Below are 115,343 nucleotides of genomic sequence, written 5' to 3' on the forward strand. Positions count from 1 at the left end.
GCTGACGGGATCGAACCGCCGACATTCTGCTTGTAAGGCAGACGCTCTACCAACTGAGCTAAGCGCCCTTAACGTCTTCATCGTTTGTGAGGTGCATTATAGAGAATCTTTACAGCCTGTCAAACGCTTTTGCCATTCTTTTCTGAAAAAACCGTACGAATGATTAAAAAATAAGTGATTCCATGCAAAAACTGATATTTTCGTATTTTATTTAAGCACTTATTTGCATTTTCACATATCGTTTTCCAAGGCTTGTTCGGATATATACACCAGCGCCTGTTCGGAAACGAGTTCAAATAGCTCGATAATTTCATCATTTTTCATTCGAATACAACCATGCGACATCGGAACACCCATTGGCTCTGTATCCGGCGTACCATGAATATAGATATAACGCTTAAAGGTATCGTGCCCTTCCCCATGATTGAAGCCTTCTTCAAGACCATCCAGCCATAAAATCCGCGACAAGATCCAGTCTCGTTGAGGAAATTGCTGGGCTAATTGTAGGTCATACACCTCACCCGTCGGTTGGCGTGCAATAAATACAGCATTCTTTGGTGCATCGCCGCCGATCTTTTGGGCAACCTGATGCCAGCCTCTTGGGGTCTTTCCACTATTTTCCTGTTCACCAATACCGTTTTTGCCCGAAGAGATCACATAGAATTTATTCTGTTTCGGCAAACGTAGTGTTTGCTGTGCCAAGTCTATGATGATGTCTGCCTGATCAAGGGTATAGGTCATTGTTATCTCGATAGATGATAGAACATCTTCATTTCAACATAGATGAAGTCTTTTTTCTTGTAGTTTTCAGTAGTTTTCGTGGGTGATAGGTGTTAGAGCTGACGAGGAAAATAAATTAGAGTTGTAGACATGATCTTCGTTCTTTGTTCATGTTATTCGGATATGTTGTGGATGGGGTTTAAGACAAAGATTGCTTAATGTATTTACTCGAATAAAGTTTTCGTCTTCTTACGGAGCTTTAATCACTCCTCAGGGCAAAGCTTATTTGACTTTGCTTAACTCGCCACTCGCTGCATTTGAGCCATATTGGCGCAAGGTCTTGCGCATGAGGAATATATTCCGCAAGAGCGTTGCTTTTCTTAACGCTGCTCAGGCTCGGGTCTTAACCATAACCACACAGCCACGATAAACATGGTGACATCAGTAAAGACTTTCACCCAAAACGGTGCGTTGGTGAACAGCATCAGGATACCGCTAAGCAACATCATGATACTGGCAATCCATTTCGCCTTCCGCGGCACTGTGCCATGTTCACGCCAGTTGCGTAAGGTCGGGCCATATTTGGGATGGTTCAGTAACCAAGCATCCATTTCCGGCCAGCCTTTGGAAGCCGCCCATGCAGCCAGAATCAGAAAAACCGTAGTGGGCATGCCTGGTAAAATTGCCCCGATGATTCCCAACGTAATAAAAATCACGACCAGACTACGCCAGAATAAAGTTTTCATTGAGCAATTAACCAACACCTGTTTACAACCGTGCTAGTATAAAGTGTTTTTATTGTGGTTTCTTAAACTTAACCTATTATTTCCATGATTGAGTGGCTTGATGTCTAAAATGCTTACCACCCCTTGTTTTTTTGAGCCGTGGTTACAGTTTAACAATCCGATCGTACGGCATTTGGCCTTCTGTATTGCAAGCCCCAATATTCTGGCAGACATTCCAGACGATCTCAGCCTGAAAAATCATTTTGAATTACATCCGGACCCGGTCTGGCAAACCCATTATCAAAATTATGAATCACGTTTAAAGCAATTGGATCAGCAGCCACAGCCACTGATTGATTTTCTGGCACAACTCAAAAGCACACGACTGGGCCTACGTTTTGAAAATCTGCTCTGGTTCTGGCTACTGGACGATGATTACCATCCTTATCAGTTGCTCGGACATAGCATTCAAAAAATTGCAGGTGCGGTGACTTTAGGTGAACTGGACTTCGTTTTACACAATCAGGAAACGCAACAAGTTGAACACTGGGAAGTGGCTTTAAAATATTATTTAGGCGAAGGAAAACTGGCACTGGCTCAATGGTTTGGATTAAATAGACAAGATACCTTACAGCGCAAACTCAAACATTTTACCGAACGTCAATTCCAGTTTACTGAAGCCAACAACCATCGCATTCAACGTAAGTTTGCAGTCATGAAAGGTCAGCTGTACCTGCCTACGCAACAGGATAAATCAAGTCTTCCATCCTGGATTAATACTTCACGGCGTTTAGGTCAATGGGGAACTCAGATACCAAGTACGCCTTATTATCGCTTGCAAAGACATGAATGGCTCTGTCCTGATCAGGAGGCTTCTTCACAACCCGCTCTCTGGTGGACCAATGGTCTGTATTATCAGCCTACAGCCACACCAAGTTTTTATATGTACCGTCAGGCTTCACTTTTATGTAGTTTTACTTCATTCACTTGTTAATAGCTCAGATAACATTTTATAACACATTTACCATCAAACCCTTATGTTCATTTTGCAGTAATTTTTTTAGCCTCTTAAGTACATCATAATTACATTTAAACGGAGAAGATGATGAAAAAAATCTTAGTTGCTTCGATCATGACTGCTTTTGTTCTCACTGGCTGTAATACATTTAAAGGTTTTGGGCAGGATGTATCTAAAGCGGGTGATAAAGTCTCTCAAACCGCCGAAAAAACTCAAGATAAAATGTAATTTCTATAAAACAAGCTGTACCGAACCTTATCTAGAACTAGATAAGGTTTATTTTTAATACCTTTCTCCATCAGATTCCCCTATTATACCGGTTCATATTTCACCAGATTTAGCTACATCTCGCATGAACCATTCCGATACGCTTGAACTTAGTTTACAACTCCTACGCCAGCCTTCAGTAACCCCTGTTGACCATGATTGCCAGAAGATTATGGCCGAACGCTTAGCAAAGATTGGCTTTAATATTGAAAACATGCGTTTCGAAGATGTTGATAATTTATGGGCGCGTCGTGGTACTGAAAATCCGGTATTCTGCTTTGCAGGCCATACCGACGTGGTGCCGACCGGTCATTTAGATGCATGGAATTCAGACCCGTTTTTACCGAGTATTCGTGATGGAAAACTCTATGGTCGTGGCTCTGCCGATATGAAAACAGCGTTGGCGGCCATGGTGGTTGCATCGGAACGTTTTGTTGCCAAACATCCCAACCATAAAGGTTCAATTGCATTTTTAATCACTTCGGATGAAGAAGGTCCATCGATTAACGGTACCGTTAAAGTGGTTGAAACACTGGAAGCGCGCAATGAAAAGATGACCTGGTGTCTGGTCGGCGAACCATCCAGCACGCATCAGTTGGGTGATATTGTTAAAAATGGTCGTCGTGGTTCATTGAATGCGGTTTTAACCGTTCATGGTAAACAAGGCCATGTGGCCTATCCGCATCTGGCTGAAAACCCGATCCATACTGCATCTAAAGCGCTTAATGAGCTGTGTGAAACGGTCTGGGACAATGGCAATGAATATTTCCCTGCCACTTCTTTCCAGATTTCCAATATTCAGGCAGGTACAGGCGCGACCAATGTGATTCCAGGTACATTGAAAGTCACCTTCAACTTCCGTTATTCAACTGAAGTTACCGCCGATATCCTGAAACAACGTGTGCTTGAGACTTTAGATAAACATCAGCTCAACTATGATATTCAGTGGACTTTGTCTGGCTTACCCTTCCTGACTCCGGTAGGCGAGCTGGTGAACGCAGCAAAAACCGCGATTAAAAATGTGACTGGCGTTGATACCGTACTTTCAACCAGTGGTGGAACCTCTGATGGCCGCTTTATCGCGCCAACCGGTGCACAGGTGCTTGAGTTGGGTGTATTGAATGCCACCATCCATCAGATCAATGAGCATGTCAACGTTGCCGAATTAGAACCGTTAGCTGAAATTTATGAGCAAATTTTAGTGGAACTGCTTGCTTAAGCTTGTAGCTGAACGCACAAAAAAAGGAACTCCAATGAGTTCCTTTTTTATTACAACCCCAGTTGGGTTTGGATGTTTTGCAGATTGGGGACATAAAACCTGTTCTCCCCCATCTTCACATATTGAAAGACCGTCTTATCATCGATGTCCCGTTCTTCATCGACAATCTCCGAAATACGTAAACGGATCGACTCAGGCATTTCATTACAGACCAGAGCAAAACGCTGCGATACATCTTCACCTTCGATCACCAGTGCCACACCTTGTTTCTGTGCAGGATCATTTACAGCGTACACAGGCAGCTTTAAATCATGCCATTCAATATGTTCAACATTGGTCTGGGTATCCATTGCCGACAACACGATATTTTGCGGTAACAGCATCGGAACCTTTTGATGACATTCAATAATGTAGGCATCAATAAATCCGGTTGAAACCGTAATTAAATGTTGTAACTCTTGCTGGTCAATCTGCCCCAATGCCGAGTTTGCGCCTTTATTTACCATTCTTTGCTACCTCTTAGCGCACAGCCAGTAAAGTTTCAATATTTTCCAGCAAAGCCTCTTCCTGGAACGGTTTACCCATATATTGACTTACACCGAGTGACAATGCACGTTCACGATGTTTCTCTCCGGTACGTGAAGTGATCATGATAATTGGCAAGTCCCGATGCAATTCATGGTGTCGAACCAGATTGGTGACCTCAAAACCGTCCATACGCGGCATTTCAATATCCAGTAGCATCAGATCAGGTTTCACTGTTTCAAGCTGCTCCATCGCATCCACACCGTCTTTGGCCGTGACCACATCATAGCCCTGACGCTCTAACAGGCGCGAAGTGACCTTACGTACGGTGACCGAGTCATCGACAATCATGATCAGGCGACGTTCATCATAACGCTGTTTAGTATAGCTTTCATCAGCCTGCTTGCTACGTGCAGTTGACTGCGCTTGTCGTGCAATATTCTGACCATCCAGAATCAAACAGACCTGACCATCACCCAGAATAGTTGCACCCGCAATCACGCCAATACTGGAGAACTGCTGTCCGACCGGTTTCACCACAATCTGACCCCGTGAACCAATCAACTGATCCACCAGTAATGCCGTGGTCTGGCCTTGGGCACCTTTGATCAGCAACACCGGTAAAGAATGCACCACGCCACTCAAACGCGGTATTGGCTGGCCTGCCACAAACTCAGAAAGATAGCGTAAACGGTAACGTTCCTGGTCAATGGTGAAATAGTCGTCCTGGCTGTCAAAGTATTGTTCCAGTGCCATAGGTGAAATACGCACAATACGGTCGATCTGGGCCAACGGGAATGCAAACTGTTGATCGCCTGCTTTAACCATCAAGGCATCACTGACCGCAACCGTGGTTGGAACGCGGATGGTAAAGGTCGTGCCTGTGCCATAAGTGGACGCCACACTGACATGGCCGCCTAGGGCTTTAATATCGCTTTGTACCACATCCAGCCCGACACCACGCCCAGAAATCTGGGTGACCTGAGCCGCAGTACTGAAACCCGGATGGAAGATAAATTGTAAAATCTCTTCCTGTTCCAGCTTCTGATCTGGCGTCATTAAACCGGTTTGCAGTGCTTTTTCCTTGATACGATTGACATCAATGCCCTTACCATCATCACTGAAGGTTACGACCACATCAGTACCTTGACGGCCAATGTTCAGGACAATATGTCCGGTTTCAGGTTTCTTAGCCTGTAAACGCTGTTCACGATCTTCAATCCCATGGTCAATCGCGTTACGCAACATGTGCTCAAAAGGTGCCACCAGACGTTCAAGAATACTACGGTCCAATTCCCCTTCAGTATTGTTCACCACTAATTCAGTTGGACGGTTCAATGCCGAAGCCGTTTGGCGCACGATACGCTGTAAACGCGGTAACAGACGTGAGAATGGTACCAGACGGGTACGCATGAGGCTTTCTTGAATTTCAGCCTGAATACGGGATTGCTGTAATAGCAAACCTTCTGTATCACGAATCTTTTCAGACAATGTGGTCTTGAAATCCACCAAATCCGAAGCAGATTCGGCCAGTGATTTTGACAACTGGTTCAAAGATGAATACTGGTCCATCTCTAATGGGTCAAAGTCGGCATAACGCGCATCTTCCCCGCCATGTCGTGCAATAATCTGGCTTTCCAGCTCACCTTCCATTCGACGTAACTGATCGGCTAAACGCTTGATCGCCAGTTCCATTTCTGTCAGCGTACCGCCGAGTTGCCCCAGATCCATCTCGATACGTGAACGGTTAATCGCATTTTCCCCTGACAGGTCAATCATCTTCTCGATGACCTCTGCAGAGACACGAATCATCTCATTATTCTGCTCAATGCGCTCTGTCGTTTCCCACTCGCCCAGCATTGACGGCGGTTCTGTGCCATCGCCCTGAACAAACTCCATGCTATATTCAGGCGTGAAGATATCTCTCGCCGAAAGTTTCTGAGGAAGCTGTGCAGAAACGTCGACAAATTCCATCTTCTCCAGACTTTGTTTCAACCCATCAAAATTGGCATATTGACGTTTAAAGATGGCCTCATGCAACCATGCCAATGCGGTATTTAACAGGTTGTCATATACATTTGAATTGAAATGATGCACACCAAACTGCTCAAAAGCATTTTCCAGATGGTAGGCAATCACGGCAATGGCATCCATCTCAGCCATGCGCGCGCCACCTTTTAAACTGTGGGCATTACGCTGTAACTGCAGCAGCAGACTACGATTACTGCGTTGTTCAAACCATTGCTTCAATAAGCTTTGAGCCTGTTCCAGTAACTCTTCTGCTTCCTCCAGGAAAGTCTGCTCCACCAGCGAACGAACATCATCATCCAATGACGCTGCCACCGTCTCAACGCTTTGAGTTGCTGAAGTTGTATCGCGTATCTCATCCGAAGCAACACCACTGCTTTCAGGCTGCAAGGTCGGCGTTTGCGTATCAAGCTCAGCTTCAACTAATTCAGGTACTTCTGACTGGGCCTCAACAACATCCACTTCAATTGTTTCAAGGGTCTCTACCGGCTCAAGCACAGGCTCGAACGTAGCAGATGCAACCGTTTGGTCTGCCTGTTGCAGTAACTGCACCACATGCGTTGATGGATAATCGGTTTGCTGATCGCGAATGGTCTGAATCCGGTCTGCAATATCATCCTGAACTAAGCGAATAATCGCAACCAGTTGTGGTGTTGCCTGAATCTGCTGATTGATCAGCTTTTCATAGAGACTTTCCAGCTCATGCGCAATCAGGCCAATATGAGGCGCCTGAATCATATTTGCCCCACCTTTCAGGGTATGCAAATAACGCATCAGATTTTTTAGCGCATTTAAATTGTGATGATCGGCAGTCCAAGTAGTTAAGTCCGCATCAATTCCGGCAAGCAGTTCATCGGCTTCTTCAAGGAAAATATCCAGCAAGTCTGGATCGAAGTCACGATTGGACGCTGCTGATTGTAATTGTTGCTGATCCAGTGCCAGTTGTGCGGCAAATACAGTGACATCGACAGTCGCATTGGCTGGGGTTGCTGTTTCCGAAATATCAGTCTCAACAGCGCGCTCATTACTCTCTGTTTCAATCGTCTCAAGTACTGGCTGCTGTGGCGCATAAGTAAGGTCTGCTTGCGTCGCTGTAACCGTAGTTTTCCCAAGATTGTGTAACACGGCCAAGGCATGCGTTGCAGGATAATCGACCTGCTGATCACGAATAATCTGGATACGATCCGCAATATCATCCTGTACCGCACGAATCACGGCAATCAGTGCCGGCGTTGCTTGAATTTGCTGATTAATCAGCTTCTCATAAATGCTTTCCAGCTCATGCGCAATCAAACCGATATGAGGAGCCTGAATCATATTTGCTCCCCCTTTCAAGGTATGCAAATAACGCATCAGATTCTTTAAGGCATCCACATTGTTATGATTCACCGCCCATGTATTTAGATCAGTATCAATCCCGGCAAGCAGTTCATCTGCTTCTTCAAGGAAGATATCCAGCAAGTCCGGATCAAAATCACGGTTGGCTTCATCTGCATTTAACTGTTGCTTATCCAGTGCGAACTGGGCAGCTAAGTCAGTCACAGCGCTTGACGTTGCGTGTGGTTCAATTGCCAAAGTTTCTTCAACTGCATGGGTCTCGACATCCACAGCTTCTTGCGGCACAGACTCAACATTTTGCTGGGTAAATGAACTCAGTTCATTTAAGACACGCTCATGGGCTTTGGTTAAAGTGACACGCTGGCCGGCTGCCAAGGTATCAAACAACTGGATAAATTGTTGATGTACCTGATGATAGAGCTCAAAGGCATAATCAAGATTGAGTAAACTTGGTTTAAAAATAAGATCCTGATAGCTTGAACGCAATAAGCTGGTGTACTGATACATGCCAATCGTTGCATGATGATGCGTATGCTGTAACAGGATTTCTGCCTGCTGACTCAATAACTGGATATATTGCGGAAACTCATGCCGTGCACGTTTCTCGAAATCAAACTCGACATCCAGTAAGTCATTAATTTCCAATTCAATTAACTGAGACACCAGACCTTGTGGCCGTACTGCTTCGCCATGCTTTTCTTCGAGCTGGAAATCATAACTGTCCCAAGCGACATTAAACGTCTCATAAATTTCATTGAGCTTCTGTGGGCTGCCTGCATGCTTCAAGGTATGTAAATAATCACCGACAAACTGTGCATAATGCGTCAGCAAAGCCGTCTCATCTGAACTTGAGTCCAGTTCTTCCTGCAATAAGGTTTTAAACAGATTCTCAACTTTTGAACTGGCTTCAAAAACATGATCGACATGCGCCATGGCAGAACTGCCACGCAAGGTGTGCAATGCACGAATCAGGGTATTGTATTGATCATTGCTTGGACGATCATTTTGTAAGAACTGGTTGATAGTCGCCAGATGCTCTTCGGCCTCTTCCTGGAAAATGGCCAGGGTTTCTTTGGCCAAGGCCTCATCTTCAAATGGTGCAATCCCTTCAAGCCCAGAGACAGACTCAACTTGCTGTAGCGCTTGTTCCTGTGCAGCAGTTTCAACGGCAGCATCATCTTCTGGCTCAAGGCCAGTCAATACCTGTTCATGATTAAGATCAATGGCAAGATTTAACAGCGCTGCTAGCGCAGGTTCAGGACTTTGCTGCTGTTGTAATTGTTGTCCGAGTAAAACCAAGGGTTTGAAATCAACCTGATGGGCCTGAACCGCCTTAAAGTCATGCACCAGTTTAAAGCGATAAAGATTAAAAACCGTCTGTACATAGCGTTGAATATCAGCATTCAAGGTAATCGTGCCCGCAATCACACGATTTAAAGTATCTTCAACGGTCCATGCCAGCTCACCCGACGACTTCGCCCCGACCATTCTTCCAGAGCCTTTTAAGGTATGGAAATGACGGCGAATATCGCTCAGCACATTCTGTTGATGTGGTTGTTCTGTCCATTGAACAAGTAATGGTTCTAACTCAACAAAGATCTCATCCAATTCTTCAATAAAAATTTCAAGAATCTCTGCATCTTGTTCAAGATAACTGTCTTCAGGAAGCGTCATCGTTTCAACTAACGTTTTTAATATTTGTTTCATAGCTGCTTCTTTCGTTTTTATCCACTAAATGTGGGTAAAAATTACGTCTATCTATCAGACAAGATGTAGTTCCACTGCGCCATCACCTTGTTGAGATATCCAACACATCTAAAATGGAAAGACAGACACCCCCATCTGCCTTTCCAATTCGGTTTACTCAGGTAACTTAAAGTCAGTTACTGATTCACGTAACGATTCAGCCATGTTTGCCAACTCAGAAACCGAGCGTGCGGTATCAAACGTAGCGGTAGTCGTTTGTGAGGTAATTTCCTGTACGACATTCATCGTGGTTGCAATATGACTCGCAGAAGCCGACTGAAGTTTTGCTGCATCCGAAATGCTTGCAATCAGTTTCGCCAGGTCACCCGATACCGTTTGAATCTCATCCAGTGCAATCCCCGCATCTTTTGCCAGATTCGCACCACGTACCACCTCGGAAGTGGTTTGTTCCATTGAGATTACGGCTTCATTGGTATCGGTTTGAATGGTTTTCACCAGACTTTCAATCTGTTTGGTTGCTGATGCAGAACGTTCTGCAAGACGCTGTACTTCATCAGCAACGACTGCGAAACCACGACCTGCTTCACCGGCCATCGATGCTTGGATCGCTGCGTTTAATGCCAAGATGTTGGTCTGATCGGCAATATCGTTAATCAACGAGACAATGTTACCAATCTCTTGTGAAGACTCACCCAGACGTTTAATACGTTTTGATGTTTCTTGGATCTGTTCACGAATGTGATCCATCCCTTCAATCGAACGGTTTACCACTTGCGCACCATTGGTCGCAATCTGTACCGAACGTTGTGCTACATCAGCAGATTCAGAAGCGTTGGCAGATACCTGGTCAATCGACAATGCCATTTCGTTCATGGCTGCGGATGCACCGGCAATTTCTTGCGCCTGATGTTCAGAAGCTTCGGCTAACTGGTTGGTAATGTTCTGAGTATCTTGGGTATAGCGTGCCACTTCTTGCGAAGTATCGGTGATTCGCGATACCAGATCACGTAACTGATCGATCGCAAAGTTAATCGAGTCGGCAATCGCACCGGTAAAATCTTCCGATACTGTTGCATAAGAGCGTAAGTCACCATCTGCCAAGTCCGCGATCTCATCAAGTAAACGTAAAATCGCATTCTGGTTACGGTCATATTCGTCTTGTAAACGGGTTACACGCTCTTTATCGGTATTACTACGTAAAGCCAATAATTGCAGTGCAGAGAAGACCAACAGACCTAAAGCACCAATCAGTACGATACCGGCAATGACATTGCCCCAGCCGCCTTCCGCTTTATTAGACAAATCATTGAGTGAATTTAACAGTGCATCAGACTGCGAAAAGATTTGTGAAGAGGCCTGACGGACACGCACGATCTGGTTGGCGTTTTGCAATACCGTTGCCGCTGCTGATTTCAACACGGCATCATAGTCAGACTTAATGCTGTCCACAGATTCACGTAAGGCAGCCGAGCTGATACGGTCTACACCCAGTTCAGAGCTACCATTTAATTGGGCATTTAAATATACACCGAAGGTATCAATATCGGCACCGAAGTCATTTGCAGAAACACTAGAGTTATCTGTACCGACCAGCACCGAGTTGATCGAACGTAAAATACGTTCCGCAATAAAGACCTGGTTCTTGGTGATAATTACCTGACTACTCGGCATGTTCTCACGCACCATCTGGTCCACCATCAGGTTATATTCAGCCTGAATCTCGGGGATGGTATCGCTAATCGCAATGTTGGTATCATAAAGCTGGTTAATGACTTTCTGTTGTGAAGCAATCAAGTCAATATTCTTGGAAATGCCGCTCCAAAGTTCGCTCACCTTCTTGTATTCATCAGAACCTTTACCATAAACACTTTCAACCGTTTCCAGGTTTTCGGTAAATTGCTTTTCTGACTCAACCAACTTTTTCATCTCTTCAGGTTTACCAGAAGCAGTCGCTTCGGTGGCCTGACGCGAAATGGTTTGCGATAACAGACGCAACTCACCCAGACTACGGGTTAACTGGTTTGAACGTGGCACACTAACGAACAAGTAGATTAAGAGGATGACTGCAAGGGCCAAAGCAATTAAAGCACGATAGATAATCGGTTTAGATTTCTCACTTTCACCGAATAAACGGGAAAACTGATCGAGTTGCGTTCGTATATTATTCAGGAACGCGCCCCCTTTTTTCAGCCCCGCACTATCACTACCATTCTTTTTTTTAAGTTTAAAGCCCATATCAGCTTCTCCCCGAAATACGCCTTTATGTTCCGTAGCGCATTAAATTAGTTTATAAATTTTATTGATGCATTCATGTATTGAGGATTTTTTAATAACCGACTCAATAAGAACACATGCCATTGTTGATTATGCTGGTGGAAATGACCTTGACAATAGTCTTTTAACTTATGGTCCAGATCATTATTTTGAGAGAAAAAACTCTTTTTATTAAAGTGCTGAATCCCCAAAACCTGATCAACGACCAACCCCACATAATGATCTTGATGGCTAATACAAATCACTTTTTGCGTCGGAGAAAACTGACTTCGCTGCCCTGAAATAAAGTGTGTTAAATCAGAAACTGAAAGCAGTCTTCCACGAATATTGGCCAAACCACGCACCCACGCCTGGGTATTTGGTACTGGTGTATATTTCGGAGGATAAATCACCTCGGAAATTTCCCCCAATGGCGCAACAAAATATTGCCCCAACATCTCAAATGCGATGCCCGACCAGCGGTGAGTTTCGTTTTGAGTTGAAGTGTATTGCTTATTACCTCGCTTGGATAAGCGAAGCAATTCGATAAATCCATTTGCTGCCATACCCTATCCCGTATTGAATAATGAGAAGGCTCAGATTGAGCGAAATTAACTTAATAGTTGTTTAATCACATCAATCAGCTGTTGTTCATCGACTGGTTTGGTCAAATAGTCACATGCACCCTGACGTTTCCCCCAGACACGATCCGTCGCCTGATCTTTGGTACTGACAATCACAACCGGAATATGCTGTGTGTCCTTGCCTTTACTGATCTGGCGTGTGGCCTGAAAACCATTCATGCCCGGCATCACCACATCCATCAGCACCAGATCAGGTAATTCTGCTTGTGCCAAGGTCACCCCATCTGCGCCATTGGTTGCTTCAATGACGTCATAACCATGCTTGGTTAAAATTTCTCTAAAGCGAAAAGTTTCAGTAGGTGAATCATCTACAATAAGTATGCGAGCCATTTTTTCCTCAATCTTTAATTTTATGCGCTAACGTGGTTGCGAATCGCGTTTAACAACTCATCTTTACTGAATGGCTTGGTTAAATATTCATCCGAACCCACGACACGGCCTTTCGCCTGATCAAACAAACCGTCTTTGCTTGATAACATAATGACTGGAATATTCTGGTAATTTAGTGAGTTTTTGATTAATGCGCAGGTTTGGTAACCGTCTAAACGAGGCATCATGATGTCAACAAAAACGATATCCGGATTAGCTTCTGCAATTTTTGACAATGCTTCAAAGCCATCAACCGCCGTAATGACTTCACAGCCTTCACGTTGCAATAACGTTTCAGCTGTACGACGAATCGTTTTGGAATCGTCAATCACCATCACCTTTAAATTCTGAAATTTATCTTCCATTTATTGTCCTGCCCCAATACTCAATACAAATTATGGTTGGTTTAATTTGTTTTATACAGATCAGTTGATATTTTTAACATATCTTTACTTGCATTATCAATGAAGTTTTTTGAACCAACCTATCAGTTTCGCTACACAATCCTAAACAAGTCACACTTTTAATTAAATTCCTAATTTTTTTGCCGAATAAGTATTTTTAATTGTCTAAATTAGCACTAATATACAACTGATTATTATTTAAAAATAAGTGATTTAATTAACTTTTTTTCGGGGAATGTAATGACTGGTTCGTTAAAGTGCGGTTTCCGCATTCGTCACTTTAGCACGATTGCTCGTACTTACATCTGCTCATTTTTTATAGGCTTTGTGTCCAGCACCGGTTTTGCCGGGATGGAGTCTTCCAAAGCCACCTGGTATCGTTATTACGACAAGAACGGCGTAGCCAATGTCAGCACTTCGGTCACCCCTGAACATATCCGTTATGGGTATGAAGCGCTGGACCGCAATATGCAGGTGATGAAGCGCAATCGTCCTTATAATGCTGCTGCGGATGCACAACAATCGGCTCAACGTGAATCGGTTGCCCGCCGTCGTGAACAGGATTTAAGATTAAAACGCGCCTATGGCAACCCGCAAATTGCGACGGCAAAACGTGACCAGATTTTGGCAAACCTAAAAAAACAGCTCAATTATCAACAAGAACAATTACAGCAACTGCAAAAAGATAAAATCGCTTTCAAGCGTCAGGAAATGGATTACCATCGTAAAGGTGAAATGCTGCCAGCCCAGTTAAAAAGTAATCTGGACAATAATTCCAAAAATATTGAGAACGTCAAAAAAACCGTGGAAAGCCTGCGCAATGCCTACCACAAAACCGAGGCAGAATATGCCGATATCATCACCCGTTTAAACACATTACAATAAAAATCAGTCTTTAAAAGCCGCATATGACTGCTTTAACCTCTCCCTTTGCTCTGCTAAATAACCCTAGATTTTCAACATTTACATACATTGCAGTGCTTAATACTGCGCTAAATTGAATGATTCATGTCATAATGCCAGCAGCTCAAAGTGAGCCGATTATTTTTGCTCCTTGTTGTAGCATCTTTTAAATAACACTTAACTTTAGGACAGTTTCCATGCGCGCAAGCCGCTTTTTATTTGCAACGTTAAGAGAAACCCCAAATGATGCTGAGGTCATTTCACACCAGCTCATGTTACGTGCGGGGATGATTCGTAAACTCGCTTCTGGCTTATACTCTTGGTTGCCCATGGGAACGCGCGTTTTAAAGAAAGTCGATGCCATTGTGCGCGAAGAAATGAACCGTTCAGGTGCATTAGAAGTCTTTATGCCGGTGACACAACCTGCTGCATTGTGGGAAGAATCAGGCCGTTTTGAACAGTACGGCCCAGAATTATTACGCTTTAAAGATCGTCATGATAATCCATTCGTACTGGGCCCAACCCATGAAGAAGTGATTACTGATTTAGCTCGTAATGAGCTGAAAAGCTATAAACAATTACCGCTGAATTTCTATCAGATCCAAACCAAATTCCGTGACGAAATTCGTCCACGTTTCGGGGTGATGCGTTCTCGTGAATTCATCATGAAAGATGCCTATTCATTCCATACCGATCAGGCATCATTGCAAGAAACCTATGACGTGATGTATGACACCTACAGCCGTATCTTTACCCGCTTAGGTCTGGATTTCCGTCCAGTACAGGCAGATACCGGTTCAATTGGTGGTTCAGCTTCACATGAGTTCCATGTGCTGGCAGCCAGCGGTGAAGATGATATCGCGTTCTCGACTGACTCTGATTATGCAGCCAATGTTGAAATGGCTGAAGCGGTTCTGGTGGGCGAACGTGCTGCCGCGACTCAAGCTTATACGCTTGTCGACACACCAAATCAGAAAACCATTGCAGATGTTTGTCAGTTCCTGAATGCAGATGCCAAGCAATCAGTCAAAGCGCTACTGGTACAAGGCCCAACCGATGAAAAAGGCAATACACCAGTGGTTGCCCTGTTCTTACGCGGTGACCATGAGCTGAATGATATTAAAGCTGAAAAACATCCGTTAATTGCTGCACCTTTGACTTTTGCAACTGAAGCACAGTTACAAGAACATGGTTTGACTGCTGGCTTCTGTGGCCCACAAGGTCTGGTTGAAAAAGGCTTAACCGTGATTGTCGATCGTGCCGCATCGGTATTAGCTGATTTTGTTGCCGGTGCCAACGAAGTGGACAAACATGCGACCGGTGTCAACTGGGATCGTGATGCCAAATACACAGAAGTATTTGATTTACGTAATGTGGTTGAAGGCGATCCATCTCCAGATGGTAAAGGTACACTTCAGATCAAACGTGGTATTGAAGTCGGTCATATCTTCCAGCTCGGCACCAAATATTCAGAAGCCTTAAACTGTAAAGTATTGGGTGAAGATGGCAAGCCATTAACCGTGACCATGGGTTGTTATGGCATTGGTGTAACACGTGTAGTGGCTGCGGCGATTGAACAAAACTTCGATGATAAAGGCATTATCTGGCCACAAGCGATTGCACCGTTTGAAGTGGCAATCGTACCGATGAATGCACACAAGTCACCGCGTACCCTCGAAGCAGCTGAAGCGCTTTATGCAGAACTGCAAGCACAAGGCTACGACGTGTTACTGGATGACCGTAATGAACGTCCAGGGGTGAAATTCTCTGATCTTGAATTGATGGGGATTCCACATCGTATCGTGATTGGTGAAAAAGGTCTGGATGCAGGCACTTTCGAATACAAAGGCCGTCGCGATGCCGAAGCAAGCAATCTGAACAAAGAAGAATTAATGGCAAAACTTGTCCGTTAATCTGACTGACAGATGTAAAAAAGCCGTTTAATTTAAACGGCTTTTTTATGGCTTAATTATACGGTTAAATCTTTTACCGTCTCAGAGGGGCCATTATTCTTGACCGATTCAATGCCCTTGTCACGTGACTGCTCACTTGCATACAGCTGGCTACTCCCAATCACCTGATGATTCGCCGCTTTTAAATTAAAATAAGGTTTGTCATTTTTCGACGTTAAACGCTCATAACGGCCATCATCCGGACTATTTTTCTGAACAGATGCAATGCCATTCATTGCCGCTGCTTTGGTTTTATATAATTCACTATTTAAAACTGGCTCACCATTTCCTGCCTTGAGTGTAAAACGGTATTGCCCATCACTTGCCTGACTTACTTCGAACCATCCTGCCATAAGGACCTCTGTTTTTGGAGTTACGTTTTGATTGTTATCTCATCCAATATAGATCAGCAATTGCCGTTTAAGAAGATTAAATTTTGTTCAAATTTGGTAAATAACGTAAATAAAAAAAAGGAGCATTTACATGCTCCTTTCCAAGTTATTTGATTAAACTTTTTTCACAAACTCAGACTTCAGTTTCATTGCGCCAACGCCATCAATTTTACAATCAATATTATGACCATCGCTTGCATCTGGCACTAAACGAATGCTTTTTACTTTGGTCCCGACTTTAACTACAGAAGATGAACCCTTGATTTTCAAATCCTTAACAACCGTGACGCTATCCCCATCAGCCAACACATTGCCATTTGCATCTTTAATAATGTCTTGTACTTCAGCAGCCTGTGTCTCGCCTTCTTTCCACTCATGTGAGCACTCCGGGCAAATCAATAAATCGCCATCTTGATAGGTATATTCTGATTGGCATTGTGGGCAATTTGGAAAAGACATAAAAAAATCTCAAAAAGGCTATTATGCGGGATAGAGGCTCTTTTTCAAAATTTTAGGGCTGAATATCCTTGCCAAGCAAATAATTCTTTAACACCAGCGCATGATTTAACTCAGGATCTTGAGCCGCATAAATCAGGGTTAACTGTTTATGTTTAGCCATCTGCCTGAGTTGTTCCACATGTGGATTGCCTTCCAGCTCCTGATAATAGCCTTTCTGAAAACTTAACCAATGCTCGGCCTGATGACAAAACGCTTTCCTTAACTCAGTAGACGGTGCAATTTCTTTTAACCACAAGTCCAGATGTGCCCGCTCTTTTGAAATCCCGCGTGGCCACAACCGATCAACCAGCACACGCTGGCCGTCAGTTGCTGCAACAGGATCATAAATACGTTTTATTGCAATCAGCACTTTCTTCTCCTGTTTGAGATCGGCTTAGCTTTCCATGCAAATATCAATCACCTGACCTTGTGCATCAAAGCTGACACAAATTACATACTGGGTTATCTCATCGGGTAAAGTGAAATCCAGCATTTCACGGCTCTCAATCTCATCACTTTGCCATGAATCGGCCAGTACCAGTAAATCTAGCACCTGTAACGGTGTAGGTACGGCGCTTCCAGAATATTTTTTCCAATAATCAGGCTCAATTTCTTCAAGATGATGCTGGATAAACAACTCTACACTCTCTTCTGCCTGCTGATTTTCTAAAGCAGCCCGCATTGCAACACGCGCAAGCTGCTCTCGTCCTTTAACAATTGCTTGTTCAGACATTTAATTCCCCAATTTAATTTATTCATCCAATATTTTTTTGTTTTTCGAACTCGACATATTTTGCTTCATCCGCCTCTTTACTGGTCAGGTATATCCGCTTGAACCAACAAGCCCAATAAATACAAGGATTCTTGCCAGCCCAGATAACAGGCTTCTACAGGAATCACATCAGGAATTCCCTCTTGGGTAATATGCACCTCTGTGCCAACCATAACGGCTTTGAGCTCAATCGTGACCTGAATATCACCGGGTAAGTTTGGATCGTCGAATTTGTCGGTATAACGTAGCAGCTCATTCGGGACAATTTTAATATATTTGCCTCCAAAGCCATGCGTTTGTCCTGTGGAAAAATTGGTAAAGGACATTTTATACGTTCCACCTTCCTGTGGATCGAGATGATGAACTTTTGCGGTAAATCCATGCGGTGGTAACCATTTGACCAAGGCATCCGGATCAAGAAAGGCTTTAAAAACACGCGCTGGGGGCGCACTCAATACTCGATGTAGTTTTACTGTTCCAGTCATTATTGTTCTCCCATATCACGCTCATTGTGTTTGGTCGATTTATCATAGCGACTTGGCAGGTAAATGCGAGGCCGCTGATCTTTCATTTGAGCACGATTATCGACAATCTAAAGCTGCTTTTTTGTGAAAAATGGCGCAAAATAACAGTCCATATTTTAGTGAACAGAATGCAGCTTAGGATTGATCTATGAGTCAGCTTGCTTTTACTGCTTTTAGCTTAAATGGTGTAGATGCACAAAAATTTCTACAAGGCCAAGTCACCATTCACGTTGAACGCATACCAGAAAATGAAAGTCGCTATACTGCTATTTGTGATTTAAAAGGACGTATTCATTTTGGTCTATGGATTAAACGATTAAATCCAGAAAGTTTTGAGTTAGTGACCACGCAAGACCAAGCCGAAGAATTTGCCAAGCATATTAAAAAGTTTGGTGCTTTTTCCAAAATGAAACTAGAACAAACAGGTCCGGTTTTCCCAACAGTCAATGGTATTCAAACCGAGTTTTCTTCAACAGAAACGGATATCGATACTTGGCAAATTCAAGCGATTCAATCTGGACAGGCCTGGATTCAGCAAAGTCCCGAACCCCTGTTCCAGCCACAAGAATTACGTCTACATCAACGCGATGGCGTACATTTCGATAAAGGCTGTTACTTAGGTCAGGAAATCGTGGCACGTCTTTGGTTTAAGGCAAAACCAAAACACTGGTTACACCTGATCCAGGCTCAAGCAGATGTGCCAGCGCCAGCCACCCAACTGAGTAAAGATGTTGAAGTGATCAATAGTGTCGCATTTGAAGATGGTTATCTCGCGCTTGTGATTGCCAAACCTGCTGCATTGACAGAACTTGGCGTAACTGTTCTGGACTTGCCTGAAGCATTGAATGGTGATGTGGCAAGACCTCAATAACACTTTGCTTTGATAAAAGTTATTGCTAAATTAGCCTTCAAAATATGAGGGCTTTTTTATGTCAGAAAAGATATATTACTGGGCAGAAGATTTAGAACATTACCATGCAGCAAGTGATAATGATTACAATGAAATAATTGAAATAAAAAGGCTTAACTTTTTTATAGGAAAAAATAATGCTGGAAAAAGCAAATTTCTAAGAACACTTTTCACTCATAATTATCCAAGTAACTTTTATCAGAATAAAAATCTTGTAAATAATTTAAGAGTTTTAAATAAAAGATTTGACGAACTAGAAAAACTTAATTATTCAATGAATTTATCTGACTTCAAACACTCTATTAAAGAAATGAATAAGCTATTAGAGAACAATACCCTCAATCAACTTATTTTTATCAACTCTACAATTAAACAACGTATAGATGGGTCTCATGATTTACGTTCCATCCTAAAAGATTTCAATTTTTTCGAACTTTCTGATGATGACATTCAAGATTTAAACTCTTTATTTAATTCAAAATTTTATATTCCAGTCCTTAGAGGTATGCGTCCTGTTACTAGCATTGAAAATAAACAACCATATATAGAAAGAACCCAAAAAGACTATTTCAAAAATATTGAAAAGTTTAATTCTAAAAATATAATTACTGGTGAATGCCTATATTATGAACTTAAAAGTCATTTACTAGGAGAACCCGAACAAAGAGAATTAATTAAACAATATGAACAAAAACTAAGCCAATATTTCTTTGACAATAAACCCATAACCCTAATTCCAAAATTTGGCAAAGATGAAAGTGAAAATAATATTGATATGGTTCATATAAAAATTGATCAAGATAATCAATTTCCTGTTTCCATGCTTGGAGATGGTTTGCAGCAGGTAATCATTTTAACTTATGAAGCCTTTATAAAAAAAGACAAACATGCTTTTTTCATTGAAGAACCAGAACTACACATGCATGCAGGTATGGTTCGCCAATTAATGAATTTCTATCTGAATGAAACTGAACACTATTACTTCTTTACCACACATTCTAATCACCTACTTGATATGGCGGATGAATCAGATCAAGTCATTATTCAAAAATTTGTTAAAAAAATAAATAAGGATGAATCAAATTCAGCTGAATTTAGCATTTATCGTTGTAATCGAGATAGAGATTTACTCGCCTCATTAGGTGTCAAGCCTTCATCTGTATACTTAGCTAACTGTACAATTTGGGTAGAAGGTATTACCGATCGCTTATATATAACTAAATTTATGGAAAAATTTTTGACTTTATTAGAAAAAAAAGATTCCGAGTTATATACAAAGTACCGTCGCTTTATGCCAAATTATCATTATACATTTGTAGAATATGCTGGAAGTAATTTAACCCATTGGTCTTTTTGTGAGGATTATCCACATTTAATGGAGGATAAAGGTTTAAGTGCTAAAGCCATAGCAAGTGACATGCTTCTTATAGCAGATGGCGATATTCAGAATAAATCAACTAGAAGTCAAGTATTAGATTTGAACGGATGCGACCATCAACAACTAAAAGCTATGATATTAATTTATTAGACAAAATTACAGATGAAAATTATTTTGATCACGATAACTATGGAATTGGAAAATTACTTGATCAAAAGATGAAAAGACCCAACTCTACCACTTCAAAAAATGCATTTGCAGATGGCAATGGTGTTGGAACGATTAAGTCTAAACTTGATTTTTGCAGAGAAGTAATTAAGGACTTCGATGAAAATCCAGAATGGCAATTAACATCAAAAGCAGAAGAACTCTGCAAAAAAATCTTTGCTCATATTGAAAATTGTAACTCCTAAATGAACACCCTCTTTATTTGTAGTCGTAATCAATGGCGCAGTCCAACAGCTGAACGTATTTTCGCTGAAGGGTATGGTCTACATACCCGTTCAGCAGGAACCAGTCGCCACGCTAAACATACTATTTCAGTTAGAGACATTGCTTGGGCCGATCAAATTTTTGTGATGGAATCCCGACATAAGCAACAAATTAAAGAAAAGTTCTCAAAACAACTACAACATAAAAAAGTCTTTGTCCTCGACATCCCTGATGATTATCAGTATATGGACCCTGATCTAATTGAATTACTACAATTCGCATTATTACCCTATTTGAAATAAAGTTGAAATCCCGTTCTTGTCGAAAATAGAAATGAGCGTTATTGTTCATCTATCCTTAACTCGACTGATTTCTAATGAAAATAATGATCAAAACACTGCTGTCAGCACTCACCTTGAGTCTGATCGGTTTGCAAACCGTGCATGCGGACAGTAAAACCCTCGAGCAAAACTTCAAAAAAAATTATCCAGAGATTGCTGTTAAATCAGTTAGCCCCTCCCCGTTACCGGGTATTTATGAGGTTTATGCGGCGGGTAAGATTATCTATACCGATGAAACAGCCAAATATCTTTTTTTCGGTAACTTACTGGATGTTCAAAACAAAAAGAATCTGACCGAGGACCGCTTAGCCGAGTTAAGCAAGATTGATATCAAGCAACTGCCGCTTGATCAGGCGATTAAATATGTCAAAGGTAAAGGTGAACGCACACTCTATGTGTTTAGTGATCCGGATTGTCCTTATTGCCAAAAGCTCGAGCAACACATGACTTCGGTGGATAATGTCACCGTCTATCTGTTCCTGTTCCCGCTAAAAAAATTACATCCTCAAGCCGAAGTGGTGGCCAATAAAATCTGGTGCTCGAAAAATCAATATGAAGCTTGGGAAGATTACATGTTGCACCGTAAAGCCCCCAAAAGTGCGACCCAATGTGAAACACCAATACAGAAGAATCTGGCATTGGGACAAAAGCTGCAGATTGATGGCACACCGACTTTATTCCTGCAAAACGGAATGAGACTCTCAGGTAGCCCACAAAATGCTGAGCAGATTGAACAGCTTTTGAAAGAAGCGAGTACGAAGAAATAAAGATAAAATATGGAGGCTTGTTGACTCTTTTGCCAGCAAGGAGTTGCAAGCCATTCTCTAAAATATTAATCATACATATTTGATTTTAAATAAATTATAAAAACATAAAGATCAAAACGCGCTTTTTCCCCTGCCAAGATTTATACAAATTCCTTATTTACATTTTTCCGCAAGCTTTTATGATGACAACAGCATATTGAGTTCTGCTATGCAAAGGATGAAAGCAGATCAACATGAGAAAGGAAAAATAAAGATGAAAAAATTGCTCATTGCGAGTTTAATCACCCTTGCAAGCCATACTACCTTCGCCGCTGACAATAAAGTGACCAGCACTAAAGCCGACCCATTGTTTACCAAAGCAACTCAACTGTATGAAGCTAAAGACTATGCTGCTGCTTATCAGGAAATGCAACGACTAGCCAATACCGGCAACACGCAAGCAGTCCATAATCTCGGCTATATGACAGAACATGGTCAAGGCACAGTAAAAGATGAGAAAAAGGCACTACAGTATTATCAGGATGCATCCAGTAAAGGCTACGGACCAGCCAGTTTCCGCTTGGCTCAAGCCTACCATAAAGGTAACTTGGGTCTAGGCAAAGATGCTCAGAAATACAAAGAATATTTAAATAATGCATCTAGCCAAGGTTCAGATGAAGCAACTGTTGAGTTGGCTGATATCTTGTTTAGACAAGGTAAACCAGAATATGATCAACTGGCTATTCAGAAATTATTACCTTTACTGAAAAAGGATTATTATCCGGCAAAAAACTTAAAAGCAGTGTATGACCTGGGAATTGGTGTGAAGAATAAAAATCCTTTCATGCAGCAACAAGCTGTTGAAAGTTTAAAAGATCTCGCCAAGAAGGATTATGCTCCCTCGCTCATGATTTTGGGTAACATGCTCGCTAACGGCAACATTATTAGTCAGGATCTGGAGCAGGCAAAAAATATTTTTTCTCGTTTAGCTGCTGCAAACTATCCGAATGCCAAAGAATCCCTGGCTCAGGTTGAAGCGGCCATTGCTGCTAAAAAAGCCGCACCCGCCCAACCCCCTAAAAAATAATTTATGCAGCAGCACTTCACCATGCAAGTGCTGCTGAACGCTCCTTAAAATTGCTTGCTTACTTTAATTCCCGCACTCCAGTTACGACCATCGGCAGGTTCAAAGAAACGGCTGCTTCCTTCGTTGACGATCACTGAGCCTGCATAGTTTTTATCAAACAGATTATCTACGCGCGCAAAGCCATTGATGCCCCAATCGGCACGTTTCCATGCATAACCCGTATAGATCGACGCCACAGTATAACTTACAGCAGCATCAGTATTGATATCATTGACATAGACCTTATCCATAAACTGGGTATCAAGTCCTGCGTAGAAACCTTGCTCTGGCTGCCAAGCTACGCCAATAAAGGCTTGATTCTTGGCAATTCCAGGAATTGCATTACCTTCCGGAATTTCTGCAACCTTCCCAGCAGCAGGCACTCTCGAATCAAAAGTTGCATCGAGATAGGCATAACTGGCATTCACGGCTAAATCTTTCCAAAGCTTCTTATTCCATGCAAATTCAACACCTTTACGTAGGGTTTTATCCGCATTACGGAATGTCGCGCGCCCGCCCATGCTTTCGGCTGCGACGATGTCATCTTTGGTTTCGATATAGAAGGTCGCCAAGTTAAAATCACCCAGCGTATTGGAAGATTTTAAACCGAGTTCATAGTTATCACTTTTTGATGGTTTTAAGTCGAGCGTACTGGCACCACCTTGTGCAGGATAAGCCATTTCAGTAAAGGTCGGTGTTTCAAAACCTTTGGCATAGCTCGCATAAACCAGAACTTCTGGAATGATTTGCCAGCTTAATGCAACCGAAGGCAATACTTCTTCATAAGTTGTCTTACCGCTATTATCACCGTTCAAACCAACGATATAGTGATCTTTTGATTTGTAGTGCACATTGCTATAACGTAGCCCTGTATCTAAACGCATGCTGGGTAAAAAAGACCACGATGCTTGTAGATAGGGATCAACATTCCACAAAGTATTACGTTCATCACGGCGCAAAGCACCTTTCACCCCTTTATCACCTGCATCATTAAAGTTTTGGTAGCCTTGACGGTCTTCATTCATTGCATCAATCGCTACCCCTGCACTAAATTGGGTATTCGGTAATAAATCTTTTCCAGTCCAGCGGAAATCAGCACCATAATAATCACGTTTAAAGTCAATTACGCCACCAGCTTGATAGGGCGTATTGGGATTCTTCTGTACCGTATCTGGAATAGACTGGTATTGTGTTACCTGACGTTGCCCAATATAAGTCATCGCATACAATTCATTTTGATCATTGATGGGTTTTGACCAAGTCAAACCTGTCTGGGTCTGATCAATTGTTTTGCGAGCATTGTAATCCAGCACATTTTTAGCGACCTGTTTCGGATTTTTCTCCCAATCTGCACGGGTTAACCCCCCCGGATCATCTGCATCGATCTTGACATAGTTGGTGACCCAATTGACCTTACTGCCATCGTCGAGATCCCATGTCAGCTTGGCATTACTTAAAACTTTATTGGCACCACTATGGTCACGAAAACCATCGGTATCAAAATAAGAAGAGCTGACGATATAGCTCGGTTCATTCTGGTTTTTGGCACCGCCCTGTAACACGAGACCTGCACGATTTTTATTGTGGCTACCACCCGCATAGCTCATCTCAAGCGAATCTTTGCCCTGTCCCTCTCGCGTTGTCGCTAAAATTGCCCCACCAGAAGAGTTTCCATAAAGAGAAGAAAAAGGGCCGGTTAAGACCTCAAGATGACTCAGGCTACTTAAATCGATATTTGAAGTTTGACCTTGACCATCTGGCATGGTTGCTGGAATGCCATCAGTATATAAGCGGATGCCGCGCACACCAAAGGTTGAACGTGCACCAAAACCACGCATCGAGAGCTGCAAATCTTGTGCATAATTTTCCCGGTTACGTAACTGAACACTTGGAATGCCCTTAACTACTTCAGTTAAATTAACCTGAGCGGATTGATCATTTTTAGGCATATCGACCCTAAAAATGGAGGCAGGTGTTTGCATATAGGTGGTATCGGTACGTGTTGCTTCAACACGTAGGGTCGGTAATACAGTCACCTCTTGAGCCAGCGCTTCGGCCCAAACAAGCGGGCTAGAAATGCAGCCCATACTTATCAAAATACCGTAATGAAGTCGGTTTAAACGTAATAAGGACATGCTTATTTCCTTTATTTATATGGGAGTTATGATAACAAAAAGCAGTGCCTGATTTGGACTGTGAATTCAATCCGGAGGACGGTAAATCTGGGAAATACGACATCATTTACTAAAAAATGATCTACCCGTGAGATTATCGGCTCAACGAAGGATGGTCTTTCCAGCAATATCGTTCAGGCCAGTCTTTAGCTTCTTCGGCATAATCAATTCCTATACGGGGCGTTAATATCACTTCCGGTTGTATCGTTGCTGCTTCCACCCACAAGCCCGACTCTTCCCCCAAGCATTGCCCTTTTAAGGTTCGGTCAATGCCTAAATAACGCGTCAATTTGCCTGGTCCAGCCAAAAGCTGATATTGCTTTTTAGTGGAAGCGTCTTTTAAAAATGCAGAACGAATCATCACTCCTTCCGGGATGCCTTCGGTCTGAGTAATCAGATTGAGCATTTCATACATTCCATAAATTAAATAGACGTAAATCGTGCCACCAGGTCGATACATCACTTCTGTGCGGGCTGTCCGTTTATCATTGTAGCTATGACAGGCCTTATCACGAACGCCCAAATAAGCTTCTGTTTCGGTAATGATACAGCGGATGACTTGCCCATCAGGTTGTCGCTTACACAAGACGCAACCAATTAAGTCATAGGCCACTTCCGAGGTTTCACGTTGAAACCAGCTTAATGGTAAAATATCTGACATAGTGATCTCTGAAATAATCCATAGCACACGTTATACTTGATTCATCCAGTATATCTGTTCATTCTGCGAGTTGGCGATGCCTGAGTTACCCGAAGTCGAAACAACCAAAACCAGTTTACTCCCCCTTCTAGAGCAACGCGTTCAAGCGATTAAAGTCTTGAACCCGAGCTTACGCTGGCCTATTCCAAATGATCTGGACAAACTGGTTGGGCAACGTTTGGTCGGTCTTAAGCGTCGTTCTAAATATATTCTGGCCGAATTTGAACAGGACCAGATGCTTTGGCATCTGGGCATGTCCGGCAGTTTCCGTCTATGCCAGCCGAATGAGGAATTGAGAAAGCATGATCATCTGATCATCGATTTTGAAGAGCAGCAGCTTCGCTACCATGATCCACGTCGCTTCGGCTGTATTCTCTGGCTTGATCAGCATCATCAGGGCAAGCTGATTGATCCACTTGGACCGGAGCCACTCAGTGATGATTTTAACGCCGCCTATTTGCACGAAAAGCTGAGTAAAAAAAATGTCGGCATTAAAATTGCTTTAATGGATAACCATGTGGTAGTCGGTGTTGGCAATATTTATGCAACAGAAAGTCTTTTCAACATTGGTGTGCACCCGGCACAACCCGCTTCGACTTTAAGCAAACTACAAGTGGAAAAGCTGGTGGTTGAAGTGAAACGCATCTTAAAACAAGCCATTGAATTAGGTGGTTCAACCTTGCGTGATTACACCAATGCGATGGGTGAAAACGGCTATTTCCAGCAAACTTTACTGGCCTATGGCCGTGCTGGAGAAATGTGCGTCAATTGCGAGACTACCTTGGAAAAACTAAAGCTCGGTCAACGTGCCAGTGTATTCTGCCCACAATGCCAGCCTTTAAAACGTAACAAAGCCTAAATGATTTAAGTGCCATTAAAGGAGAACAACCTCATGCAAACTGCAATTGTTCGACATATTCTCGTAAAAGACAAAGATGTGGCTGAACAGCTGAAAAAGCGTATTCAGTCGGGTGCTGATTTTGCCAAAATTGCCAAGCAATATTCGACCTGCAACTCTGCCAAACGTGGGGGCGAGCTCGGTGAAATCAGAAAAGGACAGCTGGTTCCTGTTATCGACAAACTGGTATTTACCGCAGCAGAACGTGTATTACATGGTCCGGTAAAAAGCCAGTTTGGTTTTCATCTGGTCGAAGTTAAATTCCGGATGGGCAATTTAAGGTAAGCAGATCGAGCTTAAACCCCATGGTAAGCTCATCCTTTATTCAGGTTTTGCCCGCTCTTTCATGACATAGGTCCATGCGGTGGTTGGCTCACCTGTCGCCAGCTGGACTTCAGTCTGTACTCTCTCATACTGCATGCCTTCAAACTCATCCAGCATTTGCCAGTTTTGCTCAAGTTTTTCCGTACTAAACAGATATCCTTCAACTTGGGAATCCTGCGGATTTAAAACAATTGCCGGTAGCCCCTGATCAGGCCCCCAGTCCAGTATATGAACGGTGCCATGTACCGTAGCAGGTTGCCAGTCTCCACCAATTTCCCCCAGAATATGTGCATTTTCGCGATTTGGGCATAAGGTGCCGTATACAAATAATCGATTCATCAATTTTCCCCCTCAATCTGCACAGCATCTTAAAATGAAAACGTGCAAGTTACTCATCTCTTTTTACAGACAATAAAAAAACGGCATCAAGGATACCGTTTTTCTACATCAGCTGAATGATCAGCCTTGTTTTTTCAATTCATCACGGATTTCACGTAACAATTGCACATCTTCAGGGATCGCCTCTGGCTCAGGCGCAGCTTCTTCTTGCTTGCGGATACGGTTCATGACTTTCACCAACAAGAACACGACCCAGGCTAAAAGCAGGAAGTTAATCAAGATGGTGAGGAAGTTACCATAGGCAAATACGTTCAAGCCGGCATCTTGTGCTGCTTTGAGCGTGGTAATGTTGGTTGGGTTATCCCCGAGGATCAGGAACCAGTTGGTGTAATCCACTTCACCGCCCAAGATCCATGAAATCACAGGCATCACAATATCTTTCACCAATGAATCAATGATTTTACCGAAAGCGCCACCAATGATGACACCAATCGCTAAATCCATCATATTGCCTTTGATGGCAAATTCTTTAAATTCTTTAATAATACTCATCTATTACTCTCCAGAGTCGAACTTGATCACGCCCTGTTTTGGCATTGTTTATTACACAGGCGCAGTTATTCCAATAATGTTGGTAATTTAATATTTTTATCAAAAAAAGAAAGCTATTTCACACTTTAACAACACTTTTTATTTTCATAAAAATATGTCCTTAAGCATGTCCTTCCCCTTGAATTTATGCAATAAAAAACCGCTAAATAAATTTAGCGGTTTTGTCATTTTTCAGTGAAGAAAAATTATTTATCACGATTACGCTTACGTTCGTTTTCAGTTAAGTAACGCTTACGGATACGAATCGATTTTGGTGTTACTTCAACTAACTCATCATCCTGAATGAACTCAAGCGCTTGTTCAAGCGTATATTCCATTGCAGGTGTTAAAGTTAAAGCTTCATCAGTACCTGATGCACGAACGTTAGTTAACTGCTTCGCTTTGGTTGGGTTTACAACCATATCGTCAGAACGCGAGTTAATACCAATGATCATACCTTCATACACTTCTAACTGTGGCTTAGCGAATAAACGACCACGGTCTTGAAGTGTGAATAATGCATAGCCCAAGCAAGTACCTTGAACCATAGAAATCAACACACCATTTTGACGTTTCGCAACAGTACCTGCTTTTGCCGGACCGTAGTGCGAGAAGCTTGAGGTCATAATCCCTGTACCTGAAGTCATAGTCAGGAATTCAGAACGGAAACCAATCAAGCCACGTGAAGGTACAGTTGCTTCAATACGGATACGGCCTTTACCGTCAACTTCCATATTGGTCATTTCGCCTTTACGGAAGCCCATTTGTTCCATTACAGAACCTTGATGCTGTTCTTCAACGTCAAATGTTACGTTTTCGTATGGCTCCTGTTTTTCGCCATCGATTTCTTTCATGATCACTTGTGGACGTGATACGCCCATTTCGAAGCCTTCACGACGCATGTTTTCAATTAAAACTGAAAGGTGAAGTTCACCACGGCCTGAAACCTTGAAACGGTCTGGGCTGTCAGTATCTTCAACACGAAGTGCTACGTTATGAATCAATTCACGGTCAAGACGTTCACGGATGTTACGTGAAGTGACGAATTTACCTTCTTTACCAGCAAACGGTGAGTTGTTTACTTGGAAAGTCATCGATACAGTCGGTTCATCTACAGACAATGCTGGTAATGCTTCAACATTTTTAGGATCACAAATCGTGTCAGAAATGTTGAGTGCATCAATACCCGTAATACAGATAATGTCACCAGCTGAAGCTGATTCAACATCAACACGTTCTAAACCATGGTAACCCATGATTTTTAAGATACGGCCGTTACGTGTATTGCCATCTTTATCGATAACAGTAACTGGTGTATTTAATTTCACTGAACCACGCTGGATACGGCCAACACCGATAACACCTACGAAACTGTTATAGTCAAGTGATGAAATCTGCATCTGGAAAGGACCATCAACATCAACTGCTGGCGGTTCAACGACATCTACAATCGTTTGGAACAACGGTGTCATATCTTCCGCTAATTCTTCTGGTGAAGGACCTGCAACACCACGAAGACCAGAAGCATAAACAACCGGGAAGTCTAACTGCTCGTCAGTACCGCCTAAGTTATCAAACAAATCAAAAACTTGGTCGATAACCCAGTCTGGACGCGCGCTTGGCTTGTCGACTTTGTTGATAATCACGATTGGCTTCAAACCACGCGCGAACGCTTTTTGCGTTACGAAACGCGTTTGTGGCATTGGACCTTCTTGTGAGTCAACAAGAAGCAATACACAGTCAACCATCGACATTACACGTTCCACTTCACCACCGAAGTCGGCGTGTCCCGGGGTGTCGACGATGTTAATGCGGTATTCGGTGTTTGTACGTGCATCTAACCATTTGATTGCAGTGTTTTTTGCAAGAATGGTAATACCACGTTCAGACTCAAGCGCGTTAGAATCCATAACACGTTCAATCTCGCCTGCGCGATCACCAAGAGCACCTGATTGTTGTAAAAGTTTGTCGACTAGAGTCGTCTTACCATGATCGACGTGCGCAATAATGGCAATGTTACGGAGAGTTTTAATATCTGACATGTAATTCGATACGCTTTAAATTTGAGGGCAAATTATACAGAAAAATACTACAGTTTAGTAGTGACAGTTTATTGACAGTGCACTTTTTTTCTGACGAAGTGACATTGAATCGTTGGTAAAGCGAGCTAACTCTATTAGAATATCGCGCTAATGCCTCTCGCTTTTTATACTCCCATGTCGAATTCACAACCTCAGCAGCAGCTTGATCTGGTCTACGGACTCAATGATCGACCGAAACCTTTTGTTGCATTTTTAGCCGCTTTACAGCATCTTTTGGCGATTTTAGTCCCGATTGTGACCCCTGGACTGCTGATTTGTCTGGCACTTGGCGTCTCTCGCGAAGACACCAACATGATCCTGTCCATGTCTTTAATCATCTCGGGTATCGCAACCTTTTTACAATGCAAAAAAGTTGGCCCATTTGGTGCAGGACTTTTGATTGTTCAGGGGACCAGTTTTAACTTTATTGGTCCGATCATCGGTATTGGGAGTGCAATGGTTGCGGCAGGCACCCCAGTTGAACAAGTAATGGCTGCCATTTTTGGTGTGGTCATTGCAGGTTCGTTTATTGAAATGGGCGTCTCCCGAATTCTGCCGTGGGTGAAAAAGCTGATCACCCCCCTGGTGACAGGCATTGTCGTGCTTCTGATCGGTTTAACCTTGATTAAAGAAGGACTAATCAGCATGGGTGGTGGTTATACGGCCATGCAGGACAATACCTTTGCCAATGCCGATAACCTGATCATGTCATGTAGCGTGCTGGCCATTATTATCCTGCTGAATCGTATTCGGATTATCTGGGTCAAAAGTTCAGCCATTCTGATTGCTTTAGTAATTGGTTACATCCTTGCCGGCTTCATGGGACACTTAAACTTTGCTGTGCTACAGGATGCACCTCTAGTTCAGATTCCAACACCAATGCATTTTGGGTTAAGCTTCTCCTGGAGCTTATTCATTCCAATGGCCTTCATTTACCTTGTCACCTCACTCGAAGCCATTGGTGATGTCACGGCGACCAGTAAAATTTCTAATCAGCCTGTTGATGGTCCGATCTGGATGCAACGCATTAAAGGTGGCGTACTGGTTAATGGCGCAAACTCCTTTCTGGCGGGGATCTTCAACACATTCCCAAGTTCCGTGTTTGCACAAAACAATGGTGTAATTCAATTGACGGGTGTGGCAAGTCGTTATGTCGGGATCTGGATTGCAGTATTACTGATTATCTTGGGACTGTTCCCTGCTGTTGCTGCCGTGATTCAAGCGGTACCACAAGCCGTATTGGGTGGCGCTGTGATGGTCATGTTTGGTGCTGTTGCCGCTTCCGGGATCAATATTCTTTCAAGTATTCACCTTGATCGTCGTGCCCTGCTGATTATTGCCATTTCACTTGCGCTCGGCCTCGGTGTGGCTCAAGTCCCTCAAATCCTTGAACACTTGCCCGAGTTATTTAAAAATATTTTTAGCTCAGGTGTGGCAACAGGCGGTATTGCAGCCTTGATTTTAAATATTGTTTTACCCGAAACACATAAGTAATTCACAAATAACGTCAAGTGCCCAGTTTCACGACTGGGCTTTGTTTTTGATGAGAGATCAAAATGGATCCACGTAGTGAAGTTGTCATCAGACAGCAAGATTATTTAAAGGGGCAAGTCTTACTGATTAATGCACCCAATGATCAACTCGCAAAGAACTTACCAGAGCAAGTCCAGGCATCGGTTTGGAGCTGGAATTATGCTGATCATCAGGCTTTTCAAAATACTGACATTCACTCATATTTTTCGGTTGAGTTTCCGCAAGCCAGCTTTGATCAGGTGGTTATTTTTGTACCTAAATCAAAAGAGTTACTGAATTATATTCTGCATGTTGTGGTCAGCCACCTAAAACTTGAGCAGAATGTCTTTCTGGTCGGTGAAAAAAAAGGCGGCGTAGAACGTGCAGCCAAACAATTACAGCCCTATGGTAAAACACTGAAGCTGGATAGCGCACGTCATTGCCAGTTCTGGCAAATGAAGATCGAAAAAACTGAGCAGTTGAAACCACTTGAACATTGGTTAAAAAGCTATACAGTTCAAATAGATCAGGATCAATTAAAGGTCTGTGCCCTACCGGGTGTGTTTAGTCAGGATCATTTAGATGTCGGAACAGCCGTCTTAGTCCCTTACCTTAGTCAAGTAAAATCAGGTAAGATTGCCGACTTTGGTTGTGGTGCTGGAATTATTAGCGCTTATTTAGCCAAGCTAAATCCGAACCAGCAAATTTTTGCACTTGATGTTGATGCATTTGCTTTACGTTCAACTGAGCTGACTTTCCAGAAAAATAATCTGGATCTCAATCAGTTAACTCTACAACCAGTTACAGGGTTTAGAGATGCGCCCAAAGATCTGGACGCTATCGTAAGCAATCCACCTTTTCATCAGGGGATTCATACCAATTACGATGCAAGTGAAGAACTTTGCCAGCTTGCGAGCGTACACCTGAAAAATTCAGGTGAATTATGGATCGTGGCAAACCGTTTTCTGAACTATCCCCCTCTCATTGAACAAAGTTTTGGTCAATGTATGGTGAAAGCTGATCAACAAGGATTCAAGGTGTTATATGCCTGTGCAAAATAAACATTTTAAGGAATTTTTATGAGCGATACATCTGCTCCTCAACACCTACAGCGTAAGCTCGGGGCACGTCACCTGAACATGATTGCCATTGGTGGATCGATCGGCACAGGCTTATTCCTCGCTTCAGGTTCAACCATTGCCAATGCAGGTCCTGGTGGTGCGTTATTGGCTTATGCCCTGATCGGTATCATGATTTACTTCTTGATGACCAGTCTAGGCGAATTAGCGACGCATAATCCAACCTCCGGTGCCTTCTTTACCTACGGTAGCCGTTATGTCGAAGATGGCTTTGGTTTTGCCTTGGGTTGGAACTACTGGTACAACTGGGCCATTACCGTGGCATTTGAACTGGTGGCAGTCCAGTTCATCATGAAGTTCTGGTTCCCCGATATTCCCGGGTTCTACTGGAGTGCGATCTTTCTTGCGATTATTTTTGGAATCAATGCCTTAACCGTCAAAGGCTTTGGTGAAAGTGAATTCCTATTCTCTTTGATCAAGGTGGTTGCCATTATCGTGTTTATTGTCATCGGGATCTGGATGATTGCCAAAATCATGATGACACCCAATATATCGGTATTTCAGCACTGGACGTATAAGGAAGCCCCTTTTGTAGGTGGATTCCAGGCTCTGATTGGTGTTGCCATGATCGCCGGATTCTCTTTTCAGGGCACTGAAATGGTTGGGGTTGCCGCAGGTGAATCCAAAGAGCCGAAAAAAACCATTCCATTGGCAATCAAACAAATCTTCTGGCGCATTCTACTGTTCTATATCCTGTGTATTTTCATCATCGGCACATTAGTCAGCTATGATGATCCACTGTTGTTAAAAGCAGCACAAAGTGAAGATATTGCCCTTTCACCATTCACGTTATTGTATGAAAAAGCAGGTTTTGCCTTTGCAGCCAGCTTGATGAATGCGGTGATTCTCAGCGCAATTCTGTCTGCGGGTAACTCAGGCATGTACTCTTCTACCCGTATGCTATTTGATATGGCCAAAGAAGGTCGTGCACCAAAGTGGTTCTCCAGACTGGATGGTCGCGGCGTACCTATGAATGCCCTCTATGCGACGACTGCGGTTGCAGCGCTGTGCTTCTTAACCACCTTTATTGGTGAGAAGCAAGTCTTTAACTGGCTACTCAACATGTCTGGGATGTGTGGCTTCATTGTCTGGTTAGGGATTGCAATTTCACACTACCGTTTCCGTAAAGGTTATATTGCTCAGGGTTATAAGGTTGAAGATCTGGCTTATCGTGCCAAATTCTTCCCATTCGCACCCTGGTTTGCATTTATTCTTTGTTCAATCATTATCTTGGGTCAAAACTACCAAGCCCTGCTGGGTGGTAAAATTGACTGGTTAGGTCTAGTTTCAACCTATATCAGTATTCCATTATTCCTGGTGATCTGGCTAGGGTATAAGTGGAAACACAAGACCAAACTGATTGCCTACAAAGACATGAATGTGAAAGAAGGCGAATAAAAAATACTTTTCACTTGACCCGAATGAAAATATGAGTAAAATTCCGCTCATATTTTCAACGGCACCACACCATAGGAGGACGACAGCATGCCATTACAATCAGGAACTACACGATAAGATTTGGCACTGTCGACTCACGGACAAGTGTACAAATCGATTGATCACTTGTCCGAATGCTTTATTTAACCTGGCATTCGCTGGGTTTTTTTATGCCTGTTCGGACGAAAAACTAAAATATCCCGAGATAAGAAAATGGGCATACAAAAAATACTTAATGCTGATGCTGCATATGGCGTTCCAGTGAAAATCTTCACCAACGATATTGATAGCGAAAGTATTGAACAATTGAAAAAAATGGCACAACTACAATTTGTTTATTCACATATTGCAGTGATGCCTGACGTACATGTCGGTAAAGGTGCAACGGTTGGTAGCGTGATTCCCACGAAAAATGCCATCATTCCAGCTGCAGTCGGCGTAGATATTGGTTGTGGCATGAATGCCATCAGACTCAATCTGAAAGCTTCACAGCTTCCGGATAATCTTGCACCGTTACGCCATGCCATTGAACGCAAAGTGCCAGTGGGCTTTGAATTGCATAAACAGGTCAAAGCGAAAGCATCAAGCATTATCCCGCTTGAAAAACGCTTACAACCCATCATTAAAAAGCATCCAGGCCTAGTGCGCATGCTCAGGAAATTTGATGCCACCTGGCAAAAACAGCTTGGTACTTTAGGTGGAGGTAATCACTTTATTGAACTCTGTCTGGATGAAAATCAGGAAGTCTGGGTAATGCTACATTCCGGTAGCCGTGGCTTAGGCAATGTGATTGGCACCTACTTCATTGAACTGGCAAAGAAAGAAGCTCAACATCGTTTTGGGCATGTACCCGATAAAGATTTGAGCTATTTTGCGGAAGGTTCAAATAGCTTTAATGATTATGTTGAGGCAGTTGAATGGGCGCAGGAATATGCTTTTGAGAATAGACGTGAAATGATGCGTCTGATTTTAGAAGCAATCCGCCCCCTGCTACCTCCATTTCAAATGACCAAAGAGGCAATTAACTGTCATCATAACTATGTCAGCCGAGAAAACCATGATGGCGAAGATTTGCTGATTACCCGTAAAGGCGCCATTCGAGCTGGACTAGATGAGTTAGGTATTATTCCAGGCTCGATGGGGACTCGCTCTTACATTGTTAAAGGCAAGGCCAATCCCGAATCTTTCTGCTCATGTTCACATGGCGCAGGACGAAAAATGAGTCGTAATAAAGCAAAACTTCTATTTAGCCAGGATGACCTGATTCAGCAAACACAAGGCATCGAATGTCGAAAAGATAGTGGCGTTATTGATGAAATACCCGGTGCATATAAAGATATTGATCAGGTGATGGCAAACCAGTCAGATTTGATCGAGGTCGTGCACACACTCAAGCAAATTTTATGTATTAAAGGTTAATACTATGAAACTAAAAACCATGCCAAAAATTAAAGCACGTAATCCTGTCGCACTCTCACCTTTATTGCATAAAGGTGGTGTGCATGAAACTGAAAAACCACGAGCACAGCATCGTCGTGATAGACAAGAGGCCAAACAGCAACTCAAAAAGCAAATCTGGTAACACCCCATTAAATAAACTTAGTATTTTCAATAGCAACACAGGAGCATTCAACATGTTTAATTTTTATCATTATCTACCCACAACCCAACAAAAAAGCGACTCTGACGAGTCGCTTTTTTTATTCAGTAAACACACTCAAGTTATTGAGCTTGCTGACCTGGTTGTACTTGAACAGTACGGCTGCCAGAAATGGTCGCAAATACACGACGGTTCATCGCACGGCCTTCTTTAGTTTTGTTATCCGCAATCGGTTGATCCCAAGCGAAACCTTGAGTTGACAAACGAGATGCATCAACATTGTATTCATTTACAAGTGAAGATTTAACAGAGTTAGCACGTGCCAAAGATAAACGTTCGTTTAACTTACGTGGACCAGTGTTATCTGTGTGACCTTCAATACGCGCTGTTGCATTTGGATACTCAGCCATTTTTGCAGCCACCTGAGCAATCTCAGTTTTGTATTGCGGCTTAATTGTTGACTTGTTGGTATCGAAGAATACACGAAGTTCCATGTTCAGGTCTTCAGTTAACTCTTGCGGTGGCGGAGTGACTGGCGTTGGTTCAACTGGAGCAACTTCTACCACTGGCGCAGCAGGTTTCAAGTGACCACCAAGAACGACGTTCAAACCAGCAAGCGCTGTGTAGTTCCAGAATTTTTCATCAAAATGGTAAGTACCACGTGCTTCTGTACGAAGAGACAAAGCATCGTTCAAGCGCCAGAACACACCACCACCGGCATTTGCCAAGGTGCCTTCTTGCTTGCCACCATAGATATCATCACTTTCGTATTTGTAGTGACCAGCACCCGCTAATACATATGGCTTGATTTTGCTGTCATAGTTCTTAGTGATCAAGTCAGAAGTCACATAAGCATTACCAGCAATGTTACGACCTTTATAATCGTTATTTCTGCTGGTGTCGCCTTTAATCTGGCTATATTCAACTTCTGCGCCTAACCAAGGTGTAATTTCTACACCAAGTGCAGCACCAACGAATAAATCGTCATCTAACTCTGCGCCTGGGGTTAATTGACCTTTATCACCACGGTTGTTATGTTCAGTATCGAACATAGTATAACCCAGCATTAAAGGAGTGACTGTTACGCCTGCATTTGCAGCAGCCATAGGGGCAGCAACAAGCAGAGCAAGTGCGATACGACTCAATTTCATAAATATTCTCCAAAAACAAAAATTGTTTGTTCTGTAAACCCTAATAGCTTTTGAATACCAAGAAATAGTCTTGTTGTACCTTTTCAGCAATGCGCTTTATATGCAACTAAGTGAATACTGAATTTCTCTCCAGTACTTCTTATCATTTTATTTAGCAGTCACTGAAAACGACTTATTTCTCTCCCAAAAATTCTAACTTAGCAGCCTCCAACAAAGCAGTGAGAGCTTATCACTTTTTAATCAAAATATTAACCAGTTGTCAAAATCTTTTCAATAAAACTAAACAATCCTCACGATACCCTCATTATTTAACCAAGATTATTCTGTTTTTTAAGAAGGAGGTCCTTTCTTTTACATCATCCCTACAGAAAAACTTATGTTCATAAAAAAAGCGACTCTGACGAGTCGCTTTTTATTCAGTTCACACACTCAAATTATTGAGCTTGCTGACCTGGTTGTACAAGAACAGTACGGCTACCAGTAATCGCAGCGAATACGCGGCGGTTCATCGCACGACCTTCTTTAGTTTTGTTGTCAGCAACCGGTTGATCCCAAGCGAAACCTTGAGTTGACAAACGAGATGCATCAACATTGTATTCATTTACAAGTGAAGATTTAACAGAGTTAGCACGCGCCAAAGATAAACGTTCGTTTAACTTACGTGGACCAGTGTTATCTGTGTGACCTTCGATACGAGCAGTTGCGTTCGGATATTCAGCTAACTTCTCTGCAACTTTCGCAATTTCAGTTTTATATTGCGGCTTGATGTCAGATTTGTTGGTATCGAAGAATACACGAAGTTCCATGTTCAGGTCTTCAGTCAACTCTTGTGGTTGTGGAGCAACTGGAGTTGGTTCAACTGGAGCAACTTCTACCACTGGTGCAGCAGGTTTCAAGTGACCACCAAGAACGACGTTCAAACCAGCAAGCGCTGTGTAGTTCCAGAATTTTTCATCAAAATGGTAAGTACCACGAGCTTCTGTACGAAGAGACAAAGCATCGTTCAAACGCCAGAACACACCACCACCAGCATTTGCCAAGGTACCTTCTTGCTTGCCACCATAGATGTCATCACCTTCGTATTTGTAGTGACCAGCACCCGCTAATACGTATGGTTTGATTTTGCTATCGTAGTTCTTAGTGATCAAGTCAGAAGTCACATAAGCATTACCAGCAATGTTACGACCTTTATAATCGTTATTTCTGCTGGTGTCGCCTTTAATCTGGCTATATTCAACTTCTGCGCCTAACCAAGGTGTAATTTCTACACCAAGTGCAGCACCAACGAATAAATCGTCATCTAACTCTGCGCCTGGGGTTAATTGACCTTTATCACCACGGTTGTTATGTTCAGTATCGAACATAGTATAACCCAGCATTAAAGGAGTGACTGTTACGCCTGCATTTGCAGCAGCCATAGGGGCAGCAACAAGCAGAGCAAGTGCAATACGACTTAATTTCATGGATATCCTCCAAAAACAAAAAATTGTTTGTTCTGTAAACGCGAATAACTTTTTTGAATGCTGAGAAATAGTTTTGTTATATCTTTTTCAGTCATTCACCTTAGCTTAAATCATACAAATACCTGACCAATTTTCCAAGTATTTAGTAACATTTGCTCAGGATACCACCAAAAAGACGTATCTCTCTTCAAAAAAATTAGAAAATTCTAAATTTAACAATATCTAACAAAGCTGTGAGAGCTTATCACTTTTTAATCAAAATTTTAACAAGCTATCAAAATCTTTTCAAGAAAGCTAAATAATTCCAACACGATATTCGCAGTAGAGCCCAGCTATCCAGATTTACTTTTAGAATATGAGGCCCTACTTTGCTCATCAACGTGAAATAGCTTTTTTCAGTATAAAAAAAGCGACTCTGACGAGTCGCTTTTTATTCAGTTCAAAAACTCAAATTATTGAGCTTGTTGACCCGGTTGTACAAGAACAGTACGGCTACCAGAAATCGCAGCGAATACGCGACGGTTCATAGCACGACCTTCTTTAGTTTTGTTATCAGCAATCGGTTGATCCCAAGCGAAACCTTGAGTTGACAAACGAGATGCATCAACGTTGTATTCATTTACAAGTGAAGATTTAACAGAGTTAGCACGCGCCAAAGATAAACGTTCGTTTAACTTACGTGGACCAGTGTTATCTGTATGACCTTCGATACGAGCAGTCGCATTCGGGTATTCAGCTAACTTCTCTGCAACTTTCGCAATTTCAGACTTGTATTGTGGTTTGATATCAGATTTGTTGGTATCAAAGAACACACGAAGTTCCATGTTAAGGTCTTCAGTCAACTCTTGTGGTTGTGGAGCAACTGGAGTTGGTTCAACCGGAGCAACTTCTACCACTGGCGCAGCAGGTTTCAAGTGACCACCAAGAACGACATTCAAACCAGCAAGTGCTGTATAGTTCCAGAAATCTTCATCGATGTTATAAGTACCACGAGCTTCTGTACGAAGAGACAAAGCATCGTTCAAGCGCCAGAAAGCACCAAAACCAGCATTACCTAAAGTACCTTCTTCTTTCAAGCCACGACCAGCACGACCTAATTCAGCAGCGCTAGCATCATCAAACTTGTATTTGTAGTGACCAGCACCTAACAATACATATGGCTTGATTTTGCTGTCATAGTTTTTAGTGATCAAATCAGAAGTAACGTAGAAGTTACCGTTGATTTGTTGTTGCTTGTATTCAGCATTAGGTGTAGCAGCGTCAACATCACCTTTAACTTGGTTGTATTCAGCTTCAAAACCTAACCAAGGTGTTAATTCAATACCTAATGCAGCACCAACGAACAAGTCGTCTTGGATTTCAGCACTGTTAGTTAAATTCTCAACACTGTTGTTGTGTTTAGTGTCTTGGAATGTGTAACCAAGCATTAAAGGAGTTACTGTTACGCCAGCATTAGCAGCAGCTAAAGGAGCAGCAACAAGCATAGCAAGTGCAATACGACTCAATTTCATGGATATCCTCCAGAGATAACAATTGTTTGTTGTGTAAGCTCAGCCTATGATTTTTCGTACTGAGAACATTAATGTTCTACAACATTATTTTCAGCCATTCACTTCACTTTGAATCATACAAACACTTGATGAATTTTCCAAGTGCTTGATAACTTTAACCTCGTAAATTATTGACAAAATTGCTTACAATTTCCGTTGTAGTTCCGTAAATTTTCAATTTTCATACAGCTTCTAATAGATTACTGTCTATGAATCTATGCTTAAGTATTATTTAACTTATTTGTTAGTTATTTTCACCATCACAAATAAGAAGCAACCTTAACATATTGTTAATAAAAAAGTTAATAAAAATAGACAGGAAAAACATGTTTAGACCACATGGATTTACATTAAATGAATTGCTTACCGTGATCAGTATTCTGGCGATTCTCAGCTTTATGGCCCTACCACATTTTCGCGACTTAATGGTTTCAAGTGAAGCCAATTACTTAAAAAGAAACCTCACAATTCATATACAAAAAGCAAAAACCGATGCACAGCTTTATCATAAAAATGTGATGCTCTGCCCAAGCAATGATTTAAGTGAGTGTGGTAGAGACTGGAATCAGGGATTTATCGGATTTATAGATAGCAACCGCAATAGGGAACGAGATCAGAACGAAGCCTTGCTCTTTGGGGTTGCCCTAAAGCTAAAATACGGCGATCTTCAATATAGTGCTTTTGGTTCTACATTCGATGCCATCATTTTTCAGGGTGAAAATGGACTGCCCTTTGCTGCAAATGGCAGTTTTACTTACTGTTCAACTTCGCCCGATTACCATACTAAAATACGCTTAAGCCGCATGGGCAATATCCGCTTTGAGAAAATATCCAGCTGTTAAAAACTCCTCAGTCTAGCTTAAAAAAAGTAAAACACTTTATTCCGGTTGTTTTTTTAATATACTGCTTAAGTTTGGAACATTTTTTATAAATTATAAGTGTGGAGACACATAATGACTGACATCGTAATTGTTAATGGCGCTCGTACTGCAATGGGTGGCTTCCAAGGTGCATTATCAGGTGTAACAGCGCCTGAGTTAGGTGCTGTAACGATTAAAGAAGCTATTGCTCGTTCTGGCCTACAACCAACTGATGTAGAAGAAGTCATCATGGGTTGTGTACTACCTGCTGGTCTCAAACAAGGTCCAGCTCGTCAGGCTATGCGTAAAGCTGGTTTACCAGATTCTACTGGTGCAGTCACCATCAACAAGCTTTGTGGCTCTGGTATGAAAGCAGTGATGCAGGCAGCAGACATGATCAAGGCCGGTAGTGCCGAGATCGTGGTTGCGGGTGGTATGGAATCAATGACCAATGCGCCTTATGTATTACCTAAAGCACGCGGCGGTTATCGCATGGGCCATGGTGAAATCAAGGATCATATGTTCCTTGATGGTCTTGAAGATGCAGAAACAGGTCGGTTAATGGGTTCATTTGCTCAGGACATGGCAAATCAACGTCACTATACTCGTGAACAAATGGACGATTTCGCGATCCGTTCTTTACATCGTGCACAGAAAGCGATTACTGAAGGCTACTTTAAAGACGAGATCGTCCCTGTAACGGTTTCTACCCGTAAAGGTGATGTGGTTGTTGATCAGGATGAACAACCATTAAGTGCAAAAATTGATAAAATCCCGTCGCTTAAACCAGCTTTTGCAAAAGACGGTACCATTACCGCAGCGAATGCAAGCTCGATTTCTGATGGTGCCTCTGCACTGGTCCTTACTTCAAGCGAAGTTGCGACACAACGCGGTTTACAACCTTTGGCAAAAATTATTGCCACAGCGTCTAACTCACAGCACCCTTCTGAATTTACCATTGCTCCTGTCGGTGCAATCGAAAAAGTATTGAAGAAAGCAGGCTGGGATGCACAAGAGGTTGACCTTTGGGAAATCAATGAAGCATTTGCGATGGTGACCATGTGCCCGATTGATGATTTCAAACTGGATGCAGAAAAAGTGAATATCAATGGCGGTGCTTGCGCATTAGGTCACCCTGTTGGTTCTACAGGTTCTCGTATTATCCTGACCTTGATTCATGCCCTTAAACGCACAGGCGGCAAAAAAGGCGTTGCAGCACTGTGTATCGGTGGTGGTGAAGCAACTGCTGTTGCGATTGAATTGATCTAAGGATCGATCGTTTAGCTGAAAAATCCTGCCCAGTGCAGGATTTTTTGTTTTGGCAATTACAAAAAATAATGCACCCATTGTTAAATTCCCGATAAGTTATGCAGTGAATAAAAAAACAACAGGACGTCCCCCATGCAACTGAATCATTATTTAAATTTCAAAGGACAAACCGAACAGGCGTTTAATTTTTATAAATCGGTATTTGGCGGTGAGTTTGCCATGCTCAGTCGCTATGGTGATATGCCACCCACAGAAGGAGTCTCTCTTTCCGAAGCCGATAAGAACCTGATTCTGCATGTTTCTTTACCGATCAATGAATTTACGGTATTGATGGCCTCAGATGTTAACGACCAATTCTGTGCCCCGCATAGCGTATTTACCCAAGGCAACAATCACTATATTTCAATTAACCTCGACCCTGATGAACTTGAGGATGCGCAAAGACTTTTCGATGCCTTATCGGTCAATGGTCAGATTGAAATGCCCTTGGAAAAAACCTTCTGGGGTGCACTCTACGGTGCTTTTACCGATCAGTTCGGGATCAAATGGATGATCAATTGTCAGCTGGATGAATAAGCTTGAGAAAATAAAAAAGCTGAACCAAAGTTCAGCTTTTTTATTACAGAAGGCTTAAGCCCCGGTCTGATAACTTGCTTGCGGCACGGCAGTTGAAGCCTGATAAGGATTGGTAAAGTCCTGAAGACCCGCAGCGGCTTCATGAATGTCCTTACCTTCTTTCACCACAAAGGTGTCAAAGCCAGAACGTTTTAAATAATTTAAAACATCCTTGAAGATATCACCGACCGCACGTAACTCACCTTGGTAACCCTGACGGCGCAATAAGGCCGCAAATGAATAACCACGGCCATCATTAAAACCGGCAAACTCAATAAAGATCGCATCAAATTCATTTAACGGAAATTGATGAGTTTCAGGAGAATCATTCACGGTAATGTACAACGCTTTTTTGCCCTGGACCTGTGCCAATTGATCAAGTTGTGCCGTGGTTAATACCACATCACCTTGAGGAAGCGTACCATCTTCTGCAATGACTTGATAAGTATTGTCTGCAATCGTGCCATCTTTAGACAGCACTTGTAGCGATGTATTAAGCATAAGCACGCTCCTTGAATGGTTGAATGCCAACACGGCGATAGGTATCAATAAAACGCTCACCTTCATTACGCAAATCAAGGTAAGTATTCAGGATTTCCTCAATCACATCAGGTACCGCATCAGCAGCAAAAGATGGCCCCAAGATATCACCTAAAGAGGCATCATGATCTGCATGACCACCTAAAGTGATTTGATAGAACTCAGCACCTTTTTTATCAACCCCGAGAATACCGATATTGCCGACATGGTGATGACCACAGGCATTCATACAGCCCGAGATATTCAGGTCAAGCTCGCCAAGATTGTAAATGGTATCCAAATCTTCAAAACGACGGCTAATTGCTTCTGAAATTGGAATTGATTTGGCATTGGCCAATGAACAGAAATCCCCACCTGGGCAGCAAATGATATCGGTAATAAAGCCGATATGCGCACGCGCCATGTTGTGATATTCAAGGGTTTGCCACAATTCAAATAAATCTTTCTGTGGTACGTCTACCAATGAAATATTTTGTTCGTGCGTGGTACGGAACTCACCAAAGGTGTACTTATCCGCCAAGTCTGCGATTAAGTTCATTTCTTCAGAAGTGACATCACCCGGCGCAACTCCTGCACGTTTCAAGGAAATCGTAACAATACGATAGCCTTTCACTTTATGTGCATTGGTATTGACGTTAAACCACTGTTTGAATTTCGGATGCTCGGCAAACAATGCTGTGAAGTCTTGATCTTCCAGATCCTGATAATCAAATGGCGTAAATTCTTCATCCATTTTTTTCAGGATTTCAGGTTGAATCTTTAACGCTTCACGAGTGTGTTCAAATTCAGCTTCAACTTTTTGTGCAAATACTTCTGGTGTTAATGCTTTTACCAGAATCTTGATACGTGCTTTATATTTGTTATCACGACGGCCATGCAAGTTATAAACACGTAAGGTTGCTTCAAGATAGGCAATCAGATCTTCGCGCGGCAAGAATTCACGAATCACGCTACCAATGATCGGGGTACGGCCCAAACCACCACCTGCCATGATTTTATAGCCCATTTCACCCGCATCATTACGCACCAGATAAACACCGATATCATGGAATGCTGTTGCAGCACGGTCTTTCTCTTGCAAGGCAGATACTGCAATCTTGAACTTACGTGGCAAGAAGGCAAATTCAGGATGGAAGGTACTCCACTGACGAATCAACTCACAGGTCGGACGTGGATCGGCAATCTCGCCTGCTACAACACCCGCAAACTGATCTGTGGTGGTATTACGGATACAGTTACCCGAAGTTTGTACCGCATGCATTTGCACTGTGGCCAGTTCAGCAAGAATATCAGGCACATTTTCTAATGCAGGCCAGTTCAACTGAATATTTTGACGGGTGGAAACGTGGGCATAACCGCGGTCATATTCCGTCGCAATTTCAGCAATTTTTCTGAGTTGTTTGGTATTCATCAAGCCATACGGCACAGCGATACGGAGCATTGGCGCATAACGTTGCACGTATAAACCATTTTGCAAACGTAGTGGACGATATTCGTCTTCTGTTAATTTTCCTGCTAAATAGCGTTCTGTCTGATCACGAAACTGAGCAACACGTTGGTTAATCAGTTGTTGATCGAAATCCGTATATAAATACATGGCGTATGGCTAGTCATTCATTATAAAGGCGACTAGCATAGCGAGCTTTCATTCATCAACAAAATGCTTTTTTTGCATATTTAATAACGGTTTTATTGATAAGCCTATCTAATTGCCATAAAAAGAAAAAGCCCAGACGAATCCGGGCTTTTTAAGATGATTTCTAAATGAAATTAGTTCTTATCTGGCAAAGCATAAGCAACTAAATAATCACCCATTTTGGTACCAAATGAACCATGTCCACCGGCCATAATCACCACATACTGTTTACCATTGGCTTCATAAGTCATTGGTGTTGCCTGTCCACCTGCTGGTAAACGAGCTTCCCATAACTTGTCACCATTTGAAACATTGAAGGCACGGATGTAGTTATCTTGGGTTGCACCCACAAACATCACGTTACCGGCAGTCGAGATTGAACCACCTAGACCCGGCACACCAATTTTCACTGCTGGCAACTGGAATAGATTTGGCAAGCTGTCACGGATAGTCCCGATACGTTTTTTCCAGACGACATCATGGGTTTTCAAATCCACCCCCGCCACATAGCCCCAGCCCGGTTGTTTACACGGTAAGCCGAATGGTGACAAGAACGGACTGATTTCAACCCCATATGGCGTACCATACATCGGTTGCATGCCTTGTTCTGTACCCGCTCCTTTCGCGGTTTGAGGACGGTTTGGATCCGCAGGAACCAAACGGCTGACAAATGGCAGGCCAATCGGATTCATGACAGCAACCTGACGGTCTGCATTCACAGACATACCGCCCCACTCGAATACACCGAGGTTACCAGGGAAAACTAATGTTCCGTTTTCAGAAGGTGGCGTATAGATACCGTCATAATTGAGACGTTTAAATTTCACACGACACATTAACTGGTCAAACATGGTGGCACCCCACATGTCTTTATCAGTTAACTTATCTTTCGGTGCTAAGTTAAGGTCAGAGAAAGGTTGGGTTTTTGAATAGAACTCACCTTTGGTCTGTGGTCCCCACTTCACGGTTTGTGGTACCGGTTTTTCAGTAATCGGTACAATTGGCTGACCATTACGGCGATCTAAAACAAAGGCATTGCCTGTTTTGGTCAAGACATAAATCGCTGGCACAGTTTGCCCCGATTTATCCTGAATATCCGCCAATGAAGGTTGTGATGGAACATCCATATCCCACAAGTCATGATGTGTGGTCTGGAAATGCCATACCAGTTTACCTGTGGTGGCATTGATCGCCAGCATTGAGTTGGCATAACGCTCTTTCAGTTCGGTACGGTCACCGCCCCAGATATCTGGCGTACCTACACCTGTCGGTACATAAACAATATCCAGTTTAGGATCGTAAGCCAACGGTGCCCACGCATTTGGTGAGTTATGCACAAAAGTCGTGTCTTGACCAGGCATTGCATTTGGATCAGCAGCACCCGTATCAAATACCCATAACAGCTTACCGGTATTGACGTCATAACCACGAATCACACCAGAAGGTTCTTTGCTCGAATAGTTATCCGTTACTGAACCTGCAATCACTACAGTGGTACCAGACACTACACCTGGCGATGTCGGGTTATAACCACCTGGATACGCATATGGCATGAACTCTTGCAAGTTCACTTCACCATTTTGACCAAAGTCAGAACATGCCTTACCGGTATCTGCATTCACTGCGACTAAACGACCATCGTTAACCGGAACGAAGACTTTACGTGGACACTCGGTAGAGGCCGACTTCTTCGCTTGTAAACTGGTCGCAAATTCAGTGGTATTGGCAGCATCGTAGTACATCACACCACGACAGGTTAAATGCTGGAAGGTTTTATCGGTTTTGAGTTTAGGATCAAAACGCCATTTTTCCTTACCTGTTGCCGGATCAATTGAGATCAGATGCTGATGTGGCGTACACATAAACATGTTATTGCCAATCTTGATTGGCGTGACCTGATTGGTGGTTTCACCTGAGTCATTTTCAGTTCTGAAATCACCAGTACGTAAGGTCCACGCTACCTTTAGGTCTTTGACGTTTTTATCATTGATCTGGGTCAATGGAGAATAGCGCTCGCCCCCCTGACTACGACCATATGCAGGCCAGTCTTCAGGTGCAATCCCGTCAACCGCTTTCGCTTGCGCAGGTTGTGGTGTCTGGATGACGCCATTGATTTCCTGAGGATCATTGAAGATCGAGTACACCATCACCACAATCGCAATTGCTAAGGTTGATGATAATGCCACCTTGCTTGATGCCAGATTATCAATACCACGTGTCACTGCAGGAATGAGTAACCAGAGACCGAGAATACCCAGAATATCCAGACGTGGTGCCAGTGCCCAGAAGTCTGTACCCACTTCCCAGATACCCCAGATCACACTTCCTAGCATGAGGGCAGCATAAACCCATAACGGGCCTGAAGCACGTTTATAAAGTTGTACTGCCACAATCAGCAACAGCACACCTGCAACTACATAATAAAAAGACCCGCCGATTGCAGCAAGCCAGATACCGCCGATGAGCAAGAACAATGCAATGAGGGCGATAATGATCACCGTCAAGGTTCTAAGCCCAGATTTTGAAGCAGATTGATTCATAAGATCACCTTGCATCTTTTATATTTGTAGATCCATCCAGCGCAGACATGATCGACTGGATGGTCGAGTTCAAATCACAACAAGTATTTTGCAGATACAGTCCGTTTTATGAACGCCATCTGCAAAATTGCTCGAGTACCGAAATTAGAAAATGGTTTGGAACTTGATGCCACCCACCCAGGTTTTATCGCCATCTTTCAATGCGCCCACATGGTGTACATATTGAATATTTGGACGGATGGTGAGCCAGTTGGTGGCATGAATGCCGTAATACAACTCGGTGTTGTACTCTTCATCCAGCAAACTGTTATTTTCATCATTGGCATGGATACGTGCGACGCCCAAAGCCAGTTCGTCTTGCGGACGCTGGTCCAATAAACCTTTATAGATCAGACCGACATTTTGCATGTCTTTAACTGCATTGGTTTTGGAATCATGTACCGTGACATTGACGAAACCGGTTAAACCACGATCCGACTGACCATCATGACGGGTTAACTGTTGTTTTACGGTGAACCAGCCGCCTTGTTTGTGTCCGGTTTTGGCAGGATTTTCAATTTCTGCGGCATCAGCCGTACTGTAGTAGTAGCCAAAACGGTATTCGCCTGGTAAAGACAATGCACCGAGTTTTGGTGTCCACACCACTTCAGCCGGAATAATCGCACCACGTGAACCATCCGTACTTAAATTGAAACCTTTACCACGCTGCAAGTTTTCAGGGTTGTATTCATACGCCCCGATTTGTGCATACAGGTCAGGCTGCAAGTTGTATTTGACACGTAATGCCCACTGGCTAACTGGCCAGTTGTACCATTGATCGCCGACCCAGTTACCGACCTGCGAACCACATAAAGCCAGGTTCTGGAAGTCACAGGCAAAGCTGTTGAAATCTTCACCTTCACCAAAACGACCGACTTTAATATCTAAGGCCTGATCTAAAAATTTCTTTTTGATCCAGAGATCCGTCAGGCGCCAAGTTTGACCACGACCCCAGACTTCCTGTACAGAACTCTGGTGGCCTTGTAAACCCTCTGCAGTTTGTGACAAAGACTGACCATCACGGTAAGTGACTGTGATCTGTGCCTCAGTATCTTGCCAACCTAAAATTTTATTCAGGTCGAAGTTGGTACCCAAAGCCAGTTGTCCAGTGAATTCACTGCCATGGCTTGAGTGCTGTTTAGAATCTAAAACCCCTGCAAATTCACCCGTGTAATCAGCAGAAAATTTGTAACCCTGTTCTTGCAACGCCGTGCGTTGACCGTTCCAATCACCAAACAGCCATTGACCATTTGGGTCAAAGGCAGCAGAAGCGGCTTGAGTTTGATGTGCAAAAAGACTCAATAATAGAACGGATAAACAAGAAACAATCAAAGACTTAGAGATTGTCATGTTTACGTAACCTTTTATGTTATTGTGTATAAAAGGTTACTCTTATTTTTAAATTACAACTTATTCAAAATGTTAACAATCTGTACAATATTTTAACAATCAGTGATTAGTCGCACATATTTTCTACCACTTACCCTCACCCAACCCCTGCCCGATAAAAGCATACTTCATTTGAGAACGGGAAAACTTAATAGGACAGGCCAACTGTGGCTCAGTTTGTGAATTATTTCCAGATAAAGGCACATCCACCACCCAGCCGCGTTGTTGGGCCATTGGCGAGACCAATGCTTCATCCAGACTGAGTACCGGTTCCACACAAATATCCAGACTCTGGAACAGATGTTGCCATTCTGAGAAATTCTGGGTCTTAAACTTATCTCGTAGCGCTTGTTTTACAGCTTGACGATCTTCTGAATCAAAAGAGGCACCTTTGGCTAACAGTACGGGTAAGTCTAAAGCAGCAGCCAAACCCGCCATAAACTGAGGCTCTAAACTTCCAACCGAGAAATAACGCCCATCTTTGGTTTCATAATAGTCGTAGAAACTCGCACCATTGAGCATACCTGCTTCAGGCGCCTGTGCAGTCTGTCCGGCCAGACTGGCAGATGCGGCCATACTATTCAGACTCGCGACACAATCGGTCATGGAAATATCAATATACTGTCCCAACCCACTGCGTTGACGCTCAACTACGGCGGCAAGAATACCAATCACGGCATGCAAAGAACCACCTGCGACATCGGCAATCTGAATTCCTAAAGGCGGCGGCCCACTATCCTGACGACCACTATGTCCAGAAACGCCAGCCAGGGCTAAATAGTTAATGTCATGCCCGGCCCGGTCTTTATAGGCCCCTGTCTGACCATAGCCGGTAATTGAGCAATAGATCAATCTTGGATTAATCTCAGCCAGGGTCTCATAATCCAGACCTAAACGACGCATCACATCGGGACGGAACTGCTCCAGCACAATATCGAACTCTGAAATTTTAGTTTTGATCAGTTCAATATTGGCGGCATCTTTTAGGTCGAGTGCGATTGACTGCTTGTTTCGATTGAGATAACTATGTGCAGTGGCCTGACCATTCGCATAGGGTGGCATAATCCTTACCAGATCGGGACGTGTTGGAGATTCAATATGGATAACTTCTGCACCCATGTCGGCAAGGTACATACTGGCAAATGGTCCTGGTAATAAAGTAGAAAAATCTAGGACTTTCAATCCCTTTAGAGCAGATGGCATGATAATTTTTACTCAATTTGTTCAAATTTTCTTTTATACTAGGTGTGGATAAACACAAAAACAATGTCATGTTCAGCCATTTACCTTGATAGTTTCGGCAATTTAACATGTATACAAGGCGCAATTATTTTTCTTGTCAATTGCCATAGGGCTTGTTAATTGATCATATATATGTTGCGTTGTTAGCAAAAATTTTATCAGACGGGACATGAAACGACAGGAATGATAATTCATTTCCGAGTTTCATAACGATGGATGAGGAAATTTTTGCCACAACCCTACGGGACAAAGGCATTTTTTGATGCTACTGCGTTATGTCATGCTCATTTAGAAGTACTAAACTTCACAAGCCATGCCTTGTACCATCTAAAAAATGTCTATTGTCGCAGCTATATCTGATCAACCAACAAGCCCTTTTTATTTTAGACGGTTATTTAGGTCAATTATCGTGAATAGTAAAGAAACTGAAGGATTCAATATGAGCCGTGATACGATCAGCATCCACTTCGTGAATGCGGCTTTAACAGGTGTTAAACGCCTAGGCATGGACGTTGAAACGTTACTTTCACATGTCGGTATAGAAGCAGAGTTACTGCGCCAACCGAAAGCTCGAATCTCTCCAGAGCAGTACACCCGTTTTATCAAGATGTTATGGATGGTTACCCAAGACGAACATGTCGGTTTTGATGTACAACCCCGCCGTCTAGGTACTTTTGCCATCATGTGTCAATTGATTATCCATTCCAAGACACTCGGACAGGCACTGGAACTTTCATCACAATTTTACAAGTTATTTGGCGACGAGTGGGCGGTCAGCCTGGAACGTGACAAGCATGAAGCCCGTTTGGTTCCGCATATCCCTAAAGCGCTAGATCCAGATCACTTCATTACTGAAAGCATGCTGATGATCTGGCACGGTCTGGCTTCATGGTTAATCGAACGTCGTCTCCCTTTAGAACGTGTTCATTTTGGTTATGAACGTCCTAACCATGCCGATGAATATGATGCATTGTTCTTCGCTCCGGTCATGCAGTTTGATGCGCCACGTACCGAAATTACTTTTGCTGCGGATTATCTTGATCTCCCGATCCGTCAGGATGAAAAGACTTTAGAAGAATTCCTGAAAGCTGCACCAGCACAACTGTTAGTAAAATTCAAAAACACCAATTCACTTACTTCACGTATTCGTGATGTATTAAAGAGCCAGATTGGCGAAGAAATGCCAACGCTTAATGATGTTGCTGCAATGTTGTACTTATCACCACAAACCTTGCGTCGCCGTCTGGCTGCCGAAGGTAAAAGCTACCAAGGGGTCAAAGATGCCTTGCGTCGCGATGCGGCGATTCATTTATTGTTGACGCCAAATCTCACTCTTGAAGATGTGGCTCAGCAAGTGGGCTTTAGTGAAACCAGTACCTTCCACCGTGCCTTTAAGAAATGGACAGGTGTCACCCCTGGTTTATATCGTCAGTTGCACGGCCATCACAACTAATTTTTCACTCGAGTGTTCAACTAGAGATTGTTGAACACTCGTTTAAAACTATGGTAAAAAATAAGCTTAATTTTACGATAAGCTTGAACAAGAATGATCATAAAAAAAGCTGACTTCTCTCACCCACAAGTCCAAAATCTCATTCATATCCATTTGCATGGCCTGCATCAGAACACACCTATTGAACATAGTTTCGCATTAGACCTGAGTAGTTTGCAAAAAGATTCTATTAGTTTTTATACCTTGTGGAATGATGATCAATTACTGGGCTGTGGCGCAATCCAAGAGCTGACACCCGATCATGCAGAAATCAAGTCTATGCGGACTCATCCTGATCATTTGCGTCAAGGCGTCGCAGCACAACTGCTTAAATTTTTATTAAAACTCGCTCAGCAACGTCACTATCAAAGAGTGAGCTTAGAAACAGGAAAAGACGTTCACTTTGATGCCGCAATTAAACTTTATAAGAAGTTTGGCTTTGTTGAAGGTGCTGCTTTCGCAGAATATAACGAATCACCCTATAACCAATTCTTTCATTTGGATTTATCAGATTAAGTAGTCTGCATAAGCTCCGTTCTATAAGTTAAATAAATCAGTATCCATCTCGTTTAAAAATACTGCTGTCTGTTTTGGCGAAGTCAAACGAATAAACCGGATATGTTGATAAGCGGGATTTTGCATTAAGTCGAGATATTTCTTTCGATTTTTAGGATACGATTTGATGAGCCAGATAAAAATAGACTCTTTAGATAGCATCAATTTTAAACTTTCCCGATTATTCGAGTTTTCCCATAACTTTTTCCTGCTAATCACACGCCCGAATGTACGCTTACTCAAACGATATAAATTGATGTGAAAGGCATAATCAAGCCAGATAACCGTATCTACCTTTTCCATAATCATTGGAATAGTACTGGTATAAAGCCCGTCAATGACCCACCCAGTCTCAGCATTTTCCATCGCGATTTTTAGCTTCAGAAATAAAGCATCATTTGGTGATTCTTGCCAATCATCCAGCCAGAGTAAATTATCAAGTTCGATGTTTTGTAATTTTGTTTTTTCGGCCAATTGTCGGGCTAGTGTAGATTTGCCAGAACCTGTGGTACCAATAATATTAATGAATTTCATTTAATCAATATATTTTATTTATGGTCGGTTAGTGTACTGATGAATCCATTTTTCAATCAAGTCGTCAAATTGGCGAAAAACATCAAACTTGCCAATGTTTATCATCATTGCACTGACCTTTAAATTGAGTACACTCGATAAACAACAATTTTAAGGTGATACAAGGAAAACCTATGAGCGAGGCCTACATTATTGATGCCATTCGCACGCCACGCGGAAAAGGAAAAAAAGATGGCTCACTGCATGAAGTCAAACCGATTACATTACTCACATCATTATTGAATGAATTACAACAACGCCATCAGCTCGATACTTCAAAAGTCGATGATATCGTTTTAGGCTGCGTCACTCCGATTGCAGACCAAGGCGGTGATATTGCTAAAACCGCAGCGATTGCAGCGGGCTGGAATGATGATGTTGCTGGTGTGCAAATTAACCGTTTCTGTGCATCTGGTTTAGAAGCTGTCAACTTGGCCGCACAAAAAGTCCGTTCTGGTTGGGAAGATGTAGTCGTTGCAGGTGGTGTGGAATCGATGTCTCGTATTCCAATGGGTTCTGATGGTGGTCCTTGGGCACTTGATCCTGAAACCAACTTAAAATCGTCTTTTGTACCACAAGGTGTTGGGGCAGATTTAATTGCCACTTTAGATGGTTATAGTCGTGAAGATGTCGATGCGTTTGCAGTCGGTTCACAACAAAAAGCAGCTGCAGCTCAAGCAAAGGGATATTTCGATAAATCAGTGGTGCCTGTCAAAGATCATTCAGGTGTACTGATCTTGGAAAAAGATGAATTTATTAAAGGCAATACCACCGTTGAAGGTTTGGCAAAACTGAATGCCAGTTTTGAAATGATGGGACAAATGGGCTTTGATGCCGTTGCCTTACAAAAATATCCAGAAGCACAGAAAATTAACCATGTTCATCATGCAGGTAACTCCTCAGGCATCGTTGATGGGGCTGCAGTAGTGTTACTGGCTTCTGAAAAAGCAGTGAAAGAACAAGGCTTAAAACCACGTGCCAAAGTATTGGCAACGGCATTGGTCGGTACCGATCCAACCATTATGCTGACAGGTCCTGCGCCTGCTGCGCGTAAAGCCTTGGCCAAAGCTGGCTTAACGATTGATGATATTGACCTGTTTGAAGTGAATGAAGCCTTTGCTGCCGTAGTGATGCGTTTTATTAATGAGCTCAAGGTTCCGGCCGAGAAAGTCAATGTGAATGGCGGTGCAATTGCGATGGGGCATCCATTGGGTGCAACGGGTGCCATGATTTTGGGTACTTTGCTGGATGAATTAGAGCGTCAAGGTAAAAAACGTGGTTTGGCCACATTGTGTGTCGGTGGTGGAATGGGGATCGCCACCATTATTGAGTTGGTGTAAGGAGCACAACATGAGCGCTATTAAATACGAAAAAAACGCTGACAATATTGTAATTCTTACCCTTGACTCATCGGGTCAATCTGCCAACACCATGAATGCAGAATTCCGTGAGTCACTCCAACAAGTCAGTCAAAAGCTCAAAACAGAAACTGATCTGAAAGGCATTATTTTCCGTTCTGCCAAGAAAACCTTTTTTGCCGGTGGAGACCTGGATGAACTGATTCAGGTTCAGCCTGAACATGCCACTGAATTTTTCAAGATGATTGAAGAGCTCAAAGGTGACTTACGTGCAATTGAAACTTTAGGCGTACCTGTTGTTGCGGCCTTAAATGGTACGGCGCTCGGTGGCGGTTGGGAAATTGCTCTAGGCTGTCATTACCGTATTGCCATCAATGATCCAAAAACCAAATTTGGTTTGCCTGAAGTCACTTTAGGTTTGCTGCCAGGCGGTGGTGGTATCGTGCGTATGGTACGTTTACTTGGCCTGCAAAATGCATTTCCGTTCCTAATGGAAGGCAAGCAATTTGGTGTCGATAAAGCCAAATCACTCGGTTTGGTACATGACACCACCGAGAATGAGCAAGAGCTGTTAGATAAGGCGATTGCCTGGGTCAAAGCCAATCCAAAGTCACAGCAACCTTTTGATGTCAAAGGCTACAAAATTCCGGGTGGCGATCCGAAAACCCCTGCTGTAGCACAAGTACTTGCCATTGCGCCTGCGATGCTACGTGATAAAACCAAAGGTTGCTACCCGGCGCCTGAAGCGATCATGGCGGCCGCAGTAGAAGGTGCGCAGGTTGATGTGGATACTGCCTTGCGTATTGAGTCGCGTTACTTTACGCAACTTACAGTCGGCCAAGTTTCCAAAAATATGATCGGCACCTTCTGGCATGGCCTCAATGCCATCAAGTCGGGCGCAAGCCGCCCTGCAGAGGTTGCGAAATGGCAAGCCAAGAAAGTCGGTGTTCTGGGTGCAGGGATGATGGGTGCAGGCATTGCCTACTCGACGGCAATCAAAGGCATCCCTGTGATCCTGAAAGATGTCTCGGTTGAAAATGCAGAGAAAGGCAAAGCTTATTCACAAAAACTTTTGGACAAGCGTGTTTCTCAAGGTCGTATGACCGCAGAAAAACGTGATCAGGTTTTAGCGCTGATTACTGCAACCGCTGATGCAGCAGATCTGCAAGGCTGTGATCTGATCATCGAAGCGGTGTTTGAGAATCAGGAATTAAAAGCTAAAGTGACTCAGGAAGCTGAACAATATTTGGCTGAAGGTGGCATCTTTGCATCAAATACCTCGACCCTGCCAATCACAGGTTTGGCGACAGCAAGTAAAGATGCTCAGAAGTTCATTGGCCTACACTTCTTTAGTCCCGTCGATAAAATGCAACTGGTTGAAATTATTAAAGGCAAAGAGACTTCTGCGGATACCTTGGCGAAAGCCTATGACTTTGTGCAGCAAATTGCCAAGACGCCGATCGTCGTCAATGACAGCCGCGGTTTCTTTACCAGCCGTGTGTTCGGAACCTTTATTCAGGAAGGGATGCGTTTACTTGCAGAAGGCGTACATCCAGCCAAAATTGAAATGGCGGCATTGAAAGCTGGTATGCCGGTTGGCCCACTGGCGATTCAGGATGAAGTCTCTTTAAGCTTGACTGAACATGTTGCTAGCGAAACCCGCAAAGCCTTGCAGGCTGAAGGTAAAGATTTACCGAAAACTCCTGTCGATGACGTGGTGCATACCATGATTCACGAGTTGAACCGTAAAGGTAAGGCAGCAGGTGCCGGTTTCTACGACTATCCTGAAAATGGCAAAAAGCATTTATGGGATGGACTCAGCCGTTGGCAGAAAGACAATAGCATTTCGGAACAAGACATGATTGACCGCTTCCTGTTTGTGCAGGCGCTGGATACTTTACGCTGCTATGAAGAAGGTGTTTTAGAGTCTGTGATTGATGCCAATGTCGGTTCAATTTTTGGAATCGGTTTTGCACCGTGGACAGGTGGTGCGATTCAATTCCTGAATCAAAACGGGATTGAGCAATCCTTGCAACGTGCGCAACAACTGGCAGACCAATATGGTGAACGTTTTGCGCCACCACAACGCTTAAAAGACCTCGCGCAGAGAAAAGAAATCATTCAATAATTTTATGTTCTCTGCGTTGCAGATCAGCCCGTATGGAACTCGTTGTCTGTACGGGCTTTTTTCTTTTTTCAATGGCACGCCAGTAAAACTTTCGAGCATTACATCACGATTTATGCTATAACCACCAACAGTTTTGCTTTAATTTTTTTGTCCTTTGGAACTATCTTATGTCTGAGAAACTCTGTCCAGAAACCTCACCGTGGGGTTGGAAAGCATTAATTATCACCTGTATTCTAAGCTTTATTTTTATGGTGGTTTTCTATTTAGCCATGAATAACGAGCCAGATTATATGCCGATGAACAAAAATAAAGTGGCGCCTCAGTCTGAAATGTCACAATCATCCATGATGTCTGAAACTAGCATGGAAAACCACCAGCACAATCACTAAAGTGTTATTGTGGAATATGATAAATCCGTGTAAAACATGGATTTATCATATTATTCGAGATATTCAATGCTTCAACAAAATCGTCAGGCACTGGTTGTTGAAGGTGGTGGAATGCGCGGTGCATTCACCAGCGGTGTCCTAGATGCATTTTTACAGCAACAGTTTAATCCCTTCGATCTCTGTGTTGGTGTTTCTTCTGGTTCAACCAATGTCGCCAACTATCTGGCTGCACAACAAGGCCGCACACTACAAATCTACTTAGATCATTCGCTTCGAAAAGAATTTATTCATTATGGCCGTTTTTTCAAAGGCGGTGACCTGCTCGATTTAAAATGGATGTGGGATGTCGTGGAAAGCGAACATCCACTGAATCAGGCACATTTATTTGCCAGTCATCCTGAATTTTATATGGTCCTCACCCACGCCATTACCGGCGAGGCTACCTATATTAAAGCTTCAAAAGACAATATTCTGGATGGCCTAAGGGCCTCTAGCTCCATTCCGGTGCTGACACGCCAAGCCGTTGAGGTGTTTGGAGAGCCTTATTTCGATGGCGGTGTAGCAGATGCCTTGCCGGTACTTTGGGCAGCACAACAGCATGATGTTTCCAAATTGATGGTCGTACGAACCCGCCCCCAGAATTATTATAAAGCGGGCAGCAAAGGCGATCAGTTCCTTGCAAAATACCTGTTCAAGCAAAATCAAGGCTTTGCAAAAAGTCTATTGTCCAGAACACAACGTTATAATGATTCGGTTCAGTTTGTACGCACCCCATCAGGACAAAAAATTCTGGAAGTCTGCCCACCTGATCTGAAAAACATGGCAGGTCGGCTGACCAAGAATAAGGCCAAAATCCGCTATAGCTATGATGTAGGTTTAGATGTTGGCTTACAAGCCATCGAAGACTGGAACAAACTTTAAATCCCATATTAAGACAGGATCAGCGTGTTCATGCTGATCCACCCTCCAGATCTCCCGAATATTTTCCTTTTAGACTGTCCCGTTAACTCAATAGGATTCACATTGCTATTTTAGACTTGGCAACAGCAGCTAAAAAGGCGCAAAATCTGCTTTTATTTTTTTATTTATTTGGGAATTGATTATGAATAAGCAGCCATCCCCACAAAAAGATTCAAATGAAACCGTATTGGGATGGAAATTTGTCATCATTGTTGGGGTGCTCAGTACCATTTTTTTAAGTTTTTTCTATTTAGCGATGACCCAAGAACCTGATTATATGCCTGGCGCGCAACGCAAGGCACAGCAACAGAAAGCGCATGCTCAGGAAGCTGCTCCGGCCAGTTCCGACGTGGTGGAGCAATCTAAGCAGTAATCAGATCAATGAATGTCAATTACAGCTTAGTTCTTTGCTGTGATTGGCATAATCATTTCAATATGAGGAATACCACATTCATCATATGCCTCGCCTTGCACTGCAAATCCAAACTGCTCGTAAAATGAAATTGCATGCACTTGTGAGGATAAATGCAGAAATTCACGCTGCTGCTGTCGTGCATAGGCCAGAATCTCTTGCATGATCATTTGACCAAGACCTTGCCCCCGATAAGCCTTCAGTACTGCAACTCGCCCCACACTATTATTTTGTAATAATCGTGCTGTCGCAATCGGCTGATCCTGATCATAAAGAACAAAGTGTTGTGAGATCGCATCTTGCTCATCCCACTCATCTGCTTCCGCAATACCTTGTTCCTGAATAAAAACCAATGTCCGGATCAATTTCGCATCTTGCTGTAATTGATCCCAAATTCCCTGTTTGACTTGATACATCGTTTTCTCTGTTTGAATTAACACTTACAGCCCATATTCTCGACTGGCATCTGATCTTGCAATAACAGTTCCAGACTTTGCTTCTCAATCCCATACATCGCTTTTAAAGCTTGAATCTGCTGCATAATTTTAGCATCAGGTTGTTGTATATCTTTGCGCTTGGTCGCCAGAATCATTTTATTTTTGCTGGTATGTTCCAAAGATACAAATTCAAATACCTTGGTTTCATAACCATAGGCTTTCAGCAACAAGGCACGTAAGGTGTCTGTCAACATTTCTGCCTGCTGTCCGGCATGAATGCCAAACTGAAGCATCGGCTGTAACACCTCTGGACTTTGTAATTGTGGACGTAGCTCTTTATGACAGCACGGCGCGCACATGATCATGGATGCATTGAGACGAATCCCGGTATGAATGGCAAAATCCGTTGCAATATCACAGGCATGTAATGCAATCATCACATCCAGTTTTTCTGGTTGATAGCTCCGAACATCACCTTCAAAAAAGTCCAGATGATTAAAACCAACCTGATCAGCCACATGCTGGCAGAACTCCACCAGATTGGAACGCAGCTCCACCCCAGTGATTAAAGGCGTCTTTTGCTGTGCTTGTAAATAATCATATAGGGCAAACGTTAAATAACCTTTACCTGAACCAAAATCGACAATATTTAATTCCTGTTGTGCAGCATCGATCTGTTCATAGGCATTGGAAAAGATCTCAATAAATTTATTAATCTGTTTCCACTTCCGTGCCATGCTAGGTACGATTTGCCCTTTTTCATCGGTAATCCCGAGATGTTTTAAGAACGGGCTTTGTTGTTGCACATAACGTTGCTTTTCACGATTATGTTGCTGCTGTTCAAGCTTGTCTGCCAGCGCCTGTTTTTTCTGGCGGGTCAACATGGCTTTCTTTTTATTTTTCTTAAGCTGTATGTCTTGATTCAAGGTAAATAAATTTGCCTGTTTAGATTGGGCCAACAATTCTGCAATTTTTTCCAGACCTTCACTCATTGAATAGTTTTTGGTGATGTCTTGAGTGGTATGGTGATACAAACAGGACAATGTTGCCTGTCCTTGCAGTTCAATCATACGGAAAGTGATTTTCTCTAAATGTGCCAGCTCCCCTTTGTACTGACTCAGAATCAGGCGATCAAAGCTTTTATTTTCAATAGATTGCTGGATATCCAAGAAAAACTGCTGTTCTTGTTCAAAAGAAAAATTCGGCGCAAACATAATGAAAACCTGACAAATAGAAACTAAATTTTAAAGCGTCTTACTTTAAAAGGGAAATTGCATTACGATACAGTTGTATTTTTATGCACCTGATCGCTTGATGAACTCAAAAACATTGCTGGACTATGACCCCAAAGAAGAACTGATCAATGCCTATAGTCATGGACTTGGCGCTGTCCTTGCTTTGATTGCTTCCATTTTTCTAATCGTTAAGGGCCATGCTCTGCCCTTGGGCCAGTGGATGAGTTTATGGGTCTATGGCTTTAGTCTGGTACTGCTACTCAGCAGTTCCATGCTTTATCACTTTGCAGTGGATGAACGTAGACGCTACTGGTATAAAAAGCTGGATCATACTGCAATTTATTATCTGATTGCAGGCACTTATACCCCGTTTCTGAGTATTGCGATTCCCACCGCCAAAGCTCACTACCTGCTGATTGCCTTATGGATCATAGCGCTGATCGGCACCCTGTTTAAGCTGGTCTTTATTCACCGCTTCCAGAAGATTTCTCTGGCAGCCTATCTGTTGATGGGCTGGCTCGCCATTCTGGTGATGGATGATATGCAGCGTTATCTGAGCAAAGATGCGATACAACTCTTAATTGCAGGCGGATTGGCTTATACCATCGGCACATTGTTTTATGCGTTAAAAAAGGTAAGATATACCCACGCAATTTGGCATGTTTTTGTGCTATTAGGGGCAGGATTACACTTTTTAGCAATCTACTGTTATGTATTATAAGTCCTTATATAGCATTCAGTTTTTCTAAGTAAAACTGCACATTCAAAAGGAATTTTTCAAGACAGTCTTCTGTTTCTTGAACGAATAACATGAAGGTCTTGTATGTCGTCAAGCACTACGACTGCCACCCCGGAAGTGGCCAGCAATTCAAAAGTACGGGTATTATTTGCCAGCCTTGTCGGTACCACGATTGAGTTTTTTGACTTTTATATCTACGCCACAGCCGCTGTACTCATTTTTCCACATTTATTTTTCCCAGAAAGTAGCGATGGTGCTGCCGTTCTAAAATCACTGGCAACCTTTGCCATCGCCTTTATTGCACGCCCGATCGGTGCGGCACTGTTTGGGCATCTCGGTGACCGGATCGGCCGTAAAGCAACCTTGGTGGCTGCCTTGCTGACCATGGGTATTTCAACGGTGTGTATCGGTCTGTTGCCGACTTATGCGCAGATTGGTCTTGCAGCCCCGCTCCTGCTCGCATTATGTCGTTTAGGACAAGGTTTAGGTCTGGGTGGTGAATGGAGCGGTGCCGTATTGCTCGCTACGGAGAATGCACCAGAAGGCAAACGCGCTTGGTATGGCATGTTTCCGCAACTCGGTGCACCGATCGGCTTTATCCTTGCCACAGGCTCATTTTTACTGCTGAATGCCTTTATGACAGAACAGGCGTTCATGACCTGGGGCTGGCGTATTCCATTTATTGCCAGTGCAATCTTGGTCTTGGTTGGCTTGTACATCCGTTTAAAGCTACATGAAACACCGGCCTTCCAGAAAGTCTTGAATAAGCAAAAAGAAGTCAATGTTCCTTTCAAGGAAGTCATGACCAAACATTTGCCCATGTTAATCCTGGGTACCATCGCCGCCATCTGTACCTTTGTGGTGTTTTATCTCACCACGGTTTTTGCCTTGAACTGGGGCACCACCAAACTTGGGTATGCGCGCGGTGAGTTTCTGGTGTTACAACTGTTCGCAACCTTATGTTTTGCTGCCTTTATTCCCCTCTCTGCGATTTTTGCAGAGAAGTTTGGCCGTAAAAACACTTCGATTGCAGTCTGTGTACTTTCTGCCTTGTTCGGACTCTGCTTTGCACCGTTATTAGGCTCCGGTAATCCACTACTGGTGTTCTTGTTCCTGTGTATCGGTCTTGCGATTATGGGTTTAACCTACGGACCAATTGGTACCGTACTGTCAGAGATTTTTCCTATCTCGGTCCGTTATACTGGTTCTGCCTTAACCTTTAATCTGGCAGGTATTTTCGGTGCCTCTTTTGCACCTTATATTGCGACCAAACTGGCTGAAAGTTATGGACTGGGCGCAGTGGGCCTATATCTCAGCTGTGCGTCGATCCTGTCTTTAATCGCCTTTTTACTGATTCGTGAAACCAAACATGATGATGTAAATAATCAGATTTAAGCACTGAATTTCAGATGATCTGTAAATAACCGATTCAGATCATCTGAAATACCATTCAATTTATGCTGTTTTATCTTATAAAGTTGCTTTTGCAACTGCATTCTTCCAAATATTTTTTGTGCTAAAATAACCGCCTTTATTTTTTCTTAGACGATTGTGTTATGTACGCAGTGATTATCGTTGCCGTATTTTTAATCAGCTTCTTATATACCTATTTACGTGGTAAAGAGCGCTTAAAAGCATCTCGACAATTATTTGACCATTCGACATTTTTAGCGCCGATTAACATGTTTATGACGGGCTTTTCCAAATTGCCGAACCAACCTTTCTTTGATGTGGCACAGTTCCCTGAACTCAAACCACTACAAGATAACTGGCAGGTGATTCGCGAGGAAGCCATTCAGCTACAGAACCAGATTAAAGCCTCTGAAAAGAATAATGATGCGGGCTTTAACACCTTCTTTAAACGTGGCTGGAAACGCTTTTATCTGAAATGGTATCAAGATAGTCATCCGTCAGCACAACAACTCTGTCCCAAAACCGTAGCACTACTGGAAAGCATTCCCTCAGTGAAAGCGGCGATGTTCACAGAGCTTCCTTCTGGAAGTTATCTGGGTAAGCACCGTGATCCTTATGCCGGTTCGGTACGCTACCATCTTGGCTTGGTGACTCCGAATAGCGATGACTGCTTTATTGAGGTTGATCAGGAGCGTTATAGCTGGAGAGATGGTGAAGCCACTGTATTTGACGAGACCTTCGTGCACTGGGCTGAGAATAAGACCGATGAAACGCGCATTATCCTGTTCTGTGATATTGAACGACCAATGAAATGGGGCTGGGCACAAAAGTTCAACCACTGGTTTGGCCGTAATGTCATGTCAGCTGCAAGCTCACCCAATGATGACCAAGACAAGACTGGTTTCATCAACCGTATTTTCAAATATGGCTATGCGGTACATCATTACGGTCGTGGTTTAAAAGAACGTAATCGTCCACTGTACTATGCTTCAAAGTGGTTATTATTTGCGATTATTATTGGCCTGATCCTGCTGCCAAGTTTTCTGTAAATCTATTGGTTTAGCCATAAAAAAAGAGATGCGATTGCATCTCTTTTTTTATTCCGAAGCGACTGCTTATTGAATCGCCTGAGCTGTTTGGGTGCCCGCAGTTTGTGCAGCAGCCGCATTCGCCGCCTGAACTGCAGTTTCACCAATTAAAGCAATCTTCGCTTTCTCTTGGCTTTTTGCAGATAATGCCGGGTTTGATGCCACAATACGATTGATGTTGGCAGAGTTCGCTGGTGCAATTGCTGCAGTTTGCAATACGATTGGACGGTTACCTGTTTCGCCTAAAGTATAGCGAATACCAGTACGCGGGCTGACCACAGTCGTCACTTCACGCTTGACTTGCGCTTCTGCCGTGTTAGTACCTTTTGCTGCCAATACTTTATCAACAGTCGTGGTTTGTGGAGCTTCAGCTGCAAATGCAAAACCTGATACTGCAGCACTTGCCAAAATTAAAAGTTGTAATGGTTTTTTCATTGTCTTCCCGCTTTTAATGCGAATTCAATCAAGATCTGTAAGTTCAATAATGAAACTACAAAGCTGCCATTGACTCAAGTTATTTATCGTAAAAAAAGCAGAGTCCAATGCTCTGCTTTTTTATTTTAGTGCAATCTAAAAATCAGGATTTAGATTTTACCGTGACATTGCTTGTATTTTAAGCCTGAACCACATGGGCACGGCGCATTACGGCTTTCCGGTACCGGGAATGGTGCATTGTCGGTAAAGCCTTCAGTTTCTTCAGAAACCGTGACTTCTCCGGTTAAGCCGTCGACATCATCATGTTCAAATGAAAGACGCATTGATTCAGCCTGACGTTGTTGCTGCGCTTCAAGCTCCGCCAATTCTTCAGCTGTCGGTACATGAACACGAGATAAATCAGTCACCACATCAGACTTGATAATTCCCAGCATATTCACGAATAAGTTGAAGGCTTCTTTCTTGTATTCTTGTTCAGGGTTCTTTTGTGCATAACCACGTAAATGAATCCCTTGACGCAAGTAATCCATCGCCGCCAAATGATCTTTCCAATGACGATCCAGCGAGTTCAACATGAAATGACGTTCCAGCATAGCTGCGGATTCATCTCCCATTTGCTCACGACGTTGGCGATAACGGGTAATCACTTCATCTGCAATACGCTCAATCAGGCCTTCCTCGTCTAAACGGCGATCTTGGTCTAACCATTGCTGTACCGATAACTCGATTCCCAAGTCAGACTGTAATGCTCCTTCCAGACCTTCAATATCCCATTGGTCATGAATTGATTCCGGTGGAATAAAGTTGGCAATTAGGCCTTTCACCACTTCGTGATGCATTTCTTCGATATAGTCTTGTAGCGTACTTTCTGCCAGAACTTCATCACGTTGCGAATAAATGATCTTACGTTGTTCGTTGTTCACGTCATCGTACTTCAACAGGTTCTTACGAATATCGAAGTTACGTGCCTCAACTTTACGTTGTGCATTTTCAATCGAACGGCTGACCATCTTGTGCTCAATCGCTTCGCTTTCTTGCAAGCCCATGGCACGCATCATGGCAACTACACGGTCACCCGCGAAGATACGCATCAAATCATCTTCAAGCGACAGATAGAAACGAGATACACCCGGATCACCCTGACGACCAGCACGACCACGCAACTGGTTATCAATACGACGTGATTCATGACGCTCAGAACCAATGATATGTAGACCGCCAGAACTTAACACGTCTTCGTGATCTTTTTCCCATTGGGCCTGTAAACGCGCTTCATCTTCAGCGGTCGCATTTTCAATTTTGGCAAGCTTGGCTTTCCAGTTACCACCCAGCAAAATATCGGTACCACGGCCCGCCATGTTGGTTGCGATCGTCACCGCATTCGGACTACCTGCTTGCGCAATAATATCTGCTTCACGCTCATGCTGTTTCGCATTCAGGACTTCATGATGAATACCGGCCTGTAATAACTTGGCAGATAAAATTTCACTGGCTTCAATCGTCGCGGTACCGATCAGGATCGGTGCAACGCCCTGCTGACGAATCTTGGTAATTTCTTCAATAATCGCGGTATATTTACCATTACGGTTTAAATAGATTAAATCGTTATGATCGACACGGACCATTGGACGGTGGGTTGGAATAATCACCACATCCAGACCATAAATTTCTTTCATTTCCGAAGCTTCAGTATCGGCAGTACCGGTCATACCTGACAGCTTTTTATACAGACGGAAATAGTTCTGGAAAGTTGTGGTTGCCAGTGTCTGGTTTTCCGGCTGAATTTCCATGTTTTCTTTGGCTTCAACCGCTTGATGCAAACCTTCTGACCAACGACGACCCGGCATGGTACGACCCGTGCTCTCATCGACAATAATCACTTCTTCTTTTTGCGTCTGCGGATTGATACCGATAATGTAATGTACATTCTTCTGGTACAAATAGTGCGCACGGATTGCAGCAGTCACATGGTGAACCAGATTCAGGTTGGTTGCTGAATACAGGCTTTCACCTTCAGCCAACAGCCCCATTTCAATCAATTTCTGTTCAACCGTTTCATAACCGATTTCAGTCATTTCCACTGAACGCTGCTTTTCATCCACCCAGAAATGTCCACCATCTGCCACTTTTTCTTCTTTCTGTGGACGTAATGTTGGCGGAATACTGTTGATCAGCTGGTATAGCTGAGATGAGTCTTCGCTTTGACCAGAAATGATCAATGGTGTACGCGCCTCATCAATCAGGATCGAATCGACCTCATCGATGATGGCATAGCTTAAGCCACGTTGTTTTTTCTCTTGTAGCGAGAACACCATGTTGTCGCGCAGATAATCGAAACCAAATTCGTTGTTGGTCCCGTAAGTAATATCGGCCGTATAGGCTTTTGCCTTTTTATCAGGCATCTGCATGGAGTAAATCACACCAATGCTCAAGCCTAAAAATTCGAATAAAGGACGGTTTAACTCGGCATCACGCTGCGCCAAGTAATCATTTACGGTAATGACGTGAACACCTTGACCACTCAATGCATTGAGATAACACGCCAAAGTACCCATCAGGGTTTTACCTTCACCGGTACGCATCTCGGCAATTTTACCTTCGTGCAAGGTAATACCACCAATTAACTGCACATCGTAGTGACGCATGCCCATGACACGTTTTGCCGCTTCACGGCAGACAGCAAACGCTTCTGGCAATAATTTATCTAAACTTTCGCCATTACTAAAACGTTGTTTGAATTCTGGAGTTTTTGCAGAGAGGTCTGCATCGTTAAGAGCAGATATCGTCGGTTCAAGCGCATTAATTTGTTCAACAATTTTACGCATGCGTTTGAGCTCGCGCTCATTTTTTGTACCGAAGATACCTCCGATCAGACTTGCCAACATGAATAAACTCTCTAATCCTGTTTGTTATAAGGTTCGTCAATAACAACAAACCCTAGGTCGGTTAATTTTTTCTTAGCTGTTATTATGGAGTCAGAAATAAGAACTACAAGTGCTTTGCATCCAAACAGGTAAAAAAATCTGCGAGGCGATTCTGACATCACACCAGTAAAGATGCGTTAATGTAGCAAATTTGCCTTAAACTTACATCGACCTGAATGTGAATTTCCGATCATTTTTTAACAAGATCCCTAAGAGATATCTCAAAAGTTCATAACAAAATACAAAAACAATAATTTTATTTATAAAGTGAATGCTGCATATTGAATAGAGAAACGACATAGAAAAAAGTATAGAGGATTCATCATGACATTACGTTTAGGCGATACCGCGCCAAATTTCCAGCAAGAATCTAGTGAAGGTAATATTGATTTTTATGACTTTTTAGGCGATAGCTGGGGTATTCTGTTTTCCCATCCAGCAGATTATACGCCGGTCTGTACCACCGAACTGGGTTATACCGCCAAACTGAAAGATGAATTTGACAAGCGTGGTGTTAAAGCCATTGCCCTTTCGGTTGATGATGTTGAATCGCATAAAGGCTGGATTCAGGATATTAACGAAACCCAGAATACCACGGTGAATTTCCCCATCATTGCGGATAAAGACCGAAAAGTGTCTGAACTTTATGGATTTATTCATCCCAATGCCAGTGAAACCTTAACCGTTCGCTCATTGGTCATTATTGATCCGAATAAAAAAGTGCGTTTGATCATTACCTATCCGGCATCAACAGGCCGTAATTTTAATGAAGTATTGCGCGTGGTCGACTCACTGCAACTTACCGACAACCATAAAGTCGCGACACCCGCAAACTGGCAACAAGGCGAAGATGTGGTGATTGTGCCGTCATTAAAGGATGAGGAAGAAATCAAACAACGCTTCCCGAAAGGCTATAAAGCCGTCAAACCGTATTTAAGACTCACGCCCCAGCCTGAGTGAGGATCAAACGAGCAACGCTCGTTCCGAAACGCAAGGTGAACAGCTATGCTGTGAGCTAAGAGATTAAAGCGAAAGCTTTATATCGCAGTACAAGACAAAGTATCAAGCCTATCTCAGCGATAGGCTTTTTTCGGTCTGATTCAAATTTGTTTTGGTATTTCTGAATCGATACGTTATAAAAATAATTCGATCCGGAACACAATAAAAATCATCATGATCTATAACATCCATCACCTGCATTGTGGCAGTTTCTGCCCTGTCTGCGCGCCTTTATTTGGACAAAAAGGCTGGAAAGCCCATCTGGTCTGTCATTGTTTATTAATTGAAACTGATCGGGGATTGGTATTGGTTGATACTGGGTTGGGCCTGCAAGACTATTTACATACCGAACAGCGCCTTGGCAGTTTGCTGACACAATTTGGTTCGATCGTGCCGAACTTGAAACTCAGTGCCATTCAACAGATTCAGCAACTCGGCTTTAGTCCCAATGAGGTAAAACATATCTTTGTGAGCCATCTGGATTTTGACCATGCAGGCGGCATCTCTGATTTTCCCCATGCAACCGTGCATGTGCTGGCCTCTGAATTTAATGCAACCCAGACTTTATCTGGCAAAGGCAAACTACGTTATAAAACCGCGCAGTTTAAACAGCATCGACATTGGAGCTTTGCAGAACATAACGATGGTGAAGAATGGTTTAATCTGCAGCGCGTAAAAGGCCTCCCGTTGTTTCAGGATGAAATTTTAATGGTGCCGTTGCTGGGACATACACTTGGACACAGTAGCATTGCAATAAAAAAACAGGACGGCTGGATTCTGTTCTGTGGGGATGCCTACTTTTCTCATCTGGAACTCAATCCGAAACATAAACTCAGAACGCTTGATCTTACCGAACGTTTATTGGCTGAAGATAACCAGCAGCGTTTGCATAACCTGAAACGCTTACAGTATCTGGCTCAACATGAGCCTAAGATTGAGTTAATTTGTGCACACGACCCCGTTGAATTCAGTCGCTATCAAGCTATCTTATGAAAAAAACACTCATCGCGCTTACAGTCATCTCCTCCCTCAGTATTGGTGGCTGTATGAAACATCCAGGTCTGGATGATGAACAACGCCCTGAAAATTGGGGAACACTGATCTCACACACCCATAATTTTTATCAGATCAGCAGTGATGTGTTTCGTAGTGAACAGCCGAGCAATCAGTTAATTCCAAGCTTAAAACAGTACAATATTGATACGGTGATCAACCTTCGTGCACGCAATGACGATGCCAAGGTGCTTAAAGATCAGCCCTTTAATCTGGTCCATATCCCGATTTATACCTGGGCGATCAATCGCGAAGACTTATTACAAGCGATGCGTGCCATTCAAACTGCCAAACAGAACAATCAAAAAGTGTTAATCCATTGCTACCATGGTTCAGACCGTACAGGTGCGACCATTGCCATGTATCGCATTATTTTTGAACATTGGTCGATTGAAGATGCGGTAAAAGAAATGAAACAAGGTGGCTATGGTTTTCATGTGATCTGGAAGAATATCGAGCATTTGCTGAGCCCTGAAAATGTAAAATGGATTCAACAGCATCTGTCGAATCCATCTTCATAGCATCCCATCAAAAGGGATTTATTTAACGCTGGTCGAGTGGCACCCAGTCAATTACCCAGGCTGATTTCATATTCAGACTATCATCAGTGGTAATTTTCTTACGGGTCGTATCCGCAGTATCACGGTCTTTGGCTGGGCCAACCATGATCCGAATACCTTTAGAGGTCGGGCTAGTGGTTACCTTATAGCCTTTAGCACGTAATTTCGATACCACGGCATCTGCATTGGCCTGATTGGCGGCCAGTGCTACTTGTACCATCCATTTTTTATCGCCGTTTTCCATCAGATCACGGGCTTTTTCAGCTTCGGCTTTCTTTTCAGCTTCTGCCTTACGCTTATCTTCAGCAGCCTTTTTGTCTGCATCTGCCTTACGTTTATCTTCAGCAGCTTTCTTATCCGTCTCGGCCTTACGCTTGTCTTCCGCGGCTTTCTTGTCTGCTTCAGCTTTACGTTTATCTTCGGCAGCTTTTTTATCCGCTTCTGCTTTACGCTTGTCTTCCGCAGCTTTCTTGTCTGCATCTGCCTTACGTTTGTCTTCCGCAGCTTTGCGATCAGCTTCCGCTTTCTTTGCCGCTTCTGCTTTACGTTTATCTTCTGCTAGCTTTTTATCAGCATCAGTCGTCTTTTGCTGGTCTGCTTTTAACTGTTCCGCTCGCTTCTTTTCATCCGCTTTGCGTTTGTCTTCAGCCAGTCGTTTTGCCTTGGCTTTTTCATCTTCAACCAGTTCAGGCGGGATATTGTCTGAACTTTCTTGTGCAGCGGTGCGACGTGCATTGATTGCCGCGTATTCTTCAGCCGCTTTACGCGCTGCTGCTGCTTCTGCTTGCTGCTGCATTTTTAAAAATTCAGCTGCACGTGCCTCTTGTTCAGCAACCGCTTTTTCACGAGAGCGACGTTGTTCTTCAAGCAAACGTTTTTCTGTTTCAACATCAACCGCCAAAGGTTGTAATGAAACCATTTCACTCTCTTGGGCAGGCTGAGCAGTTTTTGGCTTAGTGGCTGTTTTGGGAATAGGATGAGTAACGGTAGCTTGCGTATGATCTTGCTCTATTTCTTCATTACCTTTAAGAAGCAGTGCGGCCAATAAAACACCACCTCCTAATAGAACAACGCCACCCATCCAACGTTGTTTGTTATTCATCGACATTCTTCTAAATACTCCCAGACCGCTTCTAAAGTATGAAACGAACCACAGACTAAAATCAGCTGATTGTTATTACCTTGTTTCAGCACAGTTTCAAACGCTTGCTGGATACTGCCGAACTCATGGACCTGTTGCCCTTGCAATGCATCTTGAATCTGTTGCACTGGTGCGGCTCTAGGCACATCTAAATTAGCAATAAACCAATCTTTTACTGTTGTTTTTAGTAAATCAGTGACAGATGGAATGTCTTTATCTGCCAACATTGAAAATACTGCAACAACTTCTGTGTACTGTTTATTGTATTTTAGGAATTTTCGCAACTGCTTCAATAAAAATTCGACACCATGGGCATTGTGTCCAGCATCAAAAATAACCGTTCTATCCTGAATTTTCCTGATTTCAAAACGGCCTTGTAGACGTGCCTGCTGAATACCCGTTGCGATGGCTTGTTGTGAAATGTCTATTCCACTCACCAGTACAGCAGCAACCGCAGTCGAAATATTATCCAAAGCCAACTGACCAACAGGAAGTTTTAAGGTGCTACCAGAAGATGCAAATGACCATGTTTGTCCATTTTCATCCAGCTGATAGAAATAATCTTGGTTGAGTGTATATAACTGCGCTTGTGTTTCAGCCACCTTATCTTGAATAGCTTGTGGCAATTGTTGTTGCCCGGCAAAAATCACCGGAATATTCGGGCGAATAATCCCTGCTTTCTCGAAAGCAATTTTTTCGACCGTATCGCCGAGCCAGTCGACATGGTCTAAACCAATATTGGTAATTACAGCAATATCTGGATCAATCACATTGACCACATCAAGACGACCACCCAGACCGACTTCAAGTACCCAGATATCACATTGTTGCTGTTTAAAAATGACAAAAGCAGCCAAAGTGGTTGCTTCAAAAAAAGAAAGGCTTAATCCACATTCACGGCGAGCCTGATCGACCTGTACAAAAGCATCTATCAGACGCTGATCATCCACCTCGGCCCCCGCCAGTTTTACGCGCTCATTAAAACGGTAAATATGCGGTGACTGATATAGGCCCACCTTATAACCCTGCGCATTTAAAATTGCAGCTAGAGTTGTCGTGGTCGAGCCTTTACCATTCGTACCTGCGACGGTAAATACTTTCGCCTCAGGTTGCATCACACCCAGCTTTTCAGCCACAGGAATAACGCGTTCTAAACCTAAATCAATGCCTGTAACATGAACATGGCCCCAATAATCGAGCCATGTTGTTAATGTATCCGTTGAATGTGGAGCGTGCGGTTTCAAGGTAAGTTCATCAGTTTTGCAACAAGTCTGTATACAGTATCACGTAATGCATGACGATGAACAATTTGATCGACCACACCATGATCAAGCAAATATTCTGCACGCTGGAACGGTTCTTCCAGTTTCTCACGTACGGTTTGTTCAATCACACGCTTACCGGCAAAGCCAATCATCGCCTTCGGTTCAGCGATATGCACATCACCCAGCATTGCCAATGAAGCCGTTACACCACCATAAACAGGATGAGTTAACACCACCACATAAGGCACACGTGCTTCTTTCATTTTCTGGATGGCTGCTGCAGTACGTGCCATTTGCATCAAGGACAACATGCCTTCCTGCATACGTGCACCGCCCGAGGCTGCAAAACAGATCATTGGCTGGTGTAAAGCAATGGCACGTTCAGCCGCCTGAACAAAACGGTCGCCCACAACTGTACCCATTGAACCGCCCATGAAATCAAAATCAAAAGCACAGGCAACAAGGTCTAAACCTTTAAGCGAACCTTGCATTACCACAAGTGCTTCTGTCTCACCCGTTTTGTCTTGCGCTTCGCGCATACGATCTGGATAAGGTTTGCTATCCACAAACTTTAATGGATCTTTGGCATTAAATTCCTGACCTAACTCACCATTGACCTGATCAAAGAACCAGTTCAAACGATCACGCGCACGCATACGCAGGTGCTCATCACACTGAGGACAGACATAGGCATTAAATGACATGGCAGTACGTGTCACCAGTGCATGGCACTCAGGACATTCAATCGTAGGCTCAGTAAAGGTCGCTTTAAACGTTTGCTGTTGATCTGCCACCTGAATACCAGGAACATGACGCTCAGTCCAAGGGGTTGAAGGGTTAAGAACCTTCCCTGATGTTAACTCTTGACTCATACTAACTCATCGAGCGCAGCTCGAAGCTCCTTCACTTTATTCACCGTCTGTTGCGCAGCTTGATCTGCTGGCAATGTCGCAAAAGATTTAACGAAAGCACTTCCTACAATCACGGCATCGGCAACCTGACCCATCGCTTTTGCAGACGCCGCATCACTAATTCCGAAACCAACACCGACTGGTACACTGGTTTTAGATTTAATTTTTGCAATACGCGCTGCTGCTTCAGCAGTATCTAGGGTTGCTGCGCCAGTCACACCTTTGAGTGACACGTAGTAGACAAAACCACTTGCCTGATTGACCACATGTTGAATACGCTGGTCGGTTGAAGTTGGCGCAAGCAAGAAAATCTGATCCATTCCATTTTGTTTAAGAACTTCACCTAATTGCTGAGATGCTTCAGGTGGTAAGTCCACCAGAAGTACGCCATCAACACCACAGTCTTTCGCATAAGTCACAAACTTTTCATAACCAATCACTTCAACAGGATTTAAATAGCCCATTAAAACAACCGGTGTCGTTTGATCTTTTTCGCGAAAAGCTTTCACCATATCCAATGCATCTAAAGTATTGGTTCCACCTGCCAGAGCACGCTCAGCTGCCAAAGCAATTACAGGGCCATCTGCCATCGGGTCAGAGAACGGAAGACCCAGTTCAATAACATCAACCCCTGCCTCAACCATTTGATGAAGCAATGGAACAGTGACTTGTGGATGCGGGTCACCTGCCATTACATAAGAAACAAGCGCTTTACGTTGCTGAGATTTAAGCTGTTCAAAACGAGTGGCAAGACGTGACATAGGATTATGCTTTCCTGATTTATATAAATTAAGGAGTTGTTTATGGTCATTTAAAAACACTGCATTGTAACGCTATTTTTTGTTCATTGAACAGAGTTTGACGTGAATGCGACAGCGAATCCTGCGACTTACAACTCCCCTGCTACATTTATCTATATTTTGAGTTTTTTCTCAATGATCAAAGATTCCTAATTTCAGGCTGATCGCTTAGCATTTTAGAATTTCGCCAAGCTCCTTTATACTAGCCGCAATTTTTAAGTTTCCTTTTTATTTTATGTCTGCCCACTCTCCCGAAAAAGTACAAAGCAATGCCCTTGCTTTGCTGCCGCTATTGGTATTTTTGATCATCTTTCTTGGGAGTGGTCTTTATCATTCAATGATCGGAACTGAATTCGCCTTTTATCAGGTTAAAGCGCCTGTAGCTGCGATTCCTGCGGTGATTCTCGCCCTTCTGCTGTATAAACAGAAACTCAATACAGCGATTGAAGAATTCCTGCAAGGTGCCAGTCACCCGAATCTGATTCTGATGTTTATGGTGTTTATGCTGGCAGGTGCCTTTGCCAGTGTTTCCAGTGCTATTGGTAGCGTCGATGCGACGGTACAGTTAGGACTTTCGCTTATTTCGCCAGAATTTGTCTTACCCATGCTGTTTATCATTGCCGCCTTTATTGCTACGGCCATGGGTACCTCGATGGGTACCATTGCAGCCTGTGCGCCAATTGCCTTTGGTTTTGCTCAAGCGACTGATATTGCACCGGTCTATGCCATTGGTGCAGTGGTTGGTGGTGCCATGTTTGGCGATAACCTATCCATGATCTCGGATACCACCATTGCAGCTACCCGTAGCCAGAATGTTGAACTCAGAGATAAATTTCGGGTCAATGTCTGGATTGCACTTCCCGCTGCCGTCATCACCTTAATGGTTTATATTTCCATGAGCCATCAGGCAGAAGCCATTCAATCCAAGCCTTATGATCTCTGGCTGATTCTGCCTTATCTGGCGGTGTTCTTTCTTGCTTTTACCCGTCTGCATGTTTTGGCAGTGCTGATGATCGGCGTGATTTTATCGGGTCTGATGGGGCTGCTTGAAAAACCGGATTTTGATGTACTCAAGCTGAACAGTGCGATTTATGATGGCTTTGTCGGCATGTTTGAGGTGGCATTACTTTCCATGTTGCTGGGTGGACTGTCCGCCCTGATGCAAAAACAAGGCGGATTGCAGTGGCTAATTCAACGCATCTATGCCATTACCCGCCTATTTAAATTCGGTAAACAGCGTGCGGGTGAATTCGGTATTAGTTTTCTGGTGGTCTTCTCGAATCTATTTGTGGCCAACAATACCGTTGCGATTATTTTATCGGGCGATATGGCCCGTGAAGTGGCTAGAGAATACGGCGTAGATCCTAAACGGAGTGCAGCTTTACTGGATATTTTTTCTTGTGTGGTTCAAGGCATGATTCCTTATGGAGCGCAGTTACTGTTGGCCTGTTCGATTGCCAAACTTTCTCCGGTTGAATTAATTGGCAATATCTATTATTGCTGGATTCTTGCGGTTTGTGCAGTGCTTGCCATTGTCTTTAATTATCCGCGTTTAAAAAAACCATAGAAGATTTGAATTACTGCTCAAATCCCACTCTCAATAACGCTTCAATTTAGACAAGAATCTACTATCGAGGTAGGCGACATGGATGTCGCCCGTTGGACTAGCCTTGCGCTGCATTTCAAAGCAGGGCTTTAAAATTTGCTCAGGACGTACCGTCAGTCCAACAGAGGATTTTTGTTACTTTTCATCCCTGAAAAGTAAGGAAAATATCAAACCCATTTGTTTGTTTATAAATTAAACTACCTTAGCTAAACTCACTTATTAATTAAAAGTTTGATCTAAAATCTACAGAGATTTTAAAAACTGCTTAGGTGTAACGCCTGTCCAACGCTTAAACGCCCGTCCAAACGCACTCTGATCTGCATAATTCAGCCGCTCCGCAATCTCAGACAAAGACTTACCTTGTTGCAGATACAGCTTGCTCTGTTCTAGACGATACTGATCCAGCACATCCTGAAAATTCAAGTCATAGGCCTTCAACTGACGTTGAAGCGTTCGTTCAGAACAATGCAGACGCTTCGCCACATAGCTTTGCAATACTTCTTCCTGCTGCACTAAGCCCTGTTCAATCAGGCTATGGATTTTCTGTTTAAACTGCTGTTGCTGAACCTCAAACGAGCTGACACTGTTCAATGAATGCTGTGCCTGAGTAGACAGAACCTGATTCAACTGCTGGTCTGCCGCAATACTTTTTGCCTTTAAAACCTGATTGGAAAAGCGGATCGCATATTGGCCCTGCTGAATCTGAATCGGACAACCATAGAATTTTTCAAAATGATACATTGCAGTATGCGGGGCATAACCAAACTGGATCATCTGTGGTGGCACTAGAGCATCCTGCACAATCGATTGCGCGATTTTAAAAATCAAGGCCAGATTCAGCTCATACATTTCCCGATAGTCGCAATAAGATGCGCTCCAGACAATCTGGATATAATCTGGAAACTGCTGGACATCGAGCTGTTCCAGATTGGTTTGTTTAAATACCAGCGAGTAGTATCGTTGCAAGAGTTGAAGTGCCTGCTGGAGATCCATACTGGTTGAGGCCAGATAACCCATCAAACCCAAATCCTGCAAATTGGCATGTTCAGCCAAAACTAAAGTAATCGGACGGGTGAAGTGTGCTTGAGCTGCCTGTAACAATAACGCATAACGCTCGACATCGAAGTCACGCTCATCCGGATTTTCCAGACAGGCCTGAAAGGTTTGCCAAAGTTCAGGCGCAACAACTTTAGATAAATCAATTTGTTCCTGTTGCAAAACGCGATTCAACAAACGTAAATATCCAATGATTATTTTAACGGACATGGGCCAATCTCATCCTGAGCTGTCGTTATTTGTATAAAAATTGGCTGTAACTGTCAAAACATTTCATCGGACTTTTTCCATACTGGCGATATGAAGAAAAACAAGGAATAGCAAAGATGAATGCACATGTTTCCTATCAAGTTGATCCCGTGGTCAGAACCAAACTGGACTTCCATCTCGAGCAGGCACCCCGCTTCTGGTTCGGTGGCGACCCATTCCGTACCCGTATGTTTGATGCCCTCAGCCTGACCTTCCCCGATGGCGAGCGTTATTTTATTGAATGCGTCCGTTTATTCCGAGACAAAATTGATGATCCAGACTTGCAGGAACGTGTCGCTGATTTTATTCGGCAGGAAGCACAGCATGGTATCGCGCATGATAAAATGAACCAGATCATGAAAGATCAGGGGATGCCTGTGGAGCAGTTCACCACCCGTTTAAAGAAAATCTTTCGCTTTGAACTGAAGAATCGTTCTCCTCAATACAATATTGCCATGACCGCAGCTGCCGAGCATTTAACCGCACTGATGGCAGATACTTTCTATAGTAAAAAAGAAACGTTGGCAGAAGCCGATCCTTTTGTACGTGCGCTGTTTGCCTGGCATGCGATTGAAGAAATGGAACATCGAGATGTGGCATTTGATGTGATGCGTGAAGTCGGTGAAGTGCCTGAAGCAACCCGCCGCTTTGCCTTGGTCTTTACCACAGTGATGATGTTTGGTTTTACCTTGTACCGTACCGATGTGATGCTCAAAACTGATGGTTTTAGCTTAAGACAACGTTTTGATATGGCGCGTAAAGGTTTACCGTGGTTCTTTGGTCGTAACGGTATTTTGACTGCGAAAAGAGCGCAATATAGCGACTGGTTTAAAAAGGATTTCCATCCAAATCAACATCCGGTGATTCGCCAGTATGATGTCTGGATTGATACTTTAGCTAAGACCAATGATCCGATTGCAGCAGGTGAAGCGTTCTGGCAAGCGGGACTTTAGTTCATTAATCTAAAAAATCCCCTTTCAATTGAGGGGATTTTTATTTTCAGCATCACCACTTCGCATAATGCTGTTCTAATAAGCCATATTGATTATCTAATGCCACCAATTCAACCTGTTCATGGGCAATCGTCCCACTGACCTTAGCCTGCCATTGATTAAACTGGCTGCCAATTAAACGCAGATTAATATTTTCAAAACGGCACCAGCCTGTTTCAACCACCAGATTTAAACATCCACCCAAAGAACGAATTGACCAGGTATTTTCATTCTTTTGCTCGAATAAAACATCTGTCAGCGGATACAAACGCCCATTGACCCATAAGGCATTTTCGTTGCCAAAACTTTCATTCACACCTGAAGCGAGATTAAGACCAATACGACGATCTTGTGCATCGCGAAACTGGCAAGACAACCAGAACCAGGCTGTTTCAGGGCGCAGAAAACCACAGGTATCATCCAAAGCCGCAAGACTATAAGCATTAAATTCAATTTTTTGCTGAGCTGGACTAATGAAAAAGCCCTCAACCGCCAGTGTTATTTGCTTCTGGGTATAGGTCCAGCCATTAATCCCGGTCGGGCTACATAAACTCAAGGCGTCGGTCCCTGCACAAAAAATCCGGGCTTTTAGCTGGATCTCACCATGTTTGCTGACCTGAATATAACGCACGCCATTGGCATGCTGCATATCAAATTGATAGGCTGATTTTTTGAACGAACTTTGACTAAATAACGGTTGCTCATCCAGTTGTGTTTTGAATGCCAAAGGTTGAATTGCATTCCATTCAATCACCTTTTTAGTCTGGTGATCATAGACATAAAAGAACGCATGCCCGGCCCAGGATAGATCGACAATTGCCACGCCAATGCTGTAATGCTCATGTTGCAAGCCACAGAATTTAAATTTTTTATATTTTAGTTGTTTACGCCAGCCAGTTAATACCTGTCCATAAGGCGTTTTATAAATATAGTCATCCAGGTTAATCCTTGAGGGTACCTGATCAAAACGTCCATAACGTGGCTGACCATTGGTTTGTATCAAATCCATTCTTTCATTCCATGAGTACGGGTTTGCATCTGCTTCAATCATAAAGCTTAAGTGGACAAATTTGCTAATCGTTTTATCTGTAAAACTGATGACTTTGCCATAGTTCTTAGCGCTCAATCCAAGTGCTTGCCAAATGATTCTAGCTCATAATTTCATCAAACATTCATACAGAAGTTTTATTTTTGAAAACAATCTTATACCACCCGATCAAAAACAATGATGACCCAACAATTATTAAAAGCCAAAGTTCTCTGTCTGATGGTGCTGGCGTTAACGGCCTGTAATGATCATGACGATAATGATGGAACGCCAACAGTTGAACGCAAAAATCAAAATATCAACATTCTTGCGTTCAATGATTTTCACGGTAATCTTGAACCGCCCAAACGCTTTATAGAAGCAGATGATCCAAATGACAGTAGCAAAACGGTACGTATTCCTGTCGGGGGCGTCAGTTATTTTGCCGATGCGATTAAAAAATTACGCGCGCAATATCCAAACAATGCGGTCGTTTCGGCAGGTGACCTGATTAGTGCCTCACCACTGACCTCATCCCTGTTTCTGGATGAGCCGACCATTGAAACCATGAATGATATTCAGATTGATTTTAACGCAGTCGGCAATCATGAGTTTGACCGGGGTACCGATGAATTACGTCGCTTGCAGAATGGTGGCTGTCAGCAATATACCAGTACCAAACCCTGTCAGATCAATCCAAAATTTGAGGGTGCCAAGTTTAACTTCCTGGCTGCCAATGTCTCGATGAAGGCTGATCCCAACAAAACCCTGTTCCCTGCTTATAAAGTCAAAAGCTATGGTGGCATTCCGGTAGCCTTTATCGGCATGACCCTGAAAGCGACACCCAGCATTGTCTCGGCTGCGGGTATTAAAGACGTTAACTTTCATGATGAAGCCGATACGGTCAATGCCTTGATTCCAGAGTTAAAGAAACAAGGCATTGAAGCAATTGTGGTGGTAGTACATGAAGGCGTCGCACCCAGTACCAAGTTTAATAAGAAAACTTGTGATGGCCTTAGCGGTCCATTACTCGGTATCCTCGATCGGCTAGATCCTGCAGTTGATGTGGTGGTGTCTGGACATACCCATCAATCTTATATTTGTGATTACTCGACCAAGAATCCGCAAAAACCGTTCCTGCTCACCTCTGCCGGACAATACGGTACCGCCATTACCAATATTCAATTAGAACTGGATGGCAAAACAGGTGATGTGATTAAGAAGGATGCAAAACAGGTTCCGATTCAAAGTGAAGCCTATACTTCAGGCTCAACCACAGTGAACTTGACGGATCTATACGAGAAATTCAATAAAACCCCAAGTATTGAAGCCATTCTGGATAAATATCGTCAAGCCGTGACCAGCATTTCAGCCCGTGTCGTCGGCACCGCGGATGGTGTGATTAATCGTAATGCCACCGAAAGTGGTGAAAGTGCTTTGGGTAATTTAATTGCCGATGCACAGCAGGCCATGGCACTAACTGCAAGCAATCAAGGTTCTGACTTTACCCTGATGAATCCGGGCGGTGTACGCGCCGATTTACTGGTCAATACCAATAATCAGATTACCTTTGGTGATGTCTTTACCGTGCAGCCATTTGGTAATTCGATTGTGACATTAAGTCTGACAGGTAAACAGATTCGTGAGGTGCTTGAGCAACAATGGTCAGGTGCCAATGCAGCCACGGTACGTATCTTGCAGCCATCAAAAGAGTTCAGTTATACCTATAAGAAAGATGCATCGAGTTCACCACGCGCCAGCAATATCTTGGTTGCAGGACAAGGGCTGGATGATAGCAAGGTTTACCGTGTAACCGTAAACAGCTTCCTTGCCGATGGTGGTGATAACTTTACCGTCTTAAAACAAGGTAAAAATCCAGTCGGTGGCGGACAAGATATTGATGCCCTAGAACAATATGTAGCTCAGCATTCACCACTAACCGCACCTAAAACCGATCGAATCAAAGTCACACCTTAATCACATCAAAAATAAAAACAGGGAAGCAATTGCTTCCCTGTTTTTTCTAAAACCATGCTTAAGCTAAGGTGAGATAAGTATTTTCCCAAATCATCGGACTAAATTCACCTTGAACCAAATGGATATAACGCCCTGCGATATGATCTATCGGAATGCAATCATCGACATCCACGACACGATCGGTATGCGGCTTATGCCAGTGTTGTTCAATGAACTGTTTACCCAACTGTTTTGCCGCCACTGCATCAGCTGCAACGACAAGATGATAGCTATGCAATTCACCAAAAATATTTGGCGTATAGCCGCCCAAATTAATCAAATACAGCTTTTTATCTGATGCTGATGGTGCCACATCGGAGAAGTGAATCTGATAATTCACATCTTGCGACTGCACACCTGAAATCTGCGCCCAGGCATCAATATGCAAACCTTTTAATTCACCAAACCAGGCCTGTTTCAACTGGGGTGTAAGCTCACACAAGCTATGACCAATTGCCATCACCACATCATGTACTTCGGTGTTGGCACGCGCATGACGGCCACCCAGCATCACCATAAACAGACTTGGCATCTTAAGACCTACATATCTACCATTTCAACGCCATCAATCCGTGCAACCGTCATCAGGTCTTTATCGCCACGGCCTGAAACTGTCGCAATAATGATTTGATCTTTCGACATGGTCGGTGCAAGTTTAGTGACATAAGCCATCGCATGTGAACTTTCCAATGCAGGGATAATACCTTCAATCTTGGTGAGATCACGGAAACCTTGTAAGGCCTCATCATCATTGATTGGCACATATTCCACACGGTTCATATCTTTGAGGAAACTATGTTCCGGACCTACGCCTGGATAGTCCAGACCAGCAGAAATACTATGTGTTTCAATGATCTGCCCTTGCTCATCCGACATCAAATAAGTACGATTACCGTGTAATACACCTACATGTCCTGCATTCAACGGCGCAGAATGTTTACCAGTTTCGATGCCATGACCTGCGGCTTCAACACCGTACATTTTCACATCTTGATCATTCAGGAAGGGATAGAACAAGCCCATCGCATTTGAACCACCGCCGACACAAGCGACCAAAGCATCTGGCAAACGCCCTGCCTGTTCCTGGATTTGACGGCGCGCTTCACGACCAATAATCGACTGGAAATCGCGAACCAGTTGCGGATATGGATGAGGACCAGCCACAGTACCAATCACATAATAAGTACTGTCAACATTGGTGACCCAGTCACGCATCGCCTCGTTCATGGCATCTTTCAAGGTTTTTGAACCACTTTGTACCGGAACCACCGTCGCGCCCAACAAACGCATACGGTAGACATTCATGGCCTGACGTTTTACATCTTCAGCGCCCATGTACACGACACATTCCATACCCAGACGTGCTGCAATGGTTGCCGTCGCCACGCCATGCTGACCTGCACCTGTTTCCGCAATGATGCGTTTCTTACCTGACAACTTTGCCAATAAAGCCTGACCAATCGTGTTATTGACCTTGTGCGAACCGGTATGATTCAAGTCTTCACGTTTCAGATAAATTTGTGCACCGCCGAGGTGCTGAGACCATCGCTCGGCATAATACAGCGGACTCGGACGACCAACATAGAACGCAAGATCACGATCAAACTCTGCTAAAAACTGTGCATCATTCTTCATACGACCATAAAGACTTTCGAGGTCTTCAAGTGCAGCCATCAGCGTTTCTGATACAAAACGTCCACCATGAATACCGAAATGCCCTTGCGCATCGGGAAACTGGGTGTAATCAATCATCTGATTTTCTTGATTAGAGTTTTGCTGATCCACGTTGGACTCCTTGCATAAATTTTTCAATGAGTTGTTGGTCTTTTATACCTTTTGCGGACTCGACGCCTCCGCTGACATCCACAGCAAAAGCAGCTGTGGTATCAATAGCTTCACTGACATTTTCAGGGGTTAAGCCCCCGGCCAGGATGAGTGGAATATCGAGTTGGGGAAATTGCGTCCAGTCAAAACTGTGCCCTGTCCCACCTTTTAGCTCAGGATGCCAAGCATCTAATAACACTGCACTGGCGCCCGCTACTTGATAGCGCTGGATTTCAGCGACCACATCCAGACCAGGTTTGACCTGAATCGCTTTATACCAGCGACGTTTGCATTGCGTTGCGATGAATTGGCATTGTTCTGGCGTTTCATCGCCATGTAGTTGTAATACATCCAGAGGAACCGAATCAAGCACCGTCTGGATTTCTTCAGCAGTTGCATTTACAAATAAGCCGACGAGCTGTACATAAGGCGGGACCTGCTTTGCCAATGCTTGCGCCTGCTCAATACTGACATGTCGCGGACTTGGCGGAAAAAAAACAAAGCCGATCGCATCTGCACCAGATTGTACAACGGCGTGAATATCTTGTATTCGGGTAATTCCACAAATCTTGGCGCGAGTTCGCATCTGGCTTTGGCGCATGAGCTGTCCAATTTAGTCTGAATATTTTTGAAGCTCTCGCATTGTAATGCAATTTGACTCACTTTGTGCAAAGTTCATTCTGAAATGCAATTGTTTAAGAAACGTTAACACTTTATACTTTGCGTAATCTTGCAACAAGTCTAAAGCAATTTCTTTTGCTTATAGGGAAGTTGGTGAAATTCCAACACTGCCCTCGCAACGGTAACACTGAATTACTCATCCCAGCTCAACGCCAAATCACTGCATCGGAACGATGTGGGAAGATGATGAGTACAATCATTGATTTGATGATTTATAGTGAAGTCCGGAGACCTGCTTGTTGTGTATTTCCACTTTATCATTCACGACGGGTGAATGTCTGGAGCACGCATGTCTACTGTTTTTCAACCGACTCGTTTAGTTGGTGCTATCGCTATTGCGATGGGATTTTCTTCACCTGCTTTTGCTCAAGATCAAGCCAGCGATAAAACTGCGACGCTAGATACGATTGTTGTGACAGCATCTCGTTCTGAAGAAAAATTAAAGAATGTTCCTGCACGCCTTACAGTGATTGATCAAAAGATCATTGAACAAAATCCTTTATTAAATATATCTGATGTGATTCAACGTGATCCATCAGTGTATGTCAAACAAAGTGGTGGCTTAGGACAAATTTCTGAGATTTCACTTCGCGGCACCAAATCAGTTCATACACTCGTTCTTAAAGATGGTGCTCGTCTAAATAGCCAAAATGAACTTGGCCCATTATATCCAGCTTTTTTAGACACAACAGATGTTCAACAAGTTGAGATATTAAAGGGACCTGCATCTGTACAATATGGTAGTGATGCGATTGGGGGTGTTGTTCAGCTAATTTCAAAAAAGCCTGAAAAAACAGGAGCAGATTTAACTGGTATTTATGGGGAAAACAATACTTATAAAACGATAGCCAATGCCAATTTAGTTACTGATCAAGGTTTTTATGCCCAAGTAGGTGGTCAGCGCTTAGAAAGTGATGGTACGCGTATCTTTGAAAGCCAAGCTAAAAATGAAAAAGCTGGTTATGATCAGAAAGGTTACCATGCCAAAGTTGGTTTTTATCAAGAAAATAAAATAGATGCTTCTGCATCGATTAGTGAAAATAAGGGAACTAATATTTTCAGTAATGACTATATTACCAATACAGCACAGCGATTATTTGAAAATCGTGTCATTAATACTAAGGTTTCCTACAATCTCCTGCCTGATTTAGTCATCAATGCACGTTATTCAAATGCGCAAGATAAGCAAAATGTGCCGGCTTATGGCTCGCGCTATGACACTGAAAATAATGAAGCTGATTTAAACCTAAAATGGAAATTTACACCAAATCAAAATATCTTAGTTGGTGCAACATATACGGATGCAAATTATCAAACTAACACAATTCTAAAAGGTGATCAGAGTGTTGATAGCACAGGCTATTACCTACAACACCAATTTAAAAATGAGCAATTTGATACGCAAGTAGGTGTTCGTTTAGAGGACAATGAACGTTTTGGCAATCATACCGTTGGACAAGCTGCGATTCGTTATCATTTCTTACCGAATGCAAGTGTTTATGCAAATATTGGTAGTGCATTCCGCGCACCAACACTAAATGAACTCTATTCACAATGGGGTGGCAACGAAAACCTTGCTCCAGAAGAAAGCACATCTTATGAAATCGGTTCTGATTACGCTATCACACCGAATATAAGTACTAATCTTTCTGTTTATCATACAAAGATTAAAAATCTCATTACCAGTAATGCCGGTAAAAATGAAAATATAGCGAAAGCGAATTTCACAGGCGGTGAAGCTGGTATTAAATGGCATCAGGATGATTTATTTTTATCAACACAATATGCTTATGTGAAAACGGAAAATGAAGCGAATGAACTAGAAATTGCTTATCGCCCACGTCAAACTTTAACAGTTAGTACAGGGTTAGAAAATGCAACTTATGGGATCAGTGCATCAGTAATCGCACGTGCTAAGTCTTATGCAGATAAGGCAAATACGACCCGAGTACCTGGCTATGCAACCGTAGATTTAAATGCTTATTGGAATATCAATCCAAATGTGAAGGTATTTACTAACATTCAAAACGTAGGTGATGTTGAGTATCGTGAGGTATTAAATACTTATCCTTCAAATGATTGGTACATTAATACCGGTCGCCTAGCCTCTGCGGGTGTCACATTCCGTTATTAATCCTGCGCTAAAATAATAAAAACATTTTCTTAACTCCAGTTTCGGGGTAATGTTCTGACCGACATTATCCCCTTTTTATTTTCAGGATCAGAGAAACAGAACTATGGGACATCGTTTAAGTAAAATCTATACACGTACAGGCGACTCAGGCACCACAGGTCTGGGAGATGGTTCACGTGTTGCCAAAGATGATTTACGCATTGCTGCACTCGGTGATGTCGATGAACTGAATGCAACCATTGGTGTGCTTCGCGCACAAATCAGTGCCAGCCCGATTGAAAATAAAGCGCATTGGGATAAAAGCTTAAGCCTGATCCAACACTGGTTGTTCGATCTAGGTGGCGAAGTCTGTATTCCAAACTATCACCTGCTTCAACCGGTATGCATCGACTTTCTGGAAAAAGAAATCGACCACATGAATGAGTCTTTACCGATGTTAAAAGACTTCATTTTGCCATCAGGTACTTTGGCATGCAGCTATGCCCATCAAGCCCGTGCAGTGTGCCGTCGTGCAGAACGTGCCTTATTGTCGGTACATCATCGCGACCAGAATATTCAGGCGACTGCGCTACAATTATTGAATCGCTTATCCGACTGGTTATTCGTTGCCTCACGTGCTTTACAACGTGCCGAAGGTGGTAGTGAAGTGCTATGGCAAAAGAATATTAACGACAGTATCGATCAAGCATAATTTTTCAATCAAGGCAGAGACAAATGCGAATTATTGGTCATCGTGGTGCGCGTGGTGAAGCTCCTGAAAATACGTTAGGTGGTTTTCGTTATCTGCATGATTTAGGCGTACGTGCAGTCGAGTTTGATGTACGCCAACTGAAAGATGATCAACTGGTCGTCATCCATGATGATGACTTTGTCCGCACTGCGGGTCGTTCCCAGCAGGTTGAAAGCTGCAATTTATTCGAAGCACAGCAATTCGATCATCGCCATCAATGGCAGGCATGGGCCTTTGAAGAATATACCCCTAGCCTTCCCCATGTTCTTGACTGTCTCACTGACTTTGAACATATCGAAGTTGAAATTAAAGCCGTTGCAGATGATGCAGCAGCTGAACGCTTGGTCTATCAATTACATCAAGATTTAAAAGGTTTTGAGCAAAGCGCAACCATTACCAGTTTTGATGTCAAAATTTTAGCTGCTTTACAGCGCCATCAAAGTCATTTTAAGCGTGGATTATTGGTTGAAATTCCAATTGGAGAATATGCGATTGAACTGGCGCAGCAATATGGCTGCTGTCAGATTGGCTGGGGAGATGCCTTGGCGACAGATGAAATCATTGAACGGACCCAACAGGCTGATCTTGCAATTAGCGTCTGGACAGTGAATGAGGTTGAACGTGCCAAGCACCTGCAGCAGTTGGGTATTCAAGGTTTAATTACCGATGTTCCAAGTACCATGTTGCAACATTTAAAATAACAAAAGGCGGAATTTATTCCGCCTTTTCTTTTATTTCTTATGCTGGGCCTGAATCAAACGTTGCCCTTTTGCATCTAATAAATACAGGTTTGCACCATCCAGCTGGAAACGTTCAACCCGTTGAATCGCATCCATCAAATCTGCCTCTTGCGCTAAAGCACGGTTACAACTCTGGTGCTGTGCCATCACATCAAAATCCAGTTTACGCTGGGTAAAATCATATTTATAACGACCATAAATATTGTTGCAGCCCGTATGCCCTGACACCATCTTTGAAACCGAGTTAAGCTGAAAACCGGGATACTGGTTAAAGAACAACGCGCGTTTGCCATGAATGGTGGTAATTTGCCAATCCACATCCTGAACACCATCAGTACTTTTACGGACTTGCATGGCAGGTGGCTGTGTCACCCGTTTTGGCTGCAAGCTATGTTTTTGTGCGGGCTGCGGTTGGCTTTGGCAGGCTGCAAGCATGACAGCAGCAGAGAATATTAAAGTTTTGTTAAAAAATGCCTTCAAAGAAAAAATGGGATTTTTCATAGTATTTTGCTCAGACATTGATTTATTTCACCTTTTAATTCATTGATCAAATTTACAAATGAATTCTGTTACTGTTCTTTCGATACAACTGTACAATAATACTAGTGCTAATCGATTTGGGCATGCTAATATCAGTGATAAAATAGCAATATATCGTCATGATTGGTTTTGCTATCTCGTTTAGTTTTATTATCTTGTACAAACAAGGTTTTTAGGAGCGCTGACGGATATGACTTCCGCCCCACTCAAAAAGGCACCCATTAACTGGACTGCTAGCATTACCTTAATTGGCACACCAATTCTTGCCGCTATTTTAATCCCTTTATATGCTTATTATTATGATTTTAGTGTAAGTGCTTGGGTGAGCATGATCTTCCTTTTGGCGCTGAGTAGCCTGGGCATTACGGCCGGTTATCATCGTCTTTGGGCGCATCGTGCCTATGAAGCGGCATTACCGCTGAAAATTTTATTGATGATTGGCGGTACCTTTGCTGTGCAGAACAGTATTTTGTTCTGGGCTTCAGGTCACCGCACCCATCACCGCCATGTCGATGATGTCGATCAAGACCCGTATTCAATTAAACGTGGTTTCTGGTATGCACACTTAGGCTGGATGATTCGCGATCACTCACCATCTGAACCTGATTTTAAAAATGCACCTGATTTGCTCAATGACAAATTGGTGATGTTCCAGCATAAATATTATGTGCCAATGGTCATCGCTGTTCATGTCGGTGTACTGGGCTTAATCGGATGGGTGACTGGCGACATCTGGGGCGTGATTTTATTGGGTGGTTTATTACGTTTAATCATCAGCCACCATGTGACCTTCTTCATCAATTCACTTTGCCACATGTGGGGCAAACGTCCTTATACCGATGAAAATACCGCACGTGACAACTTTGTTTTGGCTATTTTCACTTGGGGTGAGGGTTATCATAACTATCATCACATCTTCCAGTACGACTACCGTAATGGCGTGAAATGGTGGCAATATGACCCAACCAAATGGTTAATCTGGACCAGCTCAAAGCTTGGTTTAGCGAAAAATTTACGTCGTATTCCAAGCTTTAATATCAAAAAAGCTGAACTTGCGATGAAGTTTAAATATGCGGAACGCGATCTTGCGATCTATGGGCATGATGTCAATACCGACATTGTGCAAATGAAGCAACGTATTGCTCAGGAATATGAAGCATTTACCCATACCTTAAATGATTGGGCTAAGCTGAAAGAACAAGAGCTTCAAGCGAAAAAAGCAGCCATGGCTGAAAAAATCCATCAAATGGATCACAAGCTGAAAGTTGATTTCCAGTTACTTGAGCATCGTTTAAGTCATCACCGTGAATGTTTGGAAACCTTGATGCGTAACATCAAAAAAGCGCCTGTTTCTGAATAACAGCATAGCAATTAAAAATGGTCTCAAATTGAGGCCATTTTTTATATCTGCTGTTTCATCCCTCTGTTCTACGCTTCCCCATTGCATCGGTTAATTTGTTATAGTCATAGGTCAGTCTTTCAAGATGATTCGCTTATGCAATTTAACCCTCGCTATGATTCTTTAAATCCGAAGCTTTATCATCAGCAACAACCTAGTCCGTTGCGTGGTGCCAAAGCAGGCCATTTCAATGAAGCCTTGGCAGATGAATTGCAATGGAGCGAAGAAGATAAAGCCAATTGGGTGGAAATCTGTAGCGGACAAAAAACCTTTGCCGAATTTCCCCCACTCGCCATGGTCTATGCAGGGCATCAATTTGGACAATGGGCAGGACAACTCGGTGATGGCCGGGGTTTGCTGATCGGACAAATCCTGAATAAACATGGCGAAACCATTGATCTACACCTCAAAGGTGCTGGCTCTACCCCTTACTCGCGCATGGGCGATGGTCGAGCCGTCCTACGTTCAGTCATTCGTGAATATTTAGCGGGTCATGCCTTAAATGCTTTGGGTGTGGCATCAAGTCATGCAGTCGGTTTTACCAGTTCAGCTCAAGGCGTACAACGCGAAACCCTAGAGCTAGGGGCAATGTTATTGCGCACCTCCGAATGCCATATTCGCTTGGGTCATTTTGAATGGATCAATCAATATGCGCCTGAACTGTTGGCTGAATTCACGCAAAAATGTATCGAATGGCATTATCCAGAATGCCTTGAAGCTGAACATCCAATTCTGGTATTTGCTCAAGCCGTGATTGAACGAACTGCGATCATGATTGCCAAATGGCAACTGGTCGGTTTTGCACATGGGGTGATGAATACCGACAATCTCAATATTACCGGTTCAACACTGGACTTTGGCCCTTACGGTTTTATGGAACGTTTCCGTCCAAACTGGATTAACAACCATTCCGATTATCAGGGCCGTTATACTTATCAGAACCAGCCAAGCATCGGGCACTGGAATCTGTGGACATGGCTAAACAACCTGATCCCATTAGCATCGGCCGAAGATAAAGAACAGTTCAAACTAGATCTGGCGAGTTGCCTAGAGAAATTTGAACCCACCTTTTTGCAGCATTATGGTCAGGGACTCTGTCAAAAAATGGGACTGCCGCATTTCCATAAAGACAGTCTGGATTGCAGCTTTGCATTCTTGAGAATTTTGCAAACCGAGCAACTGGATTACACCCAAAGCTTTATTCGTTTGCAACAGCAAGATTATAAAGCTTTAAGAGATGACTGTATTCATGTGCAACAGTTCGACGATTTCCTGACACATTACCAGAATATCCGTCAACATCAGGATACGCATGAATTAAACCAGCAAATGCAACAGGCCAATCCGCAGTATATCCTGCGCAATCATATGGCGCAGAAAGCCATTGAGCAGGCTGAACGTGGTGATTTTAGCGAGGTTGACCGTCTATTTAAGCTGCTGAATCAACCCTATCAAAAACAGCCTGATCTGGAAACTGAAGCAGATACGGCTCCTTTACCAAGTGATGTACCAGAGGTAATGGTGAGCTGTTCATCTTAATTTTGAGTCGTTGTGGTTCGCTTGGGTCGCGATTGCGGCTCAGGTGAGCTATTTATTTTAAAAAGAAGAACATCATGAAAACTGGATTGATTGTTGGATCTGTGGTTTTAATTATTTTATTGGCACTGGCTTTTTATCATTATGGCAAGTTCATCCCCACATTTGCAGCAACCCATACGCCACTTTCAGCTGAACAAATACAACAGCTTAAACAGAATAAACCCGTGACCTCAATTGAAGTCTTTAAGCGCCAACGTATTCTGCAATTAAAACACCAACAGGAAGTCATTCGCAGCTATCCGATACGTTTAGGCTTTGATCCGATCGGACATAAACAGTTTGAAGGTGATGGCAAAACGCCTGAGGGAACCTATTCTATTGATTGGCGCAATCCACAAAGTGCGTACTATAAGTCTTTGCACATCTCCTACCCCAATAAAACTGATACGACCTATGCCCAACAGCATAATCGTTCTGCGGGAGGAAATGTGATGATTCACGGGACAGTGCCGACACGTGCCACCTCATTTCCTGCCAGTGCACGCTATATGCCACGCAAAGACTGGACCTTAGGCTGTATTGCAGTGACCAACTCGGATATAGACGAAATATGGCAACTGGTTGCTGATCATACACCGATTATCATCCACCCCTAATGGGGACAACGCTCAGACGAGCTTGCGGATAAAGGCGATGATCAAACCGGACAAGGCTTATTCAGGGGATAAGTTTTCAAGTTAGAATCAATCTCGTTTCAGCAACCTAGCTCACCACAAGTGATTGTAAAGTAATGTAATCTTAATTTGTGCAGAATTCAGTGATGTTTCATTCAAAACCAGAAAAGCAGATAATTTCTACAAAATCTTTAAGAAACTATCCACATTTTCTGTGGATAACGCTGTGGTTATCCACAGGATAAAACTTTTTGCCGTGCTCTACCCTTTACCCTCATCAAAACTCATCTCATATCATCCTCTCTATCCGAAGAAAAAGAGATGAGTTTATCTATAGAAACTATCCACATTTTCTTGGATATGAGCCGCGTTGAAGCGGCGCAAGAGCGACTATAGCAGTGCAAGGCGTTGTAGCAGCGCAAGGGGTAGCCACAGGATAAAAGTTTTTGTGGTACTCTACCCTTTATCGTCATCAAAACTCATCTCGTATCAGTCCCTCTATCCGACGGAAAAGAGATGAGTTCATCTATAGAAACTGTTCCAGATTTTGATTATGAGTCACCTCAAACCACGTAATGCTGATTACTCATCTGGATATTCAAAACGATAACCGACACCATACACCGCTTGAATCCATTCATGACGATTGCCTGTATCCGCTGCTTCTGAAATCTTACGACGCAGGTTTTTAATATGGCTGTCAATCACACGGTCTGCCACATCAAAGCTGTCTGGATTGATATGATCGAGCAACTGTGCACGTGAATAGACCTGTCCAAGATGCTCTAAAAACAGCTCCAGTAAACGGAATTCTGTTGGGGTCAAGGTTAATGCTTTTTGCTGATACCAGATGCGCTGTTGCGCTTTATCAATACGGAATAGATCATTCTGTTCAGGTTCCGCTTTACGCTCTAAACGGCGCAAAACAGCCTGAACACGGGCAACCAGTTCTTTGGGACTAAAAGGCTTACAGATATAGTCGTCTGCACCCATATTGAGACCCAAAACACGGTCAATTTCTTCAGTCCTTGCCGTCACCATAATGATCGGCAGATCAGACTGCTCACGTACTTTACGGCAGATGGTTAAACCGTCCATACGCGGCACCATCAAATCCAGAATCATCAAGCTTGGTTTACGTTGCTGGAACTGGGTATATGCATCTTGACCATCATGGAACATACTGACTTCAAAACCAGCAGCTTCTAAATAATCACGAACCAACTGTGCCAGTTCAACCTCATCTTCAACCAACATGATATGTTTCATGGTCTTCATCCTATCCATCATCCTCAACCAAAGAGGATCTAAAAGTTACGTATTTTGTTTCGGGAAAGTCAGTACACAACGTAATCCACCTAATGGTGAATGATCGAAAGTCAGTGAACCACCTAAAGCTTGTGCCAGTTTACATGATAAAGCCAAACCTAACCCTGTACCGCCGGTACTGCGTGTACGTGAATCGTCGACACGGTAGAAGCGTTCACCCAGACGGGCCAGTTGCTCATCATTCATCCCCAATGGACTGTCATCTACATACAATATCCATTGTTGCTCATCTTGTTGAGTGTGAATCTGTATTTTTCCACCTTGTTCAGTATAGCGAACACAGTTCCCCAGTAAATTGACAATAATCTGTTTAAAACGATCACGATCTAACGAGAGTAAAGCGCCCTCTCCCGACAAGGTGACATCCAGCTGATTTTGCTCAAAGGTTGATCTGAAGTTTTCGACTTCTTGCAGCACCACATCCCACGGATTGACTTCGGCAAAATAGCATTTCAACTGTTGCGCATCGGCCTGAGCCAGATCCGCCAGATCCTGAGTTAATTTCTTCAAACTGCTGACCTGACGCATCATCGCAGCAAGATGTTCAGGCGTGGCTTTACGAATCCCGTCCTGCATCGCTTCGATTTGCGCCTGCAACACTGCCAATGGCGTTTTCAGCTCATGCGAGGTATCGGATACCCATTGACGGCGTGACTCTTCATGATGGTGCAAGATGTCAGCCAGATGATTGATCTGATTGGATAAATCACCTAATTCATCATTACGTCTGATCTTCACCTGATGCTGATAGTTACCACGCGTCAATTCTAAAGTGGCTTTTAACAGGCGTTGAATCGGCTTTTTAAAATAGGTCGCCATCAGCAGTGCCGCAATCAAACTAGACAATACCGTTAATGCATAGACCAAAAGCAGATAGCGTTTTTGATTACTAAAGAAATTGATACTGGATGCATCATCCTGATCCAGCACCGGTTTTAGGCCCAGATAACCCACCACCCGTTCATCTACGATAATCGGACGGAACGAGATTTGATCGGTAGCCGGTTCACCGACAATAAACTGCTGATTTTCATCATATAAAGATAGGCGTGAACTCAGGCCTAAACGGTCAGGAATCGAGACAAAACGCTTTTTACCATGTTCGGCAGGCGCACTTAATTTATGCTCCTGTTTGTCATCTTTATCATCTTTCTTTAGACGGAACTGGCTTGGGCTGAGTGGAAAACGTAGTCCCTCAAAAGGCTGATATTCTGAAGGTAAATTTTGTTTGAGGATTTTGAGTTCTTCATCATTAAAGATCTGACGATTTCTCATCTCAACATTATTTTGCGCCAGCGTCGGAGACAGACTCAATAAAGTATGGTCATTAAAATAACGCTGCTGCAAGGCAATGTCATACTGGCGACGTAACCACCATTGAGACAGCCGGTCATAATCATCCGGTGCTGCAGTTCCCTCGATTTGAAGAATCTGCGCCTGAATGGCATTGCCCCAGTCATGATAAACCGTATAAACATTGCCTAGGTTAGCAATCAGCCGATCCAGTTTCTGCATCTCGACATCGGCCACATAGCGGGCAAAGTTCTTTTGCATGGTCCAATGTAAAACGCCCAGACTGATGGTCGCAATCAGCAAGGTAGTGAGTAATACCGTTAAAAACAGACGTAAGGCTAAAGGGACACGACGAACATTCAAACGCTTAATCTCAATAGTGTTCTATTTATGGATTGTAACCAACATGGTTCAAAAAAACTCTCCATTGTTTCTTCATCTTTATTATCTAATCTTTAAGCATCAAATCACAACTGCTGACGCTGGATAAAACAATGAACAAGACAAAAATTGTATTGATAACCACCTTACTCGGTTCTGTTTTAGGTTTGGCTGCCTGTCAGTCGACCACGCCAGCGGAACAGTCAATGGATCGTGACCACCATCGTCACAATATGCAACGTGCACCACTTACCCCTGAGCAGCGTGCTGAATGGCAAGCAAAACGTGAACAGCGTTCAGAACAACGCGAACAAATGCGTCAGCAACATCAGGCTCAACGCGCCCAGATCGAACAAGCTTGTCAAGGTAAACGTATCGGAGAACGCGTCAATGTGCAATGGAATAAACGTGTCATTCAAGGGACCTGTGAAGTTCGTTTTACCCCAGACCAATCACAATTCAAGCGTCAAGCGAATCCAACAACATAAACACCCTCTCCTCTCCGGCGCTTTCAAAGCGCCTTTTTTTATGCGTTAAATGATTGATTTTTCATTTACACAGCTGCTTACGATTTTAGCTGAACAGTTTCACTCAAATGCTGGAAAACCACCTACAATCTAAGCGCTTAAACAGGTTGAACCATAAACTTTGACTTAGCAGTCACTAAGAAATGACCTGCAAAAGCTTGTACCGAACTATAACTTGTTGCACGATTAGCGCTACAAAATGGTGCTCTTGGGCACATTTATCATTGACTAAGATTATAACTCTGGTTTAACCAGTATTGAGGAACCCGCTATGCCACAATACAAAGCACCCTTACGTGATATGCAGTTCGTATTGCACGAATTATTAAATGCTGAAGCACATTACGCAAAACTTCCTGCATTTCAAGACACAGTAAGCCGTGAATTGGTTGATCAATACTTAGAAGCAGCGGCTGATTTCTGCGAAAACGAACTTTCTCCTTTAAACCAGGTAGGCGACCGCGAAGGTTGTACTTGGAACGACGGTGTTGTTACGACTCCGACAGGCTTTAAAGAAGCGTATCAAAAATATATCGAACTTGGCTTCCCATCTCTTTCTGCTGATGAAGAGTTCGGTGGTCAGGCATTACCAAACTCTTTAGGGATCGCAATCTCTGAAATGGTGGGTACTGCAAACTGGTCATGGGGTATGTACCCTGGCCTTTCTCATGGTGCTGTACGTACTTTAGAACACCACGGTTCTGATGAGCAAAAAAATACTTACTTGCCAAACCTTGTTTCAGGTGTCTGGACCGGTACCATGTGCCTGACTGAATCTCATGCAGGTTCTGACTTAGGTATCATCCGTTCTAAAGCTGAACCAAATGCGGATGGCAGCTATGCAATCTCTGGCGAGAAAATCTTTATCTCTGCTGGTGAACACGACATGGCTGAAAACATCATCCATATCGTACTTGCACGTTTACCGGGCGCGCCAAAAGGTACCAAAGGGATTTCTCTATTCATCGTACCGAAGTTCAATGTCAATGCTGACGGTTCTATCGGCGAGCGTAATGCAGTACGTTGTGGTTCAATCGAACACAAGATGGGTATCCATGGTAACGCGACTTGTGTGATTAACTTCGACCAAGCAAAAGGTTACTTGATTGGCCCTGAAAACCGTGGCTTAAACTGCATGTTCACCTTCATGAACACTGCGCGTATCGGTACTGCAGTTCAAGGTTTATCTGCATCTGAATCTTCTTTCCAAGGCGCTTTGGCGTATGCGAAAGACCGTTTAGCGATGCGTTCGCTTTCTGGCCCTAAAGCTCCTGAAAAAGAAGCTGACCCAATTATCGTTCACCCTGCCGTTCGCAACATGCTGTTAACGCAAAAGTCATTTGCTGAAGGTGGTCGTGCACTGGTTTACTTATTGGCTCAATATGCAGACATCGTTGAAAAAGGCGAAACTGAAGAAGAGCGTAAGTTTGCTGACAATATCTTGTCTTTGTTAACGCCAATTGCAAAAGCATTCTTAACTGAAACTGGTTCTGAATCTGCGAAGCACGGTGTACAAGTCTTTGGTGGTCACGGCTTTATTTCTGAACACGGTATGGAGCAAATTGTACGTGATACACGTATCGCTTGCTTGTACGAAGGAACAACCGAGATTCAAGCGCTTGACTTGTTAGGTCGTAAAGTATTGCAAACTCAAGGTGCAATGTTGAAAGACTTCACCAAGATCATCCATAAATTTGTTGAAGCAAACAAAGACAATGCTGCGATGCAAGAGTTCATTGCACCATTGGCTGCTGCAAACAAAGAATGGGGCGATATCACCATGCAAATTGGTATGCGTGCAATGCAAAATCCGGATGAAGTGGGTGCAGCTGCGGTGGATTACCTCTACTTCTCTGGCTATGTAACGCTTGCTTACTTATGGGCACGTATGGCACTTGTTGCTCAAGAGAAATTGGCAGAAGGTACCACTGATGTTGACTTCTACAATGCAAAAGTGACCACTGCTCGCTTCTACTTCAAGAAGATCCTGCCACGTGTTCGTTCGCATGTAGACGTACTTTCAACTGGCGTTGCGCCATTGTTTGAACTTGATGCGGAACACTTCGCTTTCTAAACATAGTTTAGAATGAGATGCAACGTTCATCACGGAAAAAGGACTGGTCAGTTTTGACCGTCCTTTTTTTGTTTAATCAATGCTAAATTTATACGATTCAATTCATTTGTTCGTTTTATTTGATCATTTTGCACATGACGCTGTGCGTAGAAAGGAACGATTATGCCAATTTACAATGCTCCTCTAGCAGACATGAAATTCATCTTAAATGATGTATTTAAAGCAGAACAATTTTGGCAGGCCAATGAAAACCTGGCTCATGTAGATGCTGCAACAGCTGAAGCAATTTTAGAAGAAATGGCAAAGTTTGCCCAAAACGTGACACATCCGTTAAACCGTACGGGTGATGAAGAAGGCGCACGTTGGGAAAATGGTGAAGTTTTCACACCCGCAGGTTTTAAAGAAGCATTCCGTCAATACGCTGAAGGCGGCTGGATCGGCTTAGGTGCAGACGAAGAATGGGGCGGTCAGGCCATGCCAAAAATGCTGACGGTACTGTCTGATGAAATGCTATTCGCAACCAATCCATCATTCATGCTCTACCCGCTTCTTTCTGTGGGTGCAGGTATGGCTTTAAACAGCTATGCATCACAAGAGCAAAAAGAAACATACTTACCTAAAATCTATTCGGGTGAATGGTCAGGTACTATGTGCTTAACCGAGCCACATGCAGGTACAGATTTAGGCATTATCAAAACCAAAGCTGAACGCAATGAAGATGGTAGCTATAACATTACTGGTACGAAGATCTTCATCACCGGTGGTGATAACGATCTCGCTGAAAACATCATTCATCTAGTCCTTGCGAAAACCCCTGATGCACCTGCAGGTTCACGTGGCATTTCATTATTTATCGTACCGAAATTCTTGGTGAATGAAGATGGTTCTTTAGGCGAACGCAACCCTGTTGGTCCAGGTTCAATCGAGCACAAGATGGGGATCAAGGCATCTGCAACTTGCGTGATGAACTTTGACGGTGCCAAAGGTTATCTTGTCGGTAAAGAAAACGAAGGCCTTGCTGCGATGTTCGTGATGATGAACTACGAACGTTTATCAATGGGTATCCAAGGTCTCGGGGCTTCTGAATTTGCATATCAAAATGCAGCACAATACGCGACTGACCGTTTACAGGGTCGTAGTGCTTCTGGCGTTCAATCACCAAACAAAGCAGCAGACAGCATTTTGGTACATGGTGATGTGCGTCGTATGTTGCTCAATGTACGTGCCAATAACGAAGCATCTCGTGCATTTGCGGTGTATGTGGGTCAACAGCTCGACATCACTAAATTCTCAACTGATGCTGAAGCCGTGAAGAAAGCCAACGACCGCGTTGCACTTTTAACACCAATTGCAAAAGCTTACCTCACTGACACCGCTTTCCAGGCGACGCTCGATGCGCAAATGGTCTTCGGTGGACACGGTTATATCCGTGAATGGGGTATGGAACAATGTATCCGTGATCTTCGTATTGCTCAAATTTACGAAGGCACCAACGGCGTTCAATCTCAAGATTTAATTGGTCGTAAAACCATTAAATGTGCTGGTGCTTTCATCGCAGAATACATCACCGAGATCCGTGACTTTGCCAATGATTTAGACACGGACTTGAACTTCATTAAAGATGCAACTCTAGACGCTGCAACTGAAATTGAAGCGATCACCCAGTTCATCATTGAACAAGCAGCTGAAAATGCAGAGTTCCCGAACTCAGCTGCGGTTGATTACTTACATGCTGTTGGCTTACTCAGCTTCGCCTATATGTTCGCAAAAATTGCGGCTGCTGCAAAAGACAAGTCTGGTGATTTCTACCAAAACAAAATTGCATTGGCACAGTATTTTGTAGACCGTATCTTGCCTGAACTCGATGCGCGTTTAGCGAAAATCAAAGCAGGTTCTGACTTGATCATGAACTTCAGCGAAGATTACTTCACCAATCAAGCTTAAGTCGCATTCAATCATAAAAACTGTCTCAATCTAGGTTGAGGCAGTTTTTTTATGCCTATAATAAAATCAGCATAAAACTTGCATATCATTCCAATCATCATATTGAGCATATAAACCGCCATGTCGAATTCAAAAGATAAACTTGAAGGCTTACCTCGTCTACTTGATCGCTTTGGTCATTACGCAGTTGAAGCATTTCATTATTTAGCCCTGTTTATTATCGGCTGTATGATTGCATGGTCAGCCGTACATACCGTGATTGAGATTCTGACGGTTAAACAGTACGCTACCATTGATGATATCTTGCTGCTGTTTATCTATCTGGAACTAGGCGCCATGGTCGGGATTTATTTCAAGACCAATCATATGCCAGTGCGCTTTCTGATCTATGTCGCGATTACCGCACTGACCCGTTTGCTGATTGCTGATATTCAGCATAATCATAAAGCATCGATGGATTTGGTGATTACCACAGGTTCGATCCTGATTTTAGCGGTGGCGATTCTGGTGGTACGTTTTGCATCATGGAACTACCCTTCCGTGATTCGTGGTAAAGATCAGGAACAACCCTTGCCTTCCAACAAAACACCTCGGCCACAAGATGATGAACTGGCATAAATAGAAAAAGCAGGCGGATTGCCTGCTTTTTTAATGTAGGGGTTATGCCACCCGGAAAATACGATATTTGGAATCTACCAGTACATATTTTCCTTGTACCTGCATCCAGTTATAGCCACGTGGCGGCTGATAAAGGCGGTGGTTACGATAGTTAGATACCACATAACGATGACTACGGAATTCTGACGGTAAACGCTCACCACGTTTGAAATTGATGCGTTGACCATAATGATTGCCGCGATCACCATTTGACCAGCGTGGTTGTTCACGGTGATCATAGCGGTGGTCATAACGATCATAGCGGTCTTTATGATCATGATTCCAACGGTTTGAATCTGCCATGGCTGAAGCAGAGACACCAAGCATCAATGTTGATACAAGCAATACGACGGTCTTTTTCATTGTGTGATCCTGAGTTTTTTGATCTAAAACCAGATTAAGAAAAACTCTAGGAGAAAGCATGAATAAAACCCACGACATTGCAAAGCTTTGTAATGAATAGCGAGAAATTATGGAGAATCCACTCCATCCAAAATTTAAAAGCAGATGTCAGATCAGCGAATCATCTCAATGGTAAAGTTGTCATCCGTCACTAAAAGATAACGCCCATCGATCACCACCCAATGTCGACCACGTGGCGGTTCACGCAAAGAATAAGAATCCCAATCCCGCAGCATGTAACGCTCGCTACGGAACTCACCCGGTAGCTCATTTCCCACCACAAAAGACTCGCGGCGATAGCTACGCTCATATTGAGTGTCCGGATAATATTCGACACGAACACCCGGTCGATGATTCCGGTGAGGATAATCATTATTTTGATAGGGCTGATAATAATAGCCTTTCGGTGGCGCAGTCGGTGTCGCGCGCTGATTCGAGAACGCAAACGGGTCTTGTGCAGGCGGTTGATAGGCCGGCCTCTGCTGGTGATAGGAACGGCGCTCTACCCCGCTATAACCACCCCAAGCATTATCCGCATGGCTCGTCATAGGGAGATAGCTCAATATAGCTGCCAAGCCATAAATATAAGGTTGAAATTGCTTCATCGTGATCTCCCTAAAAGCAGAGTGTCTTTCTATTTTAGAATAAAAAACCAGCGCCACTGTTGTCATCATATTTTTTCAGATTAACTGTCCAATTTCATGGATAAAACGCAGCAAGCTGTAGCTTCGCGTAGATATGTTAGAATCAGTTTTTTGGTTTTGAGGCAACATCTGTGGCTGAAATGAATTTTGATCGTCTCTATCAATTTTTCTGTAAAGTGCCTAGCGTACAAGAATCCCGTATTGTGGCGCATGGCGCAGATGGTCAGCATGCCTGGTGGTTTAAATTCAATATTGATGTTGAACATGCCTTGGCATGGCAAACCGTGCAAGAACTTGGGCATGTCCTCAATTATTTATCCACCAATGAACGTTTACCGACCCAGTTTTTCCCTGTATCACCACCACCCTATATGAATGGTGAAGCCAAAGATTTTCTAGGCTGGGTGATCCAATGTAATCATCCGGAATTTAGTCCGGATGTGGTTTGTGACTGGCTAGAGGCGCGCTTACCGAACCCGGTCGATGATGAAAGCCAGTGGAAAATCAAAACCGATTTAAGTGAACTGGAGCAAATGGCCGATAAAGATCTGGATCAGTTGATTCCACCGAGTCCTTAATTTTTTATTGAGGATATATCACTTTCAACACGCTGAATGCCAACTAATCTTCTGAATTTAGCGTGTTGAACACTCATCCTGAATCAGGATAGGTCGTAATCTAAATATTCTTGCGGTGATTCAGAATAAGGTAAAATCAGATAATCATGTTTTAAAATGAGCGCTTTCAGTTGTTGCTGATGGGAGGTGTCTAAAGGATAAATCAACGCCAAATCCTGAATTAAATCTTCAATCTTTTCGGCTTTAAAATCTGCTGTTTTAATCCATCCTAATAACGCTGCTCCGAGGCCGATAAATTCAAAACCATAGGGCTGCATTTTCTGAATCAGCGCATAATTCTCAAAAGGATCAAAATCACAAGAAAAATAGCCATTCGGTAGCATCGCCAATTTCAATGCTTCTGTTTCAACAGCCGCCACTTTAACCATGATTTCAGTATGAGTAGAAATCAATAGATCTTGATTGAAATAAAGCAGTGCTTCTAAGTCATTTTCATCGTAATGCTGCATTTTTTCAGCCAGGCTTTCAAAACGCTGCTGCTGTGCGGGATCATTCAACTGCTGAAGATAATGCTGCAATTGTTTTGGAACACATACATTTTGATACGTTTGCTCCCATCGTGGATCATCGACTTCAATTCCCTTGAGGTCGTCACTAAAATCAACATACAGACGCTCATCCTCGACCGCATGCATCGAGGTGTATTCTGCCTGTGCTCGATCATCCAGAACCAGAAACACTTTTTTAGGATAGACTTCCTGTTTAAGGGAGCGATAGCATTCTAACAGTTCTGCCCAACTTTGAATTTCAACAATATCGGCATAATGATTGAATTGATGCACATCTAAATCAATCGGCTCATCCTGTCTGATATTCAGTTTAATCTTCGCCATTGTGTAGAACTCTATGTATGCTGAATTAAAAAGTGGATAAGCCTGACCATTCCATAAAACGATAGATCCAGTATTTCACTTTGGATTCATCGGCATATTTTGCATAATCCACTGTAATTTGACGTGCATTGGCATTTGTCCATGCGGCATCAAAGTATTGTCCTGCATCTTTAAATACAGGCGCTTGTGCCGAACCGATCACACGCATATCAGTTTCAAGATTATAGTTTTTCAGGTTGCGTGCGGTCAGATTAGCAGAACCGAGAATGATTTCCGCTTGCTGGGTATTGTATTTCAGCAACATCTTACTATGGCACTGTTCACCACGCGTATCGCACCAGCGAATTGGAATACCTGCAGCATGAAGTTCTGATGCGACTTGGCGATTCGGCATGCCATTCTTTTGACGGCCAAATGCATCCTTATTCGGGTCGATCATGATCCGGATGTTGACACCACGTTGTTGCGCTTGCTTCAGTGCTTCAATAATATTGCGTTCCGACAAATAGAACATGGCCATGTCCAGATGCTCTTGGCTCTTGGCGGTCTGAATCATTTTCAAGATGCCATCATAAATGGCTTTTTCAGTCAGCACTTGCACCTGCGGCAAGGTTTTGTCTTCGCTCACCCCACCCATAATCACAAAGGGACTGGAACCCTTTGACATGTTGGCAACGGCTTTTTTAGTTTGTAAAACATCAATCGCGGTTGGCCCATCTACCACCAGTGCAACATTGCTATGATGCGAACTGCCATCGTGTGGATTGGCTGAGGTCACCAGACTTTTCCAGCCATCCACCGTATCAACCACCAAGGTTTTACGATGATTGGCCTTGAAGTTAAATAAATCCAGATAACTGCGCAAAGTAATCTTATCTTTACCAAACGGGCTGCTTAACCAGCCACCTTCAGGATTATTGCCCAGGTTTTGACAGCAGATATACCAGAACCCTGACCAGAGCGGATTAGACGCACGCAATGGTTTTAAATCGGTTTCGATCACATCCACACCCGCTTGACGCAATTGTAGATAATGTTTTGGTGTCATGCCGCCATACACCGAATTAATCGGATCGGTAATCACCACAACTTCTACATTTGGATGCAAGCGACGCTTCACGATCAGCGCATCAGTCAATTCTTGCATCAAAGGCAACTGTTTCACCTTAGAAGCGCCGACTTCTTGGTTAAACAGGAACATATCCAGCACAATGGTGGTCTGTGCCTGATCAATTAAATGAAAGACTTCCTTGAAAATATGCTGATCCACCTGTTGCTGGCCTTGGGAATCGATATAGGTCTGATCGGCTAAAAATTTCACATTGGCATGACGCAACTGCCCAGTAAAATCCAGCCCTTTCGGGAGTGGTTTTACTGTGTGGTAGACTGCCGAAGCAATGTACCCAATCGCAAAAATACTCAATATGACCGCCATGTAACGTCGACCTGACCAGTTTAATTTTCGATGGATTCGTTGGAAGATACGCATATAAACAAAAAAAGCCCTAGCCTAATGGTCTAAGGCTAGAGCTTATACTTTGATTTTTCAATAAGATTTAAGTGAAAAATTAGAAGTTAAAATTCACCCCAACGGTAAAGTTACGGCCCACTTGTGGAATCGTGGATAAGAACGATGCATGTTGATAAACCTGATCATCCAGCAAGTTATTGGCATTGAAATACACACGATAATCGCCGACATTGCTGTATTTACCTGAATATGCCACTCCCAGATTCAACATGTTATAGCCTTGGGTATCGGTTTCATACGCTGCAATCTTGTCTTGCTGGAACACATGGTAGTATTCAGCTGAACCGCTAAAGCCATCACCAAAGTCTGCATTCACTTTGGTACCTAGACGACCTGCCGGCACACGCGGTGCATTTTCATTGTCGATCTTGCCACGAACATAATCACCAAACACGCCCACTTTATACATGTCCGAGATCTGGTAACCCGCTTCCGCCTCTGCACCATAGAAACGTGCCTGATCCTGGGTATATTTCACTAAACGAAAATCTTTATAACGGTCTAGCGTTTGCGCATAGATATAGTCATCAAACCAGTTGTGATAGACATGCACATGGTAGTCAAACTTGTCATTGTCATAATGCAAACCGAGTTCGACATTATTTGACTTCTCTTTACTTAAACCATCATTGCCCAGTTCATAGGTATTGGTGGCAAAATGTCCGCCATTGGCATATAACTCTTGCGCCAGTGGTAAGCGCTCCTGATGTGACGCAACCAGAGAAAGTTTATAGTCTGGTGCAAACTCCCAGTTGGCAGCACCAGAAACAGAAAAGGCTGAACCGTCAAAATCTTTTTTGCTTGAATCATCAATATCAATTTTCTGTTTTTCTGCACGAGCTGCCAGTTCAACATGAACATCATTAAATTGTGCATGCTCTAAGCCAAAGATACTCCACTTCTTGGTGGTATTCGGCGCCAAGAAAGCTTCTTCACCAGTAAGTTTCAGTTTTTGCTGACCATATTGCGTACCAATTACCCCTTCCCATGGGCCAATCGGATTGTGTACCAACTCTAAACGTCCATCATAGCCCTTGTTTTTAAAGCGAGTGGCGATGGTGTCTTCTTCAATTTCATCATGTTGATAATCGGTATAGCTGGCTTGCGCACGTAACTTTTTAAAACCAGCAAATGGATCATTCAATTCTGTGCGCACATCATAACGCTCAGATTTCAGGTCAATCCATGGTCCTGCCTCATGTGCGTGATCATGGTCGTGATCGCCATGTCCATGATCGTGATCGTCCTCGCCCTCTTCATGATCATGGTCACCACAGTGCAGATGCGGACGGCCACTCAGATGGGCTTTACAGCTTTCATATTCATGGCTATGCCCCGGCAAGCCATACTGATCCTGACGGTTGCTATAAGAAATTCCGGTAAAGCCGCGATCATAAATCCAGGATAAACCAACATTGACGGTTTCGCCTTTGGCAAAGGTATTGCCGACACGGCGCTCTTTCTCACCTTCATGGCGATAGTCAGGTGCGATATAGTCATTGGCTTCGCGTTTCAGCCCCTCGACCCGTAACGCCACCTGATCACCCAGACCAACCGTGACACCTGCAGTTGCCAGCTTTTCATCACTACCTGTGTTGTAACGTAAGCCAACGCTACCTTCGTAACCTTTTTCAGGCATTGCTGTTGGAATCTTGCTGTCATTGACATTGACCAGCCCGCCAACGGTTCCCGCGCCAAATAATAAGGTAGATGGGCCACGAATCACTTCAACCTGCTTAGCCAGTGCCGGATCTACCGTGACTGCATGATCAGGGGACAAGGTAGAAACATCAATGTTTTCTGATGAATTTTGCAGCACCTTAACGCGTGGGCCATCTTGTCCACGAATCACAGGACGGCTAGAACCTGCGCCAAACTGATTTGAATAAATGCCAGGCTCACTGCTCAGCGCTTCACCAATGGTCACAGCCCCCTGTTGTAAACGTTTTTCATCTACAACGGTATCTGTAACTGCAAAATCTTTTGAGGTTTGCTCAAGCGGATGTGCCTTAATACGTATGGTATCTAAGGTGGTCACCGGTTCATTTTCTGCTGCAAAGGCAGATACAGAAACAGCAGCTAAAATGGATAAGGTCAAAATATTGTGCGGAAATGACATACCGTGTCTCGAATCAGTTGATCGTTATTTTTTGTTATATTATAACATTTCATTTATTTTGCAATAAAAAACAGTCTGACCAAGCACATTTGTTAAACTGCTTGTCCATGTTTGCAATCAATGGTTATTCCCCAACGATATGCCTTTTACTCTGTCACACGCTGTACTTGCTCCACCTTTATCCAAATTGAGTCAGGGACATTTACCTGTCGCAGCCTTGGCGATTGGTTGTATGACACCTGATCTTTATCGATTATTTACACAAGAAAATACCCCTTTAACCCATCAATGGGCAGGTATCTTATTTCCGAACCTGCCATTGGGCCTATGCTTTTGTTTAGTGTGGTATATCCTCTATCGGCCTGTGACTTATCGTTGTCTTGAGATTCAAGATCCTCTAGGGATCAAGTCACTGGATGATTTTATTTCTTTTAGCTTTCTAAATTGCATTGCACTTATCATTGGAATCAGCACACATTTGATTTGGGATGGGCTCACCCATCTTGATTTTCGAACGTTTGCTTTTAAAGAAACGCTGGCTCAGAACATTTCATTGTGGGGTTTTAGTTATCCCTTACATTTTGTCTTGCAGATTGGTTCTTCAATTCTTGCGCTGCCCTTTTTAATAAAAATGTGCTGGCGCTATTATAAAACGCATCAACATCATCATCCGGTTCCGTCCAGACTCAAAGGATTGGCGCTGATCGGTATTGTCCTTTCCATCTTCTATGGACTGTTGTCAGTATTGGACTATAGCCGTCATATTCGTGCTGATCTTTGGAAAAATGAACCTTATTTTTTTATTGGCAAATCGATGAATGAATTTACCCAAGCAGGCTTAACCGTCTTCACCATGACCTGTCTATTATTCTTGTTTTTGGATCGAACTGCCCGTAGCAAATCATTTTAACAAAAAGCGTCTGTTTAAAATTCGCTTGAAAACATTAAGACTTGAGACTATACGTTCAACAAGGCATAATCTCCCCTTCATTGGTGCTGCGCTGTTTACGCATTCACCTTCTACAGCCAATATAGTTTGGATAAATAATTCAATATGATGCGCACTCATTACTGTGGCTCTTTAACTGAAGCCCAAATCGATCAAACAGTGACTTTATGCGGATGGGTTCATCGTCGCCGTGACCATGGCGGTGTGATTTTCCTTGATATGCGTGACCGTGATGGTCTTGTACAGGTGGTGATCGATCCAGATACCCCTGAAGCATTCGCAACAGCAGATAAAGCACGTTCAGAATTTGTTTTAAAAATTACAGGTCGTGTTCGTCGTCGCTATGAAGGTACTGAAAATGCCAACATGGTGAGTGGCCAGATTGAAGTTTTAGGTAAAGAGATCGAAGTTCTTGCAGCTTCTGATACTCCGCCATTCCCGTTGAATGACGAAAATACCAATATTTCAGAAGAAATTCGTTTGAAATACCGTTTCTTGGACATCCGTCGTCCAGAAATGTTAGAGCGCTTACGTTTCCGTTCTAAAGTGACCAACCTGATCCGTAACTATTTTGAAGATCATGGTTTCCTTGACGTTGAAACACCAATCTTGACTCGCGCAACGCCAGAAGGTGCACGTGACTATTTAGTACCAAGCCGTGTTTCAAATGGTAGCTTCTATGCGCTTCCACAATCACCACAGTTGTTCAAACAGTTGTTGATGGTGGGCGGTATCGATCGTTATTACCAAATTGCGAAATGTTTCCGCGACGAAGATTTACGTGCGGATCGTCAGCCTGAATTTACCCAAATCGACGTTGAAACATCGTTCATGAGTGACGATGACATCATGGATTTAATGGAAGGCTTAACCGTTAAAATGTTCAACGAATTATTGAATGTAAAATTCGATAAGTTTGAACGTATGACTTACGCTGACGCAATGCGTGACTATGCATCTGACAAACCGGATATGCGTATTCCATTGAAACTTGTTGACGTTGCAGACTTAATGCAAGACGTTGAGTTCAAAGTATTCGCTGGTCCTGCAAAAGACCCTAAAGGCCGTATCGTTGCTTTACGTGTTCCTGGTGCTGGTTCATTACCGCGTAGTGCGATTGATGAATACACCAAATTCGTAGGCATCTACGGTGCGAAAGGCTTGGCTTACATCAAAGTCAACGAGCTTGAAAAAGGTATCGAAGGTCTTCAATCTCCAATCGTTAAATTCATCGAGCCAATCGTACTTGATCTATTAAAACGTGTTGGTGCCGAGAATGGCGACATCGTGTTCTTTGGTGCAGATAAAGCCAAAGTTGTAAACGATGCGATGGGCGCACTTCGTGTGAAAATCGGTCATGATCTTAACCTTGCAACGTGTGAGTGGGCGCCACTTTGGGTTGTTGATTTCCCAATGTTTGAAGAAACGGATGATGGCAAATGGACCTCTGTTCACCACCCATTTACCCTGCCAAAATCAAGCGTTGAAGAAGTGAAGAACAATCCAGGTGAAGCACTTTCTGTTGCCTACGATATGGTACTGAACGGTACTGAAATCGGTGGCGGTTCACTTCGTATCTATACCTTAGAGATGCAAAAGGCAATATTTGAAGCTTTAGGCATTGGCGAAGAAGAAGCAGAAGAGAAATTCAGCTTCTTACTGAATGCATTACGTTATGGTGCGCCTCCGCACGGTGGTTTGGCATTCGGTCTTGACCGCTTGATTATGCTAATGACAGGTGCATCTTCGATTCGTGATGTAATTGCATTCCCGAAAACCAAGACCGCTGAATGTCCGTTGACTCAAGCGCCAGCACCAGTTGAAGCAAATCAATTGCGTGACTTGGGTATTCGTTTACGCGAAAAGCCAAAAGCTGAAGAAAAATAAACCTTGAGTTTATGCTTCAACAAAAACCCTGCGCGCTGCAGGGTTTTTTTATAATACCGAGTTTTGCTTTGAGATCATGTCCGCTAATGGCATAATAGACTGCTTTTTATTGAGAGGTCAGTCTTATGGCAATGCGTCCTGATGTACGTCGACATACAATTATCATTATTGTGTTTTCACTTGCTCAATGGTTCTTTATGCGTTACATCCTGGCAAATGAACTTTTCAATATGGATACCAACCAACGTATTTTATACTTCTGCGTAAGTAGTCTGGTGGGCGCCTTACTGATTTTTGTAGCACTGATTTATATGGTGCTTAAAGGCAATGCCGATAAATAAGACCTACTAGCATGTCGTTTTACCCTACTCTGCTCCGTATTCTCCCCCTCCCATTTTTGCGTAGTATCGCAAAAGTGGCGGCTTACTTTATCAATCAAAATCCGAATAAAAGTATGCTGTGGAAAACCAGGGTCAATCTTGGGCTGGCTTATCCTGAACTCAGCCAAGCCCAGAAAGAACAGCTTGCGCGTAAAAGCGTGACCAAGCAATGTCTCAGTTATATCGAATCTGGAAAATGCTGGGCCATGCCACCCGAGTGGAGCATTCAACAGATTCATACCGTGCATCATCTTGAAGTCCTGACCGATGCGCTGAGCGATCCTCGTGGCGCACTGATCATTACCCCACATCTGGGAACATGGGAAATGATGAATGCCTGGGTACATCAATATGGCATCCCGACCATCATGTATAAACCGATGAAAGATTCGGGATTCAATGCTTTTGCCTTACATGCACGTCAACGCCTCAACGCAACTTTAGTGCCGACAGATGCTTCGGGTGTTAAAGCTCTATTTAAGAATCTAAAACAAGGTGGTTTCAGTGTGATTCTGCCTGACCATGTTCCCGATCCGTCTGGCGGTGTCGTGGTTCCTTTTTTCGGAATTCCCTGCCTGACCAGTACACTGGCCAGTAAAATGGCACAGAAAACCCAATGTCGTCTGGTAGGATTAAGCTGTTTCCGCCGTGACGATGGTGAAGGATTTGATGTGTATTGCGATGATCTGAATAATCCAGCACTATATGATCGAGATATCGAAGTTGCGACCACTGCACTCAATCAGGCAGTTGAACAGATGATCAACCGCTTTCCTGCTGAATATATGTGGGGCTATAAACGGTTTAGAGGCGGTGATAAGACTGTCTATAAATAATTTACAGACAGCTTATATAAATAAAACCTAATTATTTAAATTTAACCGTTCGATATGCCGAGAATTTTTTCAGCTTTAAAAGTTGCGAAATTAATCTGAGAATTTCTCTCTTGATTTTTAGCGATAGACTTAATTTTTGCTTTTGTTGCAATCTTACCTGTTTCTCCGCCTCATGGCGGACCGCTCGATCTTCCTCCAAATGGCTCGGGAAATTATCATATTTGCTATGTAAATAAAAATCTTGAGCGCAAATTGCAGGTGTTATCTGATAAGACTTGTATTTTCCATACTTCACATCACGACCAAACAAGATATGATCCACAGGAACTAACTCGGGCATATTTTGAATAATCATCAAAAAGTGTTCTGCTGCTTCTCTTGATAGGATATAACCCGCCCCGCCTAAATGCATGGCTTTCAAATGATATAAACTTCTCCCATCCTTTATCAATTTAGGAAAAAAAGATAAATCGACTTCTTTATCAAAAGCTTCTAGCTTGATGATATGAACATCATTAGGAATCCAGGAAAAATCGTTAAAAAATCGCTGTATATTTTTACCCAGGTATACATCATCTTCAAAAATTGCAATGTAATCGAAATTCTGATCAACAATTTTTTTCCAAAGCATAACATGGCTCAATAAACAAGCTACCTCACCATTTGTTAAAACACCTTTACGAGTTAAATCGATTCCTACACTTTTAGCAGCATCCAAAGCGGTTGTTGGTGTAATCGCATCATAAAAATTAAAGGCAATTGAATTTGTTTTAAACTCTTCACAAATATGCTGTCTTCTTTCGGTTGCTGAATCCAGACTAATAACAAAAACACTCATCTAAGAAACCATCATATAGTTATTGAAGAATATAAACTAAGATTATATACAATTAAAAAGTAAAACTTAAACCTAAGTCATAAGACTCTTCTATTTCAAATATAACCACATGATTTAATTACATTTTCAATAGAAGAGTGAAATTTAGTCTTTTTTACTCATTATAAATTTTAATTTGGTTTTATACGGTAGCTGCGCAAGTTGAATAAAAACCCGACTTAATTCCCTGAGTAGCTTTTCTACACCTTTAGGCTTAACTTTTTCTTTATCGCGCCATTGCAAACTAGTTTTAAATTTTTGTTCCTCAGGATTCAAAATATAATCCTGAATACATAAAGTAGGGTTCAGTTGGTAGATCCCCAATTTACCTTCATGGATATATTTTCGGAAAACAATTTGGTCAACATGATCAAGTGCATCTTGATTTTTCATATATTCAAGAAGTGTTACAGCACCTTTATAGGATAAGATATATCCAGCTGCACCTAGATGCGGTTTTTTCAATCGTCTCAAGATAAATTCTTTATTGTTAAAAACTTGTGTTTTTTCCAAGTCTAAAATTACACTTTTATAAGATTTTTCCAGTTTAACAATATCAAAATTCAACCAGTCAGCGTCCTTCAAGAACAACTCTGCATCATCACTTAAATGCACATCATCCTCAAAAATTGCAATGGCAGGCATTTTTTCATCAACAGCTTTTTGCCACAACGATACATGGCTTAATAAACATGCCAATTCATTCCGAGTGAGATCACCCTGACGAATTTTGAAATTAATTTTTTCGGCTTGAGCATCAATCTGAGAAGGTTCAATTGCATCAAAAAAATGAAATGGAATATTTTTTTTCCCGAATTGATCTTCGATATGGGCTCGACGATCAATTGCAGATTTTAAGCTGATAACAAAATTTTCCACACTTTTTCCTTATTTAAACCCAACTGACTTAAAGAAAATAAGATTTCTAATCTGTTGAAAAATTCGACTGAGCTCTAAAATAAGCTTATCTAGTCCAGTTTTTTTATCATATTTTCTTCTGGTTAGACGTTCTTTATACAAATGGCTTGCAAAACGTACACTATCTTTTGTCGAGAATAGCGTCACATCCTGAATACACAAGGCGGGTTTCATCTGATACACAGATAAGACATTCTCTTGAATCAATTTTTCAAACATTAAGTGATCTAAGGCTATCAACTTGTCCAAAGACTGGATATAGCTGATTAATTGTTTTGCACCCTGTAAAGAAAGGATATAGCCCGCCGTCCCAAGATTCTTACTTCGAAGTTCAAAAAGGGCTCTATCGGGATCGCTATTAAATGTTTTAATCTTTTGCCCTAGAGCAACTTTTTGAGTAAATTCTTCAATTTTAACCAGATTCCAGCTTTGATCTATCCATGATGCATCACTCAGAAATTCTTTAACATTTTCCCCTAAGTAGATATCATCTTCAAAAATAGCCATGTGTGGAATATTTTCAGTAATCATTTTCTTCCACAAAAAAACATGACTCATGAAGCATGCAACTTCACCTTTTGTTAAAGACTGCTCATCTATTTTTAGATTGAGTTCTTTAGCAAAAATAGCTGCTGGCTCAGGAGTCAAAGCATCAAAAAAGTCAAAACTTATACTTTTTTTACTAAACTCACTAGAAATATGTTCTCTACGTTCAATTGCTGTAGAGAGACTGATAACAAATTTTTTCATAGTAGTAAAAAGCTGAAGATTGCCAACATTTTACCCTTTTTTTAGATAAGCTTCACCACCAATTCTTGGAGATGACAAATTTGCCCTATTTTTGAGGAATATCAAGAAGAGAGTGCTCGAAATACATCCCTTTTTCATAATAATGACTCAGGGTTTTTCTCTCCTTGCCTGCGAGCTTAATCAGCTTTGGCATTTCAGCAGGCGGGTGATGAATTGCCATATCAATCAGTACTTTTTCTTTCACCCATTGGTGTTTCACCTGAAAATACAGTGCATTTTTATCGCAGTTAATGAGGCACATACTAGGCAAATGCTGACGCATCACCTTCTGACAAGCCACATACGCCACCAGATACTCCAGACGACCAATATGCTGAAACAAATCCTGATAATCGGGTTCAGTTTCTTTCAATTTTTGCAGATAAGCTTTCGGGCTTAATTCAATCGCAGTCACCAGTTCATCAAACCAGTACTTAAAAAATGGATTTTTTGCTGCACTTGCCAATAACCAGTTTTCTAAAACAGGAAAATTTTTGATGGTGGTATTCTTGGCCCGATAATAAGCAAAACTATGGGTATGGGTCTTTTTAACCAGCGCCTGAATCCAGTCCAGACTTTCATAGACAATAGTACTGGCATCTAACCAGATCCCGCCATATTGATAAATCAGTTCAAAACGGAGCAGATCAGCCTTTTGTTGCGGCGTTGCTTTGGGAAAACGACCAAAATCAATATCACAGAAGTTTTTGACGGTATCTGGCGTAAGAAAATGGACTTCATAATCAGGATTGGTCTTCTTGACCTGTTCTACACATTTTTCCACAAATCCGGCCAGTGGACCTTCCCAATACATCCAGATTTTCTTGGGAATAACCGCATCAGGAATGGTCGGATTAAGCACGATCAAATCTGCTTCATTGTCGATGGCTGGATTCACCCCTCTCTTCTTGTTCGAATACATCGTATAGAACTTCAAGAGATAGAATATTTTTTTAAATATTTTCATACAGGTTACTCAGCCATATCTTCAAATCACCTCATTTTTTTACTCAGGTGATTTGACTGGACAATATTAATTAAAAATAAAGATGCTTGAATGCGTAAAAGCGATCACGCCACATACGTTTCTGTTTTTTTAAGCCATGTGAGGCATCACGCTTTTCCAGATCCTTACGCTGAATGCCCTGTGTTGCAACCGTGCCCAGAATATCACTATCCAGACCCGCAGGTTTCACGAACGGCTGCCAAACTCCTAAGCCTTTGCCATTTTTACTGAGCCAGCCCTGGAAGAAGATATCGACAGGCACATGAATCTCTTTACCGAGTTTGACAAACTCCTCAGCGCCTTTTCTTGACCAGACCAGCCCCACCCCCCGGATCGGGAAATAGTAGGCATGCCATAAGTTATATTGCTCGATCTGTACAATATCTTTGGCAAGCTTCTTCTTTTTTGCTGCCAGATTCACCACATACCAGTCTAACTCTTTATGTTGATCCAGATAGTTCAGCAGTGATTGCAGATTATTTTTAAAGTTCGGTAGAACCTGAATATCATCTTCCAGCACCACCAGATAATCGGCATCTGTCTGAAGGAATTTTTCCACACAGCCATAATGGCTCAGATAACACCCAAGCTCGGAGTTGATCAGGCTACGTCCTAAAATGCGCTGCGCCTCGGCATCATCATATTGTTTAAATTCAGACAGCGCTTTGCCACGGCCATCGTAGGCAGAAAAACGAATAAACGGCCAATCTTGTTGCTGCAACTGCGCGGTTGCACTCGCCAGACGTTGATCACTACCATCTAGGTTAATCAGATAAGTTACAACTTTCATTCTTTATCCTTCGGCTGTTTGCGCCAATAAAACGTGGGGTAAGTAGCCCGCCAATTTCTGATTTAAAGCCGTATAAATCTGCTGTGCTGCAGCATCGCTCAACTGATCCAGACTTTGCATGCAGCCATATTTGATCTGCGCATTGTTCAGGCTGTGCAAGAAGCTATTTAAACTACTTTCATTCTTTAAATAAGCAATCTCAAGATCAGGCTTTAACACTGCTTCATTATGCTTAATCTTTAAATGATTCATCAATGAAATCGGGTTAATCTGCTCGACACTGCGGAATTTATACTGGATCTGCTTTTCCAGAAACTCCGGATGCGCAAGCAAATAGTCTTGCAGGATGTTACGGTCCACTGCATGCGGATAATGGTGAATCTCAAAAAACTTTTTAAATCCAAGCATATCTGCCCCCAACATTTGCGCAATCATATGTTTGGGTTGAATCGGCTTGGCAAAATACTGATTTAACAATTGGCGGTACCAGAGTTTGGCCTTGAGCGCAAAACTACTTTGCCAATGACCATAAATCACCATTTTCTGGTCGATAATAATATCCTCTAACTGCGCTGGCGCATTAAAGAAAAAATCGTCATTCAAATAGAAAAAGTAATCTGATAACCCCTGGATATTCCATAGCATGGTTTCAATCGAACGGGTATTGAAGGTGGGTAAATATTGTTCATAACCGGCAAAAATTTCACGGTGATCCACAATCCGGATCTTGCCGGCTTCACAAATGCCGTCCGTGACAAAGTCATCAATCCATTGCGGTTGCTGCGCATCGGTCACAATGTAAATATGACGGCAAAATGGAACGTACTTTAAAATAGATGCAACGTTATAGTAAATTTCATGGTTACTGGCAAAGCGGGTATCACTTACCGCATCAGAGGCTTGTGCCTTCCCCTGATACTGTAGGCGTTTTTGCTTTAATTTTGGATCATTACCATCTACCCAGGCAATCACCACATCAACCGGTTGCATCATTTCACTCATCAATTCACTCTTAAACAATTAGAAAGCACGAAAATACGGCTAAAGATGTTTAATCTCATCTCCTATGATAACACCACTGATCTGTTTAACGTCAGCCTCTTTTGGTAAGAGCATTCGACGCTAAAAGATGAATCATTTCATATAAATCAATATATTATATTTATTGAGTATTTTGTTGTTTTACACCGTATCGTTCTATCATGTGTTTATCGTATTTTCCCTATCTATGAAGCCAAGCTTAAATCTCACAATCCTTAACAAAATCAAACCTTTTGGAATAAGACAGTAAAGAAAATCTGTATATTTTTATTAGACGAATTTAAGCATATTTACTATAATTATCGATTACTTTTTCGGGATTACACCTTTTTTTAAAATGATTAACTATGACTATTTTGAATATCAAGCCAAAGTAATTAGAACTAAATTTGTTTCAGATAAAAAGTATCTCACTAAACGTTTTATGTGTAAGTTGGGCTATGCGCCTGACTTTGGCGCACCCAAAAGCTTTAATGAAAAAGTCACGGCGCGCATGATCTATGAAAGAAGTCCGTTACTGACCAAGCTGGCAGATAAATGTGCCGTCAGAGATTTAATTTCAGCAAAAGTAGGAAATGACTATTTGGTTCCTCTGCTTGGCGTCTATGCCTGTGCTGATGAAATCGATTTTGAGCAGCTACCGAATCAGTTTGTGCTGAAATGTACGCATGACAGTGGCAGTGCCAAGATTTGCCGTGATAAAAGCAAACTTGATGTCACCACGGCCAAGGCTAAAATCAAAGATCACATGAAAAAGAACATGTATTTCAGAAAACGTGAGTGGCACTACAAAGACATTTGCCCCAAAATTCTGATTGAACAATATGTAGAACTCTATGTTGATCCTGTCAGCAAATCCACCATTACCACATGCCGGGTACACTGCTTTGAAGGCCGTCCAGAATATCTGGAAATTGATGTACAAGATACCCAAGGTAATGACTATTCAAACATGTATGATACTGAATGGAACTTACAGCCCTTTCGTGTCGATCTGAAAGATAACTCACCCGATGCTTTAGCCAAACCACCACAATTGGAAAAAATTATTGAATTGTCAGAAAAACTCTGTTTTGCGTATGGTTATAGTCGAGTAGATTTCTTATTATCTCAGGATCACGTTTACTTCAGTGAAATTACGCTC

The 115,343-nt window shown here is 42.9% G+C and carries 105 protein-coding genes, 1 pseudogene and 1 riboswitch (1 of these 107 running past the window's edge); of the genes and pseudogenes, 52 read left to right on the top strand and 54 right to left on the bottom strand.

What is annotated here, in order from left to right; all coding sequences use genetic code 11:
* Positions 1–231: 231 nt before the first annotated feature.
* Together elsL and J699_RS06175 are read right to left on the bottom strand one after the other, a co-directional pair.
* Positions 232–741 (bottom strand): cell wall-recycling L,D-carboxypeptidase ElsL, encoded by a 510-nt coding sequence (elsL, locus tag J699_RS06180; RefSeq protein ID WP_032869959.1) that lies wholly within the window; start codon positions 739–741, stop codon positions 232–234.
* A gap of 359 nt (positions 742–1,100) precedes the next feature.
* Complete coding sequence (locus J699_RS06175; protein ID WP_005226971.1) at positions 1,101–1,466, bottom strand: YbaN family protein; 366 nt, start codon at positions 1,464–1,466, stop codon at positions 1,101–1,103.
* 100 nt (positions 1,467–1,566) lie between these two features.
* Between J699_RS06175 and J699_RS06170 the strand changes: the two genes are divergently transcribed.
* From J699_RS06170 to dapE, 3 genes are all read left to right on the top strand, one after another.
* Complete coding sequence (locus J699_RS06170; RefSeq protein WP_032869961.1) at positions 1,567–2,439, top strand: DUF1853 family protein; 873 nt, start codon at positions 1,567–1,569, stop codon at positions 2,437–2,439.
* Between the two features lie 108 nt (positions 2,440–2,547).
* On the top strand, positions 2,548–2,691 hold the full coding sequence (locus J699_RS06165; protein ID WP_165569309.1) for an entericidin A/B family lipoprotein: 144 nt from the start codon (positions 2,548–2,550) through the stop codon (positions 2,689–2,691).
* A 124-nt stretch (positions 2,692–2,815) separates the two neighbouring features.
* Positions 2,816–3,949, top strand: coding sequence for a succinyl-diaminopimelate desuccinylase (dapE, locus tag J699_RS06160; protein ID WP_032869963.1), 1,134 nt, complete (start codon positions 2,816–2,818; stop codon positions 3,947–3,949).
* A 50-nt stretch (positions 3,950–3,999) separates the two neighbouring features.
* Here dapE and J699_RS06155 read toward each other — a convergent pair whose 3' ends face one another.
* From J699_RS06155 to pilG, 6 genes are all read right to left on the bottom strand, one after another.
* A complete protein-coding gene (locus J699_RS06155) occupies positions 4,000–4,455 on the bottom strand; it encodes a hypothetical protein (RefSeq protein ID WP_005288795.1) in 456 nt (151 codons plus the stop codon).
* Between the two features lie 13 nt (positions 4,456–4,468).
* Positions 4,469–9,547, bottom strand: coding sequence for an Hpt domain-containing protein (locus J699_RS06150; protein ID WP_032869965.1), 5,079 nt, complete (start codon positions 9,545–9,547; stop codon positions 4,469–4,471).
* A 153-nt stretch (positions 9,548–9,700) separates the two neighbouring features.
* Complete coding sequence (locus J699_RS06145; RefSeq protein ID WP_032869967.1) at positions 9,701–11,782, bottom strand: methyl-accepting chemotaxis protein; 2,082 nt, start codon at positions 11,780–11,782, stop codon at positions 9,701–9,703.
* 47 nt (positions 11,783–11,829) lie between these two features.
* Positions 11,830–12,366, bottom strand: coding sequence for a chemotaxis protein CheW (locus J699_RS06140; RefSeq protein WP_005226965.1), 537 nt, complete (start codon positions 12,364–12,366; stop codon positions 11,830–11,832).
* Between the two features lie 45 nt (positions 12,367–12,411).
* On the bottom strand, positions 12,412–12,774 hold the full coding sequence (locus J699_RS06135; protein WP_004775365.1) for a response regulator: 363 nt from the start codon (positions 12,772–12,774) through the stop codon (positions 12,412–12,414).
* A 20-nt stretch (positions 12,775–12,794) separates the two neighbouring features.
* On the bottom strand, positions 12,795–13,178 hold the full coding sequence (pilG, locus tag J699_RS06130; RefSeq protein ID WP_004652356.1) for a twitching motility response regulator PilG: 384 nt from the start codon (positions 13,176–13,178) through the stop codon (positions 12,795–12,797).
* A gap of 279 nt (positions 13,179–13,457) precedes the next feature.
* Between pilG and J699_RS06125 the strand changes: the two genes are divergently transcribed.
* Both J699_RS06125 and J699_RS06120 read left to right on the top strand, forming a co-directional pair.
* Positions 13,458–14,102, top strand: coding sequence for a hypothetical protein (locus J699_RS06125; RefSeq protein WP_032869969.1), 645 nt, complete (start codon positions 13,458–13,460; stop codon positions 14,100–14,102).
* 215 nt (positions 14,103–14,317) lie between these two features.
* Positions 14,318–16,033, top strand: coding sequence for a proline--tRNA ligase (locus J699_RS06120; protein WP_032869971.1), 1,716 nt, complete (start codon positions 14,318–14,320; stop codon positions 16,031–16,033).
* Positions 16,034–16,089: 56 nt separating this feature from the next.
* On the opposite strand, the gene J699_RS06115 is transcribed toward J699_RS06120, so the two are convergent.
* The 5 genes from J699_RS06115 to J699_RS06095 form a co-directional block, all read right to left on the bottom strand.
* Positions 16,090–16,425, bottom strand: a complete 336-nt coding sequence (locus J699_RS06115; RefSeq protein ID WP_009515078.1) for a YegP family protein — start codon at positions 16,423–16,425, stop codon at positions 16,090–16,092.
* A gap of 153 nt (positions 16,426–16,578) precedes the next feature.
* The gene (locus tag J699_RS06110) at positions 16,579–16,923 is read right to left on the bottom strand and encodes a zinc ribbon domain-containing protein YjdM (RefSeq protein ID WP_005288813.1); all 345 of its coding nucleotides are present in this window, start codon (positions 16,921–16,923) and stop codon (positions 16,579–16,581) included.
* A 52-nt stretch (positions 16,924–16,975) separates the two neighbouring features.
* Positions 16,976–17,332 (bottom strand): DUF488 domain-containing protein, encoded by a 357-nt coding sequence (locus J699_RS06105; RefSeq protein WP_032869974.1) that lies wholly within the window; start codon positions 17,330–17,332, stop codon positions 16,976–16,978.
* Positions 17,333–17,356: 24 nt separating this feature from the next.
* Positions 17,357–17,695, bottom strand: a complete 339-nt coding sequence (locus tag J699_RS06100) for a DUF2004 domain-containing protein (RefSeq protein WP_032869975.1) — start codon at positions 17,693–17,695, stop codon at positions 17,357–17,359.
* Between the two features lie 77 nt (positions 17,696–17,772).
* Positions 17,773–18,219 carry an SRPBCC family protein gene (locus J699_RS06095; RefSeq protein ID WP_005226958.1) on the bottom strand — a complete coding sequence of 149 codons (447 nt, stop codon included), beginning with the start codon at positions 18,217–18,219 and terminating at the stop codon, positions 17,773–17,775.
* A 187-nt stretch (positions 18,220–18,406) separates the two neighbouring features.
* Between J699_RS06095 and J699_RS06090 the strand changes: the two genes are divergently transcribed.
* The 5 genes and pseudogenes from J699_RS06090 to J699_RS06065 all read left to right on the top strand — a co-directional run bounded on the left by J699_RS06090 (position 18,407) and on the right by J699_RS06065 (position 23,152).
* Positions 18,407–19,129: a YgfZ/GcvT domain-containing protein gene (locus J699_RS06090; RefSeq protein ID WP_032882866.1), complete on the top strand. Its 723-nt coding sequence runs from the start codon at positions 18,407–18,409 to the stop codon at positions 19,127–19,129.
* Positions 19,130–19,187: 58 nt separating this feature from the next.
* Positions 19,188–20,959, top strand: a pseudogene (locus tag J699_RS06085) (AAA family ATPase).
* Complete coding sequence (locus J699_RS06075) at positions 20,960–21,280, top strand: low molecular weight protein tyrosine phosphatase family protein (RefSeq protein ID WP_032869981.1); 321 nt, start codon at positions 20,960–20,962, stop codon at positions 21,278–21,280.
* Between the two features lie 83 nt (positions 21,281–21,363).
* On the top strand, positions 21,364–22,086 hold the full coding sequence (locus tag J699_RS06070) for a DsbC family protein (protein WP_032869984.1): 723 nt from the start codon (positions 21,364–21,366) through the stop codon (positions 22,084–22,086).
* A 253-nt stretch (positions 22,087–22,339) separates the two neighbouring features.
* Positions 22,340–23,152, top strand: coding sequence for a tetratricopeptide repeat protein (locus tag J699_RS06065; RefSeq protein WP_032869986.1), 813 nt, complete (start codon positions 22,340–22,342; stop codon positions 23,150–23,152).
* 44 nt (positions 23,153–23,196) lie between these two features.
* Here the strand turns inward: J699_RS06065 and J699_RS06060 are convergent, their stop codons facing one another.
* Both J699_RS06060 and J699_RS06055 read right to left on the bottom strand, forming a co-directional pair.
* On the bottom strand, positions 23,197–25,326 hold the full coding sequence (locus J699_RS06060; RefSeq protein ID WP_032869988.1) for a TonB-dependent receptor: 2,130 nt from the start codon (positions 25,324–25,326) through the stop codon (positions 23,197–23,199).
* A 133-nt stretch (positions 25,327–25,459) separates the two neighbouring features.
* Positions 25,460–26,026: a DNA-3-methyladenine glycosylase gene (locus tag J699_RS06055; protein WP_032869990.1), complete on the bottom strand. Its 567-nt coding sequence runs from the start codon at positions 26,024–26,026 to the stop codon at positions 25,460–25,462.
* A 76-nt stretch (positions 26,027–26,102) separates the two neighbouring features.
* Here J699_RS06055 and mutM point away from each other — a divergent pair, with 76 nt between their 5' ends.
* Complete coding sequence (gene mutM / locus J699_RS06050; protein ID WP_032869992.1) at positions 26,103–26,924, top strand: bifunctional DNA-formamidopyrimidine glycosylase/DNA-(apurinic or apyrimidinic site) lyase; 822 nt, start codon at positions 26,103–26,105, stop codon at positions 26,922–26,924.
* Positions 26,925–26,957: 33 nt separating this feature from the next.
* Entirely contained in the window at positions 26,958–27,248 is a 291-nt protein-coding gene (locus J699_RS06045; protein ID WP_005226949.1) for a peptidylprolyl isomerase, read from the top strand.
* Between the two features lie 36 nt (positions 27,249–27,284).
* On the opposite strand, the gene J699_RS06040 is transcribed toward J699_RS06045, so the two are convergent.
* The 3 genes from J699_RS06040 to typA all read right to left on the bottom strand — a co-directional run bounded on the left by J699_RS06040 (position 27,285) and on the right by typA (position 30,259).
* Entirely contained in the window at positions 27,285–27,626 is a 342-nt protein-coding gene (locus tag J699_RS06040) for a gamma-glutamylcyclotransferase family protein (protein ID WP_032869994.1), read from the bottom strand.
* Positions 27,627–27,746: 120 nt separating this feature from the next.
* Positions 27,747–28,178 (bottom strand): large conductance mechanosensitive channel protein MscL, encoded by a 432-nt coding sequence (gene mscL, locus J699_RS06035; protein ID WP_005226947.1) that lies wholly within the window; start codon positions 28,176–28,178, stop codon positions 27,747–27,749.
* 245 nt (positions 28,179–28,423) lie between these two features.
* Positions 28,424–30,259 (bottom strand): translational GTPase TypA, encoded by a 1,836-nt coding sequence (typA, locus tag J699_RS06030; RefSeq protein ID WP_005288850.1) that lies wholly within the window; start codon positions 30,257–30,259, stop codon positions 28,424–28,426.
* Positions 30,260–30,433: 174 nt separating this feature from the next.
* Here typA and J699_RS06025 point away from each other — a divergent pair, with 174 nt between their 5' ends.
* The 5 genes from J699_RS06025 to J699_RS19645 all read left to right on the top strand — a co-directional run bounded on the left by J699_RS06025 (position 30,434) and on the right by J699_RS19645 (position 35,968).
* Positions 30,434–31,792 carry a uracil-xanthine permease family protein gene (locus tag J699_RS06025; RefSeq protein ID WP_032869997.1) on the top strand — a complete coding sequence of 453 codons (1,359 nt, stop codon included), beginning with the start codon at positions 30,434–30,436 and terminating at the stop codon, positions 31,790–31,792.
* Positions 31,793–31,854: 62 nt separating this feature from the next.
* The gene (locus tag J699_RS06020) at positions 31,855–32,871 is read left to right on the top strand and encodes a class I SAM-dependent methyltransferase (protein WP_032869999.1); all 1,017 of its coding nucleotides are present in this window, start codon (positions 31,855–31,857) and stop codon (positions 32,869–32,871) included.
* An 18-nt stretch (positions 32,872–32,889) separates the two neighbouring features.
* A complete protein-coding gene (locus J699_RS06015; RefSeq protein ID WP_032870001.1) occupies positions 32,890–34,347 on the top strand; it encodes an amino acid permease in 1,458 nt (485 codons plus the stop codon).
* A gap of 252 nt (positions 34,348–34,599) precedes the next feature.
* Positions 34,600–35,805: an RtcB family protein gene (locus J699_RS06010; RefSeq protein WP_032870003.1), complete on the top strand. Its 1,206-nt coding sequence runs from the start codon at positions 34,600–34,602 to the stop codon at positions 35,803–35,805.
* Positions 35,806–35,809: 4 nt separating this feature from the next.
* The gene (locus J699_RS19645) at positions 35,810–35,968 is read left to right on the top strand and encodes a hypothetical protein (RefSeq protein ID WP_005226941.1); all 159 of its coding nucleotides are present in this window, start codon (positions 35,810–35,812) and stop codon (positions 35,966–35,968) included.
* A 140-nt stretch (positions 35,969–36,108) separates the two neighbouring features.
* Here J699_RS19645 and omp38 (J699_RS06005) read toward each other — a convergent pair whose 3' ends face one another.
* From omp38 (J699_RS06005) to omp38 (J699_RS05995), 3 genes are all read right to left on the bottom strand, one after another.
* Positions 36,109–37,137, bottom strand: coding sequence for an outer membrane protein Omp38 (gene omp38 / locus J699_RS06005; protein WP_032870005.1), 1,029 nt, complete (start codon positions 37,135–37,137; stop codon positions 36,109–36,111).
* 434 nt (positions 37,138–37,571) lie between these two features.
* Positions 37,572–38,600 (bottom strand): outer membrane protein Omp38, encoded by a 1,029-nt coding sequence (gene omp38 / locus J699_RS06000; protein ID WP_032870008.1) that lies wholly within the window; start codon positions 38,598–38,600, stop codon positions 37,572–37,574.
* A gap of 452 nt (positions 38,601–39,052) precedes the next feature.
* The gene (omp38, locus tag J699_RS05995; RefSeq protein ID WP_032870011.1) at positions 39,053–40,111 is read right to left on the bottom strand and encodes an outer membrane protein Omp38; all 1,059 of its coding nucleotides are present in this window, start codon (positions 40,109–40,111) and stop codon (positions 39,053–39,055) included.
* Between the two features lie 365 nt (positions 40,112–40,476).
* Here omp38 (J699_RS05995) and J699_RS05990 point away from each other — a divergent pair, with 365 nt between their 5' ends.
* From J699_RS05990 to J699_RS05980, 3 genes are all read left to right on the top strand, one after another.
* On the top strand, positions 40,477–40,992 hold the full coding sequence (locus J699_RS05990; protein ID WP_032870013.1) for a GspH/FimT family pseudopilin: 516 nt from the start codon (positions 40,477–40,479) through the stop codon (positions 40,990–40,992).
* Between the two features lie 111 nt (positions 40,993–41,103).
* Positions 41,104–42,279, top strand: coding sequence for a thiolase family protein (locus J699_RS05985; RefSeq protein WP_032870015.1), 1,176 nt, complete (start codon positions 41,104–41,106; stop codon positions 42,277–42,279).
* A gap of 132 nt (positions 42,280–42,411) precedes the next feature.
* A complete protein-coding gene (locus J699_RS05980) occupies positions 42,412–42,855 on the top strand; it encodes a VOC family protein (RefSeq protein ID WP_005226934.1) in 444 nt (147 codons plus the stop codon).
* Positions 42,856–42,909: 54 nt separating this feature from the next.
* On the opposite strand, the gene J699_RS05975 is transcribed toward J699_RS05980, so the two are convergent.
* From J699_RS05975 to J699_RS05955, 5 genes are all read right to left on the bottom strand, one after another.
* Positions 42,910–43,395: a DUF934 domain-containing protein gene (locus tag J699_RS05975; RefSeq protein ID WP_005288880.1), complete on the bottom strand. Its 486-nt coding sequence runs from the start codon at positions 43,393–43,395 to the stop codon at positions 42,910–42,912.
* Entirely contained in the window at positions 43,388–45,031 is a 1,644-nt protein-coding gene (locus J699_RS05970) for a nitrite/sulfite reductase (protein ID WP_032870017.1), read from the bottom strand. Before J699_RS05970 ends, J699_RS05975 begins: the two co-directional genes overlap by 8 nt.
* A gap of 173 nt (positions 45,032–45,204) precedes the next feature.
* On the bottom strand, positions 45,205–47,610 hold the full coding sequence (locus J699_RS05965; RefSeq protein ID WP_005288884.1) for a glucose/quinate/shikimate family membrane-bound PQQ-dependent dehydrogenase: 2,406 nt from the start codon (positions 47,608–47,610) through the stop codon (positions 45,205–45,207).
* Between the two features lie 144 nt (positions 47,611–47,754).
* Positions 47,755–48,978, bottom strand: a complete 1,224-nt coding sequence (locus tag J699_RS05960; RefSeq protein ID WP_171070877.1) for a carbohydrate porin — start codon at positions 48,976–48,978, stop codon at positions 47,755–47,757.
* 144 nt (positions 48,979–49,122) lie between these two features.
* Positions 49,123–50,241, bottom strand: a complete 1,119-nt coding sequence (locus J699_RS05955; protein WP_032870023.1) for a CaiB/BaiF CoA transferase family protein — start codon at positions 50,239–50,241, stop codon at positions 49,123–49,125.
* A gap of 478 nt (positions 50,242–50,719) precedes the next feature.
* Between J699_RS05955 and J699_RS05950 the strand changes: the two genes are divergently transcribed.
* Positions 50,720–51,733 carry an AraC family transcriptional regulator gene (locus J699_RS05950; RefSeq protein WP_005226928.1) on the top strand — a complete coding sequence of 338 codons (1,014 nt, stop codon included), beginning with the start codon at positions 50,720–50,722 and terminating at the stop codon, positions 51,731–51,733.
* A gap of 93 nt (positions 51,734–51,826) precedes the next feature.
* Entirely contained in the window at positions 51,827–52,288 is a 462-nt protein-coding gene (locus J699_RS05945; RefSeq protein WP_032870026.1) for a GNAT family N-acetyltransferase, read from the top strand.
* A gap of 21 nt (positions 52,289–52,309) precedes the next feature.
* On the opposite strand, the gene J699_RS05940 is transcribed toward J699_RS05945, so the two are convergent.
* Entirely contained in the window at positions 52,310–52,861 is a 552-nt protein-coding gene (locus J699_RS05940) for an AAA family ATPase (protein WP_032870028.1), read from the bottom strand.
* 173 nt (positions 52,862–53,034) lie between these two features.
* On the opposite strand from J699_RS05940, the gene J699_RS05935 reads away from it, so the two are divergent.
* From J699_RS05935 to J699_RS05915, 5 genes are all read left to right on the top strand, one after another.
* A complete protein-coding gene (locus J699_RS05935; RefSeq protein WP_032870030.1) occupies positions 53,035–54,240 on the top strand; it encodes an acetyl-CoA C-acetyltransferase in 1,206 nt (401 codons plus the stop codon).
* A 10-nt stretch (positions 54,241–54,250) separates the two neighbouring features.
* Positions 54,251–56,386: a 3-hydroxyacyl-CoA dehydrogenase NAD-binding domain-containing protein gene (locus tag J699_RS05930; RefSeq protein WP_032870032.1), complete on the top strand. Its 2,136-nt coding sequence runs from the start codon at positions 54,251–54,253 to the stop codon at positions 56,384–56,386.
* A gap of 167 nt (positions 56,387–56,553) precedes the next feature.
* A complete protein-coding gene (locus tag J699_RS05925; RefSeq protein WP_005226923.1) occupies positions 56,554–56,775 on the top strand; it encodes a hypothetical protein in 222 nt (73 codons plus the stop codon).
* Positions 56,776–56,841: 66 nt separating this feature from the next.
* Entirely contained in the window at positions 56,842–57,696 is an 855-nt protein-coding gene (locus tag J699_RS05920; protein WP_032870033.1) for a patatin-like phospholipase family protein, read from the top strand.
* 181 nt (positions 57,697–57,877) lie between these two features.
* Positions 57,878–58,108 carry a hypothetical protein gene (locus tag J699_RS05915; protein ID WP_032870035.1) on the top strand — a complete coding sequence of 77 codons (231 nt, stop codon included), beginning with the start codon at positions 57,878–57,880 and terminating at the stop codon, positions 58,106–58,108.
* Positions 58,109–58,134: 26 nt separating this feature from the next.
* Here J699_RS05915 and J699_RS05910 read toward each other — a convergent pair whose 3' ends face one another.
* Complete coding sequence (locus J699_RS05910) at positions 58,135–58,563, bottom strand: GNAT family N-acetyltransferase (RefSeq protein WP_032870200.1); 429 nt, start codon at positions 58,561–58,563, stop codon at positions 58,135–58,137.
* Between the two features lie 17 nt (positions 58,564–58,580).
* Complete coding sequence (locus J699_RS05905) at positions 58,581–59,798, bottom strand: class I SAM-dependent methyltransferase (RefSeq protein WP_032870037.1); 1,218 nt, start codon at positions 59,796–59,798, stop codon at positions 58,581–58,583.
* Positions 59,799–59,898: 100 nt separating this feature from the next.
* Here J699_RS05905 and trhA point away from each other — a divergent pair, with 100 nt between their 5' ends.
* The 3 genes from trhA (at position 59,899) to lpxO (ending at position 63,020) form a co-directional block, all read left to right on the top strand.
* Positions 59,899–60,540, top strand: a complete 642-nt coding sequence (gene trhA / locus J699_RS05900) for a PAQR family membrane homeostasis protein TrhA (RefSeq protein ID WP_032870203.1) — start codon at positions 59,899–59,901, stop codon at positions 60,538–60,540.
* Between the two features lie 102 nt (positions 60,541–60,642).
* Positions 60,643–61,953 carry an MFS transporter gene (locus J699_RS05895; RefSeq protein ID WP_005226915.1) on the top strand — a complete coding sequence of 437 codons (1,311 nt, stop codon included), beginning with the start codon at positions 60,643–60,645 and terminating at the stop codon, positions 61,951–61,953.
* A gap of 161 nt (positions 61,954–62,114) precedes the next feature.
* Positions 62,115–63,020: a lipid A hydroxylase LpxO gene (gene lpxO, locus J699_RS05890; protein ID WP_005226913.1), complete on the top strand. Its 906-nt coding sequence runs from the start codon at positions 62,115–62,117 to the stop codon at positions 63,018–63,020.
* Positions 63,021–63,086: 66 nt separating this feature from the next.
* Here the strand turns inward: lpxO and J699_RS05885 are convergent, their stop codons facing one another.
* Positions 63,087–63,494 carry a hypothetical protein gene (locus J699_RS05885; RefSeq protein WP_005288925.1) on the bottom strand — a complete coding sequence of 136 codons (408 nt, stop codon included), beginning with the start codon at positions 63,492–63,494 and terminating at the stop codon, positions 63,087–63,089.
* Positions 63,495–63,643: 149 nt separating this feature from the next.
* Positions 63,644–66,379, bottom strand: a complete 2,736-nt coding sequence (gene secA / locus J699_RS05880) for a preprotein translocase subunit SecA (protein WP_032882867.1) — start codon at positions 66,377–66,379, stop codon at positions 63,644–63,646.
* Between the two features lie 363 nt (positions 66,380–66,742).
* Between secA and J699_RS05875 the strand changes: the two genes are divergently transcribed.
* From J699_RS05875 to J699_RS05865, 3 genes are all read left to right on the top strand, one after another.
* On the top strand, positions 66,743–67,378 hold the full coding sequence (locus J699_RS05875) for a peroxiredoxin (protein WP_032870043.1): 636 nt from the start codon (positions 66,743–66,745) through the stop codon (positions 67,376–67,378).
* A gap of 213 nt (positions 67,379–67,591) precedes the next feature.
* The gene (locus J699_RS05870; protein ID WP_032870045.1) at positions 67,592–68,410 is read left to right on the top strand and encodes an MBL fold metallo-hydrolase; all 819 of its coding nucleotides are present in this window, start codon (positions 67,592–67,594) and stop codon (positions 68,408–68,410) included.
* Positions 68,407–68,991, top strand: coding sequence for a dual specificity protein phosphatase family protein (locus J699_RS05865; protein ID WP_032870048.1), 585 nt, complete (start codon positions 68,407–68,409; stop codon positions 68,989–68,991). The genes J699_RS05870 and J699_RS05865 overlap by 4 nt, the downstream gene beginning before the upstream one ends.
* A gap of 22 nt (positions 68,992–69,013) precedes the next feature.
* Here the strand turns inward: J699_RS05865 and J699_RS05860 are convergent, their stop codons facing one another.
* Genes J699_RS05860 through trpA form a run of 4 tightly spaced genes read right to left on the bottom strand, consistent with a single transcriptional unit; the run spans position 69,014 to position 73,108 of the window.
* Positions 69,014–70,138 (bottom strand): SPOR domain-containing protein, encoded by a 1,125-nt coding sequence (locus J699_RS05860; protein WP_032870050.1) that lies wholly within the window; start codon positions 70,136–70,138, stop codon positions 69,014–69,016.
* Complete coding sequence (folC, locus tag J699_RS05855; protein ID WP_032870053.1) at positions 70,129–71,415, bottom strand: bifunctional tetrahydrofolate synthase/dihydrofolate synthase; 1,287 nt, start codon at positions 71,413–71,415, stop codon at positions 70,129–70,131. Before folC ends, J699_RS05860 begins: the two co-directional genes overlap by 10 nt.
* A complete protein-coding gene (gene accD, locus J699_RS05850; protein ID WP_004775442.1) occupies positions 71,412–72,308 on the bottom strand; it encodes an acetyl-CoA carboxylase, carboxyltransferase subunit beta in 897 nt (298 codons plus the stop codon). The genes folC and accD overlap by 4 nt, the downstream gene beginning before the upstream one ends.
* Complete coding sequence (gene trpA, locus J699_RS05845) at positions 72,305–73,108, bottom strand: tryptophan synthase subunit alpha (RefSeq protein WP_005226895.1); 804 nt, start codon at positions 73,106–73,108, stop codon at positions 72,305–72,307. The genes accD and trpA overlap by 4 nt, the downstream gene beginning before the upstream one ends.
* A gap of 274 nt (positions 73,109–73,382) precedes the next feature.
* Here trpA and J699_RS05840 point away from each other — a divergent pair, with 274 nt between their 5' ends.
* Complete coding sequence (locus J699_RS05840) at positions 73,383–74,714, top strand: Na+/H+ antiporter NhaC family protein (protein WP_005226894.1); 1,332 nt, start codon at positions 73,383–73,385, stop codon at positions 74,712–74,714.
* Between the two features lie 282 nt (positions 74,715–74,996).
* Here J699_RS05840 and J699_RS05835 read toward each other — a convergent pair whose 3' ends face one another.
* On the bottom strand, positions 74,997–76,019 hold the full coding sequence (locus J699_RS05835) for an AraC family transcriptional regulator (protein WP_032870055.1): 1,023 nt from the start codon (positions 76,017–76,019) through the stop codon (positions 74,997–74,999).
* Positions 76,020–76,135: 116 nt separating this feature from the next.
* Here J699_RS05835 and J699_RS05830 point away from each other — a divergent pair, with 116 nt between their 5' ends.
* Complete coding sequence (locus tag J699_RS05830; protein ID WP_005226892.1) at positions 76,136–77,011, top strand: metal-dependent hydrolase; 876 nt, start codon at positions 76,136–76,138, stop codon at positions 77,009–77,011.
* Positions 77,012–77,063: 52 nt separating this feature from the next.
* On the opposite strand, the gene J699_RS05825 is transcribed toward J699_RS05830, so the two are convergent.
* Positions 77,064–78,059 carry a DUF2804 domain-containing protein gene (locus J699_RS05825; RefSeq protein WP_032870206.1) on the bottom strand — a complete coding sequence of 332 codons (996 nt, stop codon included), beginning with the start codon at positions 78,057–78,059 and terminating at the stop codon, positions 77,064–77,066.
* 216 nt (positions 78,060–78,275) lie between these two features.
* Between J699_RS05825 and J699_RS05820 the strand changes: the two genes are divergently transcribed.
* Positions 78,276–80,054, top strand: a complete 1,779-nt coding sequence (locus J699_RS05820; RefSeq protein ID WP_032870060.1) for a bifunctional metallophosphatase/5'-nucleotidase — start codon at positions 78,276–78,278, stop codon at positions 80,052–80,054.
* 58 nt (positions 80,055–80,112) lie between these two features.
* Here J699_RS05820 and J699_RS05815 read toward each other — a convergent pair whose 3' ends face one another.
* From J699_RS05815 to J699_RS05805, 3 genes are read right to left on the bottom strand one after another with little or no spacing between them, the layout of a single operon-like run.
* Positions 80,113–80,625, bottom strand: coding sequence for a DUF1543 domain-containing protein (locus tag J699_RS05815; RefSeq protein ID WP_032870062.1), 513 nt, complete (start codon positions 80,623–80,625; stop codon positions 80,113–80,115).
* Positions 80,626–80,633: 8 nt separating this feature from the next.
* Complete coding sequence (gene trpB, locus J699_RS05810) at positions 80,634–81,845, bottom strand: tryptophan synthase subunit beta (protein ID WP_171070879.1); 1,212 nt, start codon at positions 81,843–81,845, stop codon at positions 80,634–80,636.
* Positions 81,846–81,858: 13 nt separating this feature from the next.
* Positions 81,859–82,518: a phosphoribosylanthranilate isomerase gene (locus tag J699_RS05805; RefSeq protein ID WP_032870067.1), complete on the bottom strand. Its 660-nt coding sequence runs from the start codon at positions 82,516–82,518 to the stop codon at positions 81,859–81,861.
* Positions 82,519–82,637: 119 nt separating this feature from the next.
* A riboswitch (cobalamin riboswitch) is annotated at positions 82,638–82,853 on the top strand.
* A 34-nt stretch (positions 82,854–82,887) separates the two neighbouring features.
* On the opposite strand from J699_RS05805, the gene J699_RS05800 reads away from it, so the two are divergent.
* The 3 genes from J699_RS05800 to J699_RS05790 all read left to right on the top strand — a co-directional run bounded on the left by J699_RS05800 (position 82,888) and on the right by J699_RS05790 (position 86,163).
* The gene (locus J699_RS05800) at positions 82,888–84,732 is read left to right on the top strand and encodes a TonB-dependent receptor plug domain-containing protein (protein ID WP_032870069.1); all 1,845 of its coding nucleotides are present in this window, start codon (positions 82,888–82,890) and stop codon (positions 84,730–84,732) included.
* A 103-nt stretch (positions 84,733–84,835) separates the two neighbouring features.
* Positions 84,836–85,423: a cob(I)yrinic acid a,c-diamide adenosyltransferase gene (locus J699_RS05795; RefSeq protein ID WP_032870071.1), complete on the top strand. Its 588-nt coding sequence runs from the start codon at positions 84,836–84,838 to the stop codon at positions 85,421–85,423.
* Between the two features lie 23 nt (positions 85,424–85,446).
* Positions 85,447–86,163, top strand: a complete 717-nt coding sequence (locus J699_RS05790) for a glycerophosphodiester phosphodiesterase (protein ID WP_032870073.1) — start codon at positions 85,447–85,449, stop codon at positions 86,161–86,163.
* A gap of 30 nt (positions 86,164–86,193) precedes the next feature.
* On the opposite strand, the gene J699_RS05785 is transcribed toward J699_RS05790, so the two are convergent.
* Positions 86,194–86,721 (bottom strand): META domain-containing protein, encoded by a 528-nt coding sequence (locus J699_RS05785; RefSeq protein ID WP_032870075.1) that lies wholly within the window; start codon positions 86,719–86,721, stop codon positions 86,194–86,196.
* A gap of 211 nt (positions 86,722–86,932) precedes the next feature.
* Between J699_RS05785 and J699_RS05780 the strand changes: the two genes are divergently transcribed.
* From J699_RS05780 to J699_RS05770, 3 genes are all read left to right on the top strand, one after another.
* On the top strand, positions 86,933–88,102 hold the full coding sequence (locus tag J699_RS05780; protein ID WP_032870077.1) for an acyl-CoA desaturase: 1,170 nt from the start codon (positions 86,933–86,935) through the stop codon (positions 88,100–88,102).
* A gap of 135 nt (positions 88,103–88,237) precedes the next feature.
* Positions 88,238–89,680: a protein adenylyltransferase SelO gene (locus J699_RS05775; RefSeq protein WP_032870079.1), complete on the top strand. Its 1,443-nt coding sequence runs from the start codon at positions 88,238–88,240 to the stop codon at positions 89,678–89,680.
* Positions 89,681–89,754: 74 nt separating this feature from the next.
* Positions 89,755–90,336, top strand: coding sequence for a L,D-transpeptidase family protein (locus J699_RS05770; RefSeq protein ID WP_032870081.1), 582 nt, complete (start codon positions 89,755–89,757; stop codon positions 90,334–90,336).
* A gap of 600 nt (positions 90,337–90,936) precedes the next feature.
* Here the strand turns inward: J699_RS05770 and J699_RS05765 are convergent.
* Positions 90,937–91,623 (bottom strand): response regulator, encoded by a 687-nt coding sequence (locus J699_RS05765; RefSeq protein WP_004652437.1) that lies wholly within the window; start codon positions 91,621–91,623, stop codon positions 90,937–90,939.
* Between the two features lie 45 nt (positions 91,624–91,668).
* On the bottom strand, positions 91,669–93,339 hold the full coding sequence (gene baeS, locus J699_RS05760; RefSeq protein WP_032870083.1) for a sensor histidine kinase efflux regulator BaeS: 1,671 nt from the start codon (positions 93,337–93,339) through the stop codon (positions 91,669–91,671).
* Between the two features lie 131 nt (positions 93,340–93,470).
* On the opposite strand from baeS, the gene J699_RS05755 reads away from it, so the two are divergent.
* The 4 genes from J699_RS05755 (at position 93,471) to J699_RS05740 (ending at position 98,520) form a co-directional block, all read left to right on the top strand.
* Positions 93,471–93,845: a periplasmic heavy metal sensor gene (locus J699_RS05755; protein ID WP_032870085.1), complete on the top strand. Its 375-nt coding sequence runs from the start codon at positions 93,471–93,473 to the stop codon at positions 93,843–93,845.
* A 310-nt stretch (positions 93,846–94,155) separates the two neighbouring features.
* Positions 94,156–95,958 carry an acyl-CoA dehydrogenase C-terminal domain-containing protein gene (locus J699_RS05750; RefSeq protein WP_009512093.1) on the top strand — a complete coding sequence of 601 codons (1,803 nt, stop codon included), beginning with the start codon at positions 94,156–94,158 and terminating at the stop codon, positions 95,956–95,958.
* 162 nt (positions 95,959–96,120) lie between these two features.
* Positions 96,121–97,902, top strand: coding sequence for an acyl-CoA dehydrogenase C-terminal domain-containing protein (locus J699_RS05745; RefSeq protein WP_032870087.1), 1,782 nt, complete (start codon positions 96,121–96,123; stop codon positions 97,900–97,902).
* Between the two features lie 120 nt (positions 97,903–98,022).
* Entirely contained in the window at positions 98,023–98,520 is a 498-nt protein-coding gene (locus tag J699_RS05740; protein WP_005226874.1) for a phosphate-starvation-inducible protein PsiE, read from the top strand.
* Between the two features lie 42 nt (positions 98,521–98,562).
* Here J699_RS05740 and J699_RS05735 read toward each other — a convergent pair whose 3' ends face one another.
* Both J699_RS05735 and J699_RS05730 read right to left on the bottom strand, forming a co-directional pair.
* Positions 98,563–98,922: an RcnB family protein gene (locus J699_RS05735; protein ID WP_005226872.1), complete on the bottom strand. Its 360-nt coding sequence runs from the start codon at positions 98,920–98,922 to the stop codon at positions 98,563–98,565.
* Positions 98,923–99,074: 152 nt separating this feature from the next.
* Positions 99,075–99,566 (bottom strand): RcnB family protein, encoded by a 492-nt coding sequence (locus tag J699_RS05730; RefSeq protein WP_032870089.1) that lies wholly within the window; start codon positions 99,564–99,566, stop codon positions 99,075–99,077.
* Between the two features lie 179 nt (positions 99,567–99,745).
* Between J699_RS05730 and J699_RS05725 the strand changes: the two genes are divergently transcribed.
* Positions 99,746–100,183 carry a hypothetical protein gene (locus tag J699_RS05725; RefSeq protein ID WP_032870209.1) on the top strand — a complete coding sequence of 146 codons (438 nt, stop codon included), beginning with the start codon at positions 99,746–99,748 and terminating at the stop codon, positions 100,181–100,183.
* Between the two features lie 83 nt (positions 100,184–100,266).
* Here the strand turns inward: J699_RS05725 and J699_RS05720 are convergent, their stop codons facing one another.
* The 3 genes from J699_RS05720 to znuD form a co-directional block, all read right to left on the bottom strand.
* Positions 100,267–101,076 (bottom strand): hypothetical protein, encoded by an 810-nt coding sequence (locus tag J699_RS05720; RefSeq protein ID WP_032870091.1) that lies wholly within the window; start codon positions 101,074–101,076, stop codon positions 100,267–100,269.
* 25 nt (positions 101,077–101,101) lie between these two features.
* Positions 101,102–102,565: a phospholipase D family protein gene (locus tag J699_RS05715; protein ID WP_171076941.1), complete on the bottom strand. Its 1,464-nt coding sequence runs from the start codon at positions 102,563–102,565 to the stop codon at positions 101,102–101,104.
* Between the two features lie 79 nt (positions 102,566–102,644).
* Positions 102,645–104,726, bottom strand: coding sequence for a zinc piracy TonB-dependent receptor ZnuD (gene znuD / locus J699_RS05710; protein ID WP_032870097.1), 2,082 nt, complete (start codon positions 104,724–104,726; stop codon positions 102,645–102,647).
* A gap of 139 nt (positions 104,727–104,865) precedes the next feature.
* Here znuD and J699_RS05705 point away from each other — a divergent pair, with 139 nt between their 5' ends.
* From J699_RS05705 to J699_RS05690, 4 genes are all read left to right on the top strand, one after another.
* Positions 104,866–105,636: a DUF4184 family protein gene (locus tag J699_RS05705; protein WP_032870099.1), complete on the top strand. Its 771-nt coding sequence runs from the start codon at positions 104,866–104,868 to the stop codon at positions 105,634–105,636.
* Between the two features lie 144 nt (positions 105,637–105,780).
* The gene (aspS, locus tag J699_RS05700) at positions 105,781–107,562 is read left to right on the top strand and encodes an aspartate--tRNA ligase (RefSeq protein WP_005226864.1); all 1,782 of its coding nucleotides are present in this window, start codon (positions 105,781–105,783) and stop codon (positions 107,560–107,562) included.
* Between the two features lie 125 nt (positions 107,563–107,687).
* Positions 107,688–107,903 carry a hypothetical protein gene (locus J699_RS05695; RefSeq protein WP_005226863.1) on the top strand — a complete coding sequence of 72 codons (216 nt, stop codon included), beginning with the start codon at positions 107,688–107,690 and terminating at the stop codon, positions 107,901–107,903.
* Between the two features lie 11 nt (positions 107,904–107,914).
* Positions 107,915–108,778 carry a lysophospholipid acyltransferase family protein gene (locus J699_RS05690; protein ID WP_032870102.1) on the top strand — a complete coding sequence of 288 codons (864 nt, stop codon included), beginning with the start codon at positions 107,915–107,917 and terminating at the stop codon, positions 108,776–108,778.
* A gap of 31 nt (positions 108,779–108,809) precedes the next feature.
* Here J699_RS05690 and J699_RS05685 read toward each other — a convergent pair whose 3' ends face one another.
* The 6 genes from J699_RS05685 to J699_RS05660 form a co-directional block, all read right to left on the bottom strand.
* The gene (locus J699_RS05685; protein ID WP_032870104.1) at positions 108,810–109,616 is read right to left on the bottom strand and encodes a glycosyltransferase family 25 protein; all 807 of its coding nucleotides are present in this window, start codon (positions 109,614–109,616) and stop codon (positions 108,810–108,812) included.
* A gap of 144 nt (positions 109,617–109,760) precedes the next feature.
* Entirely contained in the window at positions 109,761–110,534 is a 774-nt protein-coding gene (locus J699_RS05680; RefSeq protein ID WP_032870106.1) for a glycosyltransferase family 25 protein, read from the bottom strand.
* 9 nt (positions 110,535–110,543) lie between these two features.
* The gene (locus tag J699_RS05675) at positions 110,544–111,323 is read right to left on the bottom strand and encodes a glycosyltransferase family 25 protein (RefSeq protein ID WP_032870108.1); all 780 of its coding nucleotides are present in this window, start codon (positions 111,321–111,323) and stop codon (positions 110,544–110,546) included.
* Between the two features lie 85 nt (positions 111,324–111,408).
* Positions 111,409–112,329 carry a glycosyltransferase family 32 protein gene (locus J699_RS05670; protein WP_032870111.1) on the bottom strand — a complete coding sequence of 307 codons (921 nt, stop codon included), beginning with the start codon at positions 112,327–112,329 and terminating at the stop codon, positions 111,409–111,411.
* 70 nt (positions 112,330–112,399) lie between these two features.
* The gene (locus J699_RS05665; RefSeq protein ID WP_005289053.1) at positions 112,400–113,158 is read right to left on the bottom strand and encodes a glycosyltransferase family 25 protein; all 759 of its coding nucleotides are present in this window, start codon (positions 113,156–113,158) and stop codon (positions 112,400–112,402) included.
* Positions 113,159–113,161: 3 nt separating this feature from the next.
* The gene (locus tag J699_RS05660) at positions 113,162–114,160 is read right to left on the bottom strand and encodes a Stealth CR1 domain-containing protein (RefSeq protein WP_032870113.1); all 999 of its coding nucleotides are present in this window, start codon (positions 114,158–114,160) and stop codon (positions 113,162–113,164) included.
* A gap of 376 nt (positions 114,161–114,536) precedes the next feature.
* On the opposite strand from J699_RS05660, the gene J699_RS05655 reads away from it, so the two are divergent.
* Positions 114,537–115,343, top strand: partial view of an ATP-grasp fold amidoligase family protein gene (locus tag J699_RS05655; RefSeq protein ID WP_032870115.1) — the 5' portion only. It continues 78 nt past the right edge of the window; only the first 807 of its 885 coding nucleotides appear in the window; its start codon is at positions 114,537–114,539; its stop codon lies beyond the right edge, outside the window.

It is taken from the genome of Acinetobacter sp. 1000160 (assembly GCF_000588715.1).
Taxonomy (GTDB): Bacteria; Pseudomonadota; Gammaproteobacteria; order Pseudomonadales; family Moraxellaceae; genus Acinetobacter; species Acinetobacter courvalinii.

Bases quoted from the DNA above. Each gene is read 5' to 3' on its own strand.
- J699_RS05785 (WP_032870075.1), bottom strand. From the start codon at position 86,721: ATGTCTGAGCAAAATACTATGAAAAATCCCATTTTTTCTTTGAAGGCA.
- trpB (WP_171070879.1), bottom strand. From the start codon at position 81,845: ATGATTGATTACACCCAGTTTCCCGATGCGCAAGGGCATTTCGGTATT.
- J699_RS05910 (WP_032870200.1), bottom strand. From the start codon at position 58,563: ATGTATCAAGTCAAACAGGGAATTTGGGATCAATTACAGCAAGATGCG.
- trpA (WP_005226895.1), bottom strand. From the start codon at position 73,108: ATGTCACGTCTTGCCACTCGTTTTGAACAGCTTAAATCTCAGCAACGT.
- J699_RS06175 (WP_005226971.1), bottom strand. From the start codon at position 1,466: ATGAAAACTTTATTCTGGCGTAGTCTGGTCGTGATTTTTATTACGTTG.
- J699_RS05830 (WP_005226892.1), top strand. From the start codon at position 76,136: ATGAATGCACATGTTTCCTATCAAGTTGATCCCGTGGTCAGAACCAAA.
- J699_RS05695 (WP_005226863.1), top strand. From the start codon at position 107,688: ATGGCAATGCGTCCTGATGTACGTCGACATACAATTATCATTATTGTG.
- J699_RS06100 (WP_032869975.1), bottom strand. From the start codon at position 17,695: ATGTCTGAACAAGCAATTGTTAAAGGACGAGAGCAGCTTGCGCGTGTT.
- J699_RS05895 (WP_005226915.1), top strand. From the start codon at position 60,643: ATGTCGTCAAGCACTACGACTGCCACCCCGGAAGTGGCCAGCAATTCA.
- J699_RS06010 (WP_032870003.1), top strand. From the start codon at position 34,600: ATGGGCATACAAAAAATACTTAATGCTGATGCTGCATATGGCGTTCCA.
- J699_RS05925 (WP_005226923.1), top strand. From the start codon at position 56,554: ATGTCTGAGAAACTCTGTCCAGAAACCTCACCGTGGGGTTGGAAAGCA.
- J699_RS05780 (WP_032870077.1), top strand. From the start codon at position 86,933: ATGACTTCCGCCCCACTCAAAAAGGCACCCATTAACTGGACTGCTAGC.
- mutM (WP_032869992.1), top strand. From the start codon at position 26,103: ATGCCTGAGTTACCCGAAGTCGAAACAACCAAAACCAGTTTACTCCCC.
- accD (WP_004775442.1), bottom strand. From the start codon at position 72,308: ATGAGTCAAGAGTTAACATCAGGGAAGGTTCTTAACCCTTCAACCCCT.
- J699_RS06140 (WP_005226965.1), bottom strand. From the start codon at position 12,366: ATGGCAGCAAATGGATTTATCGAATTGCTTCGCTTATCCAAGCGAGGT.
- J699_RS06015 (WP_032870001.1), top strand. From the start codon at position 32,890: ATGAGCGATACATCTGCTCCTCAACACCTACAGCGTAAGCTCGGGGCA.
- J699_RS05660 (WP_032870113.1), bottom strand. From the start codon at position 114,160: ATGAGTGAAATGATGCAACCGGTTGATGTGGTGATTGCCTGGGTAGAT.
- J699_RS06025 (WP_032869997.1), top strand. From the start codon at position 30,434: ATGTCGAATTCACAACCTCAGCAGCAGCTTGATCTGGTCTACGGACTC.
- J699_RS06110 (WP_005288813.1), bottom strand. From the start codon at position 16,923: ATGTCTTTTCCAAATTGCCCACAATGCCAATCAGAATATACCTATCAA.
- J699_RS05770 (WP_032870081.1), top strand. From the start codon at position 89,755: ATGAAAACTGGATTGATTGTTGGATCTGTGGTTTTAATTATTTTATTG.
- J699_RS06070 (WP_032869984.1), top strand. From the start codon at position 21,364: ATGATCAAAACACTGCTGTCAGCACTCACCTTGAGTCTGATCGGTTTG.
- J699_RS05915 (WP_032870035.1), top strand. From the start codon at position 57,878: ATGAATAAGCAGCCATCCCCACAAAAAGATTCAAATGAAACCGTATTG.
- J699_RS05965 (WP_005288884.1), bottom strand. From the start codon at position 47,610: ATGAATCAATCTGCTTCAAAATCTGGGCTTAGAACCTTGACGGTGATC.
- dapE (WP_032869963.1), top strand. From the start codon at position 2,816: ATGAACCATTCCGATACGCTTGAACTTAGTTTACAACTCCTACGCCAG.
- J699_RS05970 (WP_032870017.1), bottom strand. From the start codon at position 45,031: ATGTATTTATATACGGATTTCGATCAACAACTGATTAACCAACGTGTT.
- J699_RS06150 (WP_032869965.1), bottom strand. From the start codon at position 9,547: ATGAAACAAATATTAAAAACGTTAGTTGAAACGATGACGCTTCCTGAA.
- J699_RS06115 (WP_009515078.1), bottom strand. From the start codon at position 16,425: ATGGCAGGATGGTTCGAAGTAAGTCAGGCAAGTGATGGGCAATACCGT.
- J699_RS05950 (WP_005226928.1), top strand. From the start codon at position 50,720: ATGAGCCGTGATACGATCAGCATCCACTTCGTGAATGCGGCTTTAACA.
- J699_RS05740 (WP_005226874.1), top strand. From the start codon at position 98,023: ATGTCGAATTCAAAAGATAAACTTGAAGGCTTACCTCGTCTACTTGAT.
- J699_RS05820 (WP_032870060.1), top strand. From the start codon at position 78,276: ATGATGACCCAACAATTATTAAAAGCCAAAGTTCTCTGTCTGATGGTG.
- J699_RS05990 (WP_032870013.1), top strand. From the start codon at position 40,477: ATGTTTAGACCACATGGATTTACATTAAATGAATTGCTTACCGTGATC.
- trhA (WP_032870203.1), top strand. From the start codon at position 59,899: ATGAACTCAAAAACATTGCTGGACTATGACCCCAAAGAAGAACTGATC.
- J699_RS05840 (WP_005226894.1), top strand. From the start codon at position 73,383: ATGTCTGCCCACTCTCCCGAAAAAGTACAAAGCAATGCCCTTGCTTTG.
- pilG (WP_004652356.1), bottom strand. From the start codon at position 13,178: ATGGAAGATAAATTTCAGAATTTAAAGGTGATGGTGATTGACGATTCC.
- J699_RS05800 (WP_032870069.1), top strand. From the start codon at position 82,888: ATGTCTACTGTTTTTCAACCGACTCGTTTAGTTGGTGCTATCGCTATT.
- J699_RS05825 (WP_032870206.1), bottom strand. From the start codon at position 78,059: ATGGATTTGATACAAACCAATGGTCAGCCACGTTATGGACGTTTTGAT.
- J699_RS19645 (WP_005226941.1), top strand. From the start codon at position 35,810: ATGAAACTAAAAACCATGCCAAAAATTAAAGCACGTAATCCTGTCGCA.
- J699_RS05745 (WP_032870087.1), top strand. From the start codon at position 96,121: ATGCCAATTTACAATGCTCCTCTAGCAGACATGAAATTCATCTTAAAT.
- J699_RS05670 (WP_032870111.1), bottom strand. From the start codon at position 112,329: ATGAAAATATTTAAAAAAATATTCTATCTCTTGAAGTTCTATACGATG.
- omp38 (WP_032870005.1), bottom strand. From the start codon at position 37,137: ATGAAATTGAGTCGTATCGCACTTGCTCTGCTTGTTGCTGCCCCTATG.
- J699_RS05905 (WP_032870037.1), bottom strand. From the start codon at position 59,798: ATGTTTGCGCCGAATTTTTCTTTTGAACAAGAACAGCAGTTTTTCTTG.
- J699_RS05870 (WP_032870045.1), top strand. From the start codon at position 67,592: ATGATCTATAACATCCATCACCTGCATTGTGGCAGTTTCTGCCCTGTC.
- J699_RS05685 (WP_032870104.1), bottom strand. From the start codon at position 109,616: ATGAGTGTTTTTGTTATTAGTCTGGATTCAGCAACCGAAAGAAGACAG.
- J699_RS06060 (WP_032869988.1), bottom strand. From the start codon at position 25,326: ATGTCCTTATTACGTTTAAACCGACTTCATTACGGTATTTTGATAAGT.
- J699_RS06020 (WP_032869999.1), top strand. From the start codon at position 31,855: ATGGATCCACGTAGTGAAGTTGTCATCAGACAGCAAGATTATTTAAAG.
- J699_RS05690 (WP_032870102.1), top strand. From the start codon at position 107,915: ATGTCGTTTTACCCTACTCTGCTCCGTATTCTCCCCCTCCCATTTTTG.
- J699_RS05720 (WP_032870091.1), bottom strand. From the start codon at position 101,076: ATGGCGAAGATTAAACTGAATATCAGACAGGATGAGCCGATTGATTTA.
- J699_RS05935 (WP_032870030.1), top strand. From the start codon at position 53,035: ATGAGCGAGGCCTACATTATTGATGCCATTCGCACGCCACGCGGAAAA.
- J699_RS06055 (WP_032869990.1), bottom strand. From the start codon at position 26,026: ATGTCAGATATTTTACCATTAAGCTGGTTTCAACGTGAAACCTCGGAA.
- J699_RS05945 (WP_032870026.1), top strand. From the start codon at position 51,827: ATGATCATAAAAAAAGCTGACTTCTCTCACCCACAAGTCCAAAATCTC.
- J699_RS05975 (WP_005288880.1), bottom strand. From the start codon at position 43,395: ATGCTTAATACATCGCTACAAGTGCTGTCTAAAGATGGCACGATTGCA.
- J699_RS05665 (WP_005289053.1), bottom strand. From the start codon at position 113,158: ATGAAAGTTGTAACTTATCTGATTAACCTAGATGGTAGTGATCAACGT.
- J699_RS05980 (WP_005226934.1), top strand. From the start codon at position 42,412: ATGCAACTGAATCATTATTTAAATTTCAAAGGACAAACCGAACAGGCG.
- elsL (WP_032869959.1), bottom strand. From the start codon at position 741: ATGACCTATACCCTTGATCAGGCAGACATCATCATAGACTTGGCACAG.
- J699_RS05765 (WP_004652437.1), bottom strand. From the start codon at position 91,623: ATGAAACATATCATGTTGGTTGAAGATGAGGTTGAACTGGCACAGTTG.
- J699_RS06170 (WP_032869961.1), top strand. From the start codon at position 1,567: ATGTCTAAAATGCTTACCACCCCTTGTTTTTTTGAGCCGTGGTTACAG.
- J699_RS05835 (WP_032870055.1), bottom strand. From the start codon at position 76,019: ATGTCCGTTAAAATAATCATTGGATATTTACGTTTGTTGAATCGCGTT.
- J699_RS05755 (WP_032870085.1), top strand. From the start codon at position 93,471: ATGAACAAGACAAAAATTGTATTGATAACCACCTTACTCGGTTCTGTT.
- aspS (WP_005226864.1), top strand. From the start codon at position 105,781: ATGATGCGCACTCATTACTGTGGCTCTTTAACTGAAGCCCAAATCGAT.
- J699_RS05930 (WP_032870032.1), top strand. From the start codon at position 54,251: ATGAGCGCTATTAAATACGAAAAAAACGCTGACAATATTGTAATTCTT.
- J699_RS05875 (WP_032870043.1), top strand. From the start codon at position 66,743: ATGACATTACGTTTAGGCGATACCGCGCCAAATTTCCAGCAAGAATCT.
- omp38 (WP_032870008.1), bottom strand. From the start codon at position 38,600: ATGAAATTAAGTCGTATTGCACTTGCTCTGCTTGTTGCTGCCCCTATG.
- J699_RS06135 (WP_004775365.1), bottom strand. From the start codon at position 12,774: ATGGCTCGCATACTTATTGTAGATGATTCACCTACTGAAACTTTTCGC.
- J699_RS05735 (WP_005226872.1), bottom strand. From the start codon at position 98,922: ATGAAAAAGACCGTCGTATTGCTTGTATCAACATTGATGCTTGGTGTC.
- J699_RS06065 (WP_032869986.1), top strand. From the start codon at position 22,340: ATGAAAAAATTGCTCATTGCGAGTTTAATCACCCTTGCAAGCCATACT.
- J699_RS05940 (WP_032870028.1), bottom strand. From the start codon at position 52,861: ATGAAATTCATTAATATTATTGGTACCACAGGTTCTGGCAAATCTACA.
- J699_RS06090 (WP_032882866.1), top strand. From the start codon at position 18,407: ATGAGTCAGCTTGCTTTTACTGCTTTTAGCTTAAATGGTGTAGATGCA.
- omp38 (WP_032870011.1), bottom strand. From the start codon at position 40,111: ATGAAATTGAGTCGTATTGCACTTGCTATGCTTGTTGCTGCTCCTTTA.
- znuD (WP_032870097.1), bottom strand. From the start codon at position 104,726: ATGTCATTTCCGCACAATATTTTGACCTTATCCATTTTAGCTGCTGTT.
- secA (WP_032882867.1), bottom strand. From the start codon at position 66,379: ATGTTGGCAAGTCTGATCGGAGGTATCTTCGGTACAAAAAATGAGCGC.
- J699_RS05725 (WP_032870209.1), top strand. From the start codon at position 99,746: ATGAATTTTGATCGTCTCTATCAATTTTTCTGTAAAGTGCCTAGCGTA.
- J699_RS05860 (WP_032870050.1), bottom strand. From the start codon at position 70,138: ATGTCGATGAATAACAAACAACGTTGGATGGGTGGCGTTGTTCTATTA.
- typA (WP_005288850.1), bottom strand. From the start codon at position 30,259: ATGTCAGATATTAAAACTCTCCGTAACATTGCCATTATTGCGCACGTC.
- lpxO (WP_005226913.1), top strand. From the start codon at position 62,115: ATGTACGCAGTGATTATCGTTGCCGTATTTTTAATCAGCTTCTTATAT.
- J699_RS05805 (WP_032870067.1), bottom strand. From the start codon at position 82,518: ATGCGCCAAAGCCAGATGCGAACTCGCGCCAAGATTTGTGGAATTACC.
- J699_RS05885 (WP_005288925.1), bottom strand. From the start codon at position 63,494: ATGAAAAAACCATTACAACTTTTAATTTTGGCAAGTGCTGCAGTATCA.
- J699_RS06075 (WP_032869981.1), top strand. From the start codon at position 20,960: ATGAACACCCTCTTTATTTGTAGTCGTAATCAATGGCGCAGTCCAACA.
- J699_RS06165 (WP_165569309.1), top strand. From the start codon at position 2,548: ATGATGAAAAAAATCTTAGTTGCTTCGATCATGACTGCTTTTGTTCTC.
- J699_RS05675 (WP_032870108.1), bottom strand. From the start codon at position 111,323: ATGAAAAAATTTGTTATCAGTCTCTCTACAGCAATTGAACGTAGAGAA.
- J699_RS05795 (WP_032870071.1), top strand. From the start codon at position 84,836: ATGGGACATCGTTTAAGTAAAATCTATACACGTACAGGCGACTCAGGC.
- J699_RS05715 (WP_171076941.1), bottom strand. From the start codon at position 102,565: ATGCGTATCTTCCAACGAATCCATCGAAAATTAAACTGGTCAGGTCGA.
- J699_RS05705 (WP_032870099.1), top strand. From the start codon at position 104,866: ATGCCTTTTACTCTGTCACACGCTGTACTTGCTCCACCTTTATCCAAA.
- J699_RS05775 (WP_032870079.1), top strand. From the start codon at position 88,238: ATGCAATTTAACCCTCGCTATGATTCTTTAAATCCGAAGCTTTATCAT.
- J699_RS05730 (WP_032870089.1), bottom strand. From the start codon at position 99,566: ATGAAGCAATTTCAACCTTATATTTATGGCTTGGCAGCTATATTGAGC.
- J699_RS06145 (WP_032869967.1), bottom strand. From the start codon at position 11,782: ATGGGCTTTAAACTTAAAAAAAAGAATGGTAGTGATAGTGCGGGGCTG.
- J699_RS05815 (WP_032870062.1), bottom strand. From the start codon at position 80,625: ATGCCAAGTCTGTTTATGGTGATGCTGGGTGGCCGTCATGCGCGTGCC.
- J699_RS06120 (WP_032869971.1), top strand. From the start codon at position 14,318: ATGCGCGCAAGCCGCTTTTTATTTGCAACGTTAAGAGAAACCCCAAAT.
- J699_RS05955 (WP_032870023.1), bottom strand. From the start codon at position 50,241: ATGCCATCTGCTCTAAAGGGATTGAAAGTCCTAGATTTTTCTACTTTA.
- J699_RS06155 (WP_005288795.1), bottom strand. From the start codon at position 4,455: ATGGTAAATAAAGGCGCAAACTCGGCATTGGGGCAGATTGACCAGCAA.
- J699_RS06125 (WP_032869969.1), top strand. From the start codon at position 13,458: ATGACTGGTTCGTTAAAGTGCGGTTTCCGCATTCGTCACTTTAGCACG.
- J699_RS06045 (WP_005226949.1), top strand. From the start codon at position 26,958: ATGCAAACTGCAATTGTTCGACATATTCTCGTAAAAGACAAAGATGTG.
- J699_RS05985 (WP_032870015.1), top strand. From the start codon at position 41,104: ATGACTGACATCGTAATTGTTAATGGCGCTCGTACTGCAATGGGTGGC.
- J699_RS05790 (WP_032870073.1), top strand. From the start codon at position 85,447: ATGCGAATTATTGGTCATCGTGGTGCGCGTGGTGAAGCTCCTGAAAAT.
- J699_RS05865 (WP_032870048.1), top strand. From the start codon at position 68,407: ATGAAAAAAACACTCATCGCGCTTACAGTCATCTCCTCCCTCAGTATT.
- J699_RS05920 (WP_032870033.1), top strand. From the start codon at position 56,842: ATGCTTCAACAAAATCGTCAGGCACTGGTTGTTGAAGGTGGTGGAATG.
- J699_RS05750 (WP_009512093.1), top strand. From the start codon at position 94,156: ATGCCACAATACAAAGCACCCTTACGTGATATGCAGTTCGTATTGCAC.
- mscL (WP_005226947.1), bottom strand. From the start codon at position 28,178: ATGAGTATTATTAAAGAATTTAAAGAATTTGCCATCAAAGGCAATATG.
- J699_RS06095 (WP_005226958.1), bottom strand. From the start codon at position 18,219: ATGACTGGAACAGTAAAACTACATCGAGTATTGAGTGCGCCCCCAGCG.
- J699_RS06040 (WP_032869994.1), bottom strand. From the start codon at position 27,626: ATGAATCGATTATTTGTATACGGCACCTTATGCCCAAATCGCGAAAAT.